Annotated in this window: 98 protein-coding genes, 1 tRNA gene, 1 pseudogene and 1 riboswitch (2 of these 101 cut by a window edge); of the genes and pseudogenes, 49 read left to right on the plus strand and 51 right to left on the minus strand. The window is 34.1% G+C overall.

The genetic code is table 11. From position 1 onward, the window contains the following. Together IPM51_00835 and IPM51_00840 are read right to left on the minus strand one after the other, a co-directional pair. Positions 1-1395, minus strand: the 5' portion of a protein-coding gene (locus IPM51_00835) for a hypothetical protein (protein ID MBK9282845.1). Its footprint begins 237 nt before the window's first position; only the first 1395 of its 1632 coding nucleotides appear in the window; it begins with the start codon at positions 1393-1395; its stop codon lies beyond the left edge, outside the window. An 81-nt stretch (positions 1396-1476) separates the two neighbouring features. Next, positions 1477-2091: a class I SAM-dependent methyltransferase gene (locus IPM51_00840; GenBank protein MBK9282846.1), complete on the minus strand. Its 615-nt coding sequence runs from the start codon at positions 2089-2091 to the stop codon at positions 1477-1479. A 132-nt stretch (positions 2092-2223) separates the two neighbouring features. Here IPM51_00840 and IPM51_00845 point away from each other — a divergent pair, with 132 nt between their 5' ends. The 8 genes from IPM51_00845 (at position 2224) to IPM51_00880 (ending at position 5031) form a co-directional block, all read left to right on the plus strand. Continuing rightward, the gene (locus tag IPM51_00845; GenBank protein ID MBK9282847.1) at positions 2224-2856 is read left to right on the plus strand and encodes a Crp/Fnr family transcriptional regulator; all 633 of its coding nucleotides are present in this window, start codon (positions 2224-2226) and stop codon (positions 2854-2856) included. A gap of 99 nt (positions 2857-2955) precedes the next feature. After that, the gene (locus IPM51_00850; GenBank protein ID MBK9282848.1) at positions 2956-3180 is read left to right on the plus strand and encodes a DUF2892 domain-containing protein; all 225 of its coding nucleotides are present in this window, start codon (positions 2956-2958) and stop codon (positions 3178-3180) included. A 1-nt stretch (position 3181) separates the two neighbouring features. Beyond that, the gene (locus IPM51_00855) at positions 3182-3379 is read left to right on the plus strand and encodes a hypothetical protein (GenBank protein ID MBK9282849.1); all 198 of its coding nucleotides are present in this window, start codon (positions 3182-3184) and stop codon (positions 3377-3379) included. An 18-nt stretch (positions 3380-3397) separates the two neighbouring features. Further along, positions 3398-3628, plus strand: a complete 231-nt coding sequence (locus tag IPM51_00860; GenBank protein ID MBK9282850.1) for a rhodanese-like domain-containing protein — start codon at positions 3398-3400, stop codon at positions 3626-3628. An 11-nt stretch (positions 3629-3639) separates the two neighbouring features. Beyond that, on the plus strand, positions 3640-3957 hold the full coding sequence (locus IPM51_00865) for a rhodanese-like domain-containing protein (protein MBK9282851.1): 318 nt from the start codon (positions 3640-3642) through the stop codon (positions 3955-3957). Further along, positions 3957-4211, plus strand: coding sequence for a hypothetical protein (locus tag IPM51_00870; protein ID MBK9282852.1), 255 nt, complete (start codon positions 3957-3959; stop codon positions 4209-4211). The genes IPM51_00865 and IPM51_00870 overlap by 1 nt, the downstream gene beginning before the upstream one ends. 12 nt (positions 4212-4223) lie before the next feature. Continuing rightward, on the plus strand, positions 4224-4613 hold the full coding sequence (locus tag IPM51_00875) for a DUF983 domain-containing protein (GenBank protein ID MBK9282853.1): 390 nt from the start codon (positions 4224-4226) through the stop codon (positions 4611-4613). Positions 4614-4632: 19 nt separating this feature from the next. Continuing rightward, the gene (locus IPM51_00880; protein ID MBK9282854.1) at positions 4633-5031 is read left to right on the plus strand and encodes a hypothetical protein; all 399 of its coding nucleotides are present in this window, start codon (positions 4633-4635) and stop codon (positions 5029-5031) included. Here the strand turns inward: IPM51_00880 and IPM51_00885 are convergent. From IPM51_00885 to IPM51_00895, 3 genes and pseudogenes are all read right to left on the minus strand, one after another. Beyond that, the gene (locus IPM51_00885; GenBank protein MBK9282855.1) at positions 5028-6404 is read right to left on the minus strand and encodes a hypothetical protein; all 1377 of its coding nucleotides are present in this window, start codon (positions 6402-6404) and stop codon (positions 5028-5030) included. The two genes, IPM51_00880 and IPM51_00885, sit on opposite strands and share 4 nt — an antisense overlap. 129 nt (positions 6405-6533) lie before the next feature. Next, a pseudogene (locus tag IPM51_00890) lies at positions 6534-7606 on the minus strand (DNA adenine methylase). A gap of 262 nt (positions 7607-7868) precedes the next feature. After that, positions 7869-7939, minus strand: a tRNA-Cys gene (locus IPM51_00895). 151 nt (positions 7940-8090) lie between these two features. Between IPM51_00895 and IPM51_00900 the strand changes: the two genes are divergently transcribed. From IPM51_00900 to IPM51_00910, 3 genes are read left to right on the plus strand one after another with little or no spacing between them, the layout of a single operon-like run. Continuing rightward, positions 8091-9668 (plus strand): tetratricopeptide repeat protein, encoded by a 1578-nt coding sequence (locus tag IPM51_00900; GenBank protein MBK9282856.1) that lies wholly within the window; start codon positions 8091-8093, stop codon positions 9666-9668. A 22-nt stretch (positions 9669-9690) separates the two neighbouring features. Next, entirely contained in the window at positions 9691-12177 is a 2487-nt protein-coding gene (gene hrpB / locus IPM51_00905) for an ATP-dependent helicase HrpB (protein ID MBK9282857.1), read from the plus strand. 30 nt (positions 12178-12207) lie between these two features. Further along, entirely contained in the window at positions 12208-12954 is a 747-nt protein-coding gene (locus tag IPM51_00910) for a TerB family tellurite resistance protein (protein MBK9282858.1), read from the plus strand. Positions 12955-13188: 234 nt separating this feature from the next. Here IPM51_00910 and IPM51_00915 read toward each other — a convergent pair whose 3' ends face one another. From IPM51_00915 to IPM51_00930, 4 genes are read right to left on the minus strand one after another with little or no spacing between them, the layout of a single operon-like run. After that, positions 13189-15903, minus strand: a complete 2715-nt coding sequence (locus IPM51_00915) for a carboxypeptidase regulatory-like domain-containing protein (GenBank protein MBK9282859.1) — start codon at positions 15901-15903, stop codon at positions 13189-13191. Between the two features lie 14 nt (positions 15904-15917). After that, a complete protein-coding gene (locus IPM51_00920; GenBank protein ID MBK9282860.1) occupies positions 15918-16559 on the minus strand; it encodes a YceH family protein in 642 nt (213 codons plus the stop codon). Positions 16560-16566: 7 nt separating this feature from the next. Continuing rightward, entirely contained in the window at positions 16567-17979 is a 1413-nt protein-coding gene (locus tag IPM51_00925; protein ID MBK9282861.1) for a hypothetical protein, read from the minus strand. A 2-nt stretch (positions 17980-17981) separates the two neighbouring features. Continuing rightward, positions 17982-19049, minus strand: coding sequence for a carboxypeptidase regulatory-like domain-containing protein (locus tag IPM51_00930; GenBank protein MBK9282862.1), 1068 nt, complete (start codon positions 19047-19049; stop codon positions 17982-17984). Positions 19050-19265: 216 nt separating this feature from the next. On the opposite strand from IPM51_00930, the gene IPM51_00935 reads away from it, so the two are divergent. The 10 genes from IPM51_00935 to IPM51_00980 all read left to right on the plus strand — a co-directional run bounded on the left by IPM51_00935 (position 19266) and on the right by IPM51_00980 (position 29340). Next, a complete protein-coding gene (locus IPM51_00935) occupies positions 19266-20276 on the plus strand; it encodes a hypothetical protein (protein ID MBK9282863.1) in 1011 nt (336 codons plus the stop codon). Position 20277: 1 nt separating this feature from the next. Continuing rightward, positions 20278-21000, plus strand: coding sequence for a hypothetical protein (locus tag IPM51_00940; GenBank protein ID MBK9282864.1), 723 nt, complete (start codon positions 20278-20280; stop codon positions 20998-21000). Between the two features lie 72 nt (positions 21001-21072). After that, complete coding sequence (locus tag IPM51_00945) at positions 21073-23922, plus strand: TonB-dependent receptor (protein ID MBK9282865.1); 2850 nt, start codon at positions 21073-21075, stop codon at positions 23920-23922. A gap of 267 nt (positions 23923-24189) precedes the next feature. Beyond that, on the plus strand, positions 24190-24378 hold the full coding sequence (locus IPM51_00950; GenBank protein ID MBK9282866.1) for a cold shock domain-containing protein: 189 nt from the start codon (positions 24190-24192) through the stop codon (positions 24376-24378). Between the two features lie 168 nt (positions 24379-24546). Beyond that, positions 24547-24679: riboswitch (SAM riboswitch) on the plus strand. Between the two features lie 219 nt (positions 24680-24898). Continuing rightward, entirely contained in the window at positions 24899-25126 is a 228-nt protein-coding gene (locus tag IPM51_00955) for a hypothetical protein (protein MBK9282867.1), read from the plus strand. A gap of 24 nt (positions 25127-25150) precedes the next feature. Further along, a complete protein-coding gene (gene metX / locus IPM51_00960; GenBank protein MBK9282868.1) occupies positions 25151-26209 on the plus strand; it encodes a homoserine O-acetyltransferase in 1059 nt (352 codons plus the stop codon). Position 26210: 1 nt separating this feature from the next. Beyond that, on the plus strand, positions 26211-27464 hold the full coding sequence (locus tag IPM51_00965; GenBank protein ID MBK9282869.1) for a homoserine dehydrogenase: 1254 nt from the start codon (positions 26211-26213) through the stop codon (positions 27462-27464). A 6-nt stretch (positions 27465-27470) separates the two neighbouring features. Continuing rightward, a complete protein-coding gene (locus IPM51_00970; GenBank protein MBK9282870.1) occupies positions 27471-27887 on the plus strand; it encodes an OsmC family protein in 417 nt (138 codons plus the stop codon). Positions 27888-27894: 7 nt separating this feature from the next. After that, positions 27895-29055 carry an aminotransferase class I/II-fold pyridoxal phosphate-dependent enzyme gene (locus tag IPM51_00975; GenBank protein MBK9282871.1) on the plus strand — a complete coding sequence of 387 codons (1161 nt, stop codon included), beginning with the start codon at positions 27895-27897 and terminating at the stop codon, positions 29053-29055. A 12-nt stretch (positions 29056-29067) separates the two neighbouring features. Beyond that, positions 29068-29340: a hypothetical protein gene (locus IPM51_00980; protein MBK9282872.1), complete on the plus strand. Its 273-nt coding sequence runs from the start codon at positions 29068-29070 to the stop codon at positions 29338-29340. A gap of 1 nt (position 29341) precedes the next feature. Here IPM51_00980 and IPM51_00985 read toward each other — a convergent pair whose 3' ends face one another. The 6 genes from IPM51_00985 to IPM51_01010 form a co-directional block, all read right to left on the minus strand. Further along, positions 29342-29713, minus strand: coding sequence for a hypothetical protein (locus tag IPM51_00985; protein MBK9282873.1), 372 nt, complete (start codon positions 29711-29713; stop codon positions 29342-29344). A 143-nt stretch (positions 29714-29856) separates the two neighbouring features. Continuing rightward, positions 29857-31383: a bifunctional phosphoribosylaminoimidazolecarboxamide formyltransferase/IMP cyclohydrolase gene (gene purH / locus IPM51_00990; GenBank protein ID MBK9282874.1), complete on the minus strand. Its 1527-nt coding sequence runs from the start codon at positions 31381-31383 to the stop codon at positions 29857-29859. Between the two features lie 79 nt (positions 31384-31462). Further along, a complete protein-coding gene (locus tag IPM51_00995; protein MBK9282875.1) occupies positions 31463-33418 on the minus strand; it encodes a KUP/HAK/KT family potassium transporter in 1956 nt (651 codons plus the stop codon). 217 nt (positions 33419-33635) lie between these two features. After that, positions 33636-35192, minus strand: a complete 1557-nt coding sequence (locus IPM51_01000) for an Rne/Rng family ribonuclease (GenBank protein ID MBK9282876.1) — start codon at positions 35190-35192, stop codon at positions 33636-33638. A gap of 269 nt (positions 35193-35461) precedes the next feature. Beyond that, positions 35462-36301, minus strand: coding sequence for a tetratricopeptide repeat protein (locus IPM51_01005; protein ID MBK9282877.1), 840 nt, complete (start codon positions 36299-36301; stop codon positions 35462-35464). A 5-nt stretch (positions 36302-36306) separates the two neighbouring features. Then, positions 36307-36621 carry an integration host factor subunit beta gene (locus tag IPM51_01010; GenBank protein MBK9282878.1) on the minus strand — a complete coding sequence of 105 codons (315 nt, stop codon included), beginning with the start codon at positions 36619-36621 and terminating at the stop codon, positions 36307-36309. A 122-nt stretch (positions 36622-36743) separates the two neighbouring features. Between IPM51_01010 and mutY the strand changes: the two genes are divergently transcribed. From mutY to IPM51_01035, 5 genes are all read left to right on the plus strand, one after another. Next, on the plus strand, positions 36744-37805 hold the full coding sequence (gene mutY / locus IPM51_01015) for an A/G-specific adenine glycosylase (protein MBK9282879.1): 1062 nt from the start codon (positions 36744-36746) through the stop codon (positions 37803-37805). Positions 37806-37858: 53 nt separating this feature from the next. Further along, positions 37859-38413 carry a YceI family protein gene (locus tag IPM51_01020; GenBank protein ID MBK9282880.1) on the plus strand — a complete coding sequence of 185 codons (555 nt, stop codon included), beginning with the start codon at positions 37859-37861 and terminating at the stop codon, positions 38411-38413. Positions 38414-38419: 6 nt separating this feature from the next. After that, the gene (locus tag IPM51_01025) at positions 38420-39382 is read left to right on the plus strand and encodes a hypothetical protein (GenBank protein ID MBK9282881.1); all 963 of its coding nucleotides are present in this window, start codon (positions 38420-38422) and stop codon (positions 39380-39382) included. Positions 39383-39498: 116 nt separating this feature from the next. Further along, positions 39499-40110, plus strand: coding sequence for a DUF4271 domain-containing protein (locus tag IPM51_01030; protein MBK9282882.1), 612 nt, complete (start codon positions 39499-39501; stop codon positions 40108-40110). Next, complete coding sequence (locus IPM51_01035; protein ID MBK9282883.1) at positions 40110-41228, plus strand: uroporphyrinogen-III synthase; 1119 nt, start codon at positions 40110-40112, stop codon at positions 41226-41228. Before IPM51_01030 ends, IPM51_01035 begins: the two co-directional genes overlap by 1 nt. 3 nt (positions 41229-41231) lie before the next feature. Here the strand turns inward: IPM51_01035 and IPM51_01040 are convergent, their stop codons facing one another. Next, complete coding sequence (locus IPM51_01040) at positions 41232-41552, minus strand: ribonuclease P protein component (protein MBK9282884.1); 321 nt, start codon at positions 41550-41552, stop codon at positions 41232-41234. A gap of 104 nt (positions 41553-41656) precedes the next feature. Between IPM51_01040 and IPM51_01045 the strand changes: the two genes are divergently transcribed. Then, positions 41657-41806, plus strand: a complete 150-nt coding sequence (locus IPM51_01045; GenBank protein ID MBK9282885.1) for a 30S ribosomal protein THX — start codon at positions 41657-41659, stop codon at positions 41804-41806. Between the two features lie 30 nt (positions 41807-41836). Next, positions 41837-42322 carry a YkgJ family cysteine cluster protein gene (locus IPM51_01050; protein ID MBK9282886.1) on the plus strand — a complete coding sequence of 162 codons (486 nt, stop codon included), beginning with the start codon at positions 41837-41839 and terminating at the stop codon, positions 42320-42322. 2 nt (positions 42323-42324) lie between these two features. Here the strand turns inward: IPM51_01050 and IPM51_01055 are convergent, their stop codons facing one another. The 3 genes from IPM51_01055 to IPM51_01065 are packed head-to-tail and all read right to left on the minus strand — an operon-like array spanning position 42325 to position 46124. Next, entirely contained in the window at positions 42325-42834 is a 510-nt protein-coding gene (locus IPM51_01055; GenBank protein ID MBK9282887.1) for a hypothetical protein, read from the minus strand. 42 nt (positions 42835-42876) lie between these two features. After that, entirely contained in the window at positions 42877-43758 is an 882-nt protein-coding gene (locus tag IPM51_01060; protein MBK9282888.1) for a DUF4249 domain-containing protein, read from the minus strand. After that, positions 43758-46124, minus strand: a complete 2367-nt coding sequence (locus tag IPM51_01065; GenBank protein MBK9282889.1) for a TonB-dependent receptor — start codon at positions 46122-46124, stop codon at positions 43758-43760. Before IPM51_01065 ends, IPM51_01060 begins: the two co-directional genes overlap by 1 nt. 248 nt (positions 46125-46372) lie before the next feature. On the opposite strand from IPM51_01065, the gene IPM51_01070 reads away from it, so the two are divergent. Genes IPM51_01070 through IPM51_01080 form a run of 3 tightly spaced genes read left to right on the plus strand, consistent with a single transcriptional unit; the run spans position 46373 to position 49827 of the window. Then, a complete protein-coding gene (locus IPM51_01070; GenBank protein ID MBK9282890.1) occupies positions 46373-47746 on the plus strand; it encodes a histidine--tRNA ligase in 1374 nt (457 codons plus the stop codon). Between the two features lies 1 nt (position 47747). Then, positions 47748-49238 (plus strand): histidine ammonia-lyase, encoded by a 1491-nt coding sequence (gene hutH, locus IPM51_01075; GenBank protein MBK9282891.1) that lies wholly within the window; start codon positions 47748-47750, stop codon positions 49236-49238. Further along, positions 49225-49827, plus strand: a complete 603-nt coding sequence (locus IPM51_01080; GenBank protein ID MBK9282892.1) for a hypothetical protein — start codon at positions 49225-49227, stop codon at positions 49825-49827. The genes hutH and IPM51_01080 overlap by 14 nt, the downstream gene beginning before the upstream one ends. A gap of 6 nt (positions 49828-49833) precedes the next feature. Here IPM51_01080 and galE read toward each other — a convergent pair whose 3' ends face one another. After that, positions 49834-50859 carry a UDP-glucose 4-epimerase GalE gene (gene galE / locus IPM51_01085; protein ID MBK9282893.1) on the minus strand — a complete coding sequence of 342 codons (1026 nt, stop codon included), beginning with the start codon at positions 50857-50859 and terminating at the stop codon, positions 49834-49836. 119 nt (positions 50860-50978) lie between these two features. Further along, complete coding sequence (locus tag IPM51_01090) at positions 50979-52208, minus strand: glycosyltransferase (GenBank protein MBK9282894.1); 1230 nt, start codon at positions 52206-52208, stop codon at positions 50979-50981. Between the two features lie 238 nt (positions 52209-52446). Between IPM51_01090 and IPM51_01095 the strand changes: the two genes are divergently transcribed. After that, entirely contained in the window at positions 52447-53580 is a 1134-nt protein-coding gene (locus IPM51_01095; GenBank protein ID MBK9282895.1) for a hypothetical protein, read from the plus strand. A gap of 7 nt (positions 53581-53587) precedes the next feature. On the opposite strand, the gene asnB is transcribed toward IPM51_01095, so the two are convergent. From asnB to uvrC, 15 genes are all read right to left on the minus strand, one after another. After that, entirely contained in the window at positions 53588-55492 is a 1905-nt protein-coding gene (gene asnB / locus IPM51_01100; protein MBK9282896.1) for an asparagine synthase (glutamine-hydrolyzing), read from the minus strand. Between the two features lie 49 nt (positions 55493-55541). Then, positions 55542-56420 carry a glycosyltransferase gene (locus IPM51_01105; GenBank protein MBK9282897.1) on the minus strand — a complete coding sequence of 293 codons (879 nt, stop codon included), beginning with the start codon at positions 56418-56420 and terminating at the stop codon, positions 55542-55544. 14 nt (positions 56421-56434) lie between these two features. After that, entirely contained in the window at positions 56435-57706 is a 1272-nt protein-coding gene (locus IPM51_01110) for an N-acetyl sugar amidotransferase (protein MBK9282898.1), read from the minus strand. Between the two features lie 926 nt (positions 57707-58632). After that, the gene (locus IPM51_01115; GenBank protein ID MBK9282899.1) at positions 58633-59748 is read right to left on the minus strand and encodes a glycosyltransferase family 4 protein; all 1116 of its coding nucleotides are present in this window, start codon (positions 59746-59748) and stop codon (positions 58633-58635) included. After that, entirely contained in the window at positions 59745-60635 is an 891-nt protein-coding gene (locus IPM51_01120) for an FkbM family methyltransferase (protein MBK9282900.1), read from the minus strand. Before IPM51_01120 ends, IPM51_01115 begins: the two co-directional genes overlap by 4 nt. Then, positions 60622-61557: a glycosyltransferase gene (locus IPM51_01125; protein MBK9282901.1), complete on the minus strand. Its 936-nt coding sequence runs from the start codon at positions 61555-61557 to the stop codon at positions 60622-60624. The genes IPM51_01120 and IPM51_01125 overlap by 14 nt, the downstream gene beginning before the upstream one ends. Next, positions 61545-62516, minus strand: coding sequence for a glycosyltransferase family 61 protein (locus IPM51_01130; GenBank protein ID MBK9282902.1), 972 nt, complete (start codon positions 62514-62516; stop codon positions 61545-61547). The genes IPM51_01125 and IPM51_01130 overlap by 13 nt, the downstream gene beginning before the upstream one ends. Next, positions 62516-63475, minus strand: coding sequence for a hypothetical protein (locus IPM51_01135; GenBank protein ID MBK9282903.1), 960 nt, complete (start codon positions 63473-63475; stop codon positions 62516-62518). Before IPM51_01135 ends, IPM51_01130 begins: the two co-directional genes overlap by 1 nt. A 1-nt stretch (position 63476) precedes the next feature. After that, a complete protein-coding gene (locus IPM51_01140) occupies positions 63477-64190 on the minus strand; it encodes an FkbM family methyltransferase (GenBank protein ID MBK9282904.1) in 714 nt (237 codons plus the stop codon). A 6-nt stretch (positions 64191-64196) separates the two neighbouring features. Continuing rightward, the gene (locus IPM51_01145; protein ID MBK9282905.1) at positions 64197-65027 is read right to left on the minus strand and encodes a class I SAM-dependent methyltransferase; all 831 of its coding nucleotides are present in this window, start codon (positions 65025-65027) and stop codon (positions 64197-64199) included. A gap of 29 nt (positions 65028-65056) precedes the next feature. Continuing rightward, positions 65057-65710 (minus strand): hypothetical protein, encoded by a 654-nt coding sequence (locus IPM51_01150; protein ID MBK9282906.1) that lies wholly within the window; start codon positions 65708-65710, stop codon positions 65057-65059. A 12-nt stretch (positions 65711-65722) separates the two neighbouring features. Next, entirely contained in the window at positions 65723-66937 is a 1215-nt protein-coding gene (locus IPM51_01155) for an ATP-binding cassette domain-containing protein (protein ID MBK9282907.1), read from the minus strand. After that, positions 66937-67755, minus strand: a complete 819-nt coding sequence (locus IPM51_01160) for an ABC transporter permease (GenBank protein MBK9282908.1) — start codon at positions 67753-67755, stop codon at positions 66937-66939. Before IPM51_01160 ends, IPM51_01155 begins: the two co-directional genes overlap by 1 nt. A gap of 2 nt (positions 67756-67757) precedes the next feature. Then, positions 67758-68846: a DUF4476 domain-containing protein gene (locus IPM51_01165; protein ID MBK9282909.1), complete on the minus strand. Its 1089-nt coding sequence runs from the start codon at positions 68844-68846 to the stop codon at positions 67758-67760. A 2-nt stretch (positions 68847-68848) separates the two neighbouring features. Further along, entirely contained in the window at positions 68849-70666 is a 1818-nt protein-coding gene (uvrC, locus tag IPM51_01170; GenBank protein MBK9282910.1) for an excinuclease ABC subunit UvrC, read from the minus strand. A 153-nt stretch (positions 70667-70819) separates the two neighbouring features. Between uvrC and IPM51_01175 the strand changes: the two genes are divergently transcribed. From IPM51_01175 to IPM51_01210, 8 genes are all read left to right on the plus strand, one after another. Beyond that, on the plus strand, positions 70820-73084 hold the full coding sequence (locus tag IPM51_01175; protein MBK9282911.1) for an NADP-dependent malic enzyme: 2265 nt from the start codon (positions 70820-70822) through the stop codon (positions 73082-73084). Between the two features lie 11 nt (positions 73085-73095). Next, complete coding sequence (gene ruvA / locus IPM51_01180) at positions 73096-73695, plus strand: Holliday junction branch migration protein RuvA (GenBank protein MBK9282912.1); 600 nt, start codon at positions 73096-73098, stop codon at positions 73693-73695. A gap of 13 nt (positions 73696-73708) precedes the next feature. Next, positions 73709-81184, plus strand: coding sequence for a cell surface protein SprA (gene sprA / locus IPM51_01185; protein MBK9282913.1), 7476 nt, complete (start codon positions 73709-73711; stop codon positions 81182-81184). Between the two features lie 78 nt (positions 81185-81262). Next, the gene (gcvH, locus tag IPM51_01190) at positions 81263-81643 is read left to right on the plus strand and encodes a glycine cleavage system protein GcvH (GenBank protein MBK9282914.1); all 381 of its coding nucleotides are present in this window, start codon (positions 81263-81265) and stop codon (positions 81641-81643) included. Positions 81644-81694: 51 nt separating this feature from the next. After that, a complete protein-coding gene (gene vanZ / locus IPM51_01195; GenBank protein MBK9282915.1) occupies positions 81695-82084 on the plus strand; it encodes a VanZ family protein in 390 nt (129 codons plus the stop codon). Positions 82085-82147: 63 nt separating this feature from the next. Further along, positions 82148-82930 carry a glycosyltransferase gene (locus IPM51_01200; protein ID MBK9282916.1) on the plus strand — a complete coding sequence of 261 codons (783 nt, stop codon included), beginning with the start codon at positions 82148-82150 and terminating at the stop codon, positions 82928-82930. A 5-nt stretch (positions 82931-82935) separates the two neighbouring features. Further along, the gene (locus IPM51_01205) at positions 82936-83619 is read left to right on the plus strand and encodes a class I SAM-dependent methyltransferase (protein MBK9282917.1); all 684 of its coding nucleotides are present in this window, start codon (positions 82936-82938) and stop codon (positions 83617-83619) included. Between the two features lie 41 nt (positions 83620-83660). Next, positions 83661-85205, plus strand: coding sequence for a glycosyltransferase family 39 protein (locus IPM51_01210; GenBank protein ID MBK9282918.1), 1545 nt, complete (start codon positions 83661-83663; stop codon positions 85203-85205). On the opposite strand, the gene IPM51_01215 is transcribed toward IPM51_01210, so the two are convergent. The 4 genes from IPM51_01215 to purL all read right to left on the minus strand — a co-directional run bounded on the left by IPM51_01215 (position 85206) and on the right by purL (position 90740). Beyond that, entirely contained in the window at positions 85206-85829 is a 624-nt protein-coding gene (locus tag IPM51_01215) for a VTT domain-containing protein (protein MBK9282919.1), read from the minus strand. It abuts the gene before it with no gap. Positions 85830-85837: 8 nt separating this feature from the next. Continuing rightward, complete coding sequence (locus IPM51_01220; protein ID MBK9282920.1) at positions 85838-87685, minus strand: ABC transporter ATP-binding protein; 1848 nt, start codon at positions 87683-87685, stop codon at positions 85838-85840. A 135-nt stretch (positions 87686-87820) separates the two neighbouring features. Continuing rightward, positions 87821-88489, minus strand: a complete 669-nt coding sequence (gene trmB, locus IPM51_01225; protein ID MBK9282921.1) for a tRNA (guanosine(46)-N7)-methyltransferase TrmB — start codon at positions 88487-88489, stop codon at positions 87821-87823. A gap of 19 nt (positions 88490-88508) precedes the next feature. After that, complete coding sequence (purL, locus tag IPM51_01230; protein ID MBK9282922.1) at positions 88509-90740, minus strand: phosphoribosylformylglycinamidine synthase subunit PurL; 2232 nt, start codon at positions 90738-90740, stop codon at positions 88509-88511. Between the two features lie 213 nt (positions 90741-90953). Here purL and IPM51_01235 point away from each other — a divergent pair, with 213 nt between their 5' ends. Then, positions 90954-95363 (plus strand): hypothetical protein, encoded by a 4410-nt coding sequence (locus tag IPM51_01235; protein ID MBK9282923.1) that lies wholly within the window; start codon positions 90954-90956, stop codon positions 95361-95363. A 45-nt stretch (positions 95364-95408) separates the two neighbouring features. On the opposite strand, the gene folE is transcribed toward IPM51_01235, so the two are convergent. The 3 genes from folE to IPM51_01250 form a co-directional block, all read right to left on the minus strand. Next, positions 95409-96125, minus strand: a complete 717-nt coding sequence (folE, locus tag IPM51_01240) for a GTP cyclohydrolase I FolE (GenBank protein MBK9282924.1) — start codon at positions 96123-96125, stop codon at positions 95409-95411. Next, entirely contained in the window at positions 96088-96501 is a 414-nt protein-coding gene (locus tag IPM51_01245; protein MBK9282925.1) for a 6-carboxytetrahydropterin synthase, read from the minus strand. Before IPM51_01245 ends, folE begins: the two co-directional genes overlap by 38 nt. A 136-nt stretch (positions 96502-96637) precedes the next feature. Next, positions 96638-97045 (minus strand): 6-carboxytetrahydropterin synthase, encoded by a 408-nt coding sequence (locus IPM51_01250; protein ID MBK9282926.1) that lies wholly within the window; start codon positions 97043-97045, stop codon positions 96638-96640. A 91-nt stretch (positions 97046-97136) separates the two neighbouring features. Between IPM51_01250 and mqnB the strand changes: the two genes are divergently transcribed. Then, complete coding sequence (gene mqnB / locus IPM51_01255; GenBank protein MBK9282927.1) at positions 97137-97799, plus strand: futalosine hydrolase; 663 nt, start codon at positions 97137-97139, stop codon at positions 97797-97799. A gap of 1 nt (position 97800) precedes the next feature. Further along, positions 97801-98631, plus strand: coding sequence for a 1,4-dihydroxy-6-naphthoate synthase (locus IPM51_01260; GenBank protein ID MBK9282928.1), 831 nt, complete (start codon positions 97801-97803; stop codon positions 98629-98631). Here the strand turns inward: IPM51_01260 and IPM51_01265 are convergent. Further along, positions 98621-99136, minus strand: coding sequence for a dihydrofolate reductase (locus tag IPM51_01265; protein ID MBK9282929.1), 516 nt, complete (start codon positions 99134-99136; stop codon positions 98621-98623). The genes IPM51_01260 and IPM51_01265 overlap by 11 nt on opposite strands. A 90-nt stretch (positions 99137-99226) precedes the next feature. Here IPM51_01265 and IPM51_01270 point away from each other — a divergent pair, with 90 nt between their 5' ends. Beyond that, positions 99227-99766, plus strand: coding sequence for a YqgE/AlgH family protein (locus IPM51_01270; GenBank protein ID MBK9282930.1), 540 nt, complete (start codon positions 99227-99229; stop codon positions 99764-99766). A gap of 51 nt (positions 99767-99817) precedes the next feature. Here the strand turns inward: IPM51_01270 and IPM51_01275 are convergent, their stop codons facing one another. From IPM51_01275 to IPM51_01285, 3 genes are all read right to left on the minus strand, one after another. Then, positions 99818-100222 (minus strand): TraR/DksA family transcriptional regulator, encoded by a 405-nt coding sequence (locus IPM51_01275; protein ID MBK9282931.1) that lies wholly within the window; start codon positions 100220-100222, stop codon positions 99818-99820. 614 nt (positions 100223-100836) lie between these two features. Then, positions 100837-104388, minus strand: a complete 3552-nt coding sequence (locus IPM51_01280; protein ID MBK9282932.1) for an isoleucine--tRNA ligase — start codon at positions 104386-104388, stop codon at positions 100837-100839. 140 nt (positions 104389-104528) lie between these two features. Next, positions 104529-105371 (minus strand): T9SS type A sorting domain-containing protein, encoded by an 843-nt coding sequence (locus tag IPM51_01285; GenBank protein ID MBK9282933.1) that lies wholly within the window; start codon positions 105369-105371, stop codon positions 104529-104531. Positions 105372-105492: 121 nt separating this feature from the next. Here IPM51_01285 and IPM51_01290 point away from each other — a divergent pair, with 121 nt between their 5' ends. Further along, the gene (locus IPM51_01290; GenBank protein ID MBK9282934.1) at positions 105493-106281 is read left to right on the plus strand and encodes a hypothetical protein; all 789 of its coding nucleotides are present in this window, start codon (positions 105493-105495) and stop codon (positions 106279-106281) included. Between the two features lie 424 nt (positions 106282-106705). On the opposite strand, the gene IPM51_01295 is transcribed toward IPM51_01290, so the two are convergent. Continuing rightward, positions 106706-107239: an ORF6N domain-containing protein gene (locus tag IPM51_01295; GenBank protein ID MBK9282935.1), complete on the minus strand. Its 534-nt coding sequence runs from the start codon at positions 107237-107239 to the stop codon at positions 106706-106708. A gap of 364 nt (positions 107240-107603) precedes the next feature. On the opposite strand from IPM51_01295, the gene IPM51_01300 reads away from it, so the two are divergent. Continuing rightward, on the plus strand, positions 107604-108881 hold the full coding sequence (locus IPM51_01300) for a T9SS type A sorting domain-containing protein (GenBank protein MBK9282936.1): 1278 nt from the start codon (positions 107604-107606) through the stop codon (positions 108879-108881). A gap of 312 nt (positions 108882-109193) precedes the next feature. Here IPM51_01300 and IPM51_01305 read toward each other — a convergent pair whose 3' ends face one another. Continuing rightward, a complete protein-coding gene (locus tag IPM51_01305; protein MBK9282937.1) occupies positions 109194-109487 on the minus strand; it encodes a GIY-YIG nuclease family protein in 294 nt (97 codons plus the stop codon). A 472-nt stretch (positions 109488-109959) separates the two neighbouring features. Then, positions 109960-111114 carry an aminotransferase class V-fold PLP-dependent enzyme gene (locus IPM51_01310; GenBank protein ID MBK9282938.1) on the minus strand — a complete coding sequence of 385 codons (1155 nt, stop codon included), beginning with the start codon at positions 111112-111114 and terminating at the stop codon, positions 109960-109962. 50 nt (positions 111115-111164) lie between these two features. On the opposite strand from IPM51_01310, the gene IPM51_01315 reads away from it, so the two are divergent. Next, entirely contained in the window at positions 111165-111860 is a 696-nt protein-coding gene (locus tag IPM51_01315; GenBank protein MBK9282939.1) for a pseudouridine synthase, read from the plus strand. 6 nt (positions 111861-111866) lie between these two features. On the opposite strand, the gene IPM51_01320 is transcribed toward IPM51_01315, so the two are convergent. Next, the gene (locus IPM51_01320; protein MBK9282940.1) at positions 111867-112295 is read right to left on the minus strand and encodes a C40 family peptidase; all 429 of its coding nucleotides are present in this window, start codon (positions 112293-112295) and stop codon (positions 111867-111869) included. Between the two features lie 368 nt (positions 112296-112663). On the opposite strand from IPM51_01320, the gene IPM51_01325 reads away from it, so the two are divergent. Beyond that, on the plus strand, positions 112664-113086 hold the full coding sequence (locus IPM51_01325) for a hypothetical protein (GenBank protein ID MBK9282941.1): 423 nt from the start codon (positions 112664-112666) through the stop codon (positions 113084-113086). A gap of 35 nt (positions 113087-113121) precedes the next feature. After that, positions 113122-115343: the 5' portion of a gliding motility-associated C-terminal domain-containing protein gene (locus IPM51_01330; protein ID MBK9282942.1), read on the plus strand. It continues 820 nt past the right edge of the window; 2222 of the gene's 3042 nt are visible here — the first part of the coding sequence; the start codon lies at positions 113122-113124; the stop codon falls past the right edge of the window.

Genomic DNA, 115343 nt, shown 5'->3' on the forward strand with positions numbered 1-115343 from the left:
TCCTGCGGCTTCGGTAACTAATGCAGTTTGCATTTTGTTCATTTCCTGATTCATTTCGCTGTTTTTATTCTTCGAGCCGCTTTTCTCCTGCACCTGGCTTATTCCTTTACTGGTTGCTTGAAGCTCTTCGGTAGATGCGGACTGAATATTTTGTCTGGCTTGCTTTTTATTTTCTTCAGTCATGTTAGTGGAGTTGATGGCTTGGCTGGAAGCAAGTGAGCCCGCAGTAGATGCCGCTCCTTTGGCAAGCTTAGTAGCGAATTTGTTTATGCTTTTCGGATTGGGATTTTTATAATAAGCAAAAACTTTTCCGTTAAAATCAAGTTTATGAAATTGTCCTTCATCTGAAATGAAATAAAATGTTTCATCTTTCACTTTTTGTTCGAAAAAAGATACTTGCTCGTGGTTGTAAGAGGTTTCGGTGTCGGTAGCGTCTTTTACTTTTATTCCCATACTCTTGGTTCCGCTGATTATCTGCATCACTTGTCCGCTCACTTCGGTGTTATCGCTTAAAATAACTTTACCGGGTTGGTACAATTTAAACTGATCACCCACACTTAGCGATGCAATTTTAGATTGCTCTACAAATCCATCTTTGTATTTAATGAAAACCACATTCACGCCATTGATTATTTGCGTTACTTCTTTTAAATCATTTGCAGGTACCACATTTAAGGCATCTTCTTGATTAGCGGTGTAAAACAGGGTGTGGTAAATAACAGCATCGCTTCTTGGAATGTCGTTAGCTTTCATAAAAGCCATCCATCCTTCTGTTTTGGAATCATCGGTTTTGGTGTAAAATCCTTTTTGAAAATTACGACCAATATCATCGTGAATTACCGTTCCGTTTTTAGTAATGTCGCTAATCGTTGGAATTAATCCGTAGTGCGAAACTTCTGCAGGCGAAAAAACTTTTTTGCCATCAACGTCATTTTTGATTACAATTTCATCTAATACATTATTCACTTTATTTAAATGCAACATCCCCTCAATTCTTTTTTCATCATTTAAAATTACATATCCTTTTCTATCCTTCGTGTGACTTTTAGTGGTTGTTTTGCCATTAGTAGTGGAAGTCATTCCTTGTTTCCATTCATACATTTCTTCAGGAGAGTCATTTACTAATTCACCCACATTTAAACCGTATGCTTTTAAACTCGCCGGTTCCAATTCAATTTCCTTCCCGTCTTTTACTAAAATAATTTTTTTCACATTTCTTTCATCGCCTTTCAGCTCCAACATGCCTTCCATTTTTTTTCCACTTTTTAATATCACGTAACCTTGTGCCGGTTCAGTACCTTTTCTATTCCAAACATAACGGTTTGTTGGTGTTTCATTTACCTGTGCGTTTAAAGTAAAATAAAAGGAGCAAAGTAAAATGCAGATTTTTTTCATACGAATAAATTTTTAAGAGCTCAATATAAACAATAATTTTATATATGAAAAAACTAAAAAAGCATCTAAAAATAATTAGGTTTATTTTTTTCTGAAACTACAAAATATAAAATTCTGAATAGTGTCAAAAGGAGTTTGATGGGCTACTTCAATGCACTTTACTTTTTCAAAATATTCCATCAGTAACTGCGTCATGCTTTCTTTGGAGTATTGTTTGATTTCAATGCCACTGCATTTTTTGGGCCCGTTTTCGGAAAATGTTCCCAAAATCATTACACCATTTTCTGTAATGTGCGATTTACAAGTTTGAACATAATTTTCAATTTCTTCTGCTGTAGTTAAAAAATGAAACGCAGCTCTATCGTGCCACACATCATAATTACGTTCAGGGATAAATTTTGACGCATCAGCATGAATCCAGTGCACAAGTTCGGCTTTTTCTTTTAATCTTTCTTTGGCTCTAGTTAAAGCATTTTCAGAAATGTCTAAAACACTTAAATCCGTATAGCCTAAATCCAATAAATAATCAACTAAAAAACTGTCACCGCCACCTACATCAATTATAGAAGCATTTTTGGGAATATCAAGTTCAACAAAAAACTGTAACGAAGTTTCCGGTACCGGTTGATACCAACTCACCTCCTGTAGCGCTTTGGTTGAGTAGATATTCTCCCAGTGTTTTCGTTTATTATCCATTAATTTAATGTCAATTTCACTACTAATTTAAACAAACAAATAAGAAGAGAGGATAGTTTGATATTTGTTTATTTTATTTTAACAATCGTATTCCGGTATATGAATGTTGTTTGAAAACTAATATCTTTGTTTATGTCTGTTTCTGTATCCAACTTAAAATTATTTTCCGATCCGGATTTAATTAGTGAAATTGAATTACACGGTAATATTAAAAGCATTAAAAAAGATGAAATATTGATTTTACCCGGCGATCAGATTTTATTTATTCCTATCGTATTAAAAGGGAGTATTCGGATTATCAGACAGGATGAGAATGACCAGGAAGTTTTTTTATATCATCTTTTTCCCGGCCAAACCTGTGCCATGTCGCTTACTTGTTGTGAATCCGGTAAAAAAAGTATGATTAAGGCCATTGCGGAAACTGATTCAGAAATTTTAAGAATTCCCATCGAAAAAACAGAAACATGGACTAAATTTCATGAATGGAAAATGTTCACTTCTTCTAATTATCAGCATAGATTCAGCGAATTATTACAGGTTATAGATTTAATAGCCTTTAGTCACATGGATGAACAATTATTTCATTATTTAAAACAACGTACACAGGCTATCAATACTGATTTAATTGAAATTACACACCAGCAAATAGCTGACGAATTGCATGCCCATCGGGAAGCCATTAGCCGACTGCTAAAAACCATGGAACAAAAGGGCATAGTACAATTAGGCAGAAATAATATTCGCCTATTAAAAGATTCCTATTAAGCTTTTCGGTCTAAAATTTGTTAAGATACGGGCTTATCCAACATTTGTTACATTCTTTACCCCTTCTTGCCTATACCTTTGATTCATAAAACTTAAATTATGAAACAGAATATGGGATTAGTAGACAGAGTAATACGCATCGTAATTGCTTTGGTTGTTGCAGTGCTTTATTTCTCCGGTATCATTAATGGTACAGTTGCAATTATTGCATTAATTATATCAGGGGTATTTATTTTGACGGCTCTTGTAAAAACCTGCCCTTTGTATATTCCTTTTGGAATTAATACGAGTAATAATGAAGAAGATTCAAGCAAGAAGGACTAACATGAAAACATTATTGCTAAAAAATAAAATAGAAGTAATTGGAGGAGGAGTGGGTGCTGTTTTAGGTTTGGCCTACTGGTATTTTGTTGGATGTAGCTCGGGTACCTGCGCTATAACATCTAATCCTTATATCAGTACGGCATACGGGGCTATTACAGGCGCATTAATGGTTGGAATTTTTAAAGACAATAAAAAATAAATTTTAAAAACAAAGAATATGGAAAAAACAATAATTGACGTACGCTCTGAAGCGGAATTTCAGGGAGGACACGCAAATGGAAGTATTAATATACCCGTACAAAAAATACCACAAAATTTGGAGCAAATTAAAGCCATGAAAAATATAGTGCTTTGTTGTGCCTCAGGTGGCAGAAGTGCACAGGCCGCCATGTATTTAAAGCAAAACGGAATAGCCTGTACGGATGCCGGTTCGTGGTTTAATGTTTAATAGAAAATTATATGATACAGAAATTAAAAGAATTAATGGGCTTTGGTCCGGCCGTAGATTTAAATGAATGGATTAAAAACGGAGCAGTAATTTTAGATGTAAGATCCAAAGGGGAATATTCCAGTGGGCACGTAAAAGGCTCGGTAAATATCCCGGTAGATCAACTGGCATCTAACTTAAATAAACTAAAGAACAAAGAACAGCCAATAATTACTTGTTGTGCTTCGGGGATGAGAAGTGGTTCTGCAAAAGGATACTTGAAGTCTTTAGGTTACACAAAGGTACATAACGGAGGTTCTTGGGTTAATTTAAAAAAGTACGGAAAATAATGAATAGAGTTTGGAATCAATATTTAACAGCCATGAAAAGTGACTGGAATGCTTGGCGAATTATTCGTTTAATGATTGGTTTATTATTGGTGATTCAAACTTTATACGCGGGTGATTATTTATTATCGGCATTTGGAGCCTACTATATGTTTTTAGCTTTAACAAATACCGGATGTTGCGGAACTTCAACTTGTAGTTCAAATTCAGTATCTGATGAAAAGGAAGCGCTGGTTATTTATGAGGAAGTGAAATAAATACAAAGAAGCATGAAGATAGCAGAAGTTATATATTCAACCACAGCCAATAAATGTCCGCGTTGCCATACCGGCAAAGTGTTTTCCGTAAACAATCCTTTTTTGTTCAATAAATCTTTTCAAATGGAAAAAGATTGTACAAGCTGTAATTTGCACTATGATCGGGAGCCCGGTTTTTTTTACGGAGCTATGTACGTTTCTTACGCACTAACAGTAGCTATATTGGTGATTTGGTTTATTAGTGATTTATTGTGGATGCATTTAGCACCCGAAATATTATTTGGGATTGTGGTGTTAAATGTTTTAATATTGTTTCCTATTATTTTCAGATGGTCGAGAATTATTTGGTTGAATTTCTTTTATAAATACAATAATTCAGTGTTACAAAAGCAAAACAATTAAAATTTTAAAAAGAAAGTGTATGAAAACTTATTTAATTGGCAAAAGAAAGGCAGTTAGTAATTGGCTCAGGCAATTTATGACTGTGATTGATCCTATTCAAGGATTATATAAAATTCAGGAAAGTTTACTTTACATTTTTAAATGGGGTGAATTTAAACGATTACCCAAAATCGATTATGTACTTGTTTTCCGTCAACTTTTTGCGAAATGCGAATCCTGTCCAGTCGACGAAATAGAAAAAGATAATGCTTCTTTTTTTCAGGTTAGCTTGGTGTATGATAAAAATAAACGTATTATTTTTCATGAAACGCGGAGTAGAGAAGATGCTTTTATTCAGGCCAAAACATTAGCAGCCCAATTGCAAAGCCGTGTGATGGATTCTACCAATCGCAATGGAATCAAAAGTTGGTTAACTTAATTGCTCGATAAATCTCGAATTTCAATAGAAGCACAGGATGTTTCGTAAAACAATTTACCGCGCTTAAATCCATTTTCCTTTAAAAAGTTTTTGGCTTCAACGGTGTCTCTTGCTTCAAAAATATTTCTACCTGAATAATAAACCACTTCCGGACCAAGCGGTGTATCAGAAATCAATAAACAAGGAATTTCCGTTTCCGCTTCTGTTTTTATGGTTTCTCCTAAAACTTTTCCGCAATCATAACGTTTGCCTTTGATGGATAATTCTCCGGGTAAATTTTCTCCATAATACCAACCCACTGCCAGGAAAATAAATATGAAAAGGGTAAGATTTGCTTTAGTTTTAGATAACTGAAATGCAGGACTTAATTCATGAAATAAAACGACAATGTATAAAATGACAAAAGGAGTAAGGTATAAGGTGGTAAAATCATGTCCACTGTAATCCGGCAAAAACAAATAACAAAATAAAACCGGAAAAACGGAAAGTTTTAGAATAAAACCCGAGTCAGTTTTCAGAAATGAAATTTTTCTTTTGAATTTAATCCCTAATAACACCAAAAGAAGTATCACATACAAACCGTGATTCAGAATAATATTTTTCAGAATAACTCCATAATTCTCAAACCCGTTTGTTAATGAGTTGGCAATGCCTCGTTCTGAAAAACGATCACTTAATTGTTCAATCAGCGCATTTGGACCGGCAATATATTTGTATTGGAAATAAAAATGAACTGCGCTTATGCAGGGAATAATAATCAAAATCAAAGCGGGCACTAAAAATTCTTTTTTCCATTTGAATTTTAAAAATAACAGAACTATAAGCGCTAAAATAAAAAGATAACCCAGCCAGGATGTTAAACACATTATGAATAAGAATAGATATAGAAGTAAACTATGTTTTGAATAAAATTTAAAATTGTTTTTAAAAGCTATTAGGACAAAGTATAAACTCGAAATAAAAAGGAAGTGCACCAAAATATCACTCATGTAAGTATTACACTGAAACCACATTACTGCAGGATTAAAAACATACAAGGCATATGCAAGCAAACTTAGCTTAATATTTTTTACACTAATTTCCAGTACAATCAAAAAAATAAAAAGTGCACTTAGAAAATTCAGAATCAAATTAAAACTCTGTAGGCTAATAACGGATATAGGTAGCTGAAAAATTTGATGAAAGCCGTAGGCTAGCACATAAGCAAAATTAGGATGAGAAATATAATAGTAATTGCCCTCGCTGTCCTTCATTTTCCCGGTTGTCCCGGCATGATTCTGAATATTTTTATTAGCATCGCCGGCAAAATTCATTCGAGGTAAAAAATTCAATTTAGCCGCACCCTCTTGTTCCCAAACTTTAATAATGCGCAATGCTATGGCTGTTAAAAATTCGTGGTGCTTCGATAAAGGGCGATTTATATTAGGAATCCGTACAAGTACGGATATTAAAAAAATAAAAAGTAGAAGCAGGCCAATATTTGTTTTTGAGAATTTCAAGAATTAATATTTTTCCATTAAAAATAAATATTCCAAATATTTTCCATCTGAATTTACCCATTCGTTGGTCCAGCGCATATTACCCATTACATTTTTTTTGTAATTTATTTCGAGTGCTTTCACTAGTTTGCCACCGGTATTTAATATATCGTACAATTCTTCTTTGGTGGTTCTTCCACCGGAACTATACGATAACAAAATATAATTCGCTTGGGTAGCTGCAATTAAATCCCGAATCGCGTCCATGGCAATAAAATTTCCGGTTTCATTTTTTCGAAATTCTTCAAAAACCGAAGTGGCCACTTCATCTTTAGAATCCGCTCTGCGATTTACTTTCCCAAACAATTCCGGTTTATCATTTAAGATTACGGAGGTCCAAATGTGGTAATACGAATTGTAACGTACCCGGCTGGAGGGCATTTTTTCATTGTTGGAACCGTAAGGTGGATCAAAGTAAGCCAGATCAAATTTCCTGCCTTTAATATTTTTAAAAATATCTCCTTTTAAAACGGTATTATTACGTGTATTTTTAAAAAGTAGGGGCACTTCCAAATGTAAATCATGATGGGAGCGTGGCGACCAATCTGAAAGATAAGCCGCATAATGTCCCAGAGTACTATCAACAGAATCCAATGCCAATATAAGTGAAGTAAGTGCTACTGATTTTTCAATTTCGCTTAAGTTTAGTTTATCAATTTCATCTCGAATTCCATCCAGTTTTTTAGTATTTTTTAATTGAAATGGTTTTTTCTCCTGATGTAAAGTTCCGCCATAATGCTCCGAAAACCAGCCTTCATACCCTTGCACATTATTCAGATAATCCATTAAATCCTGATAATAGGAAGGAGTTTTTTATTAAGTAGAAAAGCTTTCGCAAAAGTTTCTGACCAAACTGAAATATCATTAGAGGTAGTTTGATAACCCATTTTGGCAAAAACCTGACTCACTCGGGTAGAACCTGAAAATCCATCCAATACAGTTTTAACCGGTAAATCCTGAATACTTTCAAAGATATAAGGCAGTATTTTTAATTTAGACCCGGCATACTTTATACCCTGCGTTTCCGGAATCTGAATTTGATTTTTATGAGCGGATGTAATCACCTGTTTTATGACCCCTAAATTTAAACATATCCTTTGAATGAGGGTTAAGCAATAAAGAATGCATAAATTGATAAGATTGCATGATTATTTAAGTAAGCCGATAATCAAAAAGTAAAATGTTTGTTCTAATAAATGCAATTATTTTCCAATTCATCCTCTTGTAAACACAGCATGTTTAATATTCCAAAGAAATAAAAACGCCCCACATAAGCAGGGCGTTTTTCTTCATTTATAGAGGTCCCGAGCGGATTCGAACCGCTGTAGCAGCTTTTGCAGAGCTGAGCCTAGCCACTCGGCCACAGGACCTTTTAGAAGGTAGATTTTAGAATGTAGAAGTTAGAAGTAATCTTCTTCCAAATCTTTTAAGAACGGACAGCAAAAATAGCACTTTTTGGGGATTTAAAACACAATTTATTAAACTTTAAGCAATGAATGATTATTATATTTAAGGGATAAAATGACGTTTTTTCGGAATATTTCAGCCCTCTTTATGTCGCTTTGTTTTTTGCTTTCAACGCAAAGTAAGGCCGGCTCCTCCCTGGACTCCCTCTATGCTTTACTCACTAGTGCAAAGGCGGATACCGCCCGGGCTGTTTTATTCTACAAAATTAGTAATGCCGAAACGCAGGATAGTTTGATTTTAGAGTATGCCTTGAAAGCGAAGGAATTGGGCGAAAAATTAATCTTGTCCAATAACGAAAAAGAAGTGACGATAGGAAAAAATGTGCTCGCAAACAGCTTTCATAACATCGGATTTGTGGAAATGAATAGGGGAAATCCTGATTTGGGTCTCACTTATATGAATAAATCACTTTTTTATTTCACGGCAGCGAATAATAAGTGGGGCATGGGCATGGCCCTCAACAATACGGGATACATCTACCATAATCAGGGATTATTGGATAAGGCACTTGAAAATTATTTGAAGTCAATTAAATATAGGGAAGAGGCTCATGATGATGAAGGCCTGGCATTTAGTTTAAATAATGTGGGATATATTTATTACAACCTCAATGAAAATGAAAAAACTTTATATTATTATAAAAAGGCGCTATTAATCAGAAAAAGAGGAAACAACAAATCGGCCCTGGCCACTTCTTTACATAACCTGGGTTATATGTATCAGGAAATAGCTTTAAAAAGAAACAAGAAAGATTCAACGCTTATTATTCTCAACACTGCTTTAAACTTTTATAATCAGGCCTTGAGTTTAAGAAGAGCCGTGAACGATAAAATGGGAATTGCCTTGTCCTATAACATTATCGCATTTGTTTATGATAAAAAGGCGAATTCTTTCTCCAATATAGATTCGATAAATTGGTATAAAAATCAGGCCCTACAGTTTTATCAAGTGGCGCTAAGTATCAGGGAAGAAATTTCAGATAAAAATGGTGAGGCTAATTCTTTATCGAATATAGCCATGATTTATTACGATTTAAAGCAATTGAATGAAGCTAAAAGATATGGAGAAAAAGCTTATACCATTGCTACTCAAATTGGATTCCCGGCGGCTATTCAAACTAGTGCAAGAGCACTTTATAATATTTATAAAAAGTCTGGTAAGTACAAGGAGGCACTCGAAATGCATGAACAATTCAAGCGAGTAGCTGATACTTTAAATGGTGTAAGTGTTCAACGCAGTATTGCAAAAAAACAGGCGCAATACGATTTTGAAAAGAAGTTGGAAATGGCAAAAAATGAACAGGATAAAAAAGACATCCTGGCTGCTGAAGAAAGGTACGAACAACAAATAATCCGAAATTTTTTATTCGCGGGTTTACTTGTCGTATTGGTTTTTACTTTTATTATTTTCAAAAGTTATTTAAATAAGCGTAAAGCTAATGTATTGATCCTGCAGCAAAAGAAGGATGTGGAGATGGCTAAACTCACTATTGAAAAACAAAAAGACCTGATTGAGTTAAAGCAAAAAGAAGTTGTGGATAGTATTCGATACGCCAAACGAATTCAACAGGCGCAAATGGCGAATGAAAACTACATTTCTAAAATTTTGCAACGCTTGAAAAATAAAATTTGAGCGTAATAAATTAATAGCAAATTTGTTGAAATTCAATAAAGATATTCATTCACCGTCCTTTGCGGAATTTGAGCAGGTGCTTATTTCCTTATCAAAAACCAATTGTGTTATTTTATCAGCTCCACCCGGCGCAGGTAAAAGTACTATTTTACCACTTTCATTATTAAATGCCCCTTTTTTAAATAACAAAAAAATTTTAATGTTGGAGCCCCGTCGCCTGGCCGTAAAAAGTATTTGTGAACGCATGTCGGAGTTGATAGAGGAAGAGGTTGGTCAAAGGATAGGCTTTCGTATTCGATTTGAATCAAAATTATCTGCTAAAACCAAACTTGAAGTGGTGACTGAAGGAATCCTAACCCGCATGTTACAAAGCGATAATGCACTGCAGGATTATGGTTTGATAATATTTGATGAGTTTCATGAAAGAAACCTGCATGCTGATTTAGCACTAGCGCTCTGCTTGCAAGTGCAACAGATTTTAAGACCCGATCTTAAAATATTAATCATGTCAGCTACGATAGATACCACAAAATTATCCGATGCATTAAAAGCTCCCGTTATTTTTTGTGAGGGAAAACAATTTCCGGTAGAAATAAAATATGACAAAGACGGAGATCCTCAGTTTATTTCAGAACAAAGCGCAGAATTGATTAAAAGAGTTGTGCAAGAAACAAACGGTGATATTTTGGTTTTCTTGCCGGGAGAATCTGAAATAAAAAAGTGCAAAGAAATATTAAATCAACAATTAAGTAGTATTCAATGCACCCCGCTTTACGGTGGTTTAACTTTAAAAGAACAAAAAGCAGCCATACAACCGGATAAGCAGGGAAAAAGAAAAATTGTATTGGCCACCAACATAGCCGAAACCAGTTTAACTATTGAAGGAATAAAAGTTGTAGTTGATTGCGGATTTCAAAAAATCATGAAATTTGATCCCCGTTCGGGTTTATCCAAATTAGAAACTGTACGTATCTCTAAGGATTCTGCCAATCAAAGAGCGGGAAGGGCTGGTAGATTATGTGCCGGTGTTTGTTATAGAATGTGGACTGCCGTTACACATAGTAGATTAGATGATTTTCGGAAAGCAGAAATTCTGGAAGCTGATTTATGTGCATTCATGCTGGAATTATATCATTGGGGAATTCAAGATGTGAATGAATTATTTTGGCTGGATGCTCCGCCTAAGGCAAATGTACTACAAGCTAAAGACCTATTAATGGAGATTGATGCAGTTGAACAAAGTAAAATAACAGCTGAAGGAAAAAAAATTCATCAACTGCCTTGTCATCCACGTTTAGCGCATATGTTACTTTCTGCAAATGGCAATGAAGAAAAAAGTTTAGCTTGTGATATTGCAGCTTTGTTGGAAGAAAAAGATCCTTTGGGAAAGGAAGTTGGTGTTGACATGAATATAAGACTTGAAAATTTGCATCGTCAACGTAAAAACGACAATTTAAATTTTCAATTCACTCGAATAGAAAAAGTTTCTGCTATCTATAGAAAAATATTAAATGTTCCTGCCGCTAAAGAATTATTGGATGTTTATGATACCGGATATTTACTAGCACAGGCGTTTCCGGAACGCGTAGCTTCAGCCCGACCGGGGAATAATGCCCAATATCAATTAGCTAACGGAAGAATTGCCATGTTCAATCACAAAGATGATTTAGCCGCTGAATCCTGGTTGGTTATTGCCAATTTAGATTTGCGAGAGGGCATGGGTAAAATATTTTTGGCCGCCCCTTTAAATCCGAAAGACTTAATCAAAAATATAAAGGAGAAACAAAATATTTCCTGGAACAGTCAAAACGGAACTTTGCAGTGTACAATAGAAAAAAGATTAGGTAATGTGGTACTGGAATCAAAGCCCTTAACTAATCCTGATTTACATTTAGTAAAATCTGTTCTGATAAAGGCTGTACAAAAGGAAGGGAAAGAATTGTTGGATTTTAATGAAGACTTTGAGCAAATGCAAAATAGAATTGAAAGTTTAAAAGTTTGGAATAGCGAGGAGGAATGGCCGGAGGTAGATCAAACTACCTTATTAATTGAAAATGAAAGGTGGTTAAGTGATTATTTCACCGATGTGAAAAGTAAGGAGGATTTTAAAAATATTAATTTGGCCCAATGTTTATTTCATTCCTTAAATCTCGAACAGCAAAAGAAATTAAAAGAATTAACTCCCGAAAAAATAGAAGTGCCTAGTGGTTCAAAAATAAAGGTGCAGTATTTTAAGAATGGTGGAAATCCGGTATTGGCTGTTCGTTTGCAAGAAATATTCGGAATGCAGGAAACGCCTTCGGTTAACAATAAAAAAATAACAGTATTGATGCACATTTTATCTCCGGGTTACAAATCCGTTCAGATCACCAAGGACTTAAAGAGTTTCTGGAATAATTTATATCCCGAAGTGAGAAAAGAATTAAAAAGAAAATATCCAAAACATGCCTGGCCCGAAGATCCATGGCATGCACAGGCAGTTAAAAAAGGAAGAAGCGAGAAAAACTAAAATAACAGTATATTTATCAGCGTAAAAATTATGTTTTCAATTATAGGCGCAATAGCCGGTTTTATTTTGTTAGGTAAAAGTTTTGTGGGAGCTTTTATTGGTATGTTGGTTGGCTCTTTCATTGATAATTATTTGGGGAAAGGAAATAGAGAAGACGAAGAATTTAAGTATTATAAGCGACAAACTAGTGGAGGAAAAAGCGAATTCGCCAGTATGCTTATCACCTTGTCTGCTGCCGTGATGCGTGCAGACGGAAGAGCATTAAAAGTAGAATTGGATTATATTAAAAAGTTTTTCGGACAGCAATTTGGTCCGGAATTCACCACTGAACACGTAAAACTTTTAAAACATTTTTTAGATGGAGCTCCAATTCCATTAGAAAAAATTTGTGCCGATATAAAAATCAGAACGGTATTTGAAGTACGATTGCAATTGCTTCATTATTTATTCGGATTGGCCAATGCAGATGGTCATGTAGCCGATTCGGAATTAATAGTTTTAAAAAGAATAGCCTTATTATTAGATATTCCGAATTCCGATTTTGAAAGTTTAAAAAATATGTTCTGGCGGGATTCAGATTCAGATTATAAAGTATTAGGTATAGAAAAAACAGCAAATGATGAAGAGGTAAAGAAAGCGTATCGTCAAATGGCCATACGTTACCATCCCGACAAGGTCGCCCAATTAGGAGAAGAAGTGCAGAAAGGGGCCAAGGAAAAATTTCAGAAAATACAAGAGGCTTACGAAAATATAAAAAAGTCGAGGGGCATGACTTAAAAAAAAGCCGAAAGAAAACCAACTTTCGGCTTTAAGTGAATTTCCCGTATCCCATCCATACTTTTGTTAAGGATGTCGGTTTGTGGTAATATTTCAACTAATAACCGAAGTAAAAGTATAGGGAAAATGTTACTGTAAATGAAACTTAATGTAACCCTGAGGTTAAGAATCCCCAAAAAACGACTAAGTTTTTAACAGACAATAGGTCTTTTGTTTATAAAGCTGATTGAATACTTATTTAGGAGAAATTAATTTTTCCACTTCCGTTAATTTTGCTTTCGCTGCCGGATCGTCCGGTTTACTTTTTAAAGCTTCTTCATAAGAAACTTTAGCTTCGCTATATCTTTTTTGTTTGAACAATTCGTTACCGCGTGTGAAATGTTCTTTGTATTTATTAGCACCCAAAGCCGTTGGTATACTTTTACGAGCTTCATCCTTTCCAATATTTCCTTGAAGGACAGGATTAGATTCATTTGCTAAAATCTTTCCTTCACTATTTTCTTTTTGTTTCCGTTCAGCCTCTGCTTTTTCAGCGGCGATTTTCTCTGCTTCGGCTTTAGCTAACGCATCAGCCTCTTCTTTTTCTTTAGCCGCTTTTTCAGCAGCTAATTTTTCTGCTTCCGCTTTTGCTTTAGCATCTGCCGCCGCTTTTTCTTTCGCGGCCGCTTGTTTTTCTGCTTTAGCTTTCGCTGCTTTTTCAGCAGCTAACTTAGTAGCTTCAATTTTTGCTTTTGAATCAGCTTCCGCCTTTTCTTTAGCAGCTTTATCTGCCGCTAACTTATCTGCTTCTGCTTTAGCTTTCGCTTCAGCCTCTGCTTTTTCTTTATTTGCTTTCTCTGCTGCTAATTTTTCTGCTTCTGCTTTAGCTTTTGCGTCCGCTTGTTCTTTTTCTTTGGCTGCTTTCTCAGCTGCTAACTTATCTGCTTCTGCTTTGGCTTCCGCCTCTGCTTTTTCTTTGGCTGCTTTCTCAGCTGCTAACTTATCTGCTTCCGCTTTAGCCTTTGCTTCTGCCTCTGCTTTTTCTTTGGCAGCTTTATCTGCTGCTAATTTTGCAGCCTCCGCTTCTTTAGCTTTGACTGCCGCGTCTGCTTCTGCTTTAGCTTTTGCGTCCGCTTGTTCTTTTTCTTTGGCTGCTTTCTCAGCTGCTAACTTATCTGCTTCCGCTTTAGCCTTGGCTTCAGCCTCTGCTTTTTCCTTGGTTGCTTTCTCTGCTACTAACTTATCTGCTTCTGCTTTAGCCTTGGCTTCCGCTTCTGCTTTTTCTTTATTTGCTTTTTCTGCTGCTAACTTATCTGCTTCTGTTTTAGCTTTTGCTTCCGCTTCTTCCTTTTCTTTAGCAGCTTTATCTGCGGCTAATTTTTCTGCTTCCGCTTTAGCCTTCGCATCAGCCTCTGCTTTTTCTTTATTTGCTTTTTCTGCTGCTAACTTATCTGCTTCCGCTTTAGCCTTTGCTTCTGCCTCTGCTTTTTCTTTGGCAGCTTTATCTGCGGCTAATTTTTCTGCTTCCGCTTTAGCCTTCGCATCAGCCTCTGCTTTTTCTTTGGCTGCTTTTTCTGCGGCTAATTTTTCTGCTTCCGCTTTAGCCTTCGCATCAGCCTCTGCTTTTTCTTTATTTGCTTTTTCTGCGGCTAATTTTTCTGCTTCTGCTTTAGCCTTTGCTTCAGCCTCTGCTTTTTCTTTGGCTGCTTTTTCTGCGGCTAATTTTTCTGCTTCTGCTTTAGCCTTGGCTTCAGCCTCCGCTTTTTCTTTAGCTGCTTTTTCTGCTGCTAACTTTTCTGCTTCTGCTTTAGCCTTTGCTTCTGCCTCTGCTTTTTCTTTGGCTGCTTTTTCTGCTGCTAACTTATCTGCTTCCGCTTTAGCCTTTGCTTCTGCCTCTGCTTTTTCTTTGGCTGCTTTCTCTGCTGCTAATTTTTCTGCTTCTGCTTTAGCCTTGGCTTCAGCCTCTGCTTTTTCTTTGGCTGCTTTCTCTGCTGCTAATTTTTCTGCTTCTGCTTTAGCCTTTGCTTCTGCCTCTGCTTTTTCTTTGGCTGCTTTTTCTGCTGCTAACTTATCTGCTTCCGCTTTAGCCTTTGCTTCTGCCTCTGCTTTTTCTTTAGCTGCTTTCTCTGCTGCTAATTTTTCTGCTTCTGCTTTAGCCTTTGCTTCTGCCTCTGCTTTTTCTTTGGCTGCTTTCTCTGCTGCTAATTTTTCTGCTTCTGCTTTAGCCTTTGCTTCTGCCTCTGCTTTTTCTTTGGCTGCTTTTTCTGCTGCTAACTTATCTGCTTCCGCTTTAGCCTTTGCTTCTGCCTCTGCTTTTTCATTCACACATTTAAGCGCAATGGCTAACTTTTCTTTGGCTTGCGGTTCGTCAGGTAATAATGCAAGCGCCTCTTCATATTTTTGTTTTGCTCCTACACAATCGTTTTTTGCTGCTAAACCATCACCTGTTTTAATCAAACCTTTATATTTTTCTACTAAAGCAATTTCTGCTTGACGTATTGCCGACAAAGCCGATAAGTTTTGATTCGTGTAAGCTTCATCGTCGGAAAACTTTTTTTTGTTTGCAAAATAAATAATTTGAGTTAAGGGTTGATTCAAAGCGGAGTAATTTATAGTTGGATAGGGTTTTGACATGGTAACACCTTCAATGTGAATTTCCGGTTTAAAATTTTCCTTAGTTTTATCAGCCGGAACATTTCGAGTATCTACTCTGAATCTTTTGGTATTGCATCCGGGATAGGTTACTACTACTAAAAAATCGCCATCGGCCGGCACATCTATGGTGAAATTCCCTCTGCCATCACTCAGGGTTGTTTTTACATTACTTCCTCCTTTAGTTAAGGCAATATTTGCACCTGCTAATGGTTTTCCGTCCTTTTCTACATTACTTTCAAATTTTAAAGTCCAGTCAGGTTGGGATAAGCCAATGAAAAATGTAAACTGGATAAAAAATAATATTAAGCTCCTCATAATTTTTTCTGATTTTATTTTATCTGCTGTTCTAGTAATTCAATTCTTGTTTTTAGGTTTAATATTTCATTTTCTAAATGATTAATCTTCTCTTCCATGGATTGCGTTTCATTTGAATTGTTTTGAGCCGGTATTGAATCTTGTTGATCTGGCGTATGACCAAATAAATGAATAAATCGTCTTTCCTTTTGTCCTGCTTTTCTGGGCAATTCCTGAACAAATAAATTATCATTTTGCATTAGAGAATCTATCGTTTCAATAACAGCGTCTAAAGAACCGAAATCATAAATTCTTCCTGAGTTGGTATTGATTTCCCCTGCTGTTTGTGGTCCTCTTAATAATAATACGCACAATGCAGCAAGTTGGCCATCGTGCATGGGAAATACGGTTGTTAGATTATGTTTGTATTTTATCGTTCTACTTCCTCCGCCAATTGCAGTTGAAACTAAGCTTATCCCTTTTAAACTATTTAATGCTTTTTGAACTTCGTCTTCGCTGAATTGAACAATAGGATTCCGAGATGATTTTTGATTACAGGCCAATGTAATACTATTCAATGTCATTGGGTAATAATCAGGGGTAGTTCTACTTTTTTCAATCAATGAACCCAATACTCTCTGTTCGACATTACTTAATTGGGGAATCTCCTTTTGCATTTATAATTTATTTTGGTTCTAGTAATTTAGTACATTCTTCAATTCTTTTTGTTGCGTAAGGATCGGCAGGTTTTATATTTAACGCATCTTCGTAACTCTGTTTAGCCTCTTTATATCTTTTGGTTTTAAAATAGGTGTCAGCTTTTTGGATATTTTCCTTATACATATCTTTTCCCAGTACTTGTGGAATTTTATATTTTGAGTTTCCTTTGTCCATCTCTGCATCATGTTCTTTCTTTTCCGTTTCATAGGCTAATCTTCTTTTCTCATCTTCTTCTTCCTGCGCTTTTCTTTTAGCCATCTTTTTTTCGTAATCTGCTTTCATTGCGGCTTCATCTTCTGCTTTTGATTTAGCTAATCCTTCTTTTTGTTTCCTGGCTTTTTCTTCATCGGCTTTCTTCTTGGCTAATTTTTTTTCATCTTCCGCGGTTTTTTCAACCGGAGGCTTACTTTTTAAAGACTGTTCTTTTTGTTTGGCTAATTTTTCCTGATTTTTTTGTTCGGCCGCTTTTTTATCTGCTTCTTGTTTTTCGGCTTTTGCTTTTTCTTTCGCTAATTTATCGGCTTCAGCCTGTTCCGCTTTTTTTTGCGCAGCTAATTTATCTGCTTCTTGTTTTTCTACTTTTTTTTGTGCGGCTAACTTTTCAGCTTCTTCTTTAGCCTTAGCAGCTTCCTCTTTTTTAGCTTGTTCAGCTAATGCAGCTTCTTCTGCTTTTTTCTTTCTTTCTTCAATCTCTTTTAGACAATCTCCAACTTTGGCTAACTGTTCAATGGGATATTGTTCTCCGGGAATCAAAGCCATTGATTTTTGATATAGCTGTTTTGCTAAAGGGCAATCGGGTTTTTCAAGGGCTATATCTCCGGATTTATTGGTAGAACAAAATTCCTTAAATAAAACATCTTCGGCTGAATATATTTTGGAAACTATGCTTAATCCCTTTTCGGTAGCTTTAGGATTATCATCAAACGCTTTTTTATTGCTAAAATATTCAACTCGAATCAAATCCTGGCTCAATTCAGAATAATTAATTCCCGGATAGGGTTTAACCATAATAAATCCACCTGTGATTTTAAAAGAAGGCTTTACGTTTTCAGTAAAAATTCCTTCGGGTACATTTTGTGTATTTACAGCCATTCGCTTGGCATTGCAACCCGGATAAGAAACGATTAAATAGTATTCTCCATTGGGAGGCACCATAATTTTAAACTCACCTTCGCTGTTAGATGTGGTTTGATCAATTTCTTTTCCATTTTGATATAGCTTTATGGTGGCTCCACTAATTTCTTTTTCTTCTTCTATAGCTTTGGTATTTAATTTCCAGGTTCGTAAATATACGTTACTAGTGAGTTCAAGTTTCCAGTTTTGTGCAAGATAAACTGATGAATAAAGAAAGAGGAGTATAATATTAATTTTTTTCACGCTTAATTGGTATTTACAATTTGTTTTTCGCATTCACTTATTTTCTTTACTGCAATGGGGTCGTTCGATTTTGATTTCAAAGCGTCTTCATAAGTTTTTTTAGCTTCGGTATATCTTTTCGCTTTATAAAGATCATCACCTTTATCCATTAATTCTTTGTATAAATCTACCCCAATTTTACCGGGCATTTTGTATTTACTTTTTCCACCGCCTATTTTCCCTTGAGTAACTTTATCTACTGATCCGTTGTTGGATGGCGTGGAATTTGCAATGGCGGTTCCTGTGTTTGAAGGTTTAGTGTCTCTTTTAATACTTGCGTTTTCTTTATCGATTCTGGCTTTTTCGGCCTTTTCAAGGGAAGCTTTTTCTGCTACTGCTTTTTCTGCTACTTCTTTTTCTTTTTTAGCCTTATTGGCGTCAATACATCCTTCTGCTAATTTGATTCTTTCTTGTGGATATTTTTCGTCCGGCAATATTTTCATCGCTTTATTGTAATATTCCTTAGCTAATTCACATTTCTTTTTATTGAGGGCATCATCACCTAATTTATTGTTCAAACAAAATTTATCAATAACAGCTGTTTCGGCTTGAGAAATAGTAGACACAATATTTAATCCTTTATTGGTTACCGCATCATCTTTATCAAAATTTTGTCCGCCTGATTTGTATTCTACTTTAACCAGTGGTTCATTTAATCCTAAATAATCTACTCCGGAAATTGGTTTTGACAAAATAAATCCACCAATCATTATGGTAGGTTTATAATTATCTTTACCTACTTGTTCAGGTACGCCATTTGTGCTTACGTAAAATCTTTTTGTATTACATCCTTCATAGGATACGGTTAAAATAAAATCACCACCGGCCGGAATATCTATCACGAAATCACCATTGGCATCGGTTACTGTACTGGCAATGGGTGAGTCGCCTTTGAATAAGGTAATTTTAGCTCCATCAATAGTTCTTTCTCTTTTCTCTGCTTTGCTGGTTAATATCCAGTTTCGTAATTCCACATTGCTGGTAAGTTTAAGCGACCAATTTTGCGCCGATCCATGAATCGCTAAAAGCATTAGAAATATGGTTGATATACGAGACAACATATGAAGAATTAAATATATATAAAAATTGCAATAAGGGCCTCGCCATTCTTTGAACAAATCAAATATTTTATCATGAATTTTGCCAATAAATTATAAATTCATTTACATTTAAATTCCTGATAAATGGCAATATTTGTAACCCTTTGTTTATGCCTGCATTATTGTTTATATTTAAGCACTATTCATATGAAAAAAATTGTTACCCTTTTTATTTTTGTTGTTTTTAATTGTGCGGCTCAAAATCCTGAAATGGCCTTTAAAACATATACTATTAATGGTGGTTTTTGTAAGGGTATTCAAACACATTGGGGTTCATTGCTTTTTATTCCTGATAATTGTTTTTCAGATGAGTCGGGTAATACATGCAATTCTGTAATTACTATAAAGTATCGCGAGTTTCATTCTCAAACCGACATGTTTTATTCTGGTTTAAATATGATTTTAGAAAAAGGAACAAAATATTATTTACTAGAAAGTATCGGAATGTTTGAAATAGAAGCTTGGTGTAGTGACAAACGTTTATTTTTACGTGAAGGAAAACAAATTCAAGTGCGCATGAAAACCAAGCGTAATTTGAAAGATGTAAGCTCATTTATTTATAATTCGGAAAAGAATTTATGGAACACATATGATAGTCCGGTTATTGATTTTTCATATTTTGATAAGCGAAATAATGCAGATAGTTTAAATTATTGGGGTAGCGGAAGAGTATCTGCTGCCACAGCCACTGTTGATGTTGAAATGGAAAGTGCTGAAATGTATAATCCGGTAACCTATTTTAATAAAATGCCTGAGGGTTATTTTAAAGGCATGAACATAAAAAAATTGGGCATTTTTAATTATGATGCAATCATGAAAGATTCCTTAGCCATTCCAATGATTCCTGAACTATTGTTGAGGGGCGGCAATACACCTATTGAACAAAAGCTTTATGTTACCTATCCAAACAAAAATACGCTGGTTTATTATTTTCCGAGTGATTTTAAAGAACGTTTTGTGTTGCTTAATCAAAAAGGAATTAAAATGTTTACTGAATCAAAGGACGGTGTGATTGCCATAACTAATGATTCTGAAATAAATAAATTGAATTTGGAATCCTATCGACAAAAAACAATACCGATTTATTTTGATCCCATACCGGCTAAACCAAAAAACGCGAAAGAGCTTTCGGCGGCAACCGGATTAAAAACAGAGTAAAATGAAAAACCAAATATTTATCATCCATTTTTTATTAATTACATTTTTTATGCAAGCGCAAAAAAGAAATGATTTGCGTTTAATGGAAAAGCAATATAATATCACACGTATTTCACTGAAGGAAAAATTTAATTTATCGGTAAGGGATATGCCATCACTTATTATTCAGGCCTTTTGCGAAGGTAAAATAGTGGGCTATTATCCGTTTAAACCGAAAGAACCTTGCAGTTATCATGAATTTGTAGCTCATTTCTCCGTTAGTAAATTTCAGCCTTCGCGAAATGATGATGCGTTTGAAGAAATAAACTGTCCGGCTGCATTTTGTTATACTAAAAATGAAGCGTCTGTTGAGCCATTTCGTTTGTATATGGATTTATTAGAGGATAAAGTGTTTAGTAGGGAAACGTCGACACAAAAACATCATGTAAAGTATGTACGATTAATTTATGCATTTGAAAAGCATGGTATGGAATTGATTTTTGATGGTCCACTTTTTTTGTATGAAGATTTAGTGAAATTAAATCCGGAAGAGTATGCTCTACCTAATCCTAAAAACGATGCCGCTAAAATCAGTTTTAAAAAGTTTTTTGAAAGCAGAATGTTTCAAGGTTTTCCTTACAAAGCGCCCGGAGATAAGCCGGTACGAAAAATCCAAATTCAGAAAAAGACAAATGGCATCATTAATCTGTTTTTTAATTCATTAACATCAGCACCAACCGGGTGAGGTAAATACGGTATAAATTGAGGTTAAGCTTGCGCAGAGTAATCATTTAATAAGCTAATTTTGTGGAACTGCGTGAAAAAGCTATTCTTATATTTATTTTTGATTACACTATCTGCAAATGCACAAATTACGGTAAAAGGATATATTACAGAGAAGGACGGCAAATCTATTCCCGGCGTAAATATTAAGGTTTTAAAAATTGATTCTTCTTTATTTGGTGGAACGGCAAGTGATGAAAATGGATATTATAAACTTAGCTTGCCGGCTTCGCAAAAATTTATTTTGCAATTTAATTACATTGGTTTTAAACGTGTGCAGCGTCAAATAGAAACCTCGGATTCAGAAATGGATATTGGCAGAATAGTATTAAAACCCGGATCAAACCAATTAGAAGAAGTTGAAGTGGTAGGATTACAGCAGAGAGGTGAGCAAAAAGGCGACACCACTAGTTTTAATGCCGATGCTTTTAAAACAAATCCGGATGCTTCAGCCGAAGATTTAATTAAAAAAATGCCTGGGGTTACTTCAGATAATAGCGGGGTAAAAGTAAATGGAGAAGAAGTAAAACGCGTATTAGTAGATGGGAAACCTTTTTTTGGAGAGGATCCTAATGCGGCACTGAAAAATTTACCTGCAGAAATTATTGAGAAGGTTGAGGTTTTTGACAAAATGAGTGAGCAAAGCCAATTCAGTGGTTTTAACGACGGTGATCAGCAAAAAGCAATTAATTTTGTAACAAAGAGGGGGAAAAACATGGGGCAATTTGGCAGAATATATGGTGGAGTTGGTGGAGAAGAAAGCGGAGAAATACGTTATAGTGCCGGTGGAAATATAAATTCATTTAAAGATAAACAGCGCGTTTCCTTATTATTCTTATCTAATAATATTAATCAGCAAAATTTTAGTACTGCTGATATTATGGGCGCCATGGGAAGTTCAGGTGGCGGAAGAAGAGGAGACGGCGGATCCAGGGGAAGTTTTAGCGGAGGCTCTTCGTCATTATTAACGGCGCCTCAAAATGGAATTTCAGCAACTCAGGCGCTTGGTTTAAATTATTCAGATGAATGGGGAAAGAAAACTACGATTTCAGGAAGTTACTTTTTTAATTTTTCAGATAATATTAATGAAGCTAATCAGGTGCGCAATTATTTTGGAAAAGAACAATTAATCTATAGTCAGAATAATACAGATAATACAATAAATCTCAATCATCGTTTTAATGTACGTTTAGAACACAATATTGATTCAGTCAATAAAATTATTTTCACGCCCAATTTTACTTATCAGAAGTATAATTTAAAAAGTGAATTGGAGGGTAACAATAAAATACTGGAGGGTATTAAAATCAGCGAAACCAAAACTAAATCAAAAGCTGAAAATGACGGGTATGATTTTGCGCCTAATTTATTGTTTCAGCACAAATTCAAAAAAAGAGGCCGTACTGTTTCTGTAAATCTGAATACGAAATTCACTGAAAATATAAATGAGGGCAAATATTATTCTCGTAATATTTTTACCGATACAACTTCAGGTTTAGATCAGGAGTATAATACTTACGGCAACACCAAAAAATACAGCGCTAATATTTCTTATACCGAACCAATTACGGAATTTTCTCAGGTGGAGTTAAAATTTAATCCTTCTTATTATGAAGGTTCATCAGATAAAGAAACGGATGATTATAGTAAATTAAAAAAGCAATATGTGGATTTTAATCCATCCCTTTCAAATAAGTATTTTAATATTTACACTACACAAAGGGCCGGATTAAGTTATAAATACAACAAAAATAAATTGAATGTTACTGTTGGTTCTGATATTCAGCAATCTAATCTACAAGGAGATCAATCTTATCCGGTGGCATTTGGCAGTTCACAATCTTTCAGAAATATTTTACCACACATGCATCTAAATTATAAGTTTTCTAAAAGTAAAAATTTGAGAATGCATTACAGAAGTAGCACAAACATCCCCAGTTTATTGCAGTTGCAGAATGTTTTAGATGTAACCAATCCGTTGCAAGTTAGCAGCGGTAACACTTCTTTAAAACAAACTAACGAACAATATCTGAGCATGCGTTTTGGAGGCTTTGATATGAAAACTTCGCGCAACGCCATGATTTTCCTGAATTGCAATATAATTAATGATTACATAAGCACCGCAAATTATACAATTCGAAAAGACACCATTATTCAGAATTTTGAAATAAAGGCAGGCTCGCAATTAAGTAAACCGGTAAATTTGGATAATTATTTAAATCTACGCAGCTTTTTCACTTATGGATTTCCAATCAAAGTATTAAAATCCAATATTAATGTGAATGGCGGATTAAGTTACAGTCATTTACCCGGATTGAATAATGAAGTGCTTAATTATGCTGATAATTATACCGGAAATGGCGGTGTATTTATGGGTAGCAACATCAATCAAAATATTGATTTCTCGATCGGATACAACGGCTATTACAACGTGGTTAAAAATACCGTTCAAGTACAAAGTGATAATAGTTATTTTAATCATGTTGCTACATTTAAATTAAATCTCATCATTAAAAACGCATTTGTAATAAATACAGATATAAGTCATTCTTTGTATAATGGTTTGAATCAAAGTTTTGATCAAGTTTATATGTTATGGAATGCTTATTTGGGTTATAAATTCGGAACCAAGAAAAATTGGGAATTGAAAGCATCTGTGTTCGACTTATTAAAACAAAATAGAAGTATAAGTAGAACCATTACTTCCAATTATACGGAGGATAATAATTCAACTGTATTACAGCGTTACGGAATGATTACTTTAACCTACACGCTTCGAAATTTTAAAAAAGGCCAGCCCCCTAAAAATGAAGATTCTGAAAGTCCTTACCGTGAAATGTTCAAAAACCGGGGCATGCATATGCCCGGTAGGCCACCTTTTTAATTGATAGTCAGGTAATTAATAAAAAGTGACACCCTTTGTTTATTAACAATTTCTCTTTATCTTTGCTCTAAATCAAAATTAATCAATTATCGAACAATCACAATAAGGTCGAAGATCTACACCTCTCACAGAACATCAATTAACAATCCTATTTATTTATAGAATTTTAAACGAGAACCTTAAGGGAGATTGTGCGCGTTCAAGAAATTGATTAATCATTAAACAAAAAATAACCAGTTTGCGAAAGCAAACACAAAAAAAAACAAAATGAAAAACGGAACAGTAAAATTTTTTAATGTTACAAAAGGCTTCGGCTTTATCAAATCTGATGACGGACAAGAAGTGTTTGTACATGTAACAGGATTAATCGACAAAATTAAAGACAACGACAGTGTTGTTTTTGAAATTCAGGAAGGCAAAAAAGGCCCGAATGCGGTTAACGTTAAATTGGCTTAATCAAACTTAAATAGATCAGCTTCAATCCCCGACATTTTTGTCGGGGATTTTTTTTTAAGTAATTGAAAATAAAGCCAAAAGCCATAGGTATTAAAAATAATTTGCCAGAGCAGAATTTTATTAAGTAAATTTGTCCTCGAATTAATTACTCTCCTTGTGTGCGTAGTTAATTTATCAAGATGCGGCGAGAGAATGAGCTCACTGACCCGCAGGCAACCAACTAGAAGTGCCGAATTTATTTCGGCATTGGAAAACCGGTGCTAATTCTCACCCCGGACGAAGAAACGGGGACAGATAAATTAAAAAAAAGAAAAAATGAAAAACGCACAAATTCAAACAAAAAAAACCAGCCTTAATTCTGTATCAACAGAAATGATTAGTTCCGCTTCATCAATACACACTGTCATGTGTTGTTGCTGTAGTTGCTAATGCAATAATTCGTTTCGTATTATTTCATTCCCGTTTGTTAGCCGAAAACCGGCCACACAATCATTTATTAAAAATTTAAATTAAAAAGATCATGAGGAAAAACATATATATACCAAATAGAAGTAAGAATTTATTAAGTAATACCACTTTTATTAATCAGTTGCAAATAGAAGCAGCTATTGCATCAAAGCTGAAAGGCGGGCATCATCCGTTTTACTTAAAAAACAACAGAAAGAAAAGTCTGGTAAGTAATATTAATATACTTAGCCGGGAAGAGCAAATTGTAGTAGCGGAAGATTATTTTATAGGAGCAAACTAATTTTAATTAAAAAATATTGATCATATGAAACAGAAAATTTTTAAATACGATTCGGCTTTTAAATTGGAAAACGGATTTCAATTACCCAATTTAGAAGTGGCCTATCATACCTATGGCACGCTAAATAAAAATAAAGACAATGTTATTTGGGTATGCCATGCTTTAACGGCCAATAGTGATGTTTTTGATTGGTGGAAAGGATTATTTGGGACAAATGATCTTTTTAATCCCAAAGATTATTTTATTGTTTGCGCAAACAATCTTGGTTCTTGTTATGGTACAACCGGACCATTATCTGTAAATGCATATACAGGCCATCCCTGGTTCAGTTTATTTCCTGATGTAACAATTCGTGATTTAGTAAACGCACACGATTTATTGAGAATTCATTTGGGAATACAACAAATACATACCGTTATTGGCGGATCACAGGGCGGGCAACAGGTTTTGGAGTGGAATGTATTGAGGCCCGAAATTTTTGAACATGCCATAGTAATTGCTACAAATGCAAAACATTCTCCTTGGGGAATTGCGTTTAATGAAAGTCAGCGTTTAGCTATTAAAGCAGACCGCACTTATTATTCGAATTTTCCAAATGGTGGTGAAAAAGGATTGGCTGCGGCACGCAGTATTGCTTTATTAAGTTACAGAAATGCTCATACTTACAATGAAAGTCAAAAAGAATTACACGATGAAAAAGTAAATGATTTTAATGCGGCATCTTATCAAAGATATCAAGGCAAAAAATTAGTTGATCGATTTAATGCGTATTCTTATGTAACGTTGACCAATGCCATGGATTCGCATAATCTGGCACGAAACCGCATTTCAATTGAGAAATCATTGGCTTCAATTTCCGCAAATACGTTGGTGATTGGAGTAAGTAGTGATTTGTTATTTCCGAATCAGGAACAAGAGTACATTGCTACTCACTTGAAAAATGGGGCGCTTCACTTTATTGATTCCTTTTATGGTCATGACGGTTTTTTGCTTGAAACAAAAAGTTTAACGCAACATATTCAAAAATTTTACAACAACAATAAATTCAATAAAAAGAAACAAAACAATTTAATAATAAAATAAAATGGCAAAGAGATTAAAAATAGGATTATTCGGATTTGGCTGTGTGGGTCAGGGTTTGTACCATGTATTAAACAATAGTACTGGCTTTAAAGCCGACATTGCAAAAATTTGCGTGAAAGATAAAAACAAAACAAGAAATGTAAAGGCAGATTTAATTACATACGATAAGTGGGAAATATTAAATGATCCACGAATTGATATTGTGATAGAATTAATTGATGATGCAACAGAAGCATTTAATATTGTAAGTGAAGCATTACAAAGTGGTAAAAACGTGGTAACGGCCAACAAAAAAATGCTAGCTGTGCATTTAAGTGAATTGTACGATTTGCAAAGAAAGCACAATGTTTCCTTATTGTACGAAGGTTCGGCTTGCGGAAGTATTCCCATCATAAGAACTTTAGAAGAATATTTTGACAATGAAGAAATACTAAATGTATCCGGTATTTTTAACGGTACAACCAATTATATTTTAACTAAAACTATAAATGAAAAATTAAGTTATGCAGAAGCTTTACTTGAGGCGCAGCAAAAAGGCTTTGCAGAAAGTGATCCCACAAATGACGTGGAAGGCTACGATGCAAAATACAAGGCAATAATAATTGCATTGCATGCTTTTGGGTTAATAATTCCGGAAAATGAAGTGTTTAATTTAGGAATAACCGGATTGGGTAATGAAGATGTAAAGTATGCCCTGGAAAAAAATTATAAAATAAAATTAATCCCGGTCATCCAACGTTTGAAAAATAACGAAGTTTGTGCCTTTGTTTTACCTAAGTTTGTTAAAGCTGACAGTCCACTTTATAATGTAGAAAATGAATTTAATGGCGTACAGTTACAGGGTAAATTTTCAGGTCAGCAATTTTTGCAGGGTAGAGGAGCAGGTTCGTATCCAACAGGGGCAGCGGTGTTGTCGGATGTTTCGGCACTTTCTTATGGCTACACATATGAATACAAAAAACTCCATCAACAGCACCCGGTAGGGTTTACCAATAATGTGATCATCGATGTGTATTTAAGATATGCTAAGGAAGAAGATTTAAATCAGCTACAATTTGAGCAAATTAAAGAAAAGTTTACGGGAGACAATTATAATTATGTAACCGGGAAAATAAGATTACAAGCCTTAATCACTAATAAAGATTTTCTGATTCGTAATAAAATATTTGTGGCTTTAATTAATGATGAAGTACAATTAGCTGAGTTGGAAATAAAAAAAGAGAAAAAATCTTTATATTTATCTGAATTAATATAAACGAACATGAAAATTAATATTGAAAGAGTTGATGAGCATTTTAAGATGATTGCTAAAAATGAAAGTGGAAATGAAATAATTATGGATGCAGGTCTCAGTGTGGGTGGTCATGGCAGTGGCTTTGGACCTCACTCACTTTTGTTAGCCGCGTTGGGTGGTTGTAGCAGCATTGATATTTTGCTCATTCTTAAAAAACAAAAACAAGAGGTAACCGGTTTTGAGGTTGAGGTTGAAAGTGAAAAAGTAAAAGTGGAATCATATTCTTTGTTTAAGGAAATTGTATTGCATTTTAAAATAAAAGGAAAAGTTGACGCAGATAAAGCGGAAAAAGCAATTACTCTTTCTCTTGAAAAATACTGTTCAGTTTCTAAAACACTTGAACCTACAGCAAAGATTACACATAAGTTAACGATATCAGATTGATACAGGTATGAAAGAATTTGAAACTAATGCTATTCGGGCACAGTTGGAGCGAACTAGTTATAATGAACATACTGTTCCGGTATTTCTTACTTCCAGTTTTATTTTTGATACCGCTGAGGATATGCGCAAAGCTTTTGCAGATGAAAGTGATGCTTTTATTTATTCGCGATACAGTAATCCGAATACCGAGGAGTTCATTCAAAAAGTTTGTTTATTAGAGGGTGCTGAAGCCGGTGTTGCAACTTCGTCGGGTATGGCAGCCATTTACTCTTCTTTGGCTGCATTATTAAAAAGCGGAGATCATATCATTTCATGCTCTTCGGTTTTTGGAGCAACCCATGCTATTTTCACCAAGTATTTTCCAAAATGGAATATCTCTTATTCATATTTTAATGCAGCTGATGAAAAAGCAATTGAAAAACTGATTAAACCGGAAACAAAAATTATTTTTTTGGAAACGCCCACCAACCCGGGTATTGATGTATTGGATTTAGAATTAATAGGTCAAATTGCAAAAAAACATAACTTAATTTTAATAATTGATAATTGTTTTGCTACGCCCTATTTACAACAACCCATTCAATTTGGGGCCGATATAGTTATACATTCTGCAACAAAATATATGGATGGGCAAGGCAGAGTATTAGGTGGCATTGCAGTGGGCAAAAAGGAATTGATTCATGAAATATATCTTTTTGCCCGTTTAACCGGGCCATCGCTTTCTCCTTTCAACGCTTGGACTTTAAGCAAAAGTTTAGAAACACTTGCTTTGAGAATGGATAAGCACAGTGAAAATGCATTATATATAGCCGAACATTTACAGCAAAATGATAAAATTGAATTTGTAAAATACCCTTTTCTTAAATCACATCCAAGATACGAGATTGCCAAAAAACAAATGAAAAGTGGCGGAGGAATAATAGCATTTAATATTAATGGCGGTTATTCAGCAGCACAAAATTTTATGGATAAATTAAAAATGATTAAGATTTCTCCAAATTTAGGCGATGCGAGAACTATTGCTACACATCCGGCATCTTCTACTCATTGTAAATTATCTGATCAAGAACGGGAAGAAGTTGGTATTGGACCGGGTTTGATTCGAATTTCAGTTGGTCTCGAAAATAAAAATGATATTTTAGCAGATATATTGCAGGCCTTACGTTAACAAAAACCGAATATGAAAAAACTTTATTTTACACTTTTAATTTTAAGTACGCTAATAGCTCAAGCAAAAGTGACTATTTATTATAAAAATTTGGATGCTGTGGATGTGAAATTAAAAGTGAGCATAGATGGTGAAATAAAAGAGGTAGTTTTTAAGGCCGGAAAAAAAGGAAAAATAGTTATAAAAGGCAAGGAAAATAGTTGTCTTTTTTATACCTCCTGTGAGGAACGCAAATTAAATGACGGAGATGAAATTGAAATTGTGAATGCCTGCATTAAAAAGTAATTTACTTTTTTTGATTAGCCTCATATATTCTCTTTTGTTCTAAAATCCATTGATATGCACTGTCCTTTGTGTAAAATATTTTTTGAGGATAATTTGTTTTCATAAAACTGTGAATAAATGAAAGCAAAGTTGATTTTATATTTTTTGAAATTATTATTGCCCGAGCCTGCGTATTAGAGGTTAAGTCTTCTTCCTTTGATTTTAAATTTGCAGCTTTAGAAATTTTCCAATCTGCGCGTGTATCTGAAATTTTAAATGTTGGTTGCTTATTAGCAAGGTGTTTTAGTACCAGATTTAGATCTACTATATCATATTCATCAATTTCACTACAATCTTTCAGGGTAATATTCATAATTCCATTATCATCTAACATGACCGTTGCTATTCGGGTTTCAACTATAGTGGAAGTGTTCATTTTGCTAAAATAGGGAATAGTAAGACGCCATATTTAGTGCAAACAATTACTTGCGTGATAAATTGCCTTTGCGGTGCTAAATGATGTTAAATCTTATTTTATTAGTGTTTAAAATGACGTACTCCGGTAATCACCATAGCCATTCCTGCTTTATTGCAAAAGTCAATACTTTCCTTATCCTTGATGGAACCGCCGGGTTGAATTACGGCACTTATTCCGGCCTGATGAGCTAACTCAACACAATCAGGAAAAGGAAAAAATGCATCACTGGCCATTACGGCTCCTTTTAAATCAAACCCAAAACTATTTGCTTTTTGAACAGCCTGGCGCAAGGCATCTACTCTTGAAGTTTGTCCGGTGCCACTAGCCAGCAACATTTTATTTTTTACAAAAACTATGGTGTTGGATTTAGTATGTTTAACTAATTTATTGGCGAAAAGTAAATCTTCTGTTTCTCTTTCAGAAGGAGTTTTGGTTGTTGCATTGCTTAAATCTGAAGAAGTTTCCGTTTTCAAATCCTTATCTTGTTGAATTACTCCGTTCAATAAAGTTCTGAACGAATACTTACTTAATTCAATTTTATTTTGTTTTAATAATATGCGATTGGGTTTGGATTTTAATATGTCGAGTGCTTCTTGATCAAAGGAAGGTGCAATAACAACTTCGCAAAACAATTTATTTATTTCAGAAGCTGTTTGTATATCAATATTTCTGTTTCCAATTAAAACTCCTCCAAATGCAGAAACCGGATCAGCAGCTAGTGCATCTTTGTATGCTTGATAAATGTCTTTAGCACTAGCCACGCCGCAAGCATTATTGTGTTTAAGAATAGCAAAGGTTGGCTCCTCAAAGTCAGAAATTAAAGCAACTGCAGCATCAACATCCAGCAAATTATTATACGATAATTCTTTGCCGTGTAATTTTTCAAACATTTGATTTAAATTGCCAAAGAATGTTCCTTTTTGATGCGGGTTTTCGCCATATCGTAAGATTTGCGAATTCTGAATGCTTTGTCTGAATAGTGGTAAAGCTTCTGTTTGATTAAAATAATTAAAAATTGCGGTATCGTAGTGGGATGAGGTGGCAAAAGCTTTTGCGGCAAAATGTTTTCGATCAGATAATTCGGTGCTCCCGTTTTTTGAATTAAGCAGGTTAAGTAATAAATCATAATCTGCTCTGGAAGAAATAATAACTACATCGTTAAAATTTTTAGCAGCTGCTCTAATGAGTGAAATACCACCAATATCTATTTTTTCAATTATATCAGTTTCTGTACCGCCAGCCAATACTGTTTCTTCAAATGGATATAAATCTACAATCACTAAATCTATATCCGGAATGTTATGTGTAATTTTTTCAGCTACATCAGATGAATTATCTCTTCTGTTTAATATTCCACCAAAAATTGCGGGGTGAAGCGTTTTTACCCTTCCTCCGAATATTTCCGGATATGAAGTAACCGAATCAACTGCAGTTACCGGAATGTTTAATTTTTCAATAAATGATAGAGTTCCTCCTGTACTGTAAAGTTGTACACCCAATGCATGTAATTTTTTTATTATTGGTTCGAGATTGTCTTTATAGTATACTGATACTAATGCGCTCTTAATTGTTTTTGTTGTTTTCATTGTAAAAAGGAAACAATAAAGATAGGGTTTGCTTTGCGATAAAACAGGAATGTTACTTTTTTGTGAATTAAATTTGCAATTAGTCTACCCGTTTCAATTCAAGTTCCTTAGGAGGAGTAAAGACCATCGGGAATTTCTCAACTTTAACCGAACTGCTATCTAATCCAAAGGCCTTGGTTTCACTTAAGCTTAATTTTTTCATTAAGAAGTAAGTCTTAAGAATTACTTTTTCAAAGAATGGCATATCGTCATTTTCGAAACTAAAGAATTTCTCAAGCACAATAAATTTAAAGTCGCCAATCACATTATTTCTGTTAAGCGATTCGTATCTACTGGTAATATCCACTTCTTTGTTACGAACCATGTCTTGCACTACTTTTCTGAACATTAAATTAACACGTGGAGCAATACGAAAACCTAATTTAAAATCTACACGAATTATATCTTCTTTGGCTATTTTATTTACTTTATATTCGGTTAAGTAAGGTTCATCTACAACATCCACATGAACAAACCAGTACAAATCTGCTTTTTTAGGTCGTTTTTGTAAAATGGAATAAATAACTTTTGTTTCAATTTTATTTGGGTCATTTGCACTGGTTAAATAAACCAAATGCGTTGCATATTTTTGAATACTTGGATCGTGACTAAGATCAATAAGCATTTGTCTGTATTTATCCAGTTCTACAAAATCGGTATAACGAGCACGGATGGATTTGGCTATATACCAGCAAGCCATAATTGCTGCCAGAAACATAGCAATCATTAAAGTAATATATCCGCCTTTTCCAAATTTATCGAGGTTGGCAATTAAAAACGAAACTTCTATCACAGCGTATAATGAAACAAAACAAAACAAAAGCATTTTAGGCATTTTTTTCAATAGCAAAAAGAAGGCCAATAAACGAGAAGACATGAGCATACCCAAAATGATGGTTAGCCCATATGCTGCTTCCATATTTGAAGATTCTTTGAAATATAATACAATGAAAACACAACCGGCATAAAGAAGCCAGTTGGTGGATGGGATGTACATCTGACCTTTTAAATCTGTTGGATATTTAATTTTCACCTTAGGCCAAAAATTTAAACGCATGGCCTCATTGATTAAAGTGAATGAACCACTGATGAGCGCCTGACTCGCTACTACAGCGGCAATGGTTGCAATAATTACGCCAGCCGGTAAAAACCAATCGGGCATTAATGCGTAAAAAGGTATAGTTCCGTTTAATTTTTCTCCATCATGTGAAACTAACCAAGCAGTTTGGCCCATGTAATTTAATACCAGCATAAATTTTACAAAAATCCAACTGATTCGAATATTTTTTTTGCCACAATGACCCATATCGGAATAAAGTGCTTCGGCTCCGGTTGTACATAAGAAAACTGCACCGAGTAACCAAAATGCCCCGGGATATTGAATAAGTAATTCAATTCCGTAATAAGGATTTAATGCTTTTAGCACGGTAAAATTTCCGCTTAAACTTACCAATCCGAAAATTCCTATCATGGAAAAATAAATGAGCATTACGGGCCCGAAAAATTTACCAATGAATTTTGTTCCAAATTGCTGAATAAAAAATAGCAATGAAATAATAGTAATAACAATTGGAATTGTTTTGATGCTGCTAAAAGCAGGTAACATTCTTAATCCTTCCACTGCTGATGCAACAGAAATTGGTGGAGTAATGATTCCTTCACCTAAAATACAACAGCCACCAATGATAGCCGGAAAAATAAGCCATTTTCTTTTGGCTTTTTTAATTAAAGCGTACAAAGCAAAAATTCCACCTTCACCTTTATTGTCTGCTTGCAAGGTAAAAAGTACATACTTAACTGTGGTTTGTAAAGTGAGAGTCCAAAAAACCAAACTCATGGCACCCAGAATTATATGTGAGTCGATAGTTTTTTCACCCACAATTGCTTTCATCACATAAAGCGGAGAAGTTCCAATATCTCCGTATATAATACCAAGAGTAACTAACAATCCTCCCAGTGTAATTTTTTTGTGATGATCTAAGCCATGGTTTCCCATTAAAGAAGCGAATTTAAGGCAACTAAATTAGTACAAATATGGACTGAATATTCATAAAATCGAGCATTTATTATTAACCGCCTTTTTGGGCGAAAATAACTCATAAATTAACATTTTAACTTAAAAAAACGGATAAATATGTTTAATTGAAAATCCGCTTCCTGGAGAATTAAAAAGAAAAGGCTTTTAAGAAAAATCGAAAATGAAGAGCACTTGTTTATAGTACAATTTCTTCACCGTTTTTATTGAAGAATTTGTATTCGAGTATACCAAAAGCCGTCATGGGTTCAACCTTCACTTTTTGCTTAAATTCTTTATACCACTTCCATTTCAAAGTTTTAAACCAACCACCTTGATTAATATAGGCTTCGATAAAAGGATGAACTTGTAAAGTAATATTGGATTGATTTTGATCTTTAATGATGTATCGCAATGTGTTTTCTAATTGGTCCACGAAAATAAGTGTAGGTTGAACCTTGCCGGTTCCTCCGCAACTTGGACAAGTTTCTAATACTTCAACATTTACTTCCGGACGCAATCTTTGTCTGGTGATTTGAATAAGACCAAATTTACTAGGAGGCAAAATATTGTGCTTAGCTCTGTCGCTTCGCATTTCTTCTTTTAGGGTATCAAAAAGTAGTTTTCTGTTTTCAGGTCCGTGTAAATCAATAAAATCTACTACAATGATTCCGCCCATATCGCGTAATTTTAACTGACGCGCTACTTCTTTGGCAGCTTCAATGTTTACTTCTAATGCATTTTGTTCTTGAGTATGATCGCTTTTTGCACGATTCCCACTGTTCACATCAAAAACGTGTAGTGCTTCAGTGTGTTCAATTACCAAATATGCACCGCTCTTCATGTGTACCGTTTTTCCGAATAAACTTTTAATTTGTTTTTCTACACCAAAGGCATCAAAAATTGGAGGTTTCCCTGTATAAAGTTTCAGAATGTCAAGTCGATCCGGAGCGATATTTTGCAAATAGGTTTTTAAATCGTCATACGTTTCCTGATTATTCACGTGAATAGCATTAAAGGAAGCGTTTAAAAAATCACGAAGTATGGCATTTGATCTGTCTACTTCCCCAAGCACGCGAATTGGAGGTTGTGATGTTTTAAGCATTTGGTGACAGTCTTCCCATCGTTTAATCAAATCATTTAAATCACCTTCAAGCTCGGCAACACTTTTATTTTCGGCAACTGTTCTTACGATTACACCAAAATTTTTCGGTTTGATGGAATGCATTAAATCTTTTAAACGATGTTTTTCATCGTTGTTTCTTATTTTAGAAGAAACCGAGATTTTATCGGAAAAAGGAATAAGAACCAAATAACGGCCTGCCAAACTTATTTCAGTAGTGACTCTTGGGCCTTTCGCGCTGATGGGTTCTTTTGCTACTTGAACCAATATATTCTGACCTGATTTAATGATATCATTAATCTTTCCTTCTTTTTTAATGTCGGACTCATTTTTAAAATACATGAGGTTTCCTACATTTTGTTTTCCGCTTTGAATAAGTTCAACATATTTTATAAAAGATTTAGCCTGATGCCCAAGGTCTAAATAATGAAGAAACGCATCTTTTTCATATCCTACGTCAATGAAGGCAGCGTTTAGGCCGGTCATTACTTTTTTGGCTTTGCCAAGGTATATGTCGCCAACCGAGAATCGAGAATTATTTTTTTCTCTATGTAGTTCTACAAGTCTTTTATCACTTAATAAAGCGATAACAACTTCGTTTGGCGTTGAATTAATGATTAATTCGTAATTCACGCAATAATATTTTTAGTTAATAAATACACCTTAATTTCTTAAACGCAAATGCGTTAATACAGAAAATAATTTAAGGGAGTTATTTTTAGTATAAATGCATGTAAATCAAGTTTTCACTTGCATTACAGTTTAATTCAATAAAGAGCTTTGGCTTTTTATTTTTTCTTATGACGATTCTTGCGTAAACGTTTTTTACGTTTATGCGTTGCCATTTTATGTCTTTTTCTTTTTTTTCCGCTTGGCATAATGTTCTTTTTTAATTAATGGTTTTATTCAGGTGTTGATGCCTGAGTTTTTTTTAGTTGTTCAATGTATTTATATATTTCGGCTTTTGAAGTTGGGTCGCCGGTTTTGGCGCCGTATTTTTCCAAAGCTTTAATTGTTAAATTAGTTTTCCCCTGCTGTTCATATAAGTCAGCTAAATGCAAATAAGCTTCAATATAAGAACTGTCAATTTTCAAAACCTTTTGAAAGCGTTTCTCGGCTTTTTCCAACTGTCCGCTTTTAACCGAAAAGAAAGCAAAGCTTAATTGAAGTTTAACGTTGTTACTGTCTTTAGATTCTACTTCTTTTAATAAGCTTATACCTTTCATCGGATCTGTTGATCCTTCCACATAACAACTGGCCAGCATGATTTTCGCATCGGTATTGGATGGTTCAATTTTTAAACCGTTTGTGTAACACCTCATGGCGCAATTGAAAAGTACAGGGATTTCGCTTTTATCTTCTGAAAACTGAGTAGCGTAATAGTATCTGTCGCCGGCTTTTACCCAATCTGATGAAATGTTGGTAGATTTACTTTTCTCTTCAGCAAAGTGGGCTGCTAAATCCGGCCTTCGTTGTTTATCCCAAAATAGAATCAAACTGTCAATTTGCTTTTCTTTTAGAAATTTAGTGATTAAACTGCTTAAATCAGGGGATAAATTTTTTGTCGCCAGGTTTAAGTAAATATTCAAATTAGAGCTTTCAATATTTAATTCAGATTTCGAATTATTCTTGTTAATTGAATCACTATTCGAAAGTGCTTTTGTTTTAGGGGCAATAAATAAAAGAACGGATAAAATAATAGCGCCAATAACTAAAATAATTTTTGTCAGCTTAGCGCTCATTATTATTAATCATTGTTTTTTGGTTCTGGTTCAGCTGTTTTCACATTACGCTTCACTCTGTCACTAAAAGTTTTTGCAGGTTTAAATGCCGGAACGAAATGAGCTGGAATTACAACAGTTGTGTTTTTTGAAATATTTCTTCCGATTTTTTCTGCGCGTTTTTTCACTACAAATGTTCCAAAACCACGTAGATAAACATTTTTCCCATCTACCATAGAGTTACGAATGGTTTTCATAAATGCCTCAACGGTAGCTTGTACGGTCATTTTCTCAATTCCTGTTTTTTCCGAGATTTCGTTTACGATGTCTGCTTTTGTCATGTTACAATATATTTAAAATCAATAGTTTGTATAATAAAACGGAGGGCAAAGATACTATTTAAATTAAGAAACTGAAATTTTTTTCGCATTTTATTTAGAAGACGTATTTTTAACAAATATTTATGAATCAATGGTTTGCAACCAAAATAATTGAATGGTACGGGCATAATAAGCGCAATTTACCATGGCGAAACACAAAAAATCCGTATAAAATCTGGCTTTCTGAAATAATTTTGCAGCAAACTCGAGTAGAGCAGGGCTTACCATATTACACGCGATTTATAGAAGCTTTTCCTACTGTAAATGACTTGGCTAAGGCTAAAGAAGATCGGGTGCTCAAATTATGGCAAGGATTGGGCTATTATTCTAGAGCCCGGAATTTGCATACGGCTTCTAAACAAATAATGCGCCAGTTTAAGGGCAAATTTCCGGAAAAACATGAGGATATTTTGAAGTTAAAAGGGGTAGGAAACTATACCGCCGCTGCTATTTCTTCTTTTGCATTTAATACCAGTAAAGCAGTTGTTGATGGTAACGTATATCGATTATTAAGTCGTGTTTTCAGAATTCATTCTCCTATTGATTCCACTTCCGGCAAAAAAGATTTTCAGGCTCTAGCGGATCTTTTGATTGATGAAAAAAATCCTGGCAAATTTAATCAGGCTATAATGGAATTTGGCTCACAATTTTGTAAACCTAAAAATCCGGACTGTGAAAACTGCATTTTTAACAACAAATGTTTGGCGTTAAAACACAATGAAGTAAAAACATTACCTATTAAAGCTGGAAAAGTAAAAGTACGCACTCGATATTTTAATTATTTTTTAATTATTGATAATAAGCGCACATTAATTATAAAGAAGAGAGCTGAAAAAGATATTTGGGAAGGATTATATGATTTCCCATTATTGGAAACAGAAAAAATATTAACGCCTGCCGAAATAACCACCAGTTCACATCTTCAAGAATACCGAAAGAAACAGATAAAAATACTGGAAATAAGCAAAACATATGTCCATATATTGTCACACCAAAAAATTATGTGTCAATTTGTATTGCTAAAAGTAAGTGCTCTCCATGCTACACGGCATAAAACCGCCAATTCCAAAACATTAACAAAATTTGCTTTTCCGCGCCTGATAGAATTGTATATAAATGATTGTAATTTAAATGATTTTTTATAAATTTGGTTCTTAGGATATAATCCCGATTATTAAAAGATTGTATTATTATTAAGATGAAACAATTATTTATTTTATTAGCCACGGTTTCATTTGCATTCCAGGTTAACGCACAAATATTCAAAGCTAAAGATAACAGTACTGAAATTAGTTTTTTCTCTTCCTCTCCATTGGAAGATATTACTGCGGTGAATAAAGGGGCTGTGATTGTTATGAATTCGGCGAATGGAGATATTCAAATCAGAATTACCAATACCAATTTTAAATTCAAAAATTCATTGATGGAAGAACACTTTAATGAGAATTATATGGAAAGTCAAAAATTTCCAAATTCAATTTTCAAAGGTAAAGTGAATGAAAAAGTGAATTATGAAGTAGATGGAGAAAATAAAGTAACGATAAGCGGCAAGTTAGAAATACACGGTGTTACTAAAGACGTAACACTTGATGGAGTTATTCAAGTAAAGGGAAAAGAATTAAGTATTAGTTCTAAATTTAAAGTTAAAGTTGCCGATTATAATATTAAAGTTCCTTCTTTATATGTCAAAAATATTGCGGAAGTAGTAGATGTTTCTTTAAGCAGTGTTTTAGAACCTTTCCAAAAAAAATAACAGTAAATGAACGTAAAGTATAAATTTTTTTTAAGTGCTGTTCTCCTTGTTTTCTCAAGTATTTCTTTTGCACAAGATGATTTATTAAGTCTAGTTGATGATGGTAAATCAGATCCCCCACAAAAAGTTTTTGCAACTTTTAAAACCTATAAATTAGGGAATGCCCAAACTACTGAAACAGTAAAGAAAAATCATTTGGATTTTAGAATCTCGCACCGCTTCGGGAATTTGTACGATAGAAACTTAAATAATCCCATTAATGAAACATTTCAAAACGGAATTGGTTTTGATGCAGCCAGTGATATTCGTACGAGTTTAGACTATGGTATTACTGAAAATATTACCGTTGGTATTGGCAGAAGTAAAATGCGAAAAATGGCTGACGCCAGTGTAAAATGGAGAGTGTTACAACAAACCAGCAACTTTAAAATCCCGGTTTCCATTGCCATATTTGCCGATATGGGATATACCCATGCTCGTACTGATGAACCAAGTATGTACGGAGGTATCATTTTAGACCCCGGCTTTACTACCAATGAATTACACCGATTCAATTATTTTTCCCAAGTCATCATTGCCAGTAAACTTTCTGATTGGATTTCCGTAGAGCTTTTACCGAGTTATGTGCACCGTAATTTCATTAAGGAAAGCAGAAACCCGGATAATAATGCCATGGATGTAAACTCTTTTTTTACAGTGGGAATTGGAGGAAGAGTGAAGGTTACTAAAAGAATGTGCATTATTGCGGACTACTACTATAACACTTCTGCATATTATCAAAACAATCCAACAGTGATTAATCCGCTCGCTTTTGGATTTGAATTAGAAACCGGAGGGCATGTGTTTAGTTTGTTTTTTACCAATGCTGCAGGTTTAATTGAAAATAACTTTGTTCCCTATACTAGCGATTCTTGGAAAGACGGACAGGTTAAATTTGGATTTAGTATTTCCAGAGTATTCTCTTTATAAATTTATTTTCGGTGGATGTTCAACATATCTTTAACGAACATTTACTTCCTAGGCATAACAGCTTGCCGGTTCCTGTTGAAAGCTATGTTTTAGTTTGGCCCTCAATCTATATCATCTTGGGATTAATATTAATGGTGGTTTTAAAAGTCACATCCTTCACCAAGGTTATACAAGTTATTCAGTCTTGCTTCAGTATGCAAACCTTACGTCAAATTGAAAGAGATGAGTATAATCCTTTTAAATTTTATGCCATTACCTTAACTTTTTTCTTTCTGATAAATCTTTCATTCTATTTTTATAAATTAAATAACACCTATAAACTGGTTTTTATTGAAAGTCAGTCGTCCGTTCAATTCCTTTTACTTTTTTTTATAACTATGCTTTTTTTTACCCTAAAAAACGGATTGGCCAGGGGCCTTGCTTTATTTATAGGCGATAGCAAGCTTATACCTGAATATACTTATAGTTCATTTATGATAACTCAAACACTTGGAATTCTATTATTTCCCTGCCTGGTTATGGCCGAACTCGGGCCTTTTAATAATATGATCTTTATTTCTATTGCCAGCGTGATTTTAATTGCTCTACAAGCATTTAAATGGTACAGGGGAGTGATGTTTGCCTTTGTAGACAACAAAGTAGGATTTTTACAAATTTTTACGTATTTTTGCAGTCTGGAAATTTTGCCAACATTAGTTTTGGTAAAGTTTATAATTGAGAAGTATTAATGGCCAAATCAGCGGTAAAGAAAAGGGTGCCTACAAGGCCGGCTGCGAAATCCAAAAAATCTCCCAAAAAGGGATTGCTCAAAGCTAAAAAAAAATCACCTCTTGCTAAAAAAAAGAACGCGATTAAAAAGCCATTGAAGTCCGTTTCAAAAGTAAGTGGCAAGAAAACGAATTTGAAAACCGGAAAAGTAGTTCCAAAAGAAAAAATAAAGACAGTACTGAAACAAAAAAAATCTGAGAATTTAAGTTTGCCTTTGGCAAATGGTACTTCTGAGATCCCTATTAAAAAAGTACGTAAGTCATCCAAAAAATTAGTAATTAATATTCCGCCGCCTCCCAAAATTGAAGTAAGTAATTATCCGAAGAATAAAATTAAAAACATTTTAATTTCTCAGCCTCAGCCTACCGATCCGGAAAAGAATCCCTATATTTTACTAGGCAAAAAGCATAATTTAAATTTAACATTCAAACAATTTATAAAAGTGGAGGGATTATCTTCACAGGATTTCAGGGCGCAGCGTATTGATATTTTAGAGCATGGTGCGGTAATTTTAACGAGTAAACTTTCTGTAGATCATTATTTCAAAATGTGTAATGAAATGCGTGTTACCGTTCCGGAGTCCATGAAATACTTTTGCATTAACGAACAAACAGCCTATTACTTACAAAAATATATTCAGTACCGTAAAAGAAAGATTTTTTTCGGCCACGGTACCATGATGGATTTAGTTGATGTGATTCGCAAAAATAAGGATGAGAAATTTTTACTTCCCGTTAGCGATGTACACAAAGAACAGATAGTTGATTTTTTAGATGAGCTTAAAATCAATTACACAAAGGGTGTATTTTACAAAACTGTTAGTGCTAATTTAAGTGATATTAAGTCTTTGAATGAATTTGACGCAATTGTGTTTTTCACGCCTGCCGGAGTAAAATCATTAAAGAGCAATTTTCCTAGTTTTAAACAAGGTGGCGTTCGAATGGCTGTATTTGGTCATAGCGCAGCCCTCTCTTTAAAAGATTTGGGATACCGTGTAGACATTTTTGCTCCAAATCCTTTAAATCCAAGTATGGTAGGAGCATTAGATGCTTATATTAAGGAAGCCAATAAGCGTTAATCACTAAATTATTTTTTCAATTAATTTCAAAACAGATTTTTCAATTTCTTCATAGGAAGAAATTTCTTTAGCAGTATATGAAAATCCAATCAAGTACTTTTTGCCTGCTCCATTGAGTTTTTCATAAAGCTGAAATTTATTTTTCCGATAAGCTTCTTTTATCCTGCGTTTAAGCTTGTTTCGGTCTTTGGCTTTTTTAAATAAGCGCTTAGGAACGATAAACATGGCCTTAGCAGGATGTTCTTGTGCTATTTCAGTTATTACGTAAGTTACACGTATAGGCGCTATTATCTTGCTTTTACCTTTTTTAAATAGGTATTCCATTTGTTTGCGGCTACACAACCGTTCAGATTTATGAAAGCGTTGACTCACTTAATTGCTTGGGTAAAGATAATTTAATACTTTTACGCTTTAAAACTAAATAGTTTATGGGAAAAGGAGATAAAAAAACAAAAAAGGGCAAAATTCATATTGGTTCATATGGAGTTAAACGTCCAAGAAAAAAGGCCATTAAAAAAACAGTATCCGCAAAGCCTAAAAAGGCTGCGGCTAAAAAAGCTGCTAAAAAAGCAAAGTAAACAGAAGCTGCCACGTGCAGCTTTTTTTATATGGATATAGACGATTTCAATAAAAAATCACGTGTTCTTTATAAGGAGAACGAAACTTTTTATAAACGACTGAAATCTAAATCGCCCGCGGATTTAGATCAGCATTTTCATCTTTTACATGAAGAAGTATTTTCTGAAATAGATTGTTTATCCTGTGCCAATTGTTGTAAAACAACCTCGCCGATATTTTATGAGCGGGACATAGAACGAGCTTCAAAAGCGCTTAAAATGAAGCCGGGCGATTTTACGACCAAGTATCTACAGATAGATGCAGATAAGGATTATGTGTTGAAATCAGCCCCATGTCCATTTTTGGATGCGGAAAATTATTGTAGCATATACGAATCTAGACCTAATGCTTGTAGAGAATACCCCCATACAAACAGAAAAAAAATGATTCAAATATTAGATCTCACCACTAAAAACACTTTGGTTTGTCCGGCTGTTTTGAAAATTACAACCGAATTAAAGAAAATTTACAAATGAATTCAGGAACCAATAAAAACGGTTAATACATTAACGATTAACCCGGGCTCAAACACGTATGTGTTTTTTCCTGCCACCTTTGAGCTTGGTTTTTTGTTTTCTAAACTTTCATTTTTTAATCCGTCTAATACTTTTTGTCGATCGTATGAACTAAGCTCATGGTTAAAGAATTCAAAGAGATAAATCATAGCCACTAAAGATTGAACATCGAGGTTTTCATCTTTTTTAGCAAGTAATGAAACTCTTTTAATACATCCGGTTTTAGTTAGGTTCACTATCATATTGATACCTGAACGTTGAAGCGTGTGCAATAATTCAAAACTGTCAACTTTCGATTTTGTAAAATCTACATCGGGTAATTTCCATGTCCCTTCTTTAAAAATTTCTACTTTTTGATTCCATTTGGCTTTAAATGATTTATAAATCACGGATGAATCTGAACATTGTGCATTCATGCTAAATTGCAAAAACAATGCAAAAAAGGCGAGTATTAAATTTAAAGGCTGCTTCATAAGCCCAAATTAATTAAATTCTTAAGAAAAAGAAAGAAAAAACTATTTAATTAAAACAGAACTTGTGGCTACACTAGCCATGCTAAATCGGCCAACTGCTTTAGTTTTAGCGTCGGTTGGAGAGATAATATTTGTTTTTACGTTTTCAGGAGTTGTGGCAAACAAGCCGCCATTATTGATTTGGTTAAATGCTTGCACAAAAAACAAGTAAGTTTCTTTATTCACCGAATGCACTTCCACTTTGCAAGTATTATTTTTTCTGTACGATTTAAATCCTAAGAATGTAGCTGGAGGGGTAAAATAAATGGAATCACTATTGGCATTTTGTACAGCTCCTCCGGTTCCGTCTATACAAATATTTAAATCATTCGGCGACTGAAAAAGAGTGTCGTTTCTAAAGGTTTTAATCCAATAATAATCCGGATTATTATCAGCTTTATCTTTGGCGAAAAGTAAACATATAAATTCATCTTTATCACCCGGAGGGCCAAATCCCCCATCATTTGGTAAAACGCTTATGCTATCTATTTTTGAAGGCCTACTTTGTATGCTTGTTGAAGTATAAATATTCCCATCGATTGAAACATCCAGCCGATATTGATGATTTACTTTGGCAATGGTATCATTTATTCCAATAGTATAGGTATAATTACCATTACCGATATAATTAAATGTGTATGAATTACTAGAAGTGAGATCATTCAATACAACCTGTGCATCGCTTACAGGCGGAGCCTGGCGATTACTAAAATAAGTATCATTGGTTGTAATTTTTATAATTTGATTTTGTCTTAAATCATTCACAAATGCATCAATTACATAAATTTTTGAGCCCTCGTCCAGTTTAATTTGCACAACATCTTCGCAAGAGGTAAAGCCAATTAAAACAAAAGTAACCCAAATTATATTTAATATTTTTAGCATTAAAATTTAAAATTATATGTTATTGCCGGCACAACAGAACCGATTACTGAAAAACGAACAGCTTCGGTTTGATTAGGCTCGCCGGCTTTAGTTCTGAAATAAATACTAAATGCATTTCTGCGGTTATATGCATTATATACGCTAAAAACCAATGTTTGTTTAAAACGACGTGTTTCGTTCTTTTTGAATTCATAAGTTGCTCCAAAATCCAAACGATGATAAGGTGTAATGCGATAGTTATTTCTTTGGTTATCGGTATTATATGGAATATTATAGCCCTGAATTTGAATTTTTGAATTTGGGAATGTAGAGGGAGTTCCGCTTAAGAAAACAAAATTAGCAGAAATGTTCCATCTTTTGGTAATGTCATAATTCACACTAGTATTTACGCAATGTGTTCTGTCGTATTTACTGTTAAACCAATTATCATTACTAATACCTTCCACTAATCTTTCTGTTTTACTTAGGGTATAGCTAATCCAACCGTTCACTTTACCTTTATTTTTTTTCACGTAAAATTCTGAACCGTATGCTCTACCTAAACCTTGTAGTAATTGCCCTTCTACATAATCATTAATGAATAGTTCGGCATTGTCAATATAATCCAATTGATTTTGCATGTACTTATAATATACTTCAACGGATGTTTCAAACATATTATCTTTAAAATTTCTGAAATATCCAATACTTCCCTGATCTGCAATCAAAGGCGTAACATTATTTGAAGCAATGGTATAAACATCCAACGGTGTGCTTGCTGCCGTATTGCTTATAAGTTGAATATATTGAGCCATTCGGTTATAACTGGCTTTAACGGAACTAAGTGAATTGATAATATAATTCGCGGAAAAACGCGGTTCCGGATTTACATAGGAATGAATTACTTCACCATTCTCAAAAGATTCAGTTTTTTCAAATGGTTTCGGTTCATTTGCTATCGTATCACGATAATAATAGGCTTTACCTTTACCCAGTTGCTGATAATAGCTTAATCGAATGCCGTATTCTAACGTTAAGCGAGGAAGAATTTTATGTTCGTTACCAACATAGGCGGCATATTCAGCGCCAAACTTTTTTTCCGACTTAAATTCTGCTTTTGTTCCGGAATCAAATTGCCCAATGGCATCGTAGGGTCTGAAATCATAAAGAATACCTTGTAAGCCAAATCGAATGGTGTTTTTATTATTGAGATAGTAAACAAAATCAGGCTTAAAAGAATAATTAATCACATTGCTGTTCCACTCAAATTTTTGATTCAAACTTTCCAGTTTAAATCCTAAAAAGTAATCGTAGTTGCTATAAAATGCAGTTGCATTCATAAAAAGTTTATCGCTGAAAATATGATTCCAACGAATGGTTCCGGTTGAATTCCCCCAATTAAATTTAAAGGCCGAAGAGCCAAACACATCTCTGCCAAAATAACCGCTTAAAAAAACCGTATTCCGATCATTAATTCTGTAGTTTATTTTTGCAGTTAAATCATAAAAATAAAAATTGGCCTCCTTTAAGGGATTTGTACTTTTTACAAAGGGTTTCACTAAAGCATCAATATAACTTCTTCTTGCCGCAACAATAAAACTCATTTTATCTTTGATGATAGGGGCCTCTATGCTTAGTCGGCTAAAGATGGAACCTATACCGCCGTTAATGTTTAACTTCTTACTATTCCCTTCTTTCATTCTAATATCAAGTATACTCGAAACTCTTCCGCCATATTGAGAAGGAATACCTCCTTTTATAAGTTTAACATCCTTCACCGCATCTGGATTAAAAACAGAAAAGAATCCAAATAAATGTGATGAGTTATAAACGGGAGCCTCGTCTAATAAAATTAAATTCTGATCAATATTTCCACCACGAACATTAAAACCGCTTGCGCCTTCACCCATGGTGGTTACGCCCGGCAACAATTGTATGGCTCTAACCACATCCACTTCTCCCAATAAGGCCGGTATTTTATTAATTTCTTTGATGTCGAGTTTGGCTACGCCCATCTCAGTACTTGTAATATTTTTATCGGCGGCTTCACTAAGTACTACTACTTCATCTAAATCCGAACCTTCCGGCTTAACCTCAAACGACTTTTTAAGATTTTTTTCCATGTTCACTGTTAAGGTGAATGTTTTGTATCCAATAAAAGAGATAACTAAAACATGCTCTCCTTTTGGAAGCGAGAGCGAGTAAAATCCATATTCATTAGCGGTAACCCCTAAACGTGTTCCTTGTTTTACTATAGCCGCTCCTATTAAAGCCTCACCGTTACTGGCATCTTTAATATAACCGCTAATATTGAATGTTTCTTGCGAAAAAACTTTTATGCCCAGGAAAGTGATGAGTACAAAAAATATGTGAATTCTACTTTTCAAATGAAGGCCAAATTTACTCAAATAATGTCTCTTAAAAATTTAACGATTTTTTATATGGCCACAAATATATTTGGTTTCCCTATGAGGCTTGTCAATCCTGCATCTGAACGGTTGTTAATAATTGCAAATTCATTAAAGGAGATAAAAAAAGTGGGGAAAAAGCAGAATTTTATAGAATAAAACTTATCAAAGGATAGCGTTTTAAGGCGTAAATGAATCACGAAAATATTGTTAAGTTTGTATTCGTCATGAAACCATCCATACCTAGAGGCACTAGAGATTTTGGCCCTTCAGAAATGAAAAAAAGGAATTACATTTTAAATGTGATTCGTAATAATTTTGAGTTGTTTGGATATGCGCCAATTGAAACTCCGGCTATGGAAAACATCAGCACCTTAACCGGGAAATATGGCGATGAGGGAGATCAATTGATTTTTAAAATATTGAATTCAAGAATTCATGAAAGTAAAAATAAAGAGGCTCTTTTGAATGAGTTCACACTTTCTTTAAAATCTTCTAGAAATTCGGAAACTTTAACTGAAAAAGCATTAAGATATGACCTTACTGTTCCATTTGCCCGTTTTGTGGTTATGAATCAGCATCAGCTGCATTTTCCATTTAAGCGTTATCAGATACAACCGGTGTGGAGAGCGGATCGTCCGCAGAAAGGAAGGTACCGGGAGTTTTACCAGTGTGATGCGGATGTGATAGGAAGCGATTCGTTGATTAACGAACTTGATTTGGTTGCCATGATGGATAAATCATTTTCGACTTTGAAAATTCCGGTAAAGCTTAAAATCAACAACCGTAAAATATTGACTGCTATTTCACAACTTATTGATGCCCCGGATAAAATTATTCCTATAACGGTAGCCATAGATAAGTTGGATAAAATTGGAAAGGATGGCGTGATTGAAGAGCTTAAGAATATTCCGTTACCTGCAAAAGCGATAAACATACTCAATCCCCTATTAGATAATCAAGGGTCTAATGCTGAAAAAATTGGGGTACTCAAAAATTTGTTAAGTGAAGTTGAGGTTGGAAAAAAAGGAATTGAAGAATTGGAATTTCTTTTGAATAACTTAAAAACGGAACATGTTACCCTAGAATTGGATATTACTTTAGCCAGAGGATTAACGTATTATACGGGAACGATATTTGAAGCTAAAGTGAATGAAGGAGATTTTACACCCAGTATTTTGGGTGGAGGTAGATACGATGATTTAACAGGTATTTTTGGATTAAAGGGCATGAGTGGAGTTGGTATTTCATTTGGTGTTGATCGAATTTATGATGTGATGGAGGAGTTGAATTTATTTCCCGATCAGGTAAAAATTGTTTCAGTATCAAAGCTGTTGTTTGCTCATTTTGATGAGGAAAGCAGAAGTCATGCACTGGAGCTTGCACATCAATTACGTAATAATCAGATAAATTGTGAGGTCTATCCTGAGTTGACTAAAAAGATTGGAAAACAAATTGATTATGCCAATAAATTAAATATTCCTTTTGTGTGTACCATTGGCAGTAATGAAATTCAAAGTAAAGCTTATTCTTTTAAAAACATGGCTGATGGTCAACAACAACAATTCAATTTGCAGCAAATAATAGATTTTTTAAAATAGTATGTTATTCCTGATCAATCATAACAACAGAATTACCATTGAAGAAGTTGAAAAATTTTTAACGGATGAATCTGCAGAAGTAAGATTAGCTGAAGAAACAATATTGGAAGTAAAAAAAGGGAGAGATTATTTAGAAGCCAAACTAAAATCGTCTAAAGAACCGGTGTATGGTATAAACACAGGTTTTGGTTCACTTTGCAATGTTATTATTCCCGACAACGAATTAGGACAGTTACAGGAAAACTTGGTTAAAAGTCATGCCTGTGGTACGGGTAAAGAAGTACCCCTACCGGTTATTAAATTAATGTTGTTTTTAAAAGTGAGATCCTTGTGTTATGGAAAGAGTGGCGTAAAACCGGAAACAGTTAATCTATTATGTGAATTAATCAATCATCAAATTTATCCGGTAATATTTCAGCAGGGTTCATTGGGAGCAAGTGGCGATTTAGCTCCCCTGGCTCACTTGAGTTTACCATTACTAGGTTTAGGTAAGGTAAATTATAAGGGAGAAATAATAAGTGCGGCAGACGCATTTAAAAAAGTTGGATTAAAAACTATCAAGCTTGGCGCCAAAGAGGGCCTGGCTCTTTTAAATGGCACGCAGTTTATGAGTGCATATGGTGTTTATAATATCATCCAATCAAAACACTTAAATAAAATAGCAGATGCAATTGCTTCCGTTTCTTTGGATGCGTTTTATTCAAAGTACGATCCATTTAAAGCGAATTTACATACCATACGGGCGCATGCGGGGCAAATTGAAACCGCCGATTCTATCTTAAGCTGGTTAGCGGGTAGTGAAATAGGAAAATTATCCAAAAAGCAAGTTCAAGATCCTTACTCTTTCCGTTGCATTCCGCAGGTGCATGGCGCTACAAAAGATACTTTAAAATTTGTGACTTCCGTTTTTGAAACAGAAATTAATTCTGTTACGGATAATCCAACTATTTTTCCGGACTCAGATGAAATATTGAGTGGGGGTAATTTTCATGGTCAACCATTGGCATTAGCCAGTGATTATTTAGCCATAGCCATGGCTGAACTAGGTAGCATTTCTGAGCGAAGAATATATTTGTTAATCAGTGGTCAAAGAGAATTGCCGGCATTTTTAACCAAACATCCCGGTTTACATTCCGGTTTTATGATTCCGCAATACACAGCAGCAGGCATTGTTAGTCAGAATAAACAATTATGTACGCCCGCAAGTGTAGATAGTATTGTTTCCAGTAATGGACAAGAAGATCATGTAAGTATGGGTGCGAATGCTGCCACTAAATGTTATGAGGTGATTCAAAATATTGAAACCATATTGGCTATTGAGTTGATGAATGCAGCCCAGGCCATAGAATTCCGCAAACCGATAAAATCTTCTGTTAAAATTGAAAAATTTCTGGGCAGTTATAGAAAAACTGTTCCCTTTGTTGAATACGATGAAATTTTACATAACCTTATTTTATTATCCAAAAATTTTGTTGCCCATGTTAAGCTTTAAAAAAACAACACGAAGTCTGTTTGTATGGCTTTGGGTAATTTTAATAAGAAGCAATGCTTTAGCTTGTCAATGTCCTTCCACCTCCTTAAGTTTGAATGAGTGTGCTAAATACGATATAATTTTTAAAGGTAAAATTGAATCAGTTAAGAGCTGTGAAAATGGTTACGGTGAAGCGATTTTTGAAATTGAGGAATTATATAAAGGAAATATTAAGAATAAATTTTTAGTTTATTTTGAATGTGATGTTCCTTGTGCTCAAAAATTCCAGGTAGGGGAGGAGTGGATTATTTACACCTATTTTAAACAAATTACCAATGGTAAAATGGATTGGTGCAGCAGGAGCAGAAAATACTTTGCCATAGCTGCTCAGGATTTATATACACAAAATTACGGGAATGATTATGAGGATGAGTTAGACTTTTTAAGAATGAAATTGGGATTACATAAACCGGTAAATGAAGTGATTCAGGGCACTGCAGATAGAAATATTAAGCCATCCTTAACTCAAATGATAATTCTACTTTTAGTATCAATGTCTTGTATAATTTTATTTTACTGGCTTTTTGGAAAGTATTTCAAAAGGTTTTAGGCTAAACTAGGCTTCTTTATTTAAGTTTTGTTGCCACTTCCAGGCACTTAACATCATATCGTCAAGATTATATTTCGGTTTCCATTGTAATTCATTTATTGCTTTTGCATTATCAGCATAAATAGCGATCACATCTCCTTCTCTTCGGTTTCCTATAGTATAATTTAATTTAATTCCACTCACTTTTTCAAAAGAGCCTATGGCTTCCAAAACTGAAACTCCATTTCCGGTTCCTAAATTGAATATTGAAATATTTTCAGAATATTTTTTATCCAATAAATAAAACAAAGCGTTTACGTGCGCTGCGGCAATATCACTCACGTGTATATAATCTCTGATGCAGGATCCGTCTCGCGTATTATAATCTGTACCAAACACGGTTAATTTGTTTTTTCCACTAGCAGTTTGTGTAATAATTGGTACAAGGTTATTGGGTGGTTTGATTGGTAATTCACCAATTAATCCACTCATGTGTGCACCAACCGGATTGAAATATCTTAGTAAAACACAATTTAAATGTGGGTAAGCCCGGCATACGTATTGAATCATTTCTTCACCAATTTGTTTGGTATGCGCATAAGGCGATTCACTTTTTTTAATGGGTGTATTTTCGGTAACCGGTAACTGATCGGCATTACCATAAATAGAACAAGACGAAGAGAAAATAAAATTTTCAATATTGTATTCTGTGCAATAAGCTAATAAATTTAAAAGCGAATTTAAATTATTATTATAGTAGAGAAGCGGATTACTGACACTTTCGGGAACAGCTTTGAGTGCAGCAAAATGAATAATTCCTTGGATGTTACCAACCTCATTAAGAGTTTTAAATAAACGAGTTTTATCACACAAATCAACATCCAAATATTGAATTTTTTTCGAAGTGATTTTTTCTATTCGTTGATAATTTTCGGCGTTTGAATTACAATAATTATCAATGGAAATGATGTTAATGGATGGATTTTTTAAAAGTTCAATTATGGTATGTGAGCCAATGTATCCTGCCCCGCCTGTTACTATTATTGTTTCCATTTATGAATTAAATATAAATATAAATTGCGATATTTTTTTAATAAACCGTTATAATTCTCACCATAATTTAAACGTGTAAAAAGTGGTAAACACAACTATGTTTGACATAATGAATAATTTCATTTACTCAATGATTGATAAATGGAGGCGTATTTTAAGATGGCATTTTGTGTGTTAAAATGTTCAAGAGCAATATTGCGATAATTATTTTTTGTATGAGTTAATTTCAGGTAATTTTCACAGGCTTTTCGGTAATTAGCCTCATTAAAATCATCTATTAATACCCCGCCATTGTATTTATTGAAGTACATATTGTTGTCGCCAATATTGCTATTTGTGATTATGGGCAAATTCATAGCCCAGCATTCGGCCATTTTGGTTGGAGATGAGGCTATTTTTGAAAAGGCCGGTTTAATAAAAAAAATGGAAGCTTTGGCAAGCGATAAATAGTTAGGCACCTGATGATATAAGGCACTTTCGGTAATTATAATTTCTTTTTGATGGGAATTATAATTTTCAAGAATTTTATTTAATTCTTTGGTGTCACGTGTTAAAATTAGCAGCTTAATATTAGGTATATATTTTTTCCACACCAAAATACAATCAATCATTTCCTTGGTAAAATACCAGGTTCCAACCGAACCGGTGCTTATAATTAGATGATCTTCCGGATTAATTTTTGATTTTGGCTTAAACGAATTTAAATTAGTTGGATTAAAAATATTCAGGTCCACGCAACAAGGTATAACCGTTGTTTTTTGTAAGATGTTTTTATGTGGAAAGGTTTTTTCGAGGTAATCTTGACCATTATGCGTTAACGAAATAATGGCGTCCGATTGCCTGAGTAATTGTTTTTCTTTCTTTTTAAAATATTTATAAGCCAATAATTGGTGCGCCTTAGTTTTACTCCAAATTTTACCGTCTATTCTTTCATCTGCCCAAAAACCACGCATGTCAAAAATAAATGGTATTTGATATTTTTTTTTAAGATAAAGCCCGATTATAGATGCCAAATAACTTCGGCAATGGGTTAAAGAAATTTTATTTTTTGCAACTTCTTTTTTGGCCAAGGTTTTCAGTTGTTTGAGATATAAAAATCGAGATAAAAACCCGCCTTTTTCATCATAAAAAACATAGGTCCAACTGATTCCTAATTGATTGAGTTGCTCCCGAATATTGGGTGATTCACTACTAAACCGTTCTTTCTTTTCGCAAGATAAAATTGTTATGTTGTAATTGTTATTCGCTAGTCCTTTTAAATAAGGTAATATTTGAGATTGACCCAGAGGGTCGCTTAATCCGTCAAAAGTTATAAATAAAGTATTTAGTGTTGTCTTTTTCAGCTCAATTTATATATGTAACTTTATAAGTGGAATGGATATTTTTGATATACTACTGCCACCATTTTATTTAAGCATAATACTGTTTATTGCCCATAAATATAGTATTAAAAAGCTTAGAACTGAGCCTATTTATAAATATTTCATGGGGGGTTTAATAGCAAAAATTTCGGGCGCAATCTGTTTGGGATTAATTTATTTTTTTTATTATAAAGGAGGGGATACAATAAATTATCATCATACGGCAATGTGGTTAGTTAATGTTTTATTTGATAAGCCTGATGATTTTATATATTTATATTTTGGTGAGCCCGATATAAGTGAGTTTTATTTGCTGCAATCAGATTACAACTACAGCTATTGGGTAAATGATAAATATGCCTGGTTTGTGGCAAAATGTTTTGTTCCGGTTGTTTTCTTAGGTGGAAAATCGTATATGTCGTCTGCTATTATTGTGGCTGTAATTAGTTATTTGGGTGTTTGGCGTTTATTTCTCGTATTTACACGTGAGTTTCCGAGTCTTACAACGCAATTTAAATGGGCAATACTATATGTTCCTTCAGTAATTTTTTGGGGAAGTGGTATCATGAAGGATAGCATTACTTTTTCAGCCTGTTGTATATATGTTCACGGTTTTTATTGGTTTTTCACTCAAAAAAAGTATAAACCAAAATATTTATTGGCTATCCTTGCAGCCGCTTACTTTTTAATAAGTATAAAACCATATATATTACTCGCGTTATTGCCTGGGTCTATGTTGTGGTTTGTAACCTTAAGGGTGAATAAAATTAAAAGTGTTTTTTTGAAAGTTATGTTTACGCCAACATTAGTAGTATTGGGTCTTTTACTTGGCGTTACATTATTGGATAAGTTGGGTGATTCTTTAGGCAAGTATTCTCTTGATAAAGTTATTGGAACAGCATCATCAGCTCAACGGGATTTAAAACAGTCTTATTATGGCGGTAATACTTTTGATATTGGTGATTATGATGCCAGTATTGCCGGAGTAATGTCGGTTGCCGATAAAGCTATTTTTGCAACTCTTTTTAGGCCAACTCTCTTGGATGTTAAAAATATTGTAATGGCATTGTCGGCAGTAGAAAACACTTTTATTTTAATTTTTACTATTTATTTACTTTTTAAACTAAAAATATTCAGATTTTTTATGTTATTAACTGCTCACCCTTTGCTTATGTTTTCATTTATGTTTGCCTTATTTTTCGCCTTTTCTGTGGGAGTTTCCATATCAAATTTCGGAACGTTAGTTAGACTGAAAATACCCTGTTTGCCTTTTTTTCTTTCAAGTTTAGTAATTATGAATTACATTCTAAATATGACAAAAAAAGACAGGAATTGGGAAGTTACGGATGGTCCTATTTAATGCATAGCTATTTCATCCATTTTTCATACCACATTTGAAACATCAATAAGTGCCAGATTTTTGTTGCATACTCTTTTTTACCTTCAAAAAATAATTTAGTTAAACTATGCACTTCTTTCACATTAAATAGTTTTTGTGTTCTGATCCTATCTGAATTTAAGTAAAATAATACTTGTGGTTTGAGATTGGTTGTTAGCCAATTCTCAATTGGAATTGCAAATCCCATTTTCGGACGATCTAATAATTTTTCTGGAATATATTGGTGTGTTATTTCTTTCAGAATATATTTCTTAATTCCATTATTGTATTTATAATTATCCGGCAATTGCGCCGCCCATTCAATAATTCTATGATCAAGATAAGGTTCGCGACCTTCTATACTTTGACTCATTGAGGCCCTGTCTACTTTTTGTAGAATATCATCGCACAAATAGGTTTGATAATCGATAGCCATCATATAGGATAATGGAGAGTAGAAATCTTGTAAAAGTTCGTCAGATAAATATGCAGTGTTCATCTCCAGAAATGAATTCTGTAAAAGTTGTTTTAATTGCAAGTCATTATATTGCATACTTAAACTTTTCATCATATTTTTAGGTGATGGGTCATGCAGCAAATTTTTTAGTTTTTCGTATCGATTAAAAAAATTATATTTCTTATGAAGAACAGGAATTTTATTTGCCGGTAGTAAACCCATGAGTTTTGCGGAAGTTTTTCTTAAATATCCGGGCATTTGATTCAGTATTTTACCATGTTTCATCAAGAAATCATAACGATTATATCCGGCAAAAATTTCATCGCCCGCATCGGCACTTAAAGTTACGGTGACTTGTTTTTTAGCCATTTTACAAACTAAGGTTGTAGGTATAGCACTACTATCGGCAAATGGTTCATCGTAATAATAAGGTAAATCACTAATCAATTCTAATGCTTCTTCTTGTGTACACTGATATTCGTTATGATCAGTGCCTAAATATTCGGCGATTTCTTTTGCATATGGAGCTTCATTTAATCCAATGTCTGGCACACCTATTGTAAAAGTTTTTAATTTCTCTGTTTTGCCTTTTTGAAGTATTGCGGTTAAGCATGTGCTATCATACCCCCCACTTAAAAAAACACCAACCGGAACATCAGAAATCATGCGGTAATCAAATGCAGACTTCAAAATTTTTTCTGTCTCTAATTTGGCTTCAGTAAAGGAAATATCTAACTTAGGTTTATTATACGAATCATATACATTCCAATATTTTGAAATTTCAAGTGATTTTTTTTTAAAATTGAAAACCAAGAAATGTCCGGGCTTAAGTTTGAAACAATTTTTAAAAATGCAGTGCGGCGTGGGAACATTACCAAATTGCATAAATGCAGCAACAGCATCTGTATTAATTTCTTTTTTAAAATTTGGGTGTTGATGCAATGCTTTTAATTCAGAAGCAAAAAGAAACAAGCCATCATGCCAATAGTAATAGAAGGGTTTAATTCCCGCTCTATCTCTAACGCAATAAACGGTTTCGGATAAGGTATCGTAAATTGCAAAGGCAAACATGCCAATAAATTTATCGATACAAGAAATACCCCATTGAGCAAAGGAATGCAAAATAACTTCTGTATCTGAATACCCAATAAATTTGTGATTCAGTTTAATCAGTTCGTTTTTAATTTCCCGATAATTATATATTTCTCCGTTAAATGTAATCCATAAATGCTCAAACTTCATGGGTTGTTTACCTGATTCGCTTAAATCAATAATGGACAAGCGCCGATGCCCAAAACCAAATTGATAACTGCCGGTTTCAAAATACTCATAACCGCTTCCATCCGGTCCTCGATGAGTCATAGAATCGGTCATCTTATATAGAACAACAGCCGAAGAGGTTCGATTAAAATCTATGAAGCCGGATATTCCACACATATATTTACGCTTTACTAAATATGAAAATTAACAATTAATTTTTTAAAGATTACCAAGTAAATAGTAAATGTTTAATGATTGCTAAAGTTCTTAAAGAGAAAAAGTCATTTACATTTTGTTTAATGGATAGGAGTAGATATTTCAAAGTTTTTATTTTATTTTTTTTCACAGCCAATCCAATTGCGATTAAAGAGTTCATGTGCGCTTCAACCACTTTAATTTTATGTAGGTATGATTTTTGAATAATTTCATCTTGCTTTAAACTTAGAATAAGAGCATCTCTTCTAAGTTTCCATTTTTGCTCATCAAAATCTCTCATACTTCTTTCTTCATGATCGATTAAATAAGTAGTGGTTTTATCAAGATAACATATTTGATATCTAACAGCTAGTTTAATGAAAAAATCCCAATCTTCGGCAAACATTAACTCTTTACTTTCATTAAATAAATTATTTTTAGCAATATCATTTAAAATAAATAAACAATTTACATGTAGCGAACAAGCTTTAAAAACATCTTCGGGACTTGATTTTGGTAACTCGTTTTTCTGAACTACAGATCTATCTCTTGAGCCCCATAAAAAATTCAAATGGATTACTTCCGGATTTGATTTAGAATTAATAAAATCAAATGCAGTTTGTAAATGCAAATTTTCCATCACATCGTCAGAGTCCAAAAAGCCAATATATTTTCCTGAAGATAATTTAATGCCGGTGTTTCTGGCATGAGCAACACCATGATTTTCGTTTTTAATATATTTAATGCGTGAATCAGAAAATGATTTCACGATGTTCTCTGTATCATCAGTACTTCCGTCATCAATAATTAACACTTCGAAATCATTAAAAGATTGACTTAAAACGCTTTCTATACTATGCGAGATTATGTGTCCGCGGTTATAAGTAGGTATTACAATGCTATAAAACAATTTGCTTAATAATTTTAAAAATTACCCAATTTTTCTTTTTTGAATATTTTTCTGTACATGTCATAAATAAATTTCAATTTTTTTTCATTGTTCGGATAATCGGAATACCATTTAACAGGTTGTTTCATAATTTCGTGAAATTCATTTGTTTTAATGCCCAATTTTTTGCACACATATTCAATATCACTTTGTATTTTGTTTTCATCGTATGGCAAGGTTTTCAATTGCAAAAGGGCATCTTCCCTTTTCATATCTCCGGTGCAAATTCTGCTTGAAAACGTAGCTCTGCGATAATCTATTCCGAATTTATTAAACAAATAATAAGACTGAATAAATTTGGTGTAAATTGATTCGTGGTGTTTTTGCCCGTAACTATGCCAATCAATTTCCTTTTTAAGTGTTTGAGTTACCTCTTCTTTTACATAATTCACATAATTTAATAAGTAAATTATTTTGATTTTTTTTACCAATTTATAATATGCTTCAGTTGCAAAACCGAAAAATGGAAATTTTTTTAATTTTTGAGTTCCGAATTTATGATAAATAGCACTAAAGTATTTACCGTCTTTAGCATCATAATGCCAGTGTTTTGGCAATATACCTTCAGTTGCCAAATTACCTCCGCTAATTAAGTATTTAATATCGTATTTATTTGCTACGTGGTGAAGTGCGGCTAATAAAGCAATGTCGGATGGGGTTTCTGCCTCCGGAACAGAAGCTTTTAAAAAAGCTAATTGCACATCTTTAAATTCTTCCCAATCTAATACATAAGAATCATAGGCTATGTTTAATTTTTGTGTGATGTTAATGATGTTTTGAACTGAATCTTTTGAATTCCAACCGTTATCTACATGAACAGCTAAAACACGCAAATCAAGTTTTTTGCATAAATAGGCCACATAACTACTGTCTAAGCCCCCGCTTAAGCCAACAAGTACATCAAATTGTTTACCCTTGCCGGAGGCTTTAATTTCTGACAATAATTGATTTAATTTTAATTCACTTTGTCCTTTGTTATACTTAAAATTTATGCGTTTTTCTAAATATTCAATACAATGATTACATTCACCTGCAGCATTAAAGGTGATGGCTATATCTGAAGTATCCATAACGCATCTTGTGCAAATTTGATATTTGCGAAAAACAGAATTTAAATCCTGAGATGAATTGTTTGGAATATTTTGAGAACCGGTTTTTTGCTTAAAGCGAATTTTAACAATTAATAAAAGAATCAATAAAGGAATTAGGTACGTTAAGAATTTTGTGACACTTTGAAACAAGCGCATATTCTTTGCCGGTAATATACTTACTTGGCCATAGGCTATGTCATGTAACATGGGTTCTAATCGAATTTTTGGAATCAGATCATCGTAAACCAAATAAAGACTATCCTTATTTTGTTGGTACCACGCCATACTCTCGTTACTATTTTTAATTCTTTCCCACTTGGGTTCTACATTAACATCGTGTAAATGCCATTTGCCCTGATAATAAACTTCACACAAGTAATGTCCGGCAACCGCTTCTGTTCCAATGCCAACGCTTCTAAAGTTAATTTTTTTGCGCTGCAGAATTTCCATAAACACGATGTTTTGCTGACTGCAAATGCTATGTGCGTGCTTTAGAATGTCATTTGAAACTACTATAGATGATAAATGTGACCAGATTATTTTACCGCTTAAAAAGGCAATCCAGTTTTCTGAAAATCGATAATTTAAGGGACCATGAAAGAATCGTTCGCGCATAAAATTACTTAGCACAGCTACGTAAATAGCCGTATCAAATGTTTGAGGGTTATTTGAATAGTAGTAGATACTATCCACATAATCTATCGCTTTATCGATTGAATTTAGATATAATAATTTGGGATTATATTGTTCACCCGGACTCGGAGATGGCTCAGGTATAGTAAATAAATTACATACCAAGGGACTAACACTGAGAAAAAAAGCAATATATAGCCACAAAGAGGCTTGGTTCTTTAAAAATTTAATCACGTAGCGTTGAAATTTGTTTACCGGCGTTTCTTTATAGTTACCGTAATTGTAGCGAAAATAATGGTTTTATTCTAAATTTTGCAAAAAAAGACGCACTTAACCCTGTTTTTGGTATGAAATGGAAGGTTAGACCGACTAGGCTAATTAATCGACGGAGGTTAATGAAATGTTATACTAACTTAAATTAAATCTAAAGATTGCTAATGGCGGTAGTTTTAAAATAAATAGATTGTCTCTAATTTTTGAATCATGGCATTTAAATCGAAATTTTCAGTTACGGTAGCGTAAGAATTTGAAATAATTTTATCCCTTATTTCTTTCTGTTCTAACAAGGTAAAAATAGCTTCTGTAATTGATTTTGTGTTTTGGAAAGGAACAACCATTGAATTGTGTTTATCAACCAATATTTCTTTTCCAATACCTGATTTAGTTGCAATTAGGGGTATGCCGGATGCCAGGCACTCAACATATGTCTGACCAAATGCCTCTATATTTTCATTTATTGGAACATGAATGTAAATATCAAATATTTTGTATAGGGATGTTATCTCCGATTCAAACTCAACTTTTTTATAGGAGGTTTCAGGAATTTCTTGAAGTAGGCGGTTTACTTGTAATTCATAATCTCCTTCTGTGCCAAATAATAAAAGTAAGGCATTTGGATATTTTATTAATACTTCTTTAAAGGCCGGTATAATAAATTGTATGCCCTTCAGTTCAATAAATCGGGCAATAACTCCTATTACCGGTTTTTTATAACCGGGATTGTATTTCTCCTGTAAAGAAGCAACCTTTTTTTTATCAGTTTTTAAAAAATGTTCGAGTTTAAAACCGTGGTAAATTAGGTAGATTTTATTTTCAGGAACTCCTTCTTTTTGAATTAAAACATTTTTTACGTTTTCCGAAATTGCAACAATGTGCGTTGCAAGTTTGTTATAGAGTTTGTCCCACTTAACTGCATGTGGAAAATATTCAAGATTTAAAGTAGCATAATGCCTCGTATATATTCTTGTTTTGATACCGGATATATATGCAGCCATTAATCCAATAAATGTTGCATCAAATAAATGCGCATGAACTACATCTGTTTTATTCTTTTTTAAGAATCGACGGCATTTAAAAATAGCCGTAAGTAAATCGAATTTAGAACGATAGGCTACTCGAATAGTTTTGATATTATGGTGTTGTAAAAATTCTTCGAGAGGCGAATTGGAGTTATTTATTAAAATAAAGCTAAGCTCAATTTTGTTTTTGTTTATTTCTTGCGCAATCCACTCAAAAGCAATGGCTTTTTGTATATCTGAAATTATATAAGTTACTTTTTTTGTCATAACTTGTTTGGAAAGGCTATGATGTCAAAATGCAGAGTGCCGAAATAATAATTTTCAGTTACTTTTTCTCCAACTTTTGCATGAACACATTGATAATTATTTTCATGTAACAAATTTATTAATTGTTTGGCGGAAGACCCGTATTGTTTTAAGTTTATATCATCCACTTCTATAAATAATAAAGGACGAATTTCTTTTAAAATTTTAGCACTTCCTTTTAAAACATTATACTCATAACCTTCAACATCAATTTTTATTACGTCTATTTTTTCCCACTTAAATTCTTGCGAAAAATTATCGAGTGTATTCACTGAAATAATACTATAATTCGAATTATCGTCAGTACTAACCCGGTTCATGCCACGATTTTTTTCTTCAAAGATATTTAACTTTAAATTAGTTTTTTCTGATGATAATCCGCTGTTTATTGGGATTACATTCAGGTGAGGATTAAGTTTTACATGTTCTTGAAGCTTTGAAAAATTAAAAGAATCCGGTTCAAAAGCATATACCGTACCACTTGATCCTGATAAGTTAGCCATGCGTAAAGCGGTATAGCCGATATTGGCCCCTACATCAACAATAACAAAATCTTTTTTTACTTGTGAAAAAAGGTTTTCAGAGCCAATATCATGAAATCCGAAATACAAATAATGTCCAACGTAGTCAGAAATATCCAAAACTAATTTTATCCCTTCAATTTCTAATTTCCTGATACTTGGAGAAGGAAATAAATAATTAGGTGGCACAAATTTTGAACTGAATCGACCAATGAATCCTTTTTTTCTAGTGAAAAATGCAAGAATAGTTTCGAGAAAAGGAAGCAGAAAAATTTTTCTGAAAAAATTAAGAATAGCAGTTTTTGTTCCTGTTTTATTTTGTTGCATCTTCATTTTGTGTATATCCTTCAAATATGCTTACGGCAAATAAAAGGTTGAAAAGTAAATTAAAGAAAGGATCAAAAACTTTGTGGTTAGGAATTAATTTTAAAAGTAAATGAAACAAGGGTTTAGTAAATGATAATAGGGAAAGGATATTTTTTTTTGCAATCGAATAGTGCAGTGCAACTTCTGTGTAGCCCATTTTTACGGCTACTTTTTGGGTGAATGCCCCTCTTTTTTTTCGGTCAAGCCAGCTTTTCACATCCATGCGGTCTGATTCGTTATGGTAAATGAGTACACGGGTATCAATATAGTTTTGTATACCTTGTTTTTTTAGTTTTATACATAAATCATGATCCTCAAATCCGGCATACGGAAAATTTTCGTTGTATTTTCCTGCTTCTTCAAAATCTTTCTTTTTAATAGCTAGGAATTGACTAGTAATTCCATCACTTTTAAGCATAGTGTTGTTTTTCCATTCAATTTCCCTATTATTCCACCCCTCTAGAGTCGTGAAATGATTCCGAATTAAGTAACGTCCAAATAAGTTATTTGATATTTTCTTTAAGATATTTTCCGGGTAAACCCAATTGGCATTGTAACAGGTATTTGGATTAGATTCAATAAATTCAATTGCATTTAATATGGTTTCTTTATTCAGTAGCATATCATCATCTACAAATATTAAATTTTTGGAATTAGCATTTGAGGCACCAAAATTTCTAGCCGAAGCAACTCCTTTTCCGGGATTTGTTATGATTCGAACACTAGTATTTGGATTATTTAATTTAAATGGAATATTGGGATCGTCATTCACAACGATTATTTCCAATTCAGCTATTTGACATGCTAATATTGAATGAATACATTGATTGGCAATTTCATGCCGTTTGAATGTAGGCATAATAATGCTCGCTATTGATTCCATGACTCAATTTTGGATTTTAAGTCTTGTATGTTTACCACAATGTCTCTATACCCCGGTAATTCAGTATTGGTTGGACTTTTACAATATAGAAATTCATATTTTAGTTCTTGTACCATTGCTAATTTCAAAAAGCACCATTGTTTAAAGTCTTCCTGACAAAGATCCAAAACAAATGTTCCTTTCTTTGAAAAGATTAAATTTGATAAAGCAGCGCCATGCACACTAATAATTTGTTCGGCATGATGAAATGTGGCAATTTGTTGTTCAATACTCATTTCTTCCATTTCTACATATTCAAATCCCAGGGAAGTAATTAGTGTTTTTACTTCATCATTATTCAAAAGTTTTCTTCTTGTCGGATTTTTTCTGCCTACAAATATTTTCTTTATTTTTTTTTGATTTTGAATATTTATTTTTTCAAGTACCCATTTACTAAAATCCGGGAGAATTTCTGAATGATGGTTAAGATCACGTGCCGGAAATTCACTGCTTATCGCCAGGGGAGTTTGAATAACTTCAGAATTATCTAAATACACTATGTTTTTTACGCCTAATAATTTAAACCACTGCGCATGAAACGGCTGAATTTGTTTAGGAAAAACTAAGATGGAGTTAGGTATATAATCTTTTAATAAAAATAATTTTACTAAACATTCACAAGTAAAATGGTAGTAGCTGTCGTACCAACCAAAAGAAATACTTAGGGCAGGTTCACTTATTTTCTTTTTAGTCTTAAAAAAAGAAAACAAAAGGATATTAATAAATGAACAAGAATTCTTATGTCTGAACGAAAGTGTTGGTTTAAACACATGTAAATTTTTAATAATAAAGCCATATGGTGTGATTATGGCATTAGGTATTTTATATAAATTAATATTTTCAGGTACCGGTGGATCATTATCTTTTCGATCTCCAATATCTAAGATACTTGTTGGTTCATATAAAAGTATTTTTTCCATTAGCTAAAAATATTTTTAATTCTGATTCGAAACATTTCAATCCTACTAGTTTTATGAATATCGGGTTGAAGGGAGTAATAGCATTTCATATTCTTTAATTGCTCATTATTGTTTTCGCGAACAGAATTTAAATATTGTTTTCTTATGTCAATTATATCAGGATAATCATTCAATTTTAGAGTATTATATTTAGAGACTAAATTTTTTTCGTCATTTTGTTCCAATCCACTGAAATGATAAAACGCCAAAGGAGAATCATTAACAAAGTAGACTCCATCCAAAGAAGATATTTTTCGTTCATGTATATTCCATCCTGCAACATTGTATCCGGGGTCTTTTAATATTAAAACTTTATCGGAATAAATAGGAAGCAAATTCATTATTTTTTGATCGTAGAATTCTCCAATTAATGAATTGGAATGTCCGTGGTTAATCATATGATGTTTCCACCATTCAATTAATTTTTTTGAATTCTGATTGTAATTTAAAGCAACAAATCCTAAATTGAATATACCGGTATTTAAAGCCCCAACTTGGTGAGCATAAAAATTTTCAGACACTATTGGTTCTAATAAATGAGGAGTAACTATAAAATCGAAAGAGTCTAGATTTTCCCAAATTTCCTGTAAATTTTTATAGACGATGATATCCGGGTCTAAATAAATAAATTTTGTGGCATTAAATTTTTGGTGTAAATATTGAATGGCGAAGGGTTTAATAGCCGTATTAAATTCTGTTAGGTTATAAGTTTTCACCATCTGATCCAATTCCTTTATTCCAAGAGCTTCAACTTCGATAAATTCAACGCCTTCAAAATTTTCTATTGAAAAAGATTTGTCGATTTTATCTGCAATAATATAAACAAATTTAACCTGAGGCATGTGCAGTAGTATGCTTTGCTGGAGCGTTTTAGCATATGCTAAATAATTAACCGAACATATTGTGAATATTATATTCATTCTATTTCCTTATGAATAAAGCATTGCTGTATGCCAAACCTTCCTTGTAATAATTAATATTGGTTTCGTATAAGCTAACGAAATAATAATTGTATTGATTTAAAAAAGTTATTAATTCATTTAATTGTGTATTTCTTTTATTTTGAGGTGAAAGAGCGGTTTCGCAAAGTATTGCTTTTACATTATTCGATTCCAGCAATTTTTGGGCTCCGCTTAATACTTCAATTTCGAAACCTTCTGTATCTATTTTTAACAGGTCAATTTCTTCAATTTTTTTTTCTTTGATAAAATTATCAATGGTTTCAACTTGTATTTTTTCTTTTATAGCGTCGGTCTTTGGATTACTGATTTTAATTGAGTTTAATTGGGAATTGGCATCGTCAAACAAGTTGATTTCAACTTCTTCTTTCTTATTTCCAAATGCAATTTTGTAGTTTTGAATTCTTGACTTAGTAACAGTATTTCGTTTTAGCTGCTCAAATGTTTTTGTTACAGGTTCAAATGAATAAATATTGGCAGTGGGAAATTCATTATAATAATTCAAAGCAGTTTGTCCGGTATTAGCTCCAATATCAAAAACAGTTTTTGCCTCTTGTTTAAAAATATTTTTTAGGTCAGTCGCAAGATTAATGCCAATTGGTAAATCTTTCTTTTTATAAATGAAATAACCGGTAATTTGAATTAAGGCATTTCGAATTTGATACTGAAAACTCATATATTATTATTTTGTTTTTTTCCAATAAACTCCATCATTATCGATTTTAATTATTTCTTCTGTGATGTTGTGTTTTTTTCTGTAATCATTAACAGCTAACTGGCAGGAAGGAACTGATCCCCAATCATCAACAATAACAAATCCGCCAATGCTTAGTTTGGGATATAAATATTTCAAGCCATCCATAGTTGACTCATACATGTCGCCATCTAAACGAAGTAAACAAAGTTTTTCAAATGGCGCATTTGGCAAAGTGTCTTTAAACCAACCCTTCAGAAATTTCACTTTATCATCTAATAAATTATATTTGATAAAATTTTGTTTAACGATGTTTTCTGATACACTGAGTTCTTCAAAAGAATAGAATTTATCATTTTCATCCGCCTTATATTTTTCAGCGTTAGGTTTTGGAAGTCCTTCAAAGGAATCGGCACACCAAACAATTTTATCATTTACATCATAAGATTTCAAAATTGCTTTCATAAAAATAACTGCTCCACCTCTCCAAACGCCCGTTTCAATTAAATCTCCATCAATTTTATTAGCAATAACTTGTTCTAAACAGTCTTGAATATTGCTGAGTCTTTTATATCCAATCATGCTGTCTGCGTATAAAGGCCAATCATTCCCGTTAATTCTATCCTCTGAATTAAAATTCACTTTTTCACAAACCGTGAGCTGGTCCTTTCTGAATAATTTAGCGATTTTAAAAGAAATATTAAAAAAGTTATTTATTTTCTTCCCTTTTACGGGTCTATATTCTGTTAAATTTGATCGATGTAGATCAATAAGTGTATTCTTTAATAATTCTAAATATAATTTCCGATTATCTTCCATTTGTTTAAACTGCAATTACCATGATTTAGTTACTTAATTCTTTTTAGATATCCGTTAACATTAAATGTAGCATTTTTTCCAAAAAAATCACACCATTTTCTGTCAATAACAAACTCTTCGTGTTGGGGTAAAAATTCATTAATGGCTTTTAAGGGCCCACCATTAAAATAATGATCCATTTTTAGTTTGTTTACAATTCCATCTTCAACAATAATATATGACCCAAAACTTACAATTTCAGCAAATTTTTTTAACACCCCAATTGTGCATTCGTAGGAGTGTTCGGCATCTTCAATTATAAGTATTTTGTTAAACTTTTTGGTGAGCTCAAGGTTATAATTTTCCCAACCGGTAAAGAAAAATTTAATACGAGGATCGTTTTTAATTTTCTCATCAATATAATCACCTACATCAATAGAATGAACTTCACCTATTGTATTATTTAGTGTCATCAAATCTGCTAAGTATAATGCGCCTCCGCCTTGATTAGCACCAATTTCAATAATTAAATCCGGTTTCACTTCACTAATTATCATTTGATATATCACATAATCAAAAGGACAACGAATTGCCTTAACTCCTCTGTAAGTAACTTTTAAGTGGCCATCATATAACGTTTTTGCATTAAAATTAACCTTTTCATCATTTGGTTTTTGATTAATAAGTTTGACAAGTTTTTTCATTCACAAATACAATTAATTGATTTTTATAATTTCATTTTTTGTTTCCGGTCTTATAACTCCGGGTATCTGCCCTCCATATTCGTGTTTCCGGTTTACCTTGCTTTCGATAATTTCAATATTTATTATTTCACGCTCATAAAGATGAACACATTCTGTTTTTAGCGTAGTGAATGCAACGCCTACCCGATAGGTTTGATTATTCAAATAATTGGCTGGTATCCAAGTTACATTTTTGTAATTACCCGCACTTAATTCCGGTGTATTTGTAATTGTAATAAAGCAGTAAACACCGTGAGAATTATAGAAGTGAAGATTTAAGGCAGGTTTTTCATTTTCTTTTAAAACTTCATACTCGACACAAATACCAAATTCTTGATTAATTTGAGGCTGGTAAATTTGAACATTATCTGTATTAATTAAATAAACCTTGCTCAGTCTTACTATACTATCTCCCGGCATTTCATGAATAGCCCAGCTCTTAAATGAATCTTGATAATTGCTTGTGTAAGAATCAATCACTTCTTTAATTTCTCCAACTTTTTGTATTATTCCTTTTTCAAGAATCACCCCTTTTTTGCAAAGGGTAATAATTGATTCTAAATTATGACTAACAAATAAAATGGTTCTTCCGCTTTTACTCACTTCTCCCATTTTACCCATGCATTTTTTTTGAAACTCCGCATCACCAACTGCGAGTACTTCATCAATAATTAAAATTTCATTTTCTAAAAAAGCAGCAACCGCAAAGGCTAATCTTAATTGCATTCCGCTACTATAATGTTTTAATGGTGTATCAATAAATTTTTCTACACCCGAAAAATCAACTATCGCATCAAAGTTTTTTGCAATTTCCGATCTTTTCATTCCTAAAATAGATCCATTCATGAAAATATTTTCTCTTCCGCTCAATTCGGGATGAAAGCCTGTTCCAACCTCCAATAAACTGGCCATTCTGCCACGTGATATTATTTTACCCGATGAAGGCGGTGTAATTTTTGAAAGAATTTTTAAAAGAGTTGATTTGCCTGCACCATTTTTTCCAATAATTCCAACACTATCCCCTTCTTCCACATTAAAAGTTACATCCCTTAGTGCCCAAAAATCTTCTTTCGTGTTTTTTGGGACAAGTAATTGTGATAAACGATCTCTCAAACTCAAATAAGTTCCCAACTCATGATTGATTCGAAACTTTTTGGATATATTATTTATTTCTAAAATTGGTTTCACTAGGCTAAATCTGCAAAATAAGATTCTGTTTTTCTAAAATAAAAAATGCCAATTATAAATGTAAAAATACTGGATAGACAACTATATAAAATTCCATGCAAATTTAATTCGTTAGATAAAAAAGAATGTCTGAATAGTTCAATAGGAGCATACATCGGATTGAATTCTAAAAGCAATTGAAAAAATTTATTTCCGGATATATTCAAAGGATAAATGACCGGAGTTGCAAATAACATGGCTTGTATAAAGAAGGGAAGAATATACCTGAAGTCACGGTATTTTACATTAGCCGCAGATATAAGTGTGCCTAGCCCAAAGGTACTTATGCAAGTTAATATTATGCTGCAGGGAATTAACCATAATGCAGATAATTTAAATGAATGATTATAATAATACAACAAGGGAATAAAGATTAGAAAAGCCATTATAAAATCAATAAGGGAAACCAATACTGATGAAAATGGAATAATTAGTCGGGGAAAGTATATTTTTTTTATGATGTTAGAATTATTCACCATACTATTTCCTGAATTTGTAAGTCCGGTTGAGAATATATTCCACAAGATAAAGCCGCTTAATGCAAAAACAGAATAGGGTACATTCAAATTACTCTTTTCTGAGATGATTGAACCAAAACTAAACGTAAAAAGTAAAGTCATTAATATGGGCTGAAAAATAGCCCAGGCAACTCCTAAAAATGTTTGTTTGTATTTTACCTTGATATCTCTCCAAGTAAACATGATAAATAACTCCCGATAACTCCACAGTTCTTTTATTCCAATCGTAAATTTATTATGTGACTTAATTTCGTATTCCATTTTTATTTCTTATAATTTATCAGAAAAGCATTTAAAGCACTTACATTATCTTGATACGAAAATACACTTGAAATATAAGAATAATTCGCTTTATCTATGCTATAAAAATATAAGAGTTTTGCAGCTTCTAGTTTCTCACGATCATGTATAAATAAGTTTAATAGTGTTTTAATTTGCTCGTTTGAATAACAATTCAATTTATAAATTGATTTTAAATGACTAAATTTCTCAATATCACTGGTGAAATCGTGCAACTTCACTAGTGTTTTTTCAAAATCTTCTTTTTGACAAGCCTCCATACACGATTTTTGAGATTCATATCGGTAATCACTCGCATTTTTAAAAAACGAATTAAGTTCCGTTTCGGAAGCGGCCATACTAAATTTCGCCTTAATTTTTTCTCTGTTGCTTGTATCAGTTAAACTAAAATAACCCAACTTAACTAGTTTTAATTTTTCCAATTCGTATGGAATATGGGAAAGAATATTGCAAAGTTGATCAACGCTAACGCAATTATTCCGTAGCGTTTGTTCTGCTATATCATACTTTTCCTGTTCTACCTGTGCCTTATTCATGAGTATATTTAAATAATTCATATAACTGTTAGGCATTGGCATTTGACAACGTCCGTCGTACGGATAATTATTAAACCAAACCGGTTTACTGTTCTTTAATTCTACATAATGTTCTAATGTGGTGTTGCTGTATTTTTTAGTGGTGTCAATTTTAGGTTTAATAGGCACAATGGGTTCGGGTATTTTTTGATAGGTTTTAAAGCCTGCATATTTTAACTTTAAAGGTGAAGATTTACCGCTAAGTAAATAGGTAAACTCTTTGCCTTGTACTTTTTCTTTTTTTTCTAGTAAATAGATTTCCGATATAATTTCGCTTTTGTTAGATAACACAAGCTTTATTTTAACCGTATCCTTTACTATGGGCCCAAAAGAAATATCAGATTGTTCGGTTCCATTAATCAATGAATCCTGTATATAAAAATAAAATGTTTCGCCTTCTTGATGCACCAAATGAATATAGTTTTGTCCGATTAAAAACTGACAAAAAAACAAACTGAATATCCCAATTTTCCGCATGCCTAAATGTAAGATGTATTTTTATGAAAATGATTATAAATTAAAGCGGCTTTTGATTTTCCAATCAGTTTTTCAAGTATTTCTAAACTGCTTTCTTTAATATTATTTACACTTTTTAGCTCCTGCAGTAGCTTGTTAGCGGTTATTTCGCTTATCCCTTTTATCTCACTTAATTCAGTTTTAAAAGTCTCTCTGCTTCTTTTATTTCTATGGTGTGTTATTCCAAATCGATGAGCCTCGTCTCTTATTTGTTGAATAATTTTAAGTGTTTCGCTTCTTTTGTCCAGGTAAAGAGGAATGCTGTCTTCCGGAAAATAAATTTCTTCCAGTCTTTTTGCAATTCCAATAATTGCAATTTTACCGTATAATTTTAGTTTTTTTAATGCCGCAACTGCTGCACTTAATTGCCCTTTTCCTCCATCAATTACAATTAAATCCGGTAATTCTTTTTGTTCTTGTAAAATTCTACTGTATCTCCTTCCAATTACTTCAAACATAGTTGCAAAGTCATCCGGACCTTCAACTGTTTTTATATTAAAATGTCGGTATTCACTTTTGGCAGGCTTACCGTTAATAAATACCGGCATGGCACTAACAGCATATTCTCCCTGTATATTGCTGTTATCAAATCCTTCTATTCGTTTCGGTTGCACCTTCATCCTTAAATCCTTTTTCATCTGCTCCATAACTCTATCGGTGTGCTGTTGTGGGTTGGTAAGCATGATTTGCTTTTCTTTTTCAATCTTAAATGAAAAAGCATTTTTTCTGCAGAGTTCTAACAATTTCTTTTTGTCACCTATTTTAGGAACTAAATATTTGCAATCCGGTATTAAAACTGATGGTTCAATGGGCACAATAATTTCTTTGCATTCTTCTCCATACTTTTTTCGGGTTTCAGTAATCACAAATTCTAAAATCTCTTCATCCCTTTCTTGCATTTTTTTTTGAACTTCCTGAGTAATGGATAAAACGATGGCGCCATGTATTAATTTAAAATAATGAACAAATGCATTCTTTTCATCACTTATAATATTGTAAACTTCTATTAATGAAAGTGAAGGGTGAACAACTGTAGATTTGGCCTGATGTGCCCGCAAAAGATCCATTCTGTTTTTTAAAATCTCCGCCATCTCAAAATCAAATTGCTCACTGGCTTTCAGCATTTTTTCTTTTAATTCCTTAATTGCGAATTGTAATTCTCCCTTCAAGATTTGCTTTATGGCCACTAAATTTTCAGCATACTCTTGTTCGTCTTGATTTCCGGTACATGGCGCTTTGCACTTGCCAATATGATATTCCAAGCAGGCTCTAAACTTTTTTTTCTCAATGTTACTTTCACTTAAATCGTAAGTGCAATTTCTAAGCGGATAGAGCTGCCTGATTAATTCCAGTAAAGTATGCATTAGTTTTCCGCTGGTATAAGGACCGAAATATTCACTCCCGTCTTTAATCAATTTTCGAGTTGAAAATATTCTGGGAAATCTTTCTTTCTTAATTACAATCCACGGATAAGTTTTATCATCCCTTAGGTTTACATTGTATTTGGGCTTTAAACTCTTAATTAAATTATTCTCCAGCAACAATGCGTCATATTCCGATTCAACCTTTACGGTTTTTATATCATTAATTTTTTTAACGAGTAGTTTTAATCGCGCGTGCTCATGCGCTTTGGTAAAATAAGAGCTTACCCTTTTCTTTAGATTTTTCGCCTTGCCTACATACAACAAGTTATTTTTATCATCAAAATATTGATAAACTCCCGGAGTTTCAGGTAAGGTTTTCAGTATTGTTTGAAGATGTTCTTTCTGCTTAGCTTGCACTTCACAAATTTATTCTTTTAATTGTAAGCCCTCATTAGTAGCATTTTTACTACTTCTAAATAAGATTATATTCAAGTACATGAATATCAAACACATATATGCTTCATATCGCCAAAAATTATTCGTATTTTCGAATTCTATTTTTTAAAAAATATGGCAAAATTCAGAAGAGAAGATGCCCTTGATTATCATTCGCAAGGTAGGCCGGGCAAGATTGAAGTTATTCCAACAAAACCTTACAGTACACAACGAGATTTAACATTAGCGTATTCTCCCGGTGTGGCTGAGCCTTGTCTGGAAATCGAAAAAAATCCGGAGGATGCTTACAAGTACACTGCCAAGGGAAACTTAGTTGCCGTGATATCTAACGGCACGGCTGTATTGGGATTAGGCGATATTGGTGCGTTAGCTTCAAAACCCGTAATGGAAGGAAAAGGTTTGTTATTTAAAATATTTGCCGATTTAGATGTGTTTGATATTGAGTTAGACACTAAAAACATTGATGAGTTTGTTCAAACAGTTAAAAATATTGCTCCAACGTTTGGTGGAATTAATCTAGAAGACATCAAAGCTCCGGAATGTTTCGAAATTGAACGTCGTTTAAAAGAAGAACTGGATATTCCACTCATGCATGATGATCAGCACGGAACTGCAATTATTTCGGCTGCAGGATTAATTAATGCTGTAGAAATTTCAAAGAAAAAAATAGGAGATGTAAAGGTGGTGATTAATGGCGCAGGCGCATCGGCAAATTCTTGCGCTAAACTTTATATTGCGGTTGGCGTGAAAAAAGAAAACATTACTATGCTGGATAGTAAGGGAGTTTTACATGTGGGTAGAACGGATTTAGATCAGTATAAATCTTTTTTCGCCTCTAAAAACACAAAAATAAATACATTAACGGAAGCCATGAAAGGGGCTGATGTTTTTGTTGGACTTTCAAAAGGGAATATTGTAACGCAAGAGATGGTAAAAAGCATGAACAAGAATTGTATTGTTTTTGCATTGGCTAATCCTACACCTGAAATTTCTTATGAAGAGGCTATCGCTTCTCGTAAAGATATTATTATGGCAACCGGACGTAGCGATCATCCTAATCAAGTGAATAATGTGTTGGGATTTCCTTTTATTTTCCGCGGTGCAATGGATGTTCGTGCAACAGCGATTAATGAAGAAATGAAATTGGCGGCTACAAAAGCGATTGCTGCTTTAGCAAAAGAAGCAGTGCCTGATTATGTAAACCTGGCTTATGGTTCAAAGAATTTGTCATTCGGCGCAGAATATATTATTCCAAAACCTATTGATAACCGTTTAATAGTTGCCGTTTCTTCTGCAGTCGCCAAAGCAGCAATCGATAGCGGTGTGGCTAAACGTAAAATAACAGATTGGGAAGCCTATAAAATTGAATTGGAAAACCGACTTGGAAAAGACAATAAATTGATGCGAAGTTTAGCAAATAAAGCTAAAAGTAATCCTAAGCGAGTGGTTTTTTCAGATGCCGATACCTATAAAGTTTTAAAGGCAGCTCAGGTTGTGCGTGATGAAGGAATTGCCAAACCGATTTTACTTGGCAATAAAGAAAGAATTCAAGCCATTGCCAATGAAAATCACATCGACCTATCTGAAATGCCTATCATTGATCCGTTAACAGAAGAGGAGGGAAAAAGAAATGAATTTGGTAATTTACTCTGGAGAAAGCGTCAACGTAAAGGTTTAACTTTATACGAAGCGCAAAAGTTGATGCGCGATAGAAATTATTATGGCTCCATGATGGTTGAACATGGTTTAGCAGATGCCATGATTAGTGGATTAACTCGAAAATATCGACATCCTCTTAAAGCGGCATTAGAAGTAATTGGTGTAAAACCGGAAGTAAAAAAAGTAGCCGGCTTATATTTGATGGTTACTAAAAAAGGCCCGTATTTTTTTGCCGATACCACCATGAATACCAATCCAACCGCTGAGGAATTAGCCGATATTGCAGTACTCACAGCTAATACCGTAAAGAAATATAACATCACACCACGTATCGCTTTATTGTCTTATTCAAATTTTGGATCTACACCTGGCGATATTCCAAATAAAGTACAAAAGGCGGTTAGTATTTTGCATAAAAATTATCCGGGTTTGATAGTGGATGGAGATATTCAAGCCAATTTTTCGATTAACAATACATTATTGAAAGAGCAATTTCCTTTCAGTACTTTGGTTGATATGGATGTAAATACATTCATTTTTCCGAATCTGGAATCCGGAAATATTTCATATAAATTGTTACAAGAATTAGGCGGATCCGAAGCAATTGGTCCAATCTTAATGGGATTAAACAAACCCATGCACGTTCTGCAATTAGGTAGCAGTGTACGTGAAATTATGAATATGGTTATTCTTGCAGTAGTTGATGCGCAAAGCCGATAATTTAATTGTTTATGTCATTTATAAATCATTTAAAAGGACACATTGAATTCAGAAATCCGGCCAAGGTAGTGATTGAGTGTGGCGGAGTAGGTTATAGTTTGATGATTTCATTAAACACATTTACCAAAATGGAAGGGCAAAAAGAAGTTTGCTTATTTGTAGAATGTGTTTACCAGCGAGATGATAATCCAAGGTATTTCGGGTTTTACGACGAAGAAGAAAGGGAATTATTCAGAAAATTAATATCTGTGAGTGGGGTAGGCGGTTCTAGTGCCATGTTAATGCTCTCCAGCCTCAGTGCCGCCGAAATATCCGGGGCTATTAATACTGCCAATGTGACATTACTGAAAAGCATCAAAGGAATTGGTGATAAAACCGCTCAACGTATAGTGGTAGACTTAAAAGGAAAGATGGGAAAACATGAGGGTGGAATGAGTCAAATTTTATCCAATTCATACAATAAAAACCGCGATGAAGCGTTAATGGCCTTAATAACCTTGGGTTTCCCAAAAATGACCGCTGAAAAGGCACTTGAAAAGGCCATAAAACAGCAAGGCATTGAAACCGAAAATGTGGAAAATTTAGTTAAAGCAGCGTTTAAAAATCTATAAGTAATTCCTTTTCGTGCGAGCAAATAGTCTTATAAATTTTTTATTGCTTACCGGTACAACAGCTTGTTTAATGGGCGTTGTCACCAATAAAAACGAAGAGCTCATTGCAGAAGATTTCGTGTATGAAAATCCTCAGGCAAACGTATTGGTTGTTGACACTCCAGATACTGATCCATTGCCTTTTGAATTTAAAGATAATCCGGGCCGGCCTCCACAATACGATCCTAAATCCAAATTATACCTCGAAGATCCCAGCAATGTTAAAACCGATGTAAAATATAATCCGGATACCAAGAACTATGATATTTCTCAAAAAATGGGGGATATGGAATACCGTCCTGAAACATATATGAGTATGAAAGAGTATCAGGATTATATGTTTAAAAAATCAATGCGTGATTATTGGAGATCCAGAGTAGCAGCCGACGATTTAAACAATTCACCACGCAAAAGCATGGTTCCGAAAATGACGGTGAACTCTGAATTATTCGATCGTATTTTTGGTGGGAATACGGTAGACATTAAACCAACGGGTACAGCTGAATTAATTTTTGGTTTGAACAGAAATAAAAATTTGAATCCCGCTATTCCTCAGCGTCAGCAAAAAATTACCAACTTCGATTTTAACATGCGCATTCAATTGAATTTAATCGGAAAGATTGGAGATAAATTGAAAGTGTCAACCAATTATAATACAGAAGCAAGTTTCGATTGGGAGAACCAAGTTAAATTAGATTACACCGGTTATGAAGATGAAATTTTGAAAAAAATTGAAGCGGGTAATATCACTTTCCCTTTGAATAGTACATTAATCAGCGGAAGTCAAACTTTATTTGGATTTAAAACTGAATTGCAATTCGGTCGTTTACGTTCTACCATTGTTTTCTCTCAACAAAAAGGCAAGAAGCAAGAGGTAACGGTTCAGGGTGGTGCGCAAACACAACAATTTCAAATTAATGCCGATAATTACGAACAAAACAAACACTATTTTTTAGGACATTATTTCAGGGATAATTACGATAATTGGATGGGAACACTGCCTATTGTAAATACGCCGGTGGTAATTACGAAAGTGGAGGTGTATATCTTAAACATCAATGGTAATGCCGAACAAACGCGTAACGTAATCGCTTTTCAAGATTTAGCAGAAGATGGCGGAAATGTTTGGCCAAGTTTGTTGAATACAAGCAATCTGGTTTCTCCAATTCAATATGCTATTGTTGATAGCGCCGGACCCAATCCGGCCTTAACGGATAAAATTCCGCACAATGGCGCGAATAATTTATATCACATCATGACCAATAGTACGAATGGTATGATTAAAGACAGAACCTTAACCGAAGTAAGTAAATTGCCAACTTCCGTTCCGGCATCAAATAGTGATAATAGCGGAAATGCTTATATGCAAGCCTCAAGAGATTATAATCTTATCCAAAATGCCCGAAGATTGAATGCAACTGAATTTACATTCAATCCGCGTTTAGGTTACGTTTCTTTGAATCAACAAATCAGTAATGAACAAGCCGTTGCGGTTTCTTATCAATATACGTACGGCGGAAGAACGTATCAGGTAGGTGAATTTAGTGATCAGGTAACCGATAATGCAAAACTATTGGTTTGTAAATTATTAAAATCTGTTTCTGTAAACGTAAAACATCCCATGTGGAAACTTATGATGAAGAACGTTTACACCATTGGTGCGTACAATTTGAATTCACAAGATTTTAAATTAGATGTGTTTTATAACAACATTGAAACCGGTGTTGATGTTCCTTACATTCCATTCGGACAAGCAGGTGGTGAGGTAAACGGCCGTCAATTAATTCGGGTATTGAATTGCGATAAGTTAAGTGTGAATGGTGACAAAGCGCCCGATGGCGTTTATGATTTTATTCCGGGTTATACAATTTTGGCCAATAACGGCCGAGTGTATTTACCAACGGTGGAACCTTTCGGAAGAAGTTTAGAGGCCAAATTTGCACCGGCTGATTTTCCGGCTGCCAATAAGTATATTTTTAAAGAACTGTACGATTCTACTCGTACGGCCGCAACTTTTATTCAGGAAAAAAACCGATATAAAATTAAAGGAAGTTATCGATCGGCATCGGGATCTGAAATCGCCTTAAACGCACTCAATATTCCTCAGGGTGCAGTTGTAGTTACCGCCAACGGTGTTGCGTTGGTAGAGAATACCGACTATACTGTGGATTACACTTTGGGAAGAGTGAAAATTATTAACGAAGGAATTTTAAATTCTGGCGCACAAATAAAAGTTTCGTTGGAAAGTAATTCTCTCTTCAACGTGCAGCAACGTAGTTTATGGGGAACGCGTTTAGATTATAATGCCTCTCGAAATTTAAAGTTAGGCGGTACCTTTTTGCGATTTAACGAAAGACCGGTTACCCAAAAAGTTTCTATTGGCGATGAGCCGGTAAGTAACATCGTTGCCGGTTTGGATTTTAATTATAAAACAGAAACTCCTTTCATTACACGATTATTGGATAAACTACCTTTTTACAGTACCAAAGTAATGAGTTCGATTACAACCAGAGGTGAAGTAGCTAAATTATTTCCGGGTAACGCCAAAGCAATTGGTAAAAGCGGGAACTCTTACATCGATGATTTTGAGGGATCAATATCTGTAATAGATGTTCGGAATCCGAATGGATGGTATTTATCCGGAATCCCTCAAGGTCTACCCGGATTTCCGGAGGCCAGTGTGAGCGATTCAGTTTTAACCGGATTAAATCGAGCAAAATTAAATTGGTACACTATCGACCCTATGTTTACACGTACACAAAGTGGAACAACACCGGGGTACTACGATAATAAAATTTTCTCCAATAACATGTGGCGTCAGGTTTTTGAAACCGAATTATTTCCAGGTAAAACTCCTCCTAACGGTCAGCAAGTTGTTCTACCTGTGCTTGATCTGGGCTTTTATCCAACCGAAAGGGGCCCTTATAATTTAGATGTACTTCCTCGTTCCGGAATTTCTGCCGGTATGAATGCCGATGGACTTTTGAATAATCCTAAATCACGCTGGGGAGGTATCATGAGAAGGTTAGAAACTAACGATTTTCAGGCAGCAAACATAGAGTATATCCAGTTTTGGATGATGGATCCGTATAATGATGATTACAATACCGAAACCCATCCCGATTTTGACCCCAATAGTTTACCCAGCGGAGACTTTTATATCAATTTGGGAAATATTTCTGAAGATATTTTAAAAGATGGCCGAATGAGCTATGAAAATGGTTTACCCGGAACCTCTGATATTTCAAAAGACTTGCCTACTGAATTTACGCGAATATCAAGAGTGCCATTAATTCCTCCAACAGTAAATGCCTTTTCACAAAACAATCAGGATAGACCTTATCAGGATGTGGGTTATGATGGAATGATTGACTCAACCGAGCAAAGAATTTTTGCGGCCAATTTAAATGAAGTTAATGCAGTGCCGGGAATTAATATGTCATCACCTCATGTTAGTGCTTTTATGAATGACCCGTCCAGTGATAATTACAATTTTTTCAGAGATGATGATTATGATGCCGAACAGGCAAAAACATTAAAGCGATATTCCAGGTACAATAACATGGAGGGCAATACCCCAACTGAAGCACAATACCAGGATGCTAATCCAAACGGAGGAAATTACTCAACCGCCTCGGCTAATTTGCTTCCTAATATTGAAGATGTAAATAAAGACAATACCTTGAGTGATATTGAAAATTATTATCAATACAGAATCCATATTTCACCTTCGGACGTAAATGAAACTGCGGTAGGTACAAATTTCTTGGTAGACGCTTTTAAGGGAACGGCTGAATTTAGCGGCGTAACAAAGGAAGTTAAGTGGTATCAATTTAAAATTCCTATTTCTCAATTCGAAAATGTGGTTGGGGGAATAGAAGGTTTTAACTCCATTCGATTTATGCGAGTTTATATGAAAGGATTTGATCGTCCGGTTCTTTTACGTATCGCGCGATTTGAATTAGTTCGAAGCGATTGGCGCCGTTATCAGTTTGATTTAAGAAAACCGGGTGAGTATATTGCCATTGATGATAACCAAACTGTTTTTGACGTGTCGGCTGTAAGTTTACAGGAAAATGGAACTAAATCTCCGGTAAATTATATTATGCCACCCGAAATTCAACAGCAACAAAATGTTCAAACTACCAATTTGGTTTTACAAAACGAACAAGCTCTTCAAATTAGAGCTTGTAATTTGAAAGATGGTGATAGTAGAGCCATTTTTAAAAATGTTGAGTTGGATACGCGTATGTTCAAAAATATTAAAATGAATGTACACGCTGAGAATTTAAATGACATACCATTAAACGACGGCGAGCTTACTTTATTTTTTAGAGTTGGTACAGATTATAACAATAACTTTTACGAGTATGAAGTACCGCTTAAACTAACACCTAAAGGCCAATACGATCCTAATAGTGTAGATGCCCGTTATCAGGTTTGGCCGGTTGAAAATGAAATTAATTTTAAATTCAGCGATATCAGTAATGTAAAAAACCAGCGAAATACAGAATATGGATATTATACCAATTTAAATGCGTATACCAAACCCTATTCAAAAGATTTAGGAGGGTACACGATTACCATTGTAGGTAATCCAAATCTAGGAACCATTAAAAGTATTATGGTTGGTATACGAAATCCGAAAACAGCTGATAATAAAGCGCATTGTGTGGAAGCTTGGATTAATGAATTGCGATTAACTGAATTTGACAATGAGGGCGGTTGGGCAACAACCGGACAAATACAAGCTAAACTTGCTGATCTCGGACAAGTATCACTAGCCGGAACGTATTTCTCTCCATTCTGGGGAAGTGTTGAGAAAAAAATCAATGAGCGAAGTAGAGAAAGTAATACCAATTGGGATATGAGTACCAATATTAATGCCGGTAAATTCTTCCCTTCTAAATGGAAAGTCTCATTGCCGCTGTATTACAATTTCGGGCAAACCATCATCACTCCATTATTTAATCCGCTTGATCCTGATGTTCGTTTAAAGGATGTGTTTGACAATCCGGCCATATCCGATTCCGTAAAAAAAGAAATCAAAAAACAAACACTTGATCATACCGAACGAAAAGGATTTAATGTAACTAACGTGCGCATTGATGGTTTAAAACGTAAAGGTGCCAAACCATTTCCTTGGGATATTAGTAATTTTTCGGCCACGTATGCCTATACGGAAATTGATAAGCGAAGTGTAAATGTTGAATACAATATCAATAAACAATACCGAGGCGGTTTGCAATATGCTTTTGCATTTCAAAATCCGTTTACCATAAAACCATTCAGCAAAATAAAAGCTTTTGAGAAAAAGTGGTTTACTTTAATTAGGGAATTTAATTTACAGTTGATGCCAAATAGTTTTGGGGCACAAATGGATTTAAATCGCACATACGCATCAATCAGAAACAGGGATATTACCGGAATTTATGGGGCGGCAGAGTTTGAAAATCCGGCATTGGTCAATAAAAACTTTATTGCCTCGCGTGCATATAATTTGCGTTGGGATTTAAGTAAATCAATAAAATATAATTACAGCGCCAGTGTGGATGCTCGTATTTTTGAAATGCCCGGAGAAATTACACATCCCGATAGTGTTGTAAAAAACAGAGAATTAGTGCAAAACAATATTTTGAAAGGTGGAGAGAGTACATCTTTCCGACAAAATATGGATGTGAATGTTAATGTGCCTATCGATAAAATTCCAATATTTGACTTTATAAAAACAACGTATCGTTTTGGAGGTACTTATACCTGGATGAGAAGACCATTTGCTGCAGATGATAGTATTGGTAATACTATACAAAATACCAATACGCACAATTTCACGGCTAATCTGCAAATGATTACACTCTATAACAAAATACCTTATTTCAAAAAAATTAATACCAATCAAAATAAATCCAAATCGGTTAATGCACTTCCAAAAAAGGGTGATGTTTCGGCTGGTAGCGACTCCACTAAAAAATCGAAAACCAGTGCAAACGAAAACGTAAAGGATATATTTGAGTTCTTAGCTCGCGGCATAATGATGCTTAAAACCGTTAATCTAACTTATCAATTGCAGGGCGGGCAAGGTTTGCCTAATTTTAAACCTAGTCCGGTATTAATGGGGATGGATCCTTCTAAAGGACAAGCTCCGGGATTCTTATTTACAACAGGTTTACACGATGGATTAATTCGAGAACGAAGTGTGGATAACGGATGGCTCGCCATGGTTCCATTACAAACCACTCCATATACCGAAACTAAAACTGAAGACATATCATACAGAGCAAGCATAGAACCTCATGGTAGTTTGAAAATAGAATTAAACGGTAACCGTAAACAATCCACCAGTATAAATGAGTTTATGGTGTTTGATGACCCTACACGCACACGCGACGACCGTTATAAAGGATTTGATTTCCATCAGAGTAAAAATGAAACAGGTAACTTTAGTATTAGTACTTTCGCGAATTTTAATGCTTTTAAAGATGGAAAAGATCCTATCGAATCTAAATTATTTACGGATTTTCTATTGGAAAGAAGAAACGTAGCAAATGAATTAGGGGCTGCAAATGATAATAACGACCCCAACGCGATTACCTTCGTCAATATAAAGGGGCAAACCGAAAGTTATGTTGACGGTTACCAAGATAATCAACAAGATGTTTTATTAGGTGCATTCTATAATACGTATACCGGTGGTAAAATTAAAAATTACAGTACTAAAAATATTTTCCCAACCGTTCCAATTCCAAACTGGACAATCACATGGGATGGATTAGGAAAATTGGGTTTCTTTAAAAAGACATTCCGATCAATTACTGTTCGTCATGGATATCGAAGCGCTTACAATATTAACGGATATAATAATAACATTTTGTTTATCGGCGATCAGCAAATTGCGCGTATGCCAATAACAGTTTCCAGCGGTACTACACCAATCAATTCAAATTTTGTTCCGTATTACAACATTAATGCAGTTACAATAACCGAAGCTTTTGCTCCATTAATAAAGTTTGACTTTCAATTTTTAAAACAAGGTTGGAGTGCTAACGTCGAAACTAAACGAGATAAAAGCACTACCTTGAATATAACCGGACCACAAATTATTGAAACAAAAGGACAGGAATATATTGTAGGTTTAGGATATATGTATCCTAAATTGAGATTTAAGGCACTGAAAATTCAGGGTAAAGTATTGGAAAGTAATTTAACAGTAAAAGTAGATGTGAGTTACCGTAGAAATGTATCGGTAATCAGACGTATTTCTGATGGAATAAGTATACCAACAGGCGGAACCGACATTATTACGTTGAGGTCTTCAGCCGACTATCAATTAACGCCTAACATTAACCTGAGACTATTTTACGATTGGATTAAAACAAAACCTCAAACTTCCGCCTCATTTCCTACTTCCAATGCCACAGGAGGATTTAGTTTAAGAATTAACTTTCAGTAAATGAGGTAAATTGATAAAAATTAAATACTTTGATTATTCAAACAAAAACTTAAATTTGTAACACAAAAAAAACAGAATATGAATTTCCCTGCAGAATTAAAATACACAAAAGACCACGAGTGGGTTAAAATTGAAGGCGATATCGCAACTATTGGAATTACTGATTTTGCTCAACGTGAATTGGGCGATATCGTTTACGTAGACGTTAATACAATTGGAGAAACAGTTGCTAAAGAAGCTGTGTTCGGAACTGTTGAAGCGGTTAAAACCGTGAGTGATCTTTTTATGCCATTAAGCGGAGAAGTACTTGAGGCGAATAAAGACATCGATTCTGCTCCGGAAAGTGTAAATAATGATCCTTACGGAAAAGGCTGGATGATTAAAATAAAAATTACCGACCCTGCTGAAGTAAGCGGATTGTTGAGTGCCGATGATTATAAAAAATTAATAGGTGCTTAATTGAATGAATAATTTTTCAAACCCTTTCCTAAAGAAAGGGTTTTTTTATTGGTGAAAAAAATTAAAATAACAATCTGGAATAACATCGGCCTATTAACCATTCTCTGGGCCCTGATTATTTTGGTCTTATGTGCAACCCCGGGTTCATATTTACCCACCGCTTCTTGGCTTGAAATGCTCAGTTTTGATAAGTGGGTACATGCCGGCCTGTTTTTTATTTTAACCAGCCTGGTATTTTTATTATGCTTTAAAAAACAGTGGGATTTTACTTATTGGATTGTGCTTTTCATACTTACCCTGAGTTATGGAGGATTGCTTGAAATTATGCAGGCCTTGGTTTTTAGCGAACGTAGTGCAGATTGGCAAGACTTTGTAGCGAATAGTTTTGGGAGCTTTGGGGCCCTGGTGTTATTTAAAAAAACAAAGGTGTATTTTCACTAAAATCAGCATTCTATTTCCTAGAATAAAAGCCCTGTTAAAAACTAGGGTTGCTAATTCAAAAAAGTGCTTAATTATTTGTATTATATTAGTGTTAATTCAAAATTAAAAAACAAATTGAAAGAACCCGGAATTATATTCATACCAACGTATAATGAATCAGAAAATATTGAAAAACTGTACAATGAAATCTGTTCCTTAAATCACGGATGTGATTTACTTTTTCTTGATGATAATTCGCCAGACGGGAGTGGTAAGATTATTGATTCTTTGGTTGAAGATAATAAGAATGTTTATGTCATTCACAGAAAACAAAAATCAGGTATTGGTAGTGCTCATCAGGATGCGCTGAGGTGGGCTTATGAAAGAAAGTATAAGACCTTTATCTCTATGGATTGTGATTTCACACACTCTCCGGCGCTTATTCCTAAATTTATTCAGTTCTCTGAAAATTACGATGTGGTTCTTGGATCAAGATTTATTGAAAAGGATAGTTTAATGGGATGGAATGGCTATCGAAAATTCTTAACTTACCTAGGGCATTTTTTTACAAAATTTCTGCTTGGCATTCCTTATGATGCCACCGGTGCTTTTCGATTATATGATTTGGAGAAAATACCAATAGCATTATTTAAAAAAGTAAATTCTAAAAGTTATTCCTTTTTTTTTGAGAGTCTTTTTATTTTACAAAAGAATGCATTTAGAATAAAGGAATTTCCAATTGCGCTACCGGCAAGAACATACGGAACTTCTAAAATGAAGCGTAGTGACGTTATAAAGAGCTTTCTATTGATGTGTCATCTTTTTTTAAAAAGTATTTTTAACCATAAGTATTATATAGTGAAGTAAAAAGCGTGATAAACGATGAAAAAATAAAACAAGATTGGGATATTTACTGGAATTCAAAGGCCAGTAAGGGAAATAATAATAGGTTGTATGATAAAGTCGCTTCGTTTTACCGCAAAAACATTATAAAACGGATACTTAATTATCATATCTTCAAATATATTCCAAAGGGAAGTAAAGTGTTGCATGCAGGTTGTGGAAGTGGCCAGGTAGACGAAGATATTATTAATTACTTAAAACTTACAGCTTTGGATATTTCTCCAAATGCAATTAGAATATATAAACAATACAATGGCGAAAAAGCTGAAACTGTGCTTGCGAGTATATTCAACCTACCCTTTGAAGATTCCTCATTTGATGCAATATATAACCTTGGCGTGATGGAGCATTTTACAGAAACCGAAATTAATTTGATATTAATTGAATTTAAAAGAGTGCTTAAAGATGGAGGCAGATTAGTGATTTTATGGCCACCTGAATTTGGACTAAGTGTGTTTGCTTTAGATTGTATTCATTTCGTATTAAATAAAATTCTGAGACAAAGCATAAAACTTCATCCGGATGAAATTTCTAGAATTAAATCACGCAAACACGCCATAAGCTTTTTTGAAAAATCAGGGTTTAAAGTTTTAAATTATTATTTTGGTTATATGGATTTTTATACCCAATGTGTCATTGTAGCTGAAAAATAAATTTCTCATTTTTAGGTTAGTATAAGGAAATATTAATTAAGATGACATTCAATTATTCAATTAGTCAATCATTTAAAAAACTGAACAGGTATCATCTTGGTCTTTTTTTAATTCTTGGTCTCGCATTTTTAATTAGAATTTATAAGTTAGACTCTTCTTCGATTTGGTTTGATGAGAAGTCTTCATTGAGCTGTGCTTTGGGTTTTCCGCATCCCGGACTAACCATTGTTAATCAGCCAAGTTGGACATCTCTGGGGTTTGAAAATAATAAACCGTTTAGTAATCAAGATTTTTCCAAATTTAATTCAATTAATAATGTTTTAAATAGTTCTCCGCATAGTCACCTTTACTTTGGCTTGCTGCATTATTGGGTTTCTTTCTTTGGTGTTTCTGATTTCAGTATTCGATTATTATCTGTTATTTTCAGTTGTTTAATGGTGCTTATTCTTTATTTGTTGGCAATGGAATTATTCGGGAAACAAAATGTAGCACTAATGGCTTCTTTTTTGATAGCTATAAGCCCTATATGCGTTCTTTCGGGGCAATTTGCAAGAGCTCATTCTATGGTAGGTTTTCTAACCTTATGGAGTACGTTAATTTTTTATCGATTATATTTTAATAAAAGCGATAACCTTTTGTACTCAGTTTTATATGTTGTATTAATTATAGTTTCACTTTTTTCTCATTTTTATTCTTTATACATTTTTTCCGGGCATTTTTTTATAATGCTTTTTACAAACAGGAATTGGATTCTATGGAAAAAGTATTTTTTATCAAACGCTTTTGTTTTAACAACTATACTGATTTATTACATTAACGGTGGAACTGAAGATTTTAAATTGATGGCGGAAATCGATTCCGTTTTTGCAAACGAAGTGCAGAACTGGAAGCCGGGAGGAAATCCTCACTTTATGCCTCTTTCTGCCCACACGATATACGCTGGTTGGCTTCAGGTTTTATTACCAATGTTTGGAAATTACTTTCAAGGATTTGGTTTTAGATTGAGAGAAATTCAATTTTTTCTAATTCTTCCTTTAACTTTTTTAATTTTGTTATATATTAAACGAAAATCAACTTACCCGGGTACTAACTTATTGTTTGTTGCTATTTTATTTATTTCAGGACCTTTATGTGCATTTTTCTTTTCCTTGCGTGCGGGCTACACTATGTTTTTTACCCCGGGCTATTCGCTGTACTCATTTGGTTTTGCTGTTTTATTATTAGCATTAGCATTTGCTCAAATAAAGAATGAAAATGGATGGGTAAAGAAAACTTTATATTGTTTGACTGGTATTCAGATTGTGATTACCTGGCTTAGTTTGATTCCAATATACAGAGAAGAACATCTGGGTATGAAAGCAAACCCTTATCCGGTTGTTGTAGATAAAATTGTAATGGAAGCGAATCAGTCTGATACAATTATTTACTCTTCTTTTATTATTGCACAAACTACTAATATATATTTAAAAGGATGCGACCATCTAATTCAAAAAGTAGATACCGCACAGAATAATCAGATTTTAATTAAAAAAGCAAACGGCGAAAAATATGTAGTAGTAGGATTTGATGAAGCATTAAATTATTGATTATTTCTTTTGATTTAGTAAAATTAATCTAAGCACTGGTATAGCAGTAATTACAATTAGCGTTATAAAAATATAACCCATGTAATTTGTTATTTGAGGAAAAACTTGAACCAAAAAATATCCTACACTTGCTAAACTAAAAATCCAGGCGATTGCGCCAATCAAATTAAAAAACATAAATTTTTTAAAATCAACTTTAATTACTCCGGCAATTATAGGTGCAAAGGTTCTTACTACAGGCAAAAACCTTGCAATGATTAAAGTTATATTTCCACCATACTTATGATAGTATTTATTGGTAAGTTCAACGTGTTTTTTCTTAAATAAAAAACTATCCTTTCTGCTAAAAAGCTTTTCTCCTGATTTTTTTCCGAACCAATAGCCAAACATGTTTCCGATTACGGCTGCTAAAACCATGAGTGATGCCAATACAAAAAAATCAACCTTAAGTAATTCAGGTTTTGTTTTACATAAAATCCCGGCTAACAAAATCAAATTATCACCAGGCAAAAAAAAACCTATTAATAATCCGGTTTCTGCAAAAATCACAAAGAGTAATAGGGCTAGTCCGCCGTATTGTATGATGCTTTCAGGATTGGTGAGTTGTTTCAAAAATTCCCACATGCCCGATCTTAAGCAGGATTAGATTTTTCGGAATGAGATTTCATCCAATTGCCAAAGGATTGTGCTTTTTCTTTTTCACTTACACTTCTTTTAATTTTATCTACTGTTCCTTTTGGAATGGAATTAATTAAGTTTTTCGTGTAATCAGATTGTGGATTGTTATAGATTTGATCAGCATCTCCCATTTCTTCAATTTTTCCTTTCTGCATCACTACCATTCTGTCACTCATGAATTTTACTACACTTAAATCATGGCTAATAAATATATAGGTGAATTTAAATTCTTTTTTCAAATCATTCAGTAAGTTCAACACCTGGGCTTGTACGCTCACGTCCAAAGCACTTACACTTTCATCGCATATAATAAACTGAGGATTTAAAGCTAAGGCTCTCGCAATGCAAATACGCTGACGTTGTCCACCGCTAAATTCGTGCGGATATCGGTAAAAATGCTTTTCTTCCAATCCAACCTTATTTAATAAATCAGATACTTTCTCCCGGCGTTGTTGCGAATTCTTTAAAATATTATGAAAACGCATAGGTTCCATGATGGCTTCTCCTACAGTAATTCTTGGATTTAATGAAGAGTATGGGTCCTGAAAAATTATTTGCATATTCTTCCGAATATCCCGGAAATCAGCCTGAGACATGCGCACCAATTCCTGTCGTTTAAAAAACACCTGTCCGCTATGTACTTCCGTTAATTTTAATATAGAACGTCCTAATGTAGTTTTACCGCATCCGCTTTCTCCTACCAATCCCAATGTTTCACCTTCATAAACATCTATAGAAACATCATCCACAGCCTTAGTATAAGAAAGTACTTTTCCAAACATGGTTTTTTGAGCTGGAAACCAGGTACATAAATTTTTAATCTCCAGAATTTTATCTCTGCTGTAAAGTTCTTTGTGGTTTTCTTTTCGTTCGGCTTCTGTAATCACCAAACTATTAACGGCATCAGCAACTTTTTTATTCAATTCTACAATTTCCCCATCATCTCCTCTACGCATAAAGTCACTTACCACCGGTAAACGTACCAAACGTTTATCTAAAGGAGGTCTACAGGCTAATAAACTTTTGGTATAGGGATGTTGTGGATTAGTAAAAATTTCGAGTACAGAACCCTGTTCAACTACTTTGCCTTTGTACATTACCAAAACGGTATCTGCTAATTCAGCAATTACACCCAAATCGTGCGTAATAAACATAATGCCCATTTCATGCTCCTGTTGTAATTTTTTCATCAGGTCTAAAATGGTTTTTTGTACAGTTACATCTAGGGCGGTGGTAGGTTCATCGGCAATTAGGATATTCGGGTTACAACTCATGGCCATGGCAATCATAACCCTTTGTTTTTGTCCACCTGATAATTGATGAGGATATCTGTCAAGCATTTGCTCTGGTACCGGTAATTGAACCTGTTCAAATAATTTTAATGTTCTTTCTCTTGCGTCTTTTTTGCTGATTTTCTGATGCAATAAAATACTTTCCATTACCTGATCTCCACATCTCATTACCGGGTTTAAGGAGGTCATGGGTTCCTGGAAAATCATGGCAATTTCATTGCCACGGTAATAACGCATTTCATCTTTTTTGGTTTTCACCAAATCAAGCACTTTTCCTTCTTTCGTGTGGTAAATAATTTCACCTCCCGTAACTTTACCCGGAGGATTTGGAATTAATTGCATGATGGAAAGAGAAGTAACAGATTTACCAGATCCACTTTCTCCAACAATACCAATAGTTTCGCCTTTATGCAAGGTAAATGATATATCGTTTACAGCCTTTACGTATTCATCGTCGGTCTTAAAGGTGGTAACCAAATTTTTAACTTCCAAAATGGGCTGTTTCTCCATAACGTACAGTGGTGCAAAACATTAAAGTAAGTGATTTTTTTTCGATTTTAAAAGGGGAAATTCGATGAAAAAGGGCTTTTGATTGACAGGACAATGTGAAAAGCGACGGAAATAGGCTTTTAAATATAAATCCCCTTAAATAAAGGCAAATTGAATGTACTTTATCTTTTCACCTTTGTCGCTAAAAAGCTTTTCATAATGTGTTTTTATTTCGGTTAATTCACTTCTGTTCGCCGGACAATTGCTGTTGAGGTCATTGCTTTCCCAAATTAATTTCAACTTTTGTTCTTGAATTGTTTCTAAAGTAAATTCATACAAGCTTATGCTATCAGTTTTCAAATGCAGCACACCTTGGGGTTTTAATATCTTTTTGTAACGGTTTAAAAACATAGGGTGTGTTAACCGTTTGCGAGCTCTGTTTTTTTGTGGTTGTGGATCGGGGAAGGTTATCCAAATTTCATCTACCTCTTGTTCATCAAAACAGTGATCAATAAAATCAATTCTGCTTCTTAAAAAGGCTACGTTATTTATTTTCTCTGTGATGGCTTCTTTGGCTCCGGTCCAAATCCGGTTTCCTTTAACATCTACACCAATGTAGTTAGTATTCGAATTTTTTTTAGCAAGTCCAACTGAATACTCACCTTTACCACATCCAAGTTCTAATATAATTGGGTTATTGTTTTTAAAAACATGCTCTCTCCATTTCCCTCTTAAAGAAAATTTTTCAGGAATATTTAAAAAGTGAAAAGAAAAACAATTACCAAATGTTTCTAATTCGGCAAATTTTTCGAGCTTACCGGGCATTAAAATTTAGTTTATCAAATTAATTTAATCGATTTTCAATACTGGTGTTATACAGGTTTGCAAAATGTTGCACGCTGCCGTTATCTTTTCCGTCAACAACTATGTTTTTACCTTTAATCTTTCCAATATTTTCAAAAGGAATTCCTGATTTTTTAAGTTCTGTTTCAAAAGCAATTTGCTCTTCCGGCTTTATACTAACCAAAACGCGGCTTTGTGCTTCGCCGAATAAAAAGGAATCTTTACGAATTGCCGGATTACATTTAATATCAATTCCCAAATTATTTACCATTGCACTTTCCAATAAGGCATTAAATAATCCTCCGTCACTTAAATCATGAACGCTTTGCATATAATTCTTGCGAATCAAATCTGTAATTAATTGTTGTAATGCAAATTCTTCATCAAGATTAAAATAGGGTGCAGGCGATTGATTTATTTTATGATAAGAAAATAAATATTCAGAAGATGCAATATCATTTACCTGTTTCCCCAATAAATAAATCAAATCATTTTCATTTTGAAATCCTAAACCTCTGATGTGTTTTTTATCTTCAACTATGCCAATCATACCAATGGTAGGTGTAGGAAAAACCGGACCCTCATAACTTGATTGATTGTAAAAACTAACATTACCTCCGGTTACCGGAGTTTGCAATTTGGTACACGCAGCGCTCATTCCTTTGATTGAACCCACAAACTGCCAATACACTTCAGGGTTATAAGGATTTCCAAAATTCAAACAATTGGTAACGGCGCTCGGTATGCCGCCGCTGCAAACAATATTACGAGCTGCTTCGCAAACAGCAATAGCACATCCTTTTTCCGGATCGGCATTCACATAACGGCTGTTGCAATCCACGCTCATCGCTAACGCTTTCTTAGAGTCTTTAATGTTTACAATTGATGCATCGCTTTGTTTATTGGTACTCATATTTATGGTTCCAACCATGCTGTCATATTGATTATAAATCCAACGCTTACTGGCCAAGTTTGGGTGTGCTGCTAAAAATTCCATTACCGGTTTTACGTCCACAGGTACTTTAACGCTATCTATATTAAATTTGGCAAATTCACTGTAATATTTAGGCTCTTTATACTCGCGGTGATAAACCGGAGCATCACCACCCAGAACTAAGGATTGTGCAGGCACATCTGCAACTAATTCCCCATGAAAATAATATTTTAAACGATCGCCTTTGGTAACAACACCTATTTGTTCGCAATTTAAATCCCACTTATCAAAAATGGCAAAAACTTCTTTTTCCCTTCCTTTCTCAACAACAATTAACATACGTTCTTGCGACTCACTCAATAGAATTTCAAAAGGGTGCATTCCGGCTTGTCGCGTAGGAACTTTATCCAGCCAAATTTCCATGCCGTGTTCACCTTTCGCACTCATCTCACTTGTGCTACACGTAATTCCGGCAGCACCCATATCCTGCATACCAATTACAGCGCCGGTTTTTATAATTTCAAGCGAAGCTTCCAATAATAATTTTTCCTGAAATGGGTCGCCTACCTGAACGGCCGGCAAGTCCTTTGCTGATTCTTCCGTTAAATCCTTACTTGCAAATGCTGCTCCGGCAATGCCATCTTTCCCTGTTGAGGAGCCCACAATAAACACCGGGTTTCCTTCGCCATATGAAATAGCGCTTATTGTTTCTCCTTTTTTCACTATGCCTACGCTCATGGCATTTACCAGCGGATTTACATTATAACATTCATCAAAAAACACTTCTCCGCCTACTGTTGGAATACCAAATGCATTGCCGTAATCGCCAATTCCCTTAGTAACCCCTTTTATGAGCCATTTTGTTTTTTCAGAATCAATATTGCCAAAGCGTAAACTATTTAACTGAGCAATCGGTCTTGCACCCATCGTAAAAATATCTCGGTTAATTCCACCCACGCCGGTAGCAGCTCCTTGGTAAGGCTCTAAGGCGCTGGGGTGATTATGACTTTCAATTTTAAAAGCACAAGCTAATCCATCACCTATATCCACTAAACCTGCATTTTCCTCACCTGCTTTGGCGAGCATATGCGGACCTTCCTTGGGCAAAGTTTTGAGCCATACGATGGAATTTTTATAAGAACAATGCTCACTCCACATCACGGAGTAAATAGATAACTCGGTAAAATTTGGTGTGCGTCCTAAAGTTTCTTTTATTTTTTCATACTCATCAGGCAGTAATCCTAAACTTTTAGCGGTATCAACCGTAGTGAGTTGATCTTTATACGTAGTTTTTGTCATAGGTAAAATAAAGCAACGAAGTTAGTTAGTTTTGGCTTTTTTCTTAAAATATTAATAAACAATTCTATTGGGACATTGAACAACTTTCTGTTTGAATTCACCCAATGGTTCATTATATTTGGTAGAATAATTAGTTTTCATATGTTCTTATTCCGCAAATCTTTATTAATTCTGCTTTTTATGATCTTGGGCTTCTTAAGCAAGGCTCAAAAAATGACACAATTTGCCAATGATACAGCCAAATTCATAAGAGATATTGAAGTATTTATGCTTGAAAATACCGTAAATAAAGTGCAGGCGGTTGATTTTATGAAAGATTTTGCGATACTATGGAAGGAGAATATTATTGCGGGCTATTATAAAGATGTTTGTATAACCACTTCCAATAATATGTTGAAGAAAAAGTTAAAGCCATTCCCGTTTTTCTATTCATACTACAATACATTAATCTCTGCTATTCAAAGTAATAAATCAGCGGATGATTATGAAAATTGGCAGGATTGTGTAGATAAAATATTAAAAGGAAAAGGAACAAACGGGATTAAAGAATTTTTTGAAATGAGTGAAAATATTTTCAGAGGAAATATTTTTTATAAGTCACCTGCCTATACTTATTACACTAGCGATCCTAATTTTAAATTTGAGTACGATACTATACCTAAAGTTAAATTTACCAATGTTGTTTTAATCGGTGTTAATCCAAGAGGTGATAGCATTGCTGTGGAATCCACATCCGGAATATTTTATCCGGCTTCAGGTGTTTTTAAAGGAAAAGGCGGAAAAGTGAGTTGGAAACGATGTGGTTTAGATGATGAAGTGTACGCTACTTTAAAACGTTATGCTATAGAGTGTAAAACCGGTAATTATGTTTCGGATAGTGCAACATTTATTGGAAAACAGTTTTTTGACAAGCCTCAGTTAGGGCGATTATCCGATCGAATTATTACAGAATTGAATGAAAGAACTTATCCTCGTTTTGATTCCTATAGTAAACGATTAGTGGTAAGAAATATTTATCCCGATGTGGATTACGACGGAGGATTCGGTATGAAAGGGGCTAAATTTGTGGGGTCGGGAAGTGTTGAAAATCCGGCTAAAATTATTTTCAGAAGAAACAATAAAAAGTTTTTAGAGATTAGTGCACGTGCCTTTGGAATGAATCAGGATAAAATTGTGGCTAATCCGGGTGTGGTGAAATTTTTTCTAGACAAGGATAGCATTTATCATCCCGGCCTAGGATTTACTTACCAGGTAGAGTCTAGAGTAGTTACTATATTGAGAGGAGATGATGGCTTACAAAAAACGCCATTTACCGATTCCTATCATAAATATGATATTCATATAGAACAAATTGTGTGGAAGATTGACGATGCTTTTTTAAATTTTAATTTTCTCCCAACTAATTTCCAGGGAGAAGCTTTTTTCGAATCGTCTGATTTTTACACAAAAAGTAAATCAGAAAGTATTAGGGGTATGGAAAAAATTAATCCAATAAATCTGATGATTGATTATTACAATACCTACGATAAACCCGAAAGTTTTACGGTTGTTGACTTTGCAAAACACATAAAATTTATGGCGGTTGATTTGAGGCCTATTATTTTTAAGATGGCCATCATGGGATTAATTAGTTATAATCCGGAAACGGATGTGATTATGCCTCGAGCCCGTCTTTTTAATTTTGCCGAAAACGCTCGACATAAAAATGATTATGATATCATTACACTTCATTCGGTAACACCCGGAAAAGATAATGCAACCATGAGTTTGTTGAATTATGACATAAGGGTTAGAGGGGTAAGAAATGTTTTATTAAGCGATACGCAAAAAGTTTGGATCTTCCCAAATCAAGGGGAAATGACTTTAAAGAAAAACAGACAAATGGAATTTAACGGAGTAGTTTCCTCCGGAAAATTTGAGTTCATTGGAAAGGAATTTTTATTTGATTACGAACAATTTAAAATTAATATGAAAACCATTGACTCCATCCGAATTTTTGTACAAACCGAGCCGGATGCAGATGGGAATTTTACGTATAAAAAGGTACAAACTTTAATTGAAAATGTGAATGGTGAATTACGTATTGATGCGCCAAAAAACAAAAGTGGTTGGGGTAAGGCCCCAACTTTTCCAAGCTTCAAAAGTTTCAAAGAGAGTTACACGTTTTATGATAAACGCCAAACTTATAAAGGTGTTTATAACCGTGATAAATTTTATTTCAAACTCGATCCCTTTAGCATAGATAGTTTGGATAACTTCAGAAATGAAAGATTACGTTTCGATGGCACTTTTTCTTCAGCAGGAATTTTTCCGGATTTCAGAGAAAAGCTGACCTTGCAAAAAGATTATTCTTTAGGGTTTATACGTCAAACTCCTCCGGGGGGATTTAAAATTTATGGTGGAAAAGGTAATTTTAATCAGGAAATACGCTTAAGTAATAAAGGTTTAAGGGGCGGTGGTGATTTGGATTTCAGTTCAAGCCACTCGGTTTTGCCCGACATTGTTTTCTTTCCGGATAGTGCAAATGGTATTGCGAATACCTTTGATGTAAAAGAAGGAGATAATCCTGAATTTCCAACTGTGCATGGTGATACCGTAAAAATTCATTACCGTCCTTACAAAGAATTATTACAAGCCACGGATATTAAAAAGAAATTTATTGCCTATAAAGAGAGAGTTCGTTTCCATGGGCGATATGATTTATCCATGACGGCTTTAACCGGAAATGGAAAAGTTGAATTTGATAAAGCCGATTTAAAATCGGGTAATATTTTATTTGTGAAGCGCCGATTCTTTGCCGACACTTCGGCCTTTCACCTAAAGGCGTTTAATGAAGAAGGATTTACCTTTAGTACAATAAATGTAAATTCTAAAATTGATTTTGATAAACGAGAGGGGGAATTTATCACTAATGGTGAGGGTTCTTATGTGAAATTTGATAAAAATCAATACATCGCTTACATGGATAGATTTAAGTGGTACATGGATGCGGAGGATATAGAGTTGGGCGACACGCAGAAAAAAATTGAGGTGGATGATTCCGATAATGGTTTAGATTTAGAAGGGCCAAAATTTATAAGTATACATCCTAAACAAGATTCCTTGATGTTTATGGCTCCCGGCGCTAAGTATAATTTAAGAAAATATATTATTCAATGTAAAAATGTACCCTTTATTAATGTAGCTGATGCCAGGGTTTTTCCCCATAATGGTGACGTAACTTTATACAAAAATGCGGTTATGGATACCTTGGAAAATTCAACTATTCTTGCTAATACGGTTACCAAATTTCATAACATTAGAAATGCCACAACCAATATTTTTGGAAGATTCAGTTACTTGGCCAGTGGAGATTATCAATATGTAGATGAAAATGATAAACCCTATTTAATACATTTTGCTACAATAAAGCCGGATACATCTGGTCAAACCATTTCCGAAGGAGCCATACCTGAGCGCGAGAATTTTAAATTTAATGATTATTTCAGTTTTGCAGGTAAAGTATATCTTGAAGCTCAATTAGAACATTTAACTTTTGAAGGTGGAACAAAAATTGTACATAAATGTGGACGTATCGGTAAATCGTATTTAAAATTTAAGGGAGAAATAAACCCAAAAGAAATATTAATTCCAATTCCGGAAAAGGCTGTGGATATGAATGGTGCGGCTGTTGGTACAGGTTTATTTTATAGTCCGGATACCAATATGGTTTTTTCTACTTTTTTATCCCTTCAGGGTAGTCGTAGTTCAAAGGAAGTGATAGAGGCGCACGGCTTGCTTACCTATGATAAGGAAAATGAAACCTATGAAATTTCGAACAAAGAGAAATTGGAAGAGGGAAGTTTACCGGGTAATTATGTGAGTTTGAATACCAGAAATTGTTTAGTAAGCACAGAAGGAATTTATAAGTTGAGCGAAGATTTAGGACAAGTGAATGTAAAATGTGTTGGAAATGCCCAGCACAGCAGCACCAATGATAGTATTAATTTCAACCTAATGATGGTAATCGATTTCTTTTTCGACAATGGTGTAATTAAAAAAATGGCTAAAGATTTGGAGGTCTATCTGGGTCAGTTGTCGCCAACCCCTTTTGAAGGGGATTTGTTTAATCATGGAATTATTGAGATTTTAGGTAAAGAAAGAGGTGACCGTGCATTATCCGAATTAAACTTATACGGTAATTTTAAGAAATTTCCGGATGAACTGGATAAAACAATTGTTCTTAATCAAGTGTCCATGTCGTATAATAAACAAGCGAAAGCATTTATTTCTGACGGCATGATTGGTGTTGGAAACATAAATAAGACAGAAATTTTCCGATTAATGAATGGTTATGTAATGATATCAAAAAAGAGAGGAAGAGATATTTTGGATATTTATTTAGAGCCTGATGGAAATACCTGGTATTATTTTACTTATTATAATGGTACAATGCTGGCCGTTAGTAGTAATGATCAGTTTAATAATTCTTTAAAGGAATTAAAAGGGAAAAGTAAAAAGATGAATGTGGAAAAAGGACCTTCTTATCGTTTTGATTTGGGTAATGTTAAAAAGAAGGATGACTTTCTGCGTAAAATGAAAATGTATAATGTAAGTAAGGAAGAGCCCGAAGAAGAAGAGTAAAAAAGTTACAAGGATAAAATATTCCTTTTTATTTTCATGCTTTATTTATTTGACCGACTTACTTATATGAGCTAAAAATTCCTTTTTTATCGATTCCTGTTCAAATTTTCCTCCGTAAAAAGAAGTTATTGTACTTGAATGCTGATCTTGCACTCCTCTGGAGGAAACACATAAATGATTGGCATCCATCACAACGGCAACATCTTTAGTATTTAATATTTTTTGTAACTCATGTGCAATTTGAACGGTTAATCTTTCTTGTACCTGAGGTCGTTTTGCAAAGTACTGAACAATACGATTTAGTTTTGATAACCCTATCACTTTACCGCTTGAGAAATAAGCCAAATGTGCCTTACCAAAAATTGGAACGAAGTGATGCTCGCAATTGCTGTAAAAAGAAATTTCTTTTTCAATAAGCATCTGATTGTACTTGTATTTATTTTCAAATAAAGTAGATGTAGGCAATGCCTTTGGATTTAATCCGCTAAAAATTTCCTTCACATACATTTTAGCTACGCGCTCAGGAGTGCCTTTTAAACTGTCATCTGTTAAATCTAAACCAAGCGTTTGCATGATTTTAGTAAAGTGAACTTTAATTATTTCAATTTTTTCTTCGTCGCTTATTGCAAAAGCGTCAGCTCGCAATGGAGTTTCGATATTGCTTATTAAATGATTGTCTCCTACATCATCAATGTTAGCATCACTTAAACTGATTTTATTTTTATTAAGCAGGGTACTGAGCAAAATTTCTTTCTGTTTCATATAAGGTAATTTGAAGTTCACAAGTATTGTTTATGAGGGGCCGTAAAATGTCGTAAATAACAAGGGCAATATTTTCAACGGTTGGGTTTAAATTTTTAAATTCTTTACTGTCTAAGTTTAAATTACGATGATCAAATCGATCAAGAACATGTATTCGGATTAAATCACTCAGTTTTTTGGTATCGATTACATATCCGGTTTTGGCATCAATTTCTCCGGTTATTTTCACTATTAATTCATAATTATGTCCGTGATAATTTTCATAATTGCATTTACCGAAAATTTGTGCGTTTTCTTCCTTACTCAATGCCGGATTGTGTAAACGATGGGCAGAATTAAAAAATTCTTTCCTGAATATGGCAATTCTTTTGCTCATGTTAATTTTCTAGTATAGCTTGATTTAGGGCTAAATAGTTAAAATCTTCCAAACAGGTATCAGAAGTGTGCTGATCAACCGTTTTTAGTGCTTAACAAATATAACGAATCTATATTTATGATAAAAGTAAAAATGACTATCCGAAATATTCTACACAAATATTGCGAGTTTCATATAGTTTTACGCAATGTAATTTAACATTTGTTGGTAATTGAGGGATTAATTGTTCCCAAATAGCCACAGCAAGATTTTCAATACTTGGCAATATTCCTTGCATAAAATCTACATCAAGATTTAAGTTTTTATGATCTATTCTCTCACAGATTTCATCATTTAATAATTTACTTAAAGCTTTTGCGTCCATTAAAAATCCGGTGTCTGGATCTATTTCTCCCTTTATGGTTACAATTAATTCATAATTATGTCCGTGCCAATTGTGGTTTGCACATTTCCCAAAAATTTCCAAATTTTTCTCTTCGCTCCATTTGGAATTATATAATTTATGGGCAGCATTAAAATACTCGTGTCTGGTTAAATAAATCATATTGCAAATTTACAATTATTGCTTAATATTTTTAGTAATTTATATGTTGAATTATATTTTTCGCATAATTTGTTTGGGTACATTTGTAAATATGAAGATACTCTTAGTTTGCGCAACACCTTTAGAATCGGAATTAATAGTAAGTCATTTTAACATTGGGCTTAATCATAGTTCGAGCCTATTTCATTCAAGCCAAAGCCCAGTAAGCCTTTTAATTACCGGAGTAGGGATGGTTAACACAGCATTTTCACTCGGCAAATTTTTAAACGATTCTTATTCTTATGTAATAAATTTCGGAATTTGTGGTGCTTTTCACCGGGAAATTCATATAGGCGAAGTGCTAAATATTAAAACAGATACTATCAGCGAAATGGGAGCAGAGGATAATCTGGAATTTATTCCTTATGATGCATTAAACTTAACGGGAACAAACAGGTATTTCAATAATACCGAATTAAAAGTTAAATCTTTGGAGAATGTAAAGAGCGCCTCGGCCGTTACCGTAAATAAGATTCATGGCAATAAACAAAGTATTGATAAATTACTCAAGCTTTATTCACCGGATGCTGAAAGTATGGAAGGGGCAGCTTTTTTCAGAGCTATGCAGGACATTAATATTCCTTATTTTCAAATCAGAGCTGTTTCTAATTACGTAGAGAAAAGGAATAAATCAAATTGGGATATACCCAAAGCAATTAATAGTGTGACTCAAAAAATAATTGAACTAACAAACGAACTTTTATCTTTTCATTAATTTGAAATTAACCTTAGCATATTCACCTTGTCCCAATGATTGTTTTATTTTTGATGCTATTGCCAACAAGCGCATTGATACGGAAGGTTTAGAATTTGAAATTACGCTTGGGGATGTTGAATTTTTGAATAAACAGGCTCTCTTAAATGTATTTGACATAACAAAACTCAGTTTTTTTGCATATGGATTTGCCTTAAAGAATTATGTTTTATTGCGATCAGGCAGTGCATTAGGTTTTAATTGCGGACCTTTGTTTATTAAAACTAATGGCAAAAACCTTAATGATTTAGAAAATATTAAGATTGCTATTCCGGGCAAATACACCACAGCCCATTTTTTGCTTTCATTGGCTTATCCTCAAATTAAAAATAAAAAAGAGTATTTGTTTTCAGATATTGAAAATGCAGTTTTGAATGGAGAAGTGGATGCCGGACTTATCATACATGAGAACAGATTTACCTATGAAAACAAAGGATTGGTAAAAATCAGAGACCTTGGTGAATTTTGGCAGGAATTGATTGAGGCGCCCATACCATTAGGTGGAATAGTGGCCAGGCGAAATTTTGAAAAGGAAATGCTTCAAACAATAAACCGTGTTATCAAAAGGAGTATTCAATATGCATTTAAATATCCGGAAATAGCCATGGATTATATTAGGCTACATGCCCAGGAATTAAATGATGAGGTTATAAAAAGGCACATTAATTTATACGTAAACGAATATTCTGTTGATTTAGGCGCCAATGGAATGGAAGCAATAGAATTGTTATTTAGTAAGGCCGAAGAACTTGAATTGATTGAAAAAAGAAATAAATCTTTATTTATTGATTAGACGTTATTTTATTAATTCTCTCCCATTTTTGAAAGCAGAATTGAAATTTATTTTTTTCATCAGGTTCATGACATTCTTGCCATATAAGTTTAAAGTCACTTGCGTTGATGGGGTCGTAAAAAACATCTGCATCAAAACTTTGATTTATCAATGTTCTGTAAATTTCATCAGTTTGGTGAATACCTAATCTATAAATTTCGGCTCCACCAATTAAAAAAACTTTTTGCGGTGCTTCCGGTAAATTTTTGCAATAGTTAAGTGCAGCATGAAGCTCCGTATGAATTTCGGCTCCTTCAACTCGGTAAGATGTATTGCGGGTAATGATAATATTTTTTCGGTTCGGCAATAATCGGCCAATACTTTCATAGGTTTTTCTGCCCATGATGATTGGAAATCCCAAAGTTGTAGCCTTAAAAAACTTCAAATCAGCGGGTAAATGCCAAAGAAGTTTATTGTCTTTTCCCAATTCATTTTGTTTACCGGTTGCAACTATGGCAGAAATAATCATGATTAACCTTGTTTTTAAGGCACAAGGTAATTAATCTGTTTTATTTAATATGAATTCTGAATAGATAAAATTATTTAAATTTGAAACATGCAAGGGAATTTATTAGTAGCGCATCCTTTATTAAACGATGGATTTTTTAATCGTTCGGTAGTATTAATTACCTCGCACAACGAATCGGGTTCTTTGGGTTTTATCTTAAATTTCATCACTCCATTTAAACTACGCGATGTAAGAGCGCATATTGTAAACGGAAATTTCCCCATTTTTGAAGGCGGACCTGTAGCGAAAGATCAACTCTTTTTTTTACATCGATTAGGAACCGAAATTCAAGAAAGTATTCATATTCAAGATGACTTATATATTGGAGGTGATTTTAATGAGTTGCTTTTTAAAATAGAACATGCAATGGTTAAACCGGATGATGTGCGTTTTTTTGTGGGTTACAGCGGATGGGGAGAAGGACAGTTAGAAGAAGAAATAAAAAACGGTAATTGGATGGTGAATGAGCACAGTATTTCAGAAGTCCTTCGCAACAACTATAACGACTTATGGAAGCAAAAACTGGAAGAAGATAAAAAATCACTGGGTATTTTTGCAGACATAGGTTTTAATCCATCGGTCAATTAAAAAACCCGGAAGATTTTTTCCGGGTTTTTTATTTAGCTTATAAATTAATTATTATTGACTTAATTTAGCATCTATGCCTAAAGTAGCATGAGGTACAGAGCGTAATCTTTCCTTCGGAATTAATTTACCGGTTACTCTGCAAATGCCGTAAGTTTTATTTTCAATACGCACTAAAGCATTTTTTAAATTAATGATATATTTCTCTTGTCGAGCTGCTAATTGAGCCGTTTCTTCTTTACTCATTACGTCACTTCCGTCTTCCAGTAATTTAAAAGTTGGAGAAGTATCATCTGTACCGTGGTTATCTTCATTACTTAAGGTTTGTTTAAGTAATTCATAGTCGGTTTGCGCTTCCTTTAATTTCTCAAGAATTAATTCTTTAAATTCAGCCAATTCTTTATCGGTATATCTGGAACGATTATCTTTTGTATTTACAAAAGGCTTTGGGTTGCTGATATTACCTTTTTTAATTAATGGTTTTGATAAATCGATTTGCAATGGACGATTTCTGATGTAAGCTTCCATACTGGTTCCGCTTGATTTCCCTTCATTTTTCTTACGGCGACCTCTTCCTCTTTTTTCAGGAATTTCATCATCATCATCATCAGGTTCAGGAGTACTTCCTCCATCCAAGTCTACAATTCCGGCCTCGTCTAATTCTCCTTCCAGCACATCTTCATCATCCGACTTCTCATAATCATCTTTTACATCAACATCGTCGTCATCGTCATCTGATTTGCGTCCTTTTTTTCCTTTGATTTTTTCAACTTTCCCCTTTTTACCTTTTATGGCAATAGCGTCGATAGGTTTTTTAGACGTTTTTGCCGGTTTAGCTTCTTTCTTATCTTTAACAGAAGGTTTAACTTTTTGTATCGGTTTAACCTTTTTTTCTGTTTTCTTTTTCACAGCTGCTTTAGCAACGGGCTTACTCACTTTTTTAACAGCTTTCTTTACCGTTTTTTTAGTTGCAGCTTTTGCCGTTTTTTTAGCAGCAGGTTTGCTTACTTTTTTAGCGGCGGGCTTAGCCTTCTTCTCCTTTTTTTTATCTTTCTTTTTAGCCATAATTTATCTTAGTTTAATTTTTCGATTGATATTAGGGTGCTTATGAGTTCATCTACCTCAATAGTGTTTGAATTGGTTGCTGAAAGGTCTTGTACCAATTGAAGGTCACCGGTTAAGGTCTCAGAACAAATATAACTTAAATTGTTTTGTATAGCAGTGTCTAATTTAGCGTTTTGCTTTATTTTGACCAAAATTTTATCGGTTACGTCGAATCCTTTGTCTTTTCTGATATTCTGAATCCGATTCACGATTTCCCGGGCCAAACCTTCCTGCCTCAATTCTTCATTAATGGAAACATCCAATGCCACGGTTAGCGAACCGTTATTCGCAGCTTTCCAGCCCGGTATATCCACGGGAATTATTTCTACGTCTTCAGTAATTAACTCAATACCTTTGTCTATTGGTATGATAAATTGCCCGTTTTTTTCAATTCCTTTAATAATTTCTCCTGCATTTTCCCCTGCATATGCTTGTACGGCTTTCATGTGAGTGCCGCATTTTTTACCCAAGGTTTTAAAGTTAAGTTTGAGATTCTTGACAATTTGTGTTTTGGATTCATCCACAAATTCAATTTGCTTAACATTAACTTCAGCTAGTATTAATTCCTTAACAGCCTCTATGTTTTTTTGAATTTTAGGATCGAGCACCGGAATTTGAATTCTGAGTAGGGGCTGTCTAACTTTTAAATTTTCTTTTTTACGGATAGAAAGTATCATGGACGAAATTTTTTGGGCCAACTCCATTCTTTCTTCCAATTCCGTGTTAATATTTTCTGGCTTGGCCTTAACCAGATTAGTTAGGTGTATAGAATTTAATTCATTTACAGCATCGGCATTTTTGAAAGTGCCGGATAAATTCAAATACATCCAGTCACTAAAAAAAGGCGCGATTGGACACATGAGTTGCGATACCACCCATAAACATTCATGTAAAGTTTCATAAGCTGCTTTTTTATCTTCACTCATTTCTCCTTTCCAAAATCTTCTTCTGCTTAAGCGCACATACCAATTACTCAAATGTTCATCCACAAAATCTTCAATTTCACGAGCTGCCCGGTGTGGCTCAAATGTTTCGTAATACAAACAAACCTGTTTAATTAAATTATTTAATTTGGAAAGTATCCAGCGGTCTAATTCATGTCTTTTTTCAATCGGAACTGTATTTTTTTCATCAATTACGAATTGATCTACATTGGCATATAAAGCAAAAAATCCGTAGGTGTTGTATAGTGTGCCAAATAATTTTCGTTGTACTTCGCCAATTCCTTCTATATCGAATTTTAAATTTTCCCAGGGTGCCGCATTGGCAATCATATACCAACGTGTGGCATCGGCTCCGTAAGTATCGAGCGTGATAAATGGATCAATAGCGTTACCCAAACGCTTACTCATTTTATTTCCGTTTTTATCTAACACCAAACCATTAGATACTACATTTTTAAATGCAACCGAATCAAAATTCATGGTGGCAATAGCGTGCAAAGTGAAAAACCAACCGCGTGTTTGATCTACTCCTTCGGCAATGAAATCAGCCGGGAAATATTTTTTAGAGTCAATGAGTTCTTTATTTTCAAAGGGATAGTGAACTTGCGCATACGGCATGGCTCCGCTATCAAACCACACATCAATTAAATCGGGTTCACGATATAGTTTTTTACCGTTTTTTTCAAGTATAATTTGATCGGCATACGGTTTGTGTAAATCAAAAGTGTTATAATTAACGTCACTCATGTCGGCAATTTTAAATTGTGCCAATGGATTTTTATCCATTACATTCTTTTCAATTGCGTTTTGAATTTCATTTTGTAATTGCTCTACCGATCCTATGCAAATTTGTTCTGTTTTATCTTCGCTAGTCCAAATCGGAATTGGAATTCCCCAAAAACGAGATCTCGACAAATTCCAATCATTTAAATTCTCCAACCAATTTCCGAATCGTCCGGTGCCGGTTGCTTCCGGTTTCCAGTTGATGGTTTTGTTTAATTCAATTAATCGGTCTTTTACCTCCGTGCTTTTGATAAACCACGAATCAAGTGGATAATACAATACGGGTTTATCTGTTCTCCAACAATGCGGGTAGGAGTGTTCGTAATTTTCTTTCTTAAATAATTTTCCTTCTTCCTGTAACTTCAATACAATACGTTCATCAACGCTCAAATAAACTTTTAATTCTTTAATTTTTCCTGCAGCTTCCAGTATTTTTTTCTGTTTCTGAAATTCAATTTGTTTTTCTTCATCATTCAGATAGGCTTCTTTCACAAATTCCTCTCCGTAAAGAAAAACATCATCTTTTACTTCGGGTAAAAATTTCCCGCGTTTGTCTACTAAAGTTAAAGCAGCTACATTATTTTGTTTGGCCACTTTAAAGTCATCAGCACCAAAACTTGGCGCAATATGTACAATACCCGTACCATCGGTGGTAGTAACAAAATCTCCAATTAAAACTTTAAATGCATTTCCATCAGGCTCAGCAAAGGGAAGTAATTGATCGTAATGAATGCCGGCTAAATCAGCACCTTTAACTTTTCCAATCAGAATGCCAAATGGAGAACCTTTTTTGTTTTTTAAATCTACATTATCTCTTAAAATAGATAATTGTTCAATATGATTTTTAGTAGCCTCTACCTTTTCTTTAATATCTTTTCCAAAATAAGCTAAATCAGAAGAAAAATATTTTGAAACTAATTCAAGTGCTAAAATATAAATCTGCAACTCTTGATTAAAAGGATTTGTAGAAGCAATTAATGCATATTCAATTTTTTCCCCTACCGCAAGAGCAGTATTGGAGGGTAAAGTCCAAGGTGTGGTGGTCCAGGCTAAGAAAAAAATATCTTTAATTTGAAAGTCTTCTCTCTTAGCCCCGTATTTTGAAAATAGGGAATTTAGTTTTTCACCCCCTCGTATTTTGAATTGCACAACCGCAGTACGATCTTTCACATTTTTGTAACAGCCGGGTTGATTTAATTCGTGTGAACTCAATCCGGTTCCTGCAGCCGGTGAATAAGGTTGTATGGTAAATCCTTTGTATAATAAATTTTTGTTGTATAAATTATTTAAGAGCCACCAAACACTCTCAATATATTTATTGTCGTAAGTAACATAAGGGTTTTTCATATCCACCCAATAACCCATTTGCTCAGTTACCTGTTCCCATTTGTCGGTATACTTCATCACCTCCTTACGGCAGGCTTTGTTATAATCTTCAACTGAAATAAATTTCGGACTATTTTTATTTCCAATATCTTCTTTGGTAATTCCTAATGTTTTTTCAACGCCTAGTTCAATGGGTAATCCGTGGGTATCCCAACCGGCTTTTCTTTTTACTTCAAATCCTTGTAATGTTTTAAATCGACAAAAAATATCTTTAATAGCCCGTGCCATTACATGATGAATGCCGGGTAATCCATTTGCACTTGGTGGCCCTTCATAAAAAACCCAAGGCGTTTTACCTGCTCTGTTTTTTAAGGTGGCATCAAAAGTTTTATGTTCTTTCCAATATTGAAGCAATTGCTTTGAGATACCGGGAAGGTCTAATTTTTTGTATTCAGGGTACTTTTTCATTCAGTGTATCTATTACATTTTTAAAATAAATGGATGAGGCTTCATTTTAAAAAATGGAGAGCGAATTTAATAAAAAAAGTGGATTTATATTGAGATTATCAACTCTTTTCTCGAATTGTTTTTCTGAAAGGTCTGAACCTCTATTTTTTAAGATAAATTTGGTGTTTTGTTTCGTGATTAGGTCCAATAATCAGCAGGTGGTAAACCCCATCCTCGTATTCTGAAAGGTTGAGCGGAATTATTGTTGAAGCAGAATTATTTTTGATGGAATTGATTAATTTTCCATATACATCAAACACATTTATTTGGCTTATTTCATGATTAGATTGTATCCTTAAATTTCCATTTCCCGGATTTGGAAAAACATGGAAATCTTCATTTAATTCATACTCATTAATTCCGTTTGGCATACCGAAATAAGGCATAATAAAATTTTTGCAAGCAATACAACCCGAGGCGTCTTCAACACAAATGGTATGCTGGCCTGAGCATAAAAAATAAAGGGGCGCAACATTATTGGTATATGTGCCATTAATTGAAAAAGTAGGAGGATTAGTTAAATTGCCTCCGCTTACACTAAAAGTAATATTTCCGTCGCAGCAATTGGTGCAAGTTGTAGGTGTAACGGTATGCACATTAACTACCAAAGGGCCGGTAGCGTAATTCACGATATTTTGAATCATAGTACCCACTAAAATTAATGATGGATTATAGATGGCCACCGAATAGGCGGAAGCGCAGCCGCATAAGCTGTTAATGGTTATGGAATTTAAATTAGAAGTTTGAACGGTGGAGTTAGGACAGGAAGATGAATTTGTTAAAATTGCTGTGAAAGGACCGGTTACGGCGGAAGTTGAAAAGGTTACCGTTCCGTCGCAATCACCAAAACATTTGGGCATGCTAAGTTGCGAAACCACAAAATTTTGCGCAACAAAACTGTTAAAAACAAAAACAAATAGGATGGATAATAGTCTAAAGTGCATTAAATAAGGCTTTTAGCGAATATACAAAATAATGTACTTATTTTTCTAAGGACTTTAAACTTTTTGTTAAACCTTTCGTCTTATAAGAGATAATTCTATAAATTTATTAAAAATAAAGGCTATGAAAAAAACATTAACGGTGCTATTTGCTCTTTGTGTATTGATGATTCAATCACAAGAAGAAAAAACATGGAGAATCGGAATTCAATTAGGAAGTGCCGGAAATCATGCCAAATACCACAGTGGTGGAGTAGATGCTAATGCGCGTTTTCATCAAAATAAATGGGGTTCAGGTGCAATAAATATTGCCGGAAGGTACGATGCGAATAGAAGATGGATGATTACTGCGGGATTAGGCATACATAGTGTTGGATTTGGATATGCTATTGCAGAAAACTATTCTTTATTACAAAAAGATAAACAATTTACCGGAATAAAAAACGAATTTACCGTACTTGAAATGCCGGCTATGATTTTTTATAAGTTTAATCCAAATTGCAAAAATGCGAAGTGGTTAATTGGAGCCGGATTTTCTGAAAATTTTATTGGAGAACAAACACTCAATGCGAGTGCAAGTCAGGCTAACGACGGATTATCGAATGTAAATTATATCAGCAGTACTTCATCAACTAAAGGCGGTATCTACTGGAGTTTCCGTTGGTCGGTTGCCCGCGAAAAAACATTTAAGAATAACAGCATTTTAAATGCAAGTGTTTTATTTAATTACGGATTTAATCAAGTAGCTACTTCAACGGTTGATTACACCATAGATAATCAAACCTATTCACACACTTTTACCAATAACGGTAATTTTGTGGGATTAAGACTAACTTATTTTTTCCGTCCCTTCATTAATCCTTGGGAAAAAACTAAGAAGGCAAAATCCGGATCGGGAACTTTAACGAAGTAGTTAAATCAATTCTTTCTTAAGTTCAGTTAATGCACTGTAAAGTGTATCCAAATCTTTTTGGGTGTTATTGGCATGCAGAATTATTTGTTACAAAACGATTTTTGATTATTCTTTAAGAGTACTTCAGTACAATTTATAAATCAGTCACTTCGAGTAGCGTAATAAAGTGAAGGAAATGTCACGCCGAGTGATTTTTGCCTGCCTCTTGCAAAAATTGTATCGAGGCGAACTTGTATTGAGTACTTACTAACGTATCACTTCTCGATACGTCCCGCGAAATGCGGGACTACTCGAAGCGACAATGTCGCTGTCAGTTCGAGTAGCGCAATGAAATGAAGCGTATCGAGAACTGCGTATGGAGAATCACTTCTCGATACGTCCCGCTATATGCGGGACTACTCGAAGTGACATTAAACTTTTTTATTTAGAGTTTTTTCCTTGAGTTTTTATATTCTATTTGCCTACGAGGTTTTTGATTTTCTTTTTTCTCAATTAATTCATCAAGGTATTGAAAAACTATTTCAATATTTTTAGTGTTGTTGTCTGACTTCTTTTCCAATTTTTCTATCGCCAAACGCAATTCGGTATTTTCAGTAAGAATTTGTCTTATTCGAGTAAATGCGCGAATAACTTCAATATTTACTTTTATGGCCCTTTCACTATTCAATACACTGGAAAGCATGGCCACTCCTTGTTCAGTAAAACAGTATGGAGCGTGTCTTAATCCCATAAGATCAGATTTGGAGGTGCCAAATTGGCTCCTCCAATTTTCAAGCTCCTCTTTGGTCATTTCAAACATAAAATCCTCAGGAAAGCGGCTTATATTCCTCTTTACTTGTCTTTTTAATTGTTTAGTTTCTACTCCATATAATTCCGCCAAATCGCGATCAAGCATTACCTTTTGATTTCGTATCCAATATATTTTGCTTACAACAATTTCATAGGGTATCATTGACATTTCCTTTTTTTTATAAAATACAACTATCAAAGGTAAATTACAGTTTAGCTTTTCCTTGCTATAATATGTTGTATGTAAATAAATACTTTAATTTAAATATCAAGTCTAAAAATTTTGTATTTTAATATTCTTCTAATGAATGCCGAGAACCAAAATGCCTAAGTCATGCTGATTCGCCGCGGCGAATGTTTAAGCATCTGTTCTCTGGAATTAGAAATTAGACATATTTCAGGCACTGAGCGCCTGACTGCCGCAAGGCATGTTAGTCGAATGGTGATACCATTTTTGCTCCGTAATAAGCAGAAATGCAAATCATTTAGTAAATTAGATTTATTGAACGGAATGTATTTTGTTGAACTAATAAATGAAAATCATCATGAATTGCAAAAAATTATCATTTCAAAATAAAATTAGGAGAATTAAAGGTTGGTTAATTTTATTTATCACAATTTTGCAATTTAAATCCTATTCACAAGGAATCGCTAATTACGTGAGTAATGGTGGATTTGAAAGTCATTATACCTGTTCACTGTCTACAATTAATATAGCTCATTATTGGAGATCAATTGACTCTATTCCTGCAAGTGGAGCCCCCGCATTTTATAGTACATGTTATCCTAATGTACCTACAGGCGGAGTAACCTACCAATGGCCAAGGACTGGATTGTCTTTTGGATTGGCTACTTTCCTTTGTCAAGAACCTCAATGCGCTCCCAATGGCCGGCAATACTTTAGAAATAGATTAAAAACAAACCTTCAAGCAGGTGCGACATACTGTGTTAAATTTTTTGTTAACATAAGTGATCCTTCCAGCTATGGAATTGATGGAATTGCTTCTTTTTTTTCAGACAATAGTATTGATACAATTACTAAGACTGGTATTCCATTAGCTTACATAATACCCCAAGTGCAAAATCCAAATGGAAATATAATTACAGATACAATGAATTGGATTCTTGTAACTGGCACCTTTGTTGCTAACGGAACAGAAAAGCATTTGTTAATCGGTAATTTTAAAAATGATGCGAACACAAATAAAACGCTTATTAATCCTTCAATTCTTCCAATGGTCGCATGTGATGTTTTGTTAGACGACGTGTCCTGTATTGATGTTGATTTACCGGCTTATGCAGGTCCTGATGTTGCATTTATTCCGGGTGGCACTGTTTACATAGGCAGGCCACAAGATGTTGGCATTGATGAAGCTTGTACTTGGTATAATCTTACAAATACCAATACACCAATTGCTAACGCCGCAGGCATTACCGTTACCCCTGCCGTAACATCCACTTACATAGTGCGTCAAGATATTTGCGGTAATATTAAATGGGATACGGTAGTGGTGCATCAAAGCGCGCTTGGTCTTGCCGCCCTGAGCGTAGTCGAAGGGTGGCTTAAACTAAGCCCCAACCCTGCACAGGATTTTTTAAATGTAAGTTTTGAGTGGAGCGATTTACACAAAGAATTTCCCAAGGCTGAAATATTTAATAATATTGGCCAATTGCTTACTATTATTGAGCTGAATTATAACAATAATAAAACAGTTATTGATTTAAAAGAATTACCGGATGGAGTTTATATGCTGAGTTTAAAAGGAAAAAATGCACAAACTATTAATAAACGATTTGTAATTGCGCATTGAGAATTCCTCAGTGTTTTTCATAATACTGTCAGTTCGAGTAGCGTAACAAAGTGAAGGAAATGTCACGCCGAGTGATTTTTGCCTGCCTCTTGCAAAAATTGTATCGAGGCGAACTTGTATTGAGAACTTACTAACGTATCACTTCTCGATATGCCGATGACCATTTCCATAATCGACTACTCGAAGTGACAATGGCGCTGTCAGTTCGAGTAGCGCAATGAAATGAAGCGTATCGAGAACTGCGTATGGAGTACCACTTCTCGATACGCTCGTTCCTCGCTACGAAGTGACAAAAATCTCAGAGTATCGATTCTATTTAGAAAAATTCTTTTTAGATAACATCTTAAGAGAATTGTATTCTCCTCTAATTAAAGCTTCTTTTTTAAGTTTACTCCATTTTTTTATTCGCGTTTCCCAATTAAAGGCGAGTGTGAAATCAGCAAAAGGTTCGTGGAAAACTAATTTAACTGGTCTTCGATTATGCGTATACGCATCTTTATTTATTCCAAGGTTGTGTTGCAGAATTCGTTTTTCAAGATTATTGGTTACTCCGGTATAATAAGTCCCATCACTACATTCAATTATATATAAATATATTAACTTAATCATAATACAAAAGTAAATTAGTATGAATTAAAATATTGCTACGATTAATAGCAAAAAAATTATCGTCAGTTCGAGTAGCGTAACAAAGTGAAGGAAATGTCACGCCGAGTGATTTTTGCCTGCCTCTTGCAAAAATTGTATCGAGGCGAACTTGTATTGAGAACTAACTAACGTATCCCTTCTCGATACGCCGATAACCATTTCCATAATCGGCTACTCGAAGTGACATTAATCCAAAAACTATTTTATAGCCTATTATTTCTTTTATAGTTAAAATTCAATTTTTGGGATTGCGGCAGGGATGTTCCGCCACAGCGGAGGTTTAGCTCGGGCGAGGCTTTACTCGCCCAGCCGAAGCGAAGCGTAGCCACGAACAGCCCGGTTGCCGCCCAAATAAAAATAAAATTTCCTAATATAAATTCTTTATTAAGGGTAACTTAAAACTGAGTAAGAAACCTCATTGCTCTCAATGTTAAATCAAATCCTTTTTAAGTTCAGTTAATGCACTGTAAAGTATATCCAAATCTTTTTGGGTGTTAAAGGCCTGAATGGAGTATCGGATAAAAACTTTATCGTTCTGCCTCATTACAGGAATTTCTATTTTAAAATCAGAATACAATTGATCGTGTAATTTTTCAGGATGTTTATGCTTGATTGGTATGCTGAACAATTGAACCAAAAAGTCATCATTAATTTTACATAAGGATTTAGTTCCTAAAAGTTCAATAAACCTTGGCGCATTACTTTGCACCATTTTTCGGCATTGAATCGCCACCTCCCACCAATTATGTGCTTTCATAAATTCAATGGATTTAGGAATAGTTAAAAAAGCGGAATAATCTCTTGTGCCTTGCATTTGATGATAATCTTGAAATTTTGAATTAGAAGGGAAAAGCGCTTTATATCCCCAACTGATGATTAAAGGGTCAAATAAATCCTGTATATTTTTTTGTACGTATAAAAAAGAACAGCCTTTGGGTGTCATCATCCATTTATGACAGGCACCGGTATAAATGGAGGCACCCAATTCTTTAATATTTAAAGGAATTTGTCCGGGCGCATGAGCGCCGTCTACAAAAACCAAAACCCCTTTTTCATTTGCCCATTGGCATATTTCTTCTACCGGCAAACGTAAACCGGTGCTGCTGGTGATATGACTAATAAATATTAATTTGGTTTTATTAGTAAATCCTTTTACAAATTCCTGTACAAAATCATCCTTACTGGTTATGGGAAAAGTAATATTGGTACGAATGTATTTGGCACCTTTTTTTTCGCAATAATATTCCCAGGTTTTATCACAAGCTCCGTATTCAATATTGGTGGCCAGCACTTCATCACCCGGATTTAAATTAAAACTTTTAGCGATAATATTTACTGCATAAGAAGGATTGGTAACGAATATTAAATCCTCTTCATCACAGTGGATGTAATCACCTAAACTTTTTTTGGCCTGTTGCAATAATTTTAGTCCGGTTTTGGTTATGAATTCAACCGGTTCTTTTTCCAATTCTAATTGTAATTTTTGATATTCCTCAAAAATGGGTTTTGGACAAGCGCCAAAAGATCCGAAGTTTAAATAAGTAATATTCGGATTAATTAGAAATTGATTCTTTAAATTTTGCATGAAATAAATGTAGCCAAAAAGCCAAAGTTATCCTACATTTAGCTTTTAATATGAAGGTTGATAAATATTTAGCATTATACTCCGATTATTCCAGGCGCAAGGCATTTGAATTAATAGAGGCGAAAAAGGTTCTGGTAAACGGAAAAACGGCCAATTTCAGTACCAAGGTAAATTTAGGCGACATCGTTTTAGCAGATTCGGTAGAGATTAAAGAAAAAAAGATACAAGAGCTAATTATTGCTTATAATAAACCAAAAGGCGTGATTTGTACCACTGAAAAAATTGAAGGTAATATTATTGATGCATTAAACTTTAAAGAAAAGATTTTTCCGATAGGTAGGCTGGACAAAGAATCTGAGGGTTTAATATTATTAACGAACAAAGGAGAGTTTGTAGATAAAATTGCAAATCCTAAATTTCAGCATGAAAAAGAATATATTGTTACACTTAACTTTCCGGTGAGAACTGCCTTTTTAAAGGAAATACGAAATGGTATAAATTTAGATGGTGAAATAACATTACCATGCAAAGCAGAAGTTATTGAGGGGACTAAAAGATTATTTAAGATCATCCTTAATCAAGGATTAAACAGGCAAATAAGAAGAATGTGCAATGCGTACGACTATCAAGTATTAAAATTACAAAGAGTACGCGTTATGAATATAAAGCTTGATAAATTAAAATTGGGTGAATGGAGAGAATTAACATCTGAAGAGAAGATTGAACTTTATAAAAACATTGAATAGTGAAGCTTAAGTTTTTAAAACTTCATTTAGCCGTATCGCTTTTAAATATCGTTTTTTGTAATTACTCGAATTAGTAAAATTGGTAATGACCACACCTCCATTTTTTTTACCCGAAGAAGAATGGATGAAGTAAACCTCTTGTTCAGTTACCTCAGCCACAATACCCACATGTCCGGGTTTCCGAATTTCGGCATTAGTACCGGTAAACACTAAAATATCGCCCTTACGAAGGGAATCAATTGACACTAAATTACCCGTTTTTTCATAATCCATTGATGCCCTGGGCACATCAACTCCAAAATGCGTAAATACATATTTTACAAATCCCGAACAATCAAATCCGGTATTCGGACAAATGCCGGTGTACTTATAAGGAATTCCTAATTGTAGCTTGGCAAAAGTGATTAATGAATCTGGACTAACTTGTCCATTCATATGAAAAGCAAATACTATAAATAAAAAATATACTCTGAAAAACCCCATTGATTTTCTAAAATTAGGCAATTACTATAGGGCATTATTAAAAAGAAATTAAGATAAGATTACTGGAATCGCATCCATTTGACTATATTTTATATAAATCTATGAAAACCAACTACATATATTATTAATGCTGATATTCATTTAAAATATCTTGTTAATTGAGTTGTTTTATTCCATCACTTTCTAAACGATTTAGGAATTAAATTTTGGAGTAAATGAGGGAATAAGGACTGAAATCGAGTAGGTAAAGCATATATATTATTTAAAAAAGGTATTTTTTTTAATTAATTGCCGAACTTTACATCAGCGAAAATACTATTATGAAGAAATTATTAATTACACTCGTTTTATTAGGATCAGTTTTATTTGGTAAAGCTCAGGTTCCTACCAACATTACTAACGGTACATGGCAAAGTGCAGTGTTAAGAGCTGATGGTGCAACATCGGTAGAAGGTGTTGAATCTTATTGCATGAAAGTTACTTGTAATAATGAAGAGTTTATTGTTATTAAATTCAAAAACACCAACAACTACAAAGTTGCAGTTGAATGGACAGATGCTATATATTATAACGGCAATTGGAATCCTTCAACAGGTACTAAGAAAATATATGTGGATGCGAATTCAGAATCCATTGGAGATTGCAATGGCAACATCAAATTAAAATTAGGCGTTAATTCAATAATTAGTTTTCCGGCAGGATTGGGACACTATAGTACCATGGGGTTAACTGTAAAACAATAGAAATAAATTATTCAAGTCATATAAACTCGATCAAAATGAAAAAAATTCTTTTAGTTATATTCACATTGTTGCTTTTTGCAGGAACTAGCAAAGCGCAAGGTGTTATTACGAATACCGTAACCTGGACATCAGGATGGTGTAATATATGTGGTCCACAAACAGGTAACTATTCTTGTAATCCGCCTTGGTCGGGTAGTGGTAACTGGAATAATGGTACAAGAACTTTTGTAACCAATGTACCTCCGGGAAATATTATTTCCGGTGTTTGTGTAACGGTGAACAAAGTAAATTGCGGATATACCAATTTATGTGTAGTAATTAACGGAAATACAATTCAATGTTTACCTCCGGCAGGTGGTAACTGTGCTTGTGGTTCTTGCTGGCCTCAAACTTTTTGTAACACTTATCCTTGTCCTACTGGTCTTCCAAACTTCGTTAATCAAGGAACAAATACAATCACTTTAATCAATGTCGGAACTATTTGTGTAAATAGTGCTGTCATTACGCTTACTTATCAAACTTGTTGTCCCACGCCTACTATTACAGTTGCCGGAAATACGGCAATTTGCAGTGGACAAAGCACAAGTTTAACAGCAGCAGGAGCAGGAATAGGTGGAACCTATACATGGACCGCACCAGGTGGTACTACTTTATCAACATTGCCAGGGGTTGCAGTTCAACCCACAGCCACCACAATATATACAGTATATGGAACTACGCCTTTCCCATGTACGGGTTCACAAACAGTAGAAGTTCAAGTAAATCCAACTCCAACTTTAACCCCGGGTAATGATTCTCCGGTTTGTCAAGGTGCCACAGTGAACTTAACTGTTAATGCGGTACCGGGCGGAACGTTAGTTACTTATTTATGGCAGGGACCGAATTCATATACTTCAGCTTTCCAAAATCCACAGATTACCAATATACAGCCTAACATGGCGGGTATATATACAGTAACTGCGGTTAATAATTTCTCTAACGGAGGTTCTTGTTCTTCCAGTGCTAACACTACAGTAAATGTGATTCCGGTTAATCAAACTTCGGTTACCCCACAATTTACATTGTGTGAAGGTGATGCCTTAAATTTAACTGCTCAAAATGCGGTACCTCCAACGGCGTATTATTGGACAGGACCAAATACATTTACATCTAATTTACAAAATCCAACAATTGCGAACACTAATACGGTGCATGCCGGAGATTATATTGTTACAGCTTCCTTTGCTGTACAAGGATTAACTTTAGTTTGTACAAGTACTGCGGTATCTAACGTGTCGGTAGTTGCAACCTCACCTATAACATTAACAATCCCTCAAAATATTTGTGAAGGAATGACTGCCAATATTAGTGCAACGGCTAATCCTATGCCACTTCAATTCAATTGGACAGGACCTAATGGATATATTTCAACCGGATCAAATACAACAATTCCAAATGTTGTGCCTGCGCACACCGGTGTGTATAACGTAGTGGGAGTATGGGCAATTGGATCTAAGAGTTGTACCATAAGTAATTTTAATCAAATGAATGTGGTTCCTGTAGCGCCAATTGCAATTAATGTACCTACTATGGTTTGTTATCCTGCGGATGTTCATTTAACATCGAGTTCACAGGGTGCAATTTCATACAGTTGGGGTGCAACCACCGGATTTACATCTAATATTCCTAATCCAATTTTAGGTGCTCCGGGCACAACGGCAACCGGAATTTATACAGTATTTACAGCGTATACCAATGGTGCTTTAATCTGTTATAATTCAAATACAACTCAGGTAACGGTTAATCCAATTATTCCTGTTGATTTAGAACCTTACAAACAATTGTGCTATAATGCTACTTATTCAATTAGTGGACCTCCGGGCGCTACGTCTTACTTATGGTTAGGTCCTAATTCATATAGCTCAACAAATCAGCTTTTGGTAATACCTTCCATTCAGCCGCCTTTGGCAGGAACCTATACGCTGGAAGTTACTTTAGGCCCATGTAAAACTTTAGGTACTACCAAAGTTGATGTGTTAACGCCAATTTCTTTCACTAACACGCCGGGTAATAAAACCATTTGTATGGGAGATAGTATAGCATTGTATGCCGGAGCAACTGGAGGTAGTCATAATTACGCCTATGTTTGGAATCCTCAACAGTGGTTAGGTTCTCCAACCGGTAGCGTTCAATATGCCACTCCGTTAGGAACCACTATTTATAATCTTACGGCATACGATATTGCATGTCCATTCTATACGGTTGGAGCCTCGTTTAC

The sequence above is a fragment of the Sphingobacteriaceae bacterium genome (assembly GCA_016715905.1).
Taxonomy (GTDB): domain Bacteria; phylum Bacteroidota; class Bacteroidia; order B-17B0; family Aurantibacillaceae; genus Aurantibacillus.

Coding starts and splice junctions, on each gene's coding strand:
- IPM51_00865 (MBK9282851.1), top strand. CDS start 3,640: ATGATACAGAAATTAAAAGAATTAATGGGCTTTGGTCCGGCCGTAGAT.
- IPM51_00880 (MBK9282854.1), top strand. CDS start 4,633: ATGAAAACTTATTTAATTGGCAAAAGAAAGGCAGTTAGTAATTGGCTC.
- IPM51_00900 (MBK9282856.1), top strand. CDS start 8,091: ATGACGTTTTTTCGGAATATTTCAGCCCTCTTTATGTCGCTTTGTTTT.
- IPM51_01270 (MBK9282930.1), top strand. CDS start 99,227: ATGCAAGGGAATTTATTAGTAGCGCATCCTTTATTAAACGATGGATTT.
- IPM51_00955 (MBK9282867.1), top strand. CDS start 24,899: ATGAGGAAAAACATATATATACCAAATAGAAGTAAGAATTTATTAAGT.
- IPM51_00875 (MBK9282853.1), top strand. CDS start 4,224: ATGAAGATAGCAGAAGTTATATATTCAACCACAGCCAATAAATGTCCG.
- IPM51_00975 (MBK9282871.1), top strand. CDS start 27,895: ATGAAAGAATTTGAAACTAATGCTATTCGGGCACAGTTGGAGCGAACT.
- IPM51_01320 (MBK9282940.1), bottom strand. CDS start 112,295: ATGAATGGACAAGTTAGTCCAGATTCATTAATCACTTTTGCCAAGCTA.
- IPM51_01290 (MBK9282934.1), top strand. CDS start 105,493: ATGAAAAAAACATTAACGGTGCTATTTGCTCTTTGTGTATTGATGATT.
- purL (MBK9282922.1), bottom strand. CDS start 90,740: ATGACAAAAACTACGTATAAAGATCAACTCACTACGGTTGATACCGCT.
- mqnB (MBK9282927.1), top strand. CDS start 97,137: ATGAAGATACTCTTAGTTTGCGCAACACCTTTAGAATCGGAATTAATA.
- mutY (MBK9282879.1), top strand. CDS start 36,744: ATGAATCAATGGTTTGCAACCAAAATAATTGAATGGTACGGGCATAAT.
- IPM51_01220 (MBK9282920.1), bottom strand. CDS start 87,685: ATGGAGAAACAGCCCATTTTGGAAGTTAAAAATTTGGTTACCACCTTT.
- IPM51_01235 (MBK9282923.1), top strand. CDS start 90,954: ATGACACAATTTGCCAATGATACAGCCAAATTCATAAGAGATATTGAA.
- IPM51_01070 (MBK9282890.1), top strand. CDS start 46,373: ATGAAACCATCCATACCTAGAGGCACTAGAGATTTTGGCCCTTCAGAA.
- IPM51_00930 (MBK9282862.1), bottom strand. CDS start 19,049: ATGCTTTTAGCGATTCATGGATCGGCGCAAAATTGGTCGCTTAAACTT.
- IPM51_01215 (MBK9282919.1), bottom strand. CDS start 85,829: ATGTGGGAATTTTTGAAACAACTCACCAATCCTGAAAGCATCATACAA.
- IPM51_00855 (MBK9282849.1), top strand. CDS start 3,182: ATGAAAACATTATTGCTAAAAAATAAAATAGAAGTAATTGGAGGAGGA.
- IPM51_00920 (MBK9282860.1), bottom strand. CDS start 16,559: ATGCAAAAGGAGATTCCCCAATTAAGTAATGTCGAACAGAGAGTATTG.
- IPM51_00980 (MBK9282872.1), top strand. CDS start 29,068: ATGAAAAAACTTTATTTTACACTTTTAATTTTAAGTACGCTAATAGCT.
- metX (MBK9282868.1), top strand. CDS start 25,151: ATGAAACAGAAAATTTTTAAATACGATTCGGCTTTTAAATTGGAAAAC.
- IPM51_01005 (MBK9282877.1), bottom strand. CDS start 36,301: ATGAGCGCTAAGCTGACAAAAATTATTTTAGTTATTGGCGCTATTATT.
- IPM51_01300 (MBK9282936.1), top strand. CDS start 107,604: ATGAAAATCATCATGAATTGCAAAAAATTATCATTTCAAAATAAAATT.
- IPM51_00850 (MBK9282848.1), top strand. CDS start 2,956: ATGAAACAGAATATGGGATTAGTAGACAGAGTAATACGCATCGTAATT.
- folE (MBK9282924.1), bottom strand. CDS start 96,125: ATGAAACAGAAAGAAATTTTGCTCAGTACCCTGCTTAATAAAAATAAA.
- IPM51_00870 (MBK9282852.1), top strand. CDS start 3,957: ATGAATAGAGTTTGGAATCAATATTTAACAGCCATGAAAAGTGACTGG.
- IPM51_01095 (MBK9282895.1), top strand. CDS start 52,447: ATGTGGTTAGTTAATGTTTTATTTGATAAGCCTGATGATTTTATATAT.
- IPM51_01140 (MBK9282904.1), bottom strand. CDS start 64,190: ATGAGTTTTCAGTATCAAATTCGAAATGCCTTAATTCAAATTACCGGT.
- galE (MBK9282893.1), bottom strand. CDS start 50,859: ATGGAAACAATAATAGTAACAGGCGGGGCAGGATACATTGGCTCACAT.
- IPM51_00985 (MBK9282873.1), bottom strand. CDS start 29,713: ATGTTAGATGATAATGGAATTATGAATATTACCCTGAAAGATTGTAGT.
- trmB (MBK9282921.1), bottom strand. CDS start 88,489: ATGCCCGGTAAGCTCGAAAAATTTGCCGAATTAGAAACATTTGGTAAT.
- IPM51_01010 (MBK9282878.1), bottom strand. CDS start 36,621: ATGACAAAAGCAGACATCGTAAACGAAATCTCGGAAAAAACAGGAATT.
- IPM51_01020 (MBK9282880.1), top strand. CDS start 37,859: ATGAAACAATTATTTATTTTATTAGCCACGGTTTCATTTGCATTCCAG.
- IPM51_01250 (MBK9282926.1), bottom strand. CDS start 97,045: ATGATTTATTTAACCAGACACGAGTATTTTAATGCTGCCCATAAATTA.
- IPM51_01125 (MBK9282901.1), bottom strand. CDS start 61,557: ATGGAATCAATAGCGAGCATTATTATGCCTACATTCAAACGGCATGAA.
- IPM51_01175 (MBK9282911.1), top strand. CDS start 70,820: ATGGCAAAATTCAGAAGAGAAGATGCCCTTGATTATCATTCGCAAGGT.
- IPM51_00965 (MBK9282869.1), top strand. CDS start 26,211: ATGGCAAAGAGATTAAAAATAGGATTATTCGGATTTGGCTGTGTGGGT.
- IPM51_00995 (MBK9282875.1), bottom strand. CDS start 33,418: ATGGGAAACCATGGCTTAGATCATCACAAAAAAATTACACTGGGAGGA.
- IPM51_00915 (MBK9282859.1), bottom strand. CDS start 15,903: ATGAGGAGCTTAATATTATTTTTTATCCAGTTTACATTTTTCATTGGC.
- IPM51_01285 (MBK9282933.1), bottom strand. CDS start 105,371: ATGCACTTTAGACTATTATCCATCCTATTTGTTTTTGTTTTTAACAGT.
- IPM51_01310 (MBK9282938.1), bottom strand. CDS start 111,114: ATGCAAAATTTAAAGAATCAATTTCTAATTAATCCGAATATTACTTAT.
- IPM51_00840 (MBK9282846.1), bottom strand. CDS start 2,091: ATGGATAATAAACGAAAACACTGGGAGAATATCTACTCAACCAAAGCG.
- IPM51_01295 (MBK9282935.1), bottom strand. CDS start 107,239: ATGTCAATGATACCCTATGAAATTGTTGTAAGCAAAATATATTGGATA.
- IPM51_01245 (MBK9282925.1), bottom strand. CDS start 96,501: ATGAGCAAAAGAATTGCCATATTCAGGAAAGAATTTTTTAATTCTGCC.
- IPM51_01160 (MBK9282908.1), bottom strand. CDS start 67,755: ATGGAATACGAAATTAAGTCACATAATAAATTTACGATTGGAATAAAA.
- IPM51_01040 (MBK9282884.1), bottom strand. CDS start 41,552: ATGGAATACCTATTTAAAAAAGGTAAAAGCAAGATAATAGCGCCTATA.
- IPM51_01165 (MBK9282909.1), bottom strand. CDS start 68,846: ATGCGGAAAATTGGGATATTCAGTTTGTTTTTTTGTCAGTTTTTAATC.
- IPM51_00935 (MBK9282863.1), top strand. CDS start 19,266: ATGAAAAAAATTGTTACCCTTTTTATTTTTGTTGTTTTTAATTGTGCG.
- IPM51_00910 (MBK9282858.1), top strand. CDS start 12,208: ATGTTTTCAATTATAGGCGCAATAGCCGGTTTTATTTTGTTAGGTAAA.
- asnB (MBK9282896.1), bottom strand. CDS start 55,492: ATGTGTGGAATATCCGGCTTCATAGATTTTAATCGAACCTCTTCGGCT.
- IPM51_01130 (MBK9282902.1), bottom strand. CDS start 62,516: ATGGAAAAAATACTTTTATATGAACCAACAAGTATCTTAGATATTGGA.
- IPM51_01120 (MBK9282900.1), bottom strand. CDS start 60,635: ATGCAACAAAATAAAACAGGAACAAAAACTGCTATTCTTAATTTTTTC.
- IPM51_01025 (MBK9282881.1), top strand. CDS start 38,420: ATGAACGTAAAGTATAAATTTTTTTTAAGTGCTGTTCTCCTTGTTTTC.
- IPM51_01080 (MBK9282892.1), top strand. CDS start 49,225: ATGTTAAGCTTTAAAAAAACAACACGAAGTCTGTTTGTATGGCTTTGG.
- IPM51_01110 (MBK9282898.1), bottom strand. CDS start 57,706: ATGCGCTTGTTTCAAAGTGTCACAAAATTCTTAACGTACCTAATTCCT.
- IPM51_01210 (MBK9282918.1), top strand. CDS start 83,661: ATGACATTCAATTATTCAATTAGTCAATCATTTAAAAAACTGAACAGG.
- IPM51_00845 (MBK9282847.1), top strand. CDS start 2,224: ATGTCTGTTTCTGTATCCAACTTAAAATTATTTTCCGATCCGGATTTA.
- IPM51_01145 (MBK9282905.1), bottom strand. CDS start 65,027: ATGGAAGATAATCGGAAATTATATTTAGAATTATTAAAGAATACACTT.
- IPM51_01045 (MBK9282885.1), top strand. CDS start 41,657: ATGGGAAAAGGAGATAAAAAAACAAAAAAGGGCAAAATTCATATTGGT.
- IPM51_00860 (MBK9282850.1), top strand. CDS start 3,398: ATGGAAAAAACAATAATTGACGTACGCTCTGAAGCGGAATTTCAGGGA.
- IPM51_01150 (MBK9282906.1), bottom strand. CDS start 65,710: ATGAAAAAACTTGTCAAACTTATTAATCAAAAACCAAATGATGAAAAG.
- IPM51_01060 (MBK9282888.1), bottom strand. CDS start 43,758: ATGCTAAAAATATTAAATATAATTTGGGTTACTTTTGTTTTAATTGGC.
- IPM51_00950 (MBK9282866.1), top strand. CDS start 24,190: ATGAAAAACGGAACAGTAAAATTTTTTAATGTTACAAAAGGCTTCGGC.
- gcvH (MBK9282914.1), top strand. CDS start 81,263: ATGAATTTCCCTGCAGAATTAAAATACACAAAAGACCACGAGTGGGTT.
- IPM51_01050 (MBK9282886.1), top strand. CDS start 41,837: ATGGATATAGACGATTTCAATAAAAAATCACGTGTTCTTTATAAGGAG.
- IPM51_01280 (MBK9282932.1), bottom strand. CDS start 104,388: ATGAAAAAGTACCCTGAATACAAAAAATTAGACCTTCCCGGTATCTCA.
- IPM51_00940 (MBK9282864.1), top strand. CDS start 20,278: ATGAAAAACCAAATATTTATCATCCATTTTTTATTAATTACATTTTTT.
- hutH (MBK9282891.1), top strand. CDS start 47,748: ATGTTATTCCTGATCAATCATAACAACAGAATTACCATTGAAGAAGTT.
- IPM51_01115 (MBK9282899.1), bottom strand. CDS start 59,748: ATGACAAAAAAAGTAACTTATATAATTTCAGATATACAAAAAGCCATT.
- IPM51_00970 (MBK9282870.1), top strand. CDS start 27,471: ATGAAAATTAATATTGAAAGAGTTGATGAGCATTTTAAGATGATTGCT.
- IPM51_01315 (MBK9282939.1), top strand. CDS start 111,165: ATGAAGGTTGATAAATATTTAGCATTATACTCCGATTATTCCAGGCGC.
- purH (MBK9282874.1), bottom strand. CDS start 31,383: ATGAAAACAACAAAAACAATTAAGAGCGCATTAGTATCAGTATACTAT.
- IPM51_01325 (MBK9282941.1), top strand. CDS start 112,664: ATGAAGAAATTATTAATTACACTCGTTTTATTAGGATCAGTTTTATTT.
- ruvA (MBK9282912.1), top strand. CDS start 73,096: ATGTCATTTATAAATCATTTAAAAGGACACATTGAATTCAGAAATCCG.
- IPM51_01135 (MBK9282903.1), bottom strand. CDS start 63,475: ATGAATATAATATTCACAATATGTTCGGTTAATTATTTAGCATATGCT.
- IPM51_01035 (MBK9282883.1), top strand. CDS start 40,110: ATGGCCAAATCAGCGGTAAAGAAAAGGGTGCCTACAAGGCCGGCTGCG.
- IPM51_01055 (MBK9282887.1), bottom strand. CDS start 42,834: ATGAAGCAGCCTTTAAATTTAATACTCGCCTTTTTTGCATTGTTTTTG.